General features: G+C 61.7%; 97 protein-coding genes, 1 pseudogene and 1 riboswitch (1 of these 99 cut by a window edge). Of the genes and pseudogenes, 47 read left to right on the plus strand and 51 right to left on the minus strand.

Features of this window, described 5'->3' with window-relative positions:
- From HX786_RS06695 to HX786_RS06715, 5 genes are all read right to left on the minus strand, one after another.
- Positions 1-513, minus strand: the beginning of a protein-coding gene (locus tag HX786_RS06695) for a sarcosine oxidase subunit alpha (protein ID WP_178911859.1). It extends 2505 nt beyond the left edge of the window; the window shows 513 of its 3018 coding nt (coding positions 1-513); it begins with the start codon at positions 511-513; its stop codon lies beyond the left edge, outside the window.
- Positions 510-812, minus strand: coding sequence for a sarcosine oxidase subunit delta (locus HX786_RS06700; protein ID WP_003209187.1), 303 nt, complete (start codon positions 810-812; stop codon positions 510-512). Before HX786_RS06700 ends, HX786_RS06695 begins: the two co-directional genes overlap by 4 nt.
- Positions 813-827: 15 nt before the next feature.
- Entirely contained in the window at positions 828-2078 is a 1251-nt protein-coding gene (locus HX786_RS06705) for a sarcosine oxidase subunit beta (protein WP_003209185.1), read from the minus strand.
- 22 nt (positions 2079-2100) lie between these two features.
- On the minus strand, positions 2101-3354 hold the full coding sequence (gene glyA / locus HX786_RS06710) for a serine hydroxymethyltransferase (protein WP_008434333.1): 1254 nt from the start codon (positions 3352-3354) through the stop codon (positions 2101-2103).
- Positions 3355-3611: 257 nt separating this feature from the next.
- Positions 3612-4340 carry a TraX family protein gene (locus HX786_RS06715; RefSeq protein WP_178911860.1) on the minus strand — a complete coding sequence of 243 codons (729 nt, stop codon included), beginning with the start codon at positions 4338-4340 and terminating at the stop codon, positions 3612-3614.
- A 90-nt stretch (positions 4341-4430) separates the two neighbouring features.
- Between HX786_RS06715 and HX786_RS06720 the strand changes: the two genes are divergently transcribed.
- The 4 genes and pseudogenes from HX786_RS06720 to HX786_RS06735 form a co-directional block, all read left to right on the plus strand.
- Positions 4431-5471 carry a low specificity L-threonine aldolase gene (locus tag HX786_RS06720; RefSeq protein ID WP_087694760.1) on the plus strand — a complete coding sequence of 347 codons (1041 nt, stop codon included), beginning with the start codon at positions 4431-4433 and terminating at the stop codon, positions 5469-5471.
- Between the two features lie 182 nt (positions 5472-5653).
- Complete coding sequence (locus tag HX786_RS06725) at positions 5654-5854, plus strand: hypothetical protein (RefSeq protein WP_003209176.1); 201 nt, start codon at positions 5654-5656, stop codon at positions 5852-5854.
- A gap of 88 nt (positions 5855-5942) precedes the next feature.
- A complete protein-coding gene (locus tag HX786_RS06730) occupies positions 5943-6476 on the plus strand; it encodes a hypothetical protein (RefSeq protein WP_008434329.1) in 534 nt (177 codons plus the stop codon).
- Positions 6477-6615: 139 nt separating this feature from the next.
- Positions 6616-6690: pseudogene (locus HX786_RS06735) on the plus strand (transposase); the annotation flags it as partial.
- Positions 6691-7008: 318 nt separating this feature from the next.
- Here HX786_RS06735 and gbcB read toward each other — a convergent pair.
- Positions 7009-8109: a glycine-betaine demethylase subunit GbcB gene (gbcB, locus tag HX786_RS06740; protein WP_008430657.1), complete on the minus strand. Its 1101-nt coding sequence runs from the start codon at positions 8107-8109 to the stop codon at positions 7009-7011.
- A 280-nt stretch (positions 8110-8389) separates the two neighbouring features.
- Between gbcB and gbcA the strand changes: the two genes are divergently transcribed.
- Positions 8390-9685, plus strand: a complete 1296-nt coding sequence (gene gbcA / locus HX786_RS06745; RefSeq protein WP_003216945.1) for a glycine-betaine demethylase subunit GbcA — start codon at positions 8390-8392, stop codon at positions 9683-9685.
- 759 nt (positions 9686-10444) lie between these two features.
- Here gbcA and HX786_RS06750 read toward each other — a convergent pair.
- From HX786_RS06750 to HX786_RS06775, 6 genes are all read right to left on the minus strand, one after another.
- Positions 10445-11215 carry an electron transfer flavoprotein subunit beta gene (locus HX786_RS06750; protein WP_102370063.1) on the minus strand — a complete coding sequence of 257 codons (771 nt, stop codon included), beginning with the start codon at positions 11213-11215 and terminating at the stop codon, positions 10445-10447.
- A 10-nt stretch (positions 11216-11225) separates the two neighbouring features.
- On the minus strand, positions 11226-12446 hold the full coding sequence (locus HX786_RS06755) for an electron transfer flavoprotein subunit alpha/FixB family protein (RefSeq protein WP_178911861.1): 1221 nt from the start codon (positions 12444-12446) through the stop codon (positions 11226-11228).
- Complete coding sequence (gene dgcB / locus HX786_RS06760; protein ID WP_178911862.1) at positions 12446-14386, minus strand: dimethylglycine demethylation protein DgcB; 1941 nt, start codon at positions 14384-14386, stop codon at positions 12446-12448. The genes HX786_RS06755 and dgcB overlap by 1 nt, the downstream gene beginning before the upstream one ends.
- Before the next feature lie 158 nt (positions 14387-14544).
- Positions 14545-16605: a dimethylglycine demethylation protein DgcA gene (gene dgcA, locus HX786_RS06765; RefSeq protein ID WP_087694764.1), complete on the minus strand. Its 2061-nt coding sequence runs from the start codon at positions 16603-16605 to the stop codon at positions 14545-14547.
- A gap of 15 nt (positions 16606-16620) precedes the next feature.
- The gene (locus HX786_RS06770; protein ID WP_087694765.1) at positions 16621-17151 is read right to left on the minus strand and encodes a DUF5943 domain-containing protein; all 531 of its coding nucleotides are present in this window, start codon (positions 17149-17151) and stop codon (positions 16621-16623) included.
- Between the two features lie 76 nt (positions 17152-17227).
- The gene (locus HX786_RS06775) at positions 17228-18205 is read right to left on the minus strand and encodes a dipeptidase (RefSeq protein ID WP_003216932.1); all 978 of its coding nucleotides are present in this window, start codon (positions 18203-18205) and stop codon (positions 17228-17230) included.
- 219 nt (positions 18206-18424) lie between these two features.
- On the opposite strand from HX786_RS06775, the gene HX786_RS06780 reads away from it, so the two are divergent.
- Complete coding sequence (locus tag HX786_RS06780) at positions 18425-18826, plus strand: lysozyme inhibitor LprI family protein (RefSeq protein ID WP_003216930.1); 402 nt, start codon at positions 18425-18427, stop codon at positions 18824-18826.
- Between the two features lie 42 nt (positions 18827-18868).
- Complete coding sequence (locus HX786_RS06785; RefSeq protein ID WP_102370066.1) at positions 18869-19285, plus strand: DUF3010 family protein; 417 nt, start codon at positions 18869-18871, stop codon at positions 19283-19285.
- Positions 19286-19423: 138 nt separating this feature from the next.
- Here the strand turns inward: HX786_RS06785 and HX786_RS06790 are convergent, their stop codons facing one another.
- Positions 19424-20368: a GlxA family transcriptional regulator gene (locus HX786_RS06790; RefSeq protein ID WP_003216927.1), complete on the minus strand. Its 945-nt coding sequence runs from the start codon at positions 20366-20368 to the stop codon at positions 19424-19426.
- Between the two features lie 193 nt (positions 20369-20561).
- Here HX786_RS06790 and HX786_RS06795 point away from each other — a divergent pair, with 193 nt between their 5' ends.
- The 6 genes from HX786_RS06795 to HX786_RS06820 all read left to right on the plus strand — a co-directional run bounded on the left by HX786_RS06795 (position 20562) and on the right by HX786_RS06820 (position 26054).
- Positions 20562-21506: a choline ABC transporter substrate-binding protein gene (locus HX786_RS06795; RefSeq protein WP_003216926.1), complete on the plus strand. Its 945-nt coding sequence runs from the start codon at positions 20562-20564 to the stop codon at positions 21504-21506.
- Between the two features lie 87 nt (positions 21507-21593).
- Entirely contained in the window at positions 21594-22481 is an 888-nt protein-coding gene (locus HX786_RS06800) for a 3-keto-5-aminohexanoate cleavage protein (protein ID WP_003216924.1), read from the plus strand.
- A 177-nt stretch (positions 22482-22658) separates the two neighbouring features.
- A complete protein-coding gene (locus tag HX786_RS06805) occupies positions 22659-23624 on the plus strand; it encodes an L-carnitine dehydrogenase (protein ID WP_017476440.1) in 966 nt (321 codons plus the stop codon).
- A 140-nt stretch (positions 23625-23764) separates the two neighbouring features.
- Positions 23765-24241, plus strand: coding sequence for a thioesterase family protein (locus HX786_RS06810; RefSeq protein ID WP_177035272.1), 477 nt, complete (start codon positions 23765-23767; stop codon positions 24239-24241).
- A gap of 9 nt (positions 24242-24250) precedes the next feature.
- Positions 24251-25411, plus strand: coding sequence for a gamma-butyrobetaine dioxygenase (locus HX786_RS06815; RefSeq protein WP_178911863.1), 1161 nt, complete (start codon positions 24251-24253; stop codon positions 25409-25411).
- A gap of 379 nt (positions 25412-25790) precedes the next feature.
- Positions 25791-26054 carry a hypothetical protein gene (locus HX786_RS06820; protein WP_003216918.1) on the plus strand — a complete coding sequence of 88 codons (264 nt, stop codon included), beginning with the start codon at positions 25791-25793 and terminating at the stop codon, positions 26052-26054.
- Positions 26055-26161: 107 nt separating this feature from the next.
- On the opposite strand, the gene HX786_RS06825 is transcribed toward HX786_RS06820, so the two are convergent.
- A complete protein-coding gene (locus HX786_RS06825; protein WP_003216915.1) occupies positions 26162-27265 on the minus strand; it encodes a GlxA family transcriptional regulator in 1104 nt (367 codons plus the stop codon).
- Between the two features lie 540 nt (positions 27266-27805).
- The gene (locus HX786_RS06830; RefSeq protein WP_008434038.1) at positions 27806-29182 is read right to left on the minus strand and encodes an L-serine ammonia-lyase; all 1377 of its coding nucleotides are present in this window, start codon (positions 29180-29182) and stop codon (positions 27806-27808) included.
- A gap of 436 nt (positions 29183-29618) precedes the next feature.
- Here HX786_RS06830 and HX786_RS06835 point away from each other — a divergent pair, with 436 nt between their 5' ends.
- The 3 genes from HX786_RS06835 to choV all read left to right on the plus strand — a co-directional run bounded on the left by HX786_RS06835 (position 29619) and on the right by choV (position 32655).
- Complete coding sequence (locus tag HX786_RS06835; protein ID WP_003216912.1) at positions 29619-30566, plus strand: choline ABC transporter substrate-binding protein; 948 nt, start codon at positions 29619-29621, stop codon at positions 30564-30566.
- Between the two features lie 68 nt (positions 30567-30634).
- Positions 30635-31480, plus strand: a complete 846-nt coding sequence (gene choW / locus HX786_RS06840) for a choline ABC transporter permease subunit (protein WP_003216909.1) — start codon at positions 30635-30637, stop codon at positions 31478-31480.
- Entirely contained in the window at positions 31477-32655 is a 1179-nt protein-coding gene (gene choV / locus HX786_RS06845; protein WP_003216907.1) for a choline ABC transporter ATP-binding protein, read from the plus strand. The genes choW and choV overlap by 4 nt, the downstream gene beginning before the upstream one ends.
- 154 nt (positions 32656-32809) lie before the next feature.
- Here the strand turns inward: choV and HX786_RS06850 are convergent, their stop codons facing one another.
- On the minus strand, positions 32810-34744 hold the full coding sequence (locus HX786_RS06850; RefSeq protein ID WP_236260840.1) for a BCCT family transporter: 1935 nt from the start codon (positions 34742-34744) through the stop codon (positions 32810-32812).
- Positions 34745-35120: 376 nt separating this feature from the next.
- Here HX786_RS06850 and betI point away from each other — a divergent pair, with 376 nt between their 5' ends.
- The 10 genes from betI to yccS all read left to right on the plus strand — a co-directional run bounded on the left by betI (position 35121) and on the right by yccS (position 50027).
- Positions 35121-35714, plus strand: a complete 594-nt coding sequence (betI, locus tag HX786_RS06855; RefSeq protein WP_003216902.1) for a transcriptional regulator BetI — start codon at positions 35121-35123, stop codon at positions 35712-35714.
- Positions 35715-35775: 61 nt separating this feature from the next.
- Positions 35776-37248 carry a betaine-aldehyde dehydrogenase gene (gene betB / locus HX786_RS06860; RefSeq protein ID WP_003216900.1) on the plus strand — a complete coding sequence of 491 codons (1473 nt, stop codon included), beginning with the start codon at positions 35776-35778 and terminating at the stop codon, positions 37246-37248.
- Positions 37249-37444: 196 nt separating this feature from the next.
- Entirely contained in the window at positions 37445-39148 is a 1704-nt protein-coding gene (gene betA / locus HX786_RS06865; RefSeq protein ID WP_178911864.1) for a choline dehydrogenase, read from the plus strand.
- Between the two features lie 211 nt (positions 39149-39359).
- A complete protein-coding gene (locus HX786_RS06870) occupies positions 39360-40802 on the plus strand; it encodes a TldD/PmbA family protein (protein WP_178911865.1) in 1443 nt (480 codons plus the stop codon).
- Entirely contained in the window at positions 40802-42118 is a 1317-nt protein-coding gene (locus HX786_RS06875; protein ID WP_003216897.1) for a TldD/PmbA family protein, read from the plus strand. The genes HX786_RS06870 and HX786_RS06875 overlap by 1 nt, the downstream gene beginning before the upstream one ends.
- A gap of 329 nt (positions 42119-42447) precedes the next feature.
- Positions 42448-43338, plus strand: a complete 891-nt coding sequence (locus tag HX786_RS06880; RefSeq protein ID WP_178911866.1) for an alpha/beta fold hydrolase — start codon at positions 42448-42450, stop codon at positions 43336-43338.
- A 36-nt stretch (positions 43339-43374) separates the two neighbouring features.
- On the plus strand, positions 43375-44802 hold the full coding sequence (mdtD, locus tag HX786_RS06885) for a multidrug transporter subunit MdtD (protein WP_177035277.1): 1428 nt from the start codon (positions 43375-43377) through the stop codon (positions 44800-44802).
- A gap of 130 nt (positions 44803-44932) precedes the next feature.
- Entirely contained in the window at positions 44933-46270 is a 1338-nt protein-coding gene (gene dbpA, locus HX786_RS06890; protein WP_236260841.1) for an ATP-dependent RNA helicase DbpA, read from the plus strand.
- Positions 46271-46430: 160 nt separating this feature from the next.
- On the plus strand, positions 46431-47609 hold the full coding sequence (locus HX786_RS06895; RefSeq protein WP_178911867.1) for an NAD(P)/FAD-dependent oxidoreductase: 1179 nt from the start codon (positions 46431-46433) through the stop codon (positions 47607-47609).
- Between the two features lie 234 nt (positions 47610-47843).
- Complete coding sequence (gene yccS, locus HX786_RS06900; RefSeq protein ID WP_003216889.1) at positions 47844-50027, plus strand: YccS family putative transporter; 2184 nt, start codon at positions 47844-47846, stop codon at positions 50025-50027.
- A gap of 104 nt (positions 50028-50131) precedes the next feature.
- On the opposite strand, the gene HX786_RS06905 is transcribed toward yccS, so the two are convergent.
- Positions 50132-50869: an ABC transporter substrate-binding protein gene (locus tag HX786_RS06905; protein ID WP_102605038.1), complete on the minus strand. Its 738-nt coding sequence runs from the start codon at positions 50867-50869 to the stop codon at positions 50132-50134.
- Between the two features lie 219 nt (positions 50870-51088).
- Here HX786_RS06905 and HX786_RS06910 point away from each other — a divergent pair, with 219 nt between their 5' ends.
- On the plus strand, positions 51089-51541 hold the full coding sequence (locus HX786_RS06910) for a GNAT family N-acetyltransferase (RefSeq protein WP_008434061.1): 453 nt from the start codon (positions 51089-51091) through the stop codon (positions 51539-51541).
- 115 nt (positions 51542-51656) lie between these two features.
- On the opposite strand, the gene HX786_RS06915 is transcribed toward HX786_RS06910, so the two are convergent.
- From HX786_RS06915 to HX786_RS06925, 3 genes are read right to left on the minus strand one after another with little or no spacing between them, the layout of a single operon-like run.
- Positions 51657-51953, minus strand: a complete 297-nt coding sequence (locus HX786_RS06915) for a helix-turn-helix domain-containing protein (protein WP_008434063.1) — start codon at positions 51951-51953, stop codon at positions 51657-51659.
- 19 nt (positions 51954-51972) lie between these two features.
- On the minus strand, positions 51973-52473 hold the full coding sequence (locus HX786_RS06920; RefSeq protein WP_003216881.1) for a M48 family metallopeptidase: 501 nt from the start codon (positions 52471-52473) through the stop codon (positions 51973-51975).
- A gap of 43 nt (positions 52474-52516) precedes the next feature.
- Positions 52517-54628, minus strand: coding sequence for a bifunctional diguanylate cyclase/phosphodiesterase (locus tag HX786_RS06925; RefSeq protein ID WP_178911868.1), 2112 nt, complete (start codon positions 54626-54628; stop codon positions 52517-52519).
- Between the two features lie 308 nt (positions 54629-54936).
- Here HX786_RS06925 and HX786_RS06930 point away from each other — a divergent pair, with 308 nt between their 5' ends.
- The 3 genes from HX786_RS06930 to HX786_RS06940 all read left to right on the plus strand — a co-directional run bounded on the left by HX786_RS06930 (position 54937) and on the right by HX786_RS06940 (position 57752).
- The gene (locus HX786_RS06930; protein ID WP_003216876.1) at positions 54937-55602 is read left to right on the plus strand and encodes a polysaccharide lyase family 7 protein; all 666 of its coding nucleotides are present in this window, start codon (positions 54937-54939) and stop codon (positions 55600-55602) included.
- Positions 55603-55743: 141 nt separating this feature from the next.
- Positions 55744-56973 (plus strand): alanine racemase, encoded by a 1230-nt coding sequence (alr, locus tag HX786_RS06935; RefSeq protein WP_178911869.1) that lies wholly within the window; start codon positions 55744-55746, stop codon positions 56971-56973.
- 485 nt (positions 56974-57458) lie between these two features.
- Positions 57459-57752 (plus strand): hypothetical protein, encoded by a 294-nt coding sequence (locus tag HX786_RS06940; protein WP_003216872.1) that lies wholly within the window; start codon positions 57459-57461, stop codon positions 57750-57752.
- 59 nt (positions 57753-57811) lie between these two features.
- Here the strand turns inward: HX786_RS06940 and fba are convergent, their stop codons facing one another.
- The 6 genes from fba to tkt form a co-directional block, all read right to left on the minus strand.
- The gene (gene fba, locus HX786_RS06945; RefSeq protein ID WP_003177554.1) at positions 57812-58876 is read right to left on the minus strand and encodes a class II fructose-bisphosphate aldolase; all 1065 of its coding nucleotides are present in this window, start codon (positions 58874-58876) and stop codon (positions 57812-57814) included.
- Between the two features lie 125 nt (positions 58877-59001).
- Positions 59002-59337, minus strand: a complete 336-nt coding sequence (locus tag HX786_RS06950; protein WP_003216869.1) for an MliC family protein — start codon at positions 59335-59337, stop codon at positions 59002-59004.
- 60 nt (positions 59338-59397) lie between these two features.
- Complete coding sequence (locus HX786_RS06955) at positions 59398-59625, minus strand: hypothetical protein (RefSeq protein WP_008434073.1); 228 nt, start codon at positions 59623-59625, stop codon at positions 59398-59400.
- Between the two features lie 29 nt (positions 59626-59654).
- Complete coding sequence (locus tag HX786_RS06960; protein ID WP_008434075.1) at positions 59655-60818, minus strand: phosphoglycerate kinase; 1164 nt, start codon at positions 60816-60818, stop codon at positions 59655-59657.
- 19 nt (positions 60819-60837) lie between these two features.
- Positions 60838-61887 (minus strand): erythrose-4-phosphate dehydrogenase, encoded by a 1050-nt coding sequence (epd, locus tag HX786_RS06965; protein ID WP_008434077.1) that lies wholly within the window; start codon positions 61885-61887, stop codon positions 60838-60840.
- Between the two features lie 142 nt (positions 61888-62029).
- Entirely contained in the window at positions 62030-64027 is a 1998-nt protein-coding gene (tkt, locus tag HX786_RS06970; protein ID WP_178911870.1) for a transketolase, read from the minus strand.
- 249 nt (positions 64028-64276) lie between these two features.
- On the opposite strand from tkt, the gene HX786_RS06975 reads away from it, so the two are divergent.
- The 4 genes from HX786_RS06975 (at position 64277) to HX786_RS06990 (ending at position 68788) form a co-directional block, all read left to right on the plus strand.
- Complete coding sequence (locus tag HX786_RS06975) at positions 64277-65272, plus strand: metalloregulator ArsR/SmtB family transcription factor (protein WP_003216864.1); 996 nt, start codon at positions 64277-64279, stop codon at positions 65270-65272.
- 19 nt (positions 65273-65291) lie between these two features.
- Complete coding sequence (gene metK / locus HX786_RS06980; protein ID WP_003216863.1) at positions 65292-66482, plus strand: methionine adenosyltransferase; 1191 nt, start codon at positions 65292-65294, stop codon at positions 66480-66482.
- A 143-nt stretch (positions 66483-66625) separates the two neighbouring features.
- A complete protein-coding gene (gene ligB / locus HX786_RS06985) occupies positions 66626-68311 on the plus strand; it encodes an NAD-dependent DNA ligase LigB (protein ID WP_256344254.1) in 1686 nt (561 codons plus the stop codon).
- Positions 68312-68392: 81 nt separating this feature from the next.
- Positions 68393-68788, plus strand: coding sequence for a DUF1090 domain-containing protein (locus tag HX786_RS06990; RefSeq protein ID WP_177035282.1), 396 nt, complete (start codon positions 68393-68395; stop codon positions 68786-68788).
- A 7-nt stretch (positions 68789-68795) separates the two neighbouring features.
- Here the strand turns inward: HX786_RS06990 and HX786_RS06995 are convergent, their stop codons facing one another.
- Positions 68796-69245, minus strand: coding sequence for a cytochrome c (locus tag HX786_RS06995; RefSeq protein ID WP_008434083.1), 450 nt, complete (start codon positions 69243-69245; stop codon positions 68796-68798).
- Between the two features lie 128 nt (positions 69246-69373).
- Between HX786_RS06995 and HX786_RS07000 the strand changes: the two genes are divergently transcribed.
- Positions 69374-70543, plus strand: a complete 1170-nt coding sequence (locus HX786_RS07000; protein ID WP_177035283.1) for a murein transglycosylase A — start codon at positions 69374-69376, stop codon at positions 70541-70543.
- Positions 70544-70683: 140 nt separating this feature from the next.
- Here HX786_RS07000 and HX786_RS07005 read toward each other — a convergent pair whose 3' ends face one another.
- Complete coding sequence (locus HX786_RS07005) at positions 70684-71070, minus strand: MAPEG family protein (RefSeq protein ID WP_003216858.1); 387 nt, start codon at positions 71068-71070, stop codon at positions 70684-70686.
- Positions 71071-71101: 31 nt separating this feature from the next.
- The gene (locus HX786_RS07010) at positions 71102-71935 is read right to left on the minus strand and encodes an EamA family transporter (protein ID WP_178911871.1); all 834 of its coding nucleotides are present in this window, start codon (positions 71933-71935) and stop codon (positions 71102-71104) included.
- 454 nt (positions 71936-72389) lie between these two features.
- On the opposite strand from HX786_RS07010, the gene HX786_RS07015 reads away from it, so the two are divergent.
- Entirely contained in the window at positions 72390-73655 is a 1266-nt protein-coding gene (locus HX786_RS07015; protein ID WP_178911872.1) for a sodium:proton antiporter, read from the plus strand.
- On the opposite strand, the gene HX786_RS07020 is transcribed toward HX786_RS07015, so the two are convergent.
- Together HX786_RS07020 and HX786_RS07025 are read right to left on the minus strand one after the other, a co-directional pair.
- Positions 73649-74536 carry a formate/nitrite transporter family protein gene (locus HX786_RS07020; protein WP_008434095.1) on the minus strand — a complete coding sequence of 296 codons (888 nt, stop codon included), beginning with the start codon at positions 74534-74536 and terminating at the stop codon, positions 73649-73651. The genes HX786_RS07015 and HX786_RS07020 overlap by 7 nt on opposite strands.
- Before the next feature lie 77 nt (positions 74537-74613).
- Positions 74614-75018 (minus strand): acyl-CoA thioesterase, encoded by a 405-nt coding sequence (locus tag HX786_RS07025; protein ID WP_003216852.1) that lies wholly within the window; start codon positions 75016-75018, stop codon positions 74614-74616.
- Between the two features lie 198 nt (positions 75019-75216).
- Positions 75217-75322, plus strand: a riboswitch (S-adenosyl-L-homocysteine riboswitch).
- A gap of 21 nt (positions 75323-75343) precedes the next feature.
- Here HX786_RS07025 and ahcY point away from each other — a divergent pair.
- The 5 genes from ahcY (at position 75344) to HX786_RS07050 (ending at position 81913) form a co-directional block, all read left to right on the plus strand.
- On the plus strand, positions 75344-76753 hold the full coding sequence (ahcY, locus tag HX786_RS07030; protein ID WP_003216850.1) for an adenosylhomocysteinase: 1410 nt from the start codon (positions 75344-75346) through the stop codon (positions 76751-76753).
- A 176-nt stretch (positions 76754-76929) separates the two neighbouring features.
- Positions 76930-77775 carry a methylenetetrahydrofolate reductase [NAD(P)H] gene (metF, locus tag HX786_RS07035; RefSeq protein WP_008434100.1) on the plus strand — a complete coding sequence of 282 codons (846 nt, stop codon included), beginning with the start codon at positions 76930-76932 and terminating at the stop codon, positions 77773-77775.
- A gap of 75 nt (positions 77776-77850) precedes the next feature.
- Positions 77851-78933, plus strand: coding sequence for a hypothetical protein (locus HX786_RS07040; RefSeq protein WP_177035285.1), 1083 nt, complete (start codon positions 77851-77853; stop codon positions 78931-78933).
- 70 nt (positions 78934-79003) lie between these two features.
- Entirely contained in the window at positions 79004-79807 is an 804-nt protein-coding gene (locus tag HX786_RS07045) for an ABC transporter substrate-binding protein (RefSeq protein WP_023659310.1), read from the plus strand.
- Positions 79808-80029: 222 nt separating this feature from the next.
- The gene (locus HX786_RS07050) at positions 80030-81913 is read left to right on the plus strand and encodes a DEAD/DEAH box helicase (RefSeq protein ID WP_003216846.1); all 1884 of its coding nucleotides are present in this window, start codon (positions 80030-80032) and stop codon (positions 81911-81913) included.
- Between the two features lie 69 nt (positions 81914-81982).
- Here HX786_RS07050 and HX786_RS07055 read toward each other — a convergent pair whose 3' ends face one another.
- Positions 81983-82579: a YceI family protein gene (locus HX786_RS07055; RefSeq protein WP_178911873.1), complete on the minus strand. Its 597-nt coding sequence runs from the start codon at positions 82577-82579 to the stop codon at positions 81983-81985.
- Positions 82580-82611: 32 nt separating this feature from the next.
- On the minus strand, positions 82612-83163 hold the full coding sequence (locus HX786_RS07060) for a cytochrome b (RefSeq protein ID WP_003216842.1): 552 nt from the start codon (positions 83161-83163) through the stop codon (positions 82612-82614).
- A gap of 280 nt (positions 83164-83443) precedes the next feature.
- On the opposite strand from HX786_RS07060, the gene HX786_RS07065 reads away from it, so the two are divergent.
- Positions 83444-84850 (plus strand): adenosylmethionine--8-amino-7-oxononanoate transaminase, encoded by a 1407-nt coding sequence (locus HX786_RS07065; protein ID WP_003216840.1) that lies wholly within the window; start codon positions 83444-83446, stop codon positions 84848-84850.
- An 86-nt stretch (positions 84851-84936) separates the two neighbouring features.
- Entirely contained in the window at positions 84937-85656 is a 720-nt protein-coding gene (locus HX786_RS07070) for a 16S rRNA (uracil(1498)-N(3))-methyltransferase (protein ID WP_087693231.1), read from the plus strand.
- Between the two features lie 47 nt (positions 85657-85703).
- Here the strand turns inward: HX786_RS07070 and HX786_RS07075 are convergent, their stop codons facing one another.
- From HX786_RS07075 to HX786_RS07085, 3 genes are read right to left on the minus strand one after another with little or no spacing between them, the layout of a single operon-like run.
- Positions 85704-86606 (minus strand): transporter substrate-binding domain-containing protein, encoded by a 903-nt coding sequence (locus tag HX786_RS07075; protein ID WP_178911874.1) that lies wholly within the window; start codon positions 86604-86606, stop codon positions 85704-85706.
- Between the two features lie 27 nt (positions 86607-86633).
- On the minus strand, positions 86634-86987 hold the full coding sequence (locus tag HX786_RS07080) for a RidA family protein (protein WP_087693233.1): 354 nt from the start codon (positions 86985-86987) through the stop codon (positions 86634-86636).
- 10 nt (positions 86988-86997) lie between these two features.
- Positions 86998-88239 (minus strand): D-amino acid dehydrogenase, encoded by a 1242-nt coding sequence (locus tag HX786_RS07085; protein ID WP_177022321.1) that lies wholly within the window; start codon positions 88237-88239, stop codon positions 86998-87000.
- A gap of 108 nt (positions 88240-88347) precedes the next feature.
- On the opposite strand from HX786_RS07085, the gene HX786_RS07090 reads away from it, so the two are divergent.
- Positions 88348-89250: a LysR family transcriptional regulator gene (locus HX786_RS07090; protein ID WP_177028010.1), complete on the plus strand. Its 903-nt coding sequence runs from the start codon at positions 88348-88350 to the stop codon at positions 89248-89250.
- On the opposite strand, the gene HX786_RS07095 is transcribed toward HX786_RS07090, so the two are convergent.
- Positions 89245-89862, minus strand: a complete 618-nt coding sequence (locus HX786_RS07095; protein ID WP_003216828.1) for a hemolysin III family protein — start codon at positions 89860-89862, stop codon at positions 89245-89247. The genes HX786_RS07090 and HX786_RS07095 overlap by 6 nt on opposite strands.
- Before the next feature lie 235 nt (positions 89863-90097).
- Between HX786_RS07095 and HX786_RS07100 the strand changes: the two genes are divergently transcribed.
- The 3 genes from HX786_RS07100 to HX786_RS07110 are packed head-to-tail and all read left to right on the plus strand — an operon-like array spanning position 90098 to position 92158.
- Entirely contained in the window at positions 90098-90664 is a 567-nt protein-coding gene (locus HX786_RS07100; protein ID WP_178911875.1) for a chromate transporter, read from the plus strand.
- Positions 90664-91206 (plus strand): chromate transporter, encoded by a 543-nt coding sequence (locus tag HX786_RS07105; RefSeq protein ID WP_134327458.1) that lies wholly within the window; start codon positions 90664-90666, stop codon positions 91204-91206. The genes HX786_RS07100 and HX786_RS07105 overlap by 1 nt, the downstream gene beginning before the upstream one ends.
- A 37-nt stretch (positions 91207-91243) precedes the next feature.
- Entirely contained in the window at positions 91244-92158 is a 915-nt protein-coding gene (locus tag HX786_RS07110) for a LysR substrate-binding domain-containing protein (RefSeq protein ID WP_003216822.1), read from the plus strand.
- Between the two features lie 156 nt (positions 92159-92314).
- On the opposite strand, the gene madM is transcribed toward HX786_RS07110, so the two are convergent.
- The 14 genes from madM to HX786_RS07180 all read right to left on the minus strand — a co-directional run bounded on the left by madM (position 92315) and on the right by HX786_RS07180 (position 108203).
- Positions 92315-93079: a malonate transporter subunit MadM gene (gene madM / locus HX786_RS07115; protein WP_003216820.1), complete on the minus strand. Its 765-nt coding sequence runs from the start codon at positions 93077-93079 to the stop codon at positions 92315-92317.
- A 1-nt stretch (position 93080) separates the two neighbouring features.
- Positions 93081-93494, minus strand: coding sequence for a malonate transporter subunit MadL (gene madL, locus HX786_RS07120; RefSeq protein ID WP_003216818.1), 414 nt, complete (start codon positions 93492-93494; stop codon positions 93081-93083).
- A 246-nt stretch (positions 93495-93740) separates the two neighbouring features.
- Positions 93741-94646: a malonate decarboxylase subunit epsilon gene (gene mdcH / locus HX786_RS07125; RefSeq protein WP_178911876.1), complete on the minus strand. Its 906-nt coding sequence runs from the start codon at positions 94644-94646 to the stop codon at positions 93741-93743.
- On the minus strand, positions 94643-95239 hold the full coding sequence (locus HX786_RS07130; protein ID WP_177068419.1) for a malonate decarboxylase holo-ACP synthase: 597 nt from the start codon (positions 95237-95239) through the stop codon (positions 94643-94645). The genes mdcH and HX786_RS07130 overlap by 4 nt, the downstream gene beginning before the upstream one ends.
- Positions 95233-96009: a biotin-independent malonate decarboxylase subunit gamma gene (mdcE, locus tag HX786_RS07135; RefSeq protein WP_177068418.1), complete on the minus strand. Its 777-nt coding sequence runs from the start codon at positions 96007-96009 to the stop codon at positions 95233-95235. Before mdcE ends, HX786_RS07130 begins: the two co-directional genes overlap by 7 nt.
- Complete coding sequence (locus HX786_RS07140; protein WP_102370090.1) at positions 96006-96848, minus strand: biotin-independent malonate decarboxylase subunit beta; 843 nt, start codon at positions 96846-96848, stop codon at positions 96006-96008. Before HX786_RS07140 ends, mdcE begins: the two co-directional genes overlap by 4 nt.
- The gene (locus tag HX786_RS07145) at positions 96841-97140 is read right to left on the minus strand and encodes a malonate decarboxylase subunit delta (RefSeq protein ID WP_003216806.1); all 300 of its coding nucleotides are present in this window, start codon (positions 97138-97140) and stop codon (positions 96841-96843) included. The genes HX786_RS07140 and HX786_RS07145 overlap by 8 nt, the downstream gene beginning before the upstream one ends.
- Positions 97140-97988, minus strand: coding sequence for a triphosphoribosyl-dephospho-CoA synthase (locus HX786_RS07150; RefSeq protein ID WP_008434131.1), 849 nt, complete (start codon positions 97986-97988; stop codon positions 97140-97142). Before HX786_RS07150 ends, HX786_RS07145 begins: the two co-directional genes overlap by 1 nt.
- Entirely contained in the window at positions 97989-99659 is a 1671-nt protein-coding gene (gene mdcA, locus HX786_RS07155; protein WP_023659312.1) for a malonate decarboxylase subunit alpha, read from the minus strand.
- A 327-nt stretch (positions 99660-99986) separates the two neighbouring features.
- Positions 99987-100415, minus strand: a complete 429-nt coding sequence (locus HX786_RS07160; RefSeq protein ID WP_003216800.1) for a hypothetical protein — start codon at positions 100413-100415, stop codon at positions 99987-99989.
- The gene (locus HX786_RS07165; RefSeq protein ID WP_177035292.1) at positions 100378-101007 is read right to left on the minus strand and encodes a nucleotidyltransferase domain-containing protein; all 630 of its coding nucleotides are present in this window, start codon (positions 101005-101007) and stop codon (positions 100378-100380) included. Before HX786_RS07165 ends, HX786_RS07160 begins: the two co-directional genes overlap by 38 nt.
- A 62-nt stretch (positions 101008-101069) precedes the next feature.
- Complete coding sequence (locus HX786_RS07170) at positions 101070-101396, minus strand: DUF6124 family protein (RefSeq protein WP_177028013.1); 327 nt, start codon at positions 101394-101396, stop codon at positions 101070-101072.
- Positions 101397-101914: 518 nt separating this feature from the next.
- On the minus strand, positions 101915-102370 hold the full coding sequence (locus HX786_RS07175) for a chemotaxis protein CheW (protein ID WP_003213725.1): 456 nt from the start codon (positions 102368-102370) through the stop codon (positions 101915-101917).
- Complete coding sequence (locus tag HX786_RS07180; RefSeq protein WP_178911877.1) at positions 102363-108203, minus strand: Hpt domain-containing protein; 5841 nt, start codon at positions 108201-108203, stop codon at positions 102363-102365. The genes HX786_RS07175 and HX786_RS07180 overlap by 8 nt, the downstream gene beginning before the upstream one ends.
- Between the last annotated feature and the right edge of the window lie 144 nt (positions 108204-108347).

A 108347-nucleotide genomic window follows, 5' to 3' on the forward strand; every position in this document is an offset into this window, starting at 1 on the left:
GCAATGACGGTTCATGTAGTCGTAGGTGTCCGGATCGTTCTCGGTCGGCGAGCGGCCAAGACCGGCTGCCTTACGAATGTACTTCTCGTAAGTCATCCAGAACGATTGCGGGTACATGAAGGTTTTGTAGTAGAAACCCGGCGGCATCAGCTTGCCGCCGACCTTGCCGAGAATGCCCATCATGTCGTTGTTCACGCTCGGCCAGCCGTTGGTGCTGGTGGCGACCAAACCCTGGTACAGCGCCTGTTGCGTGGCGCGCACGTTGGGGATTTGCGTGGCTTCGGTGGCGCCGATCTGCAGCACCGCGTTCGGCTCTTCGGCACCGGCGGCGAAGATGCCGCGCGGGCGGGAATACTTGAAGCTGCGACCGATGATGTCGACGCCGTTGGCCAGCAATGCAGCGGCCAATGTGTCGCCCTCAAAGCCTTTGTAGCTCTGGCCGTTGAAGGTAAAGCTCAGGGCTTTGTTGCGGTCGATGCGGCCACCGTTAGACAGGCGATTGATCTGGCTCATACCTTCTCTCCAGAAGCCTTGGCGGTGAATTGCGGCTTGGTGCCAATCTTGTAGGTTTCAAGAATTTCGTAGGTCACGGTGTCGCGGGTCGCGTTGAAATACTGGCGGCAACCGGCGGCGTGAATCCACAGTTCGTGGTGCAGGCCGCGCGGGTTGTCGCGGAAGAACATGTAGTCGCCCCACTCCTCGTCGGTGCAGGTGTTCGGGTCCAGTGGGCGCGGGATGTGCGCTTGGCCGGAGGCGTGGAATTCCTCTTCGGAGCGCAGTTCGCCACAGTGAGGACAGAAGATATGCAACATAGGGAATTTCTCCTGTTAGTGGGCGACGGCCGCAGCGCCGTGTTCGTCGATCAGCGCACCGTTGTGGAAACGGTCGATGGAGAAAGGTGCAGCCAACGGGTGCATTTCACCCTTGGCGAGGCTCGCGGCAAATACGTTGCCTGAGCCTGGAGTCGCTTTAAAACCACCGGTGCCCCAACCGCAGTTGAAGAACATGTTCGGGACCGGGGTCTTGGAGATGATCGGGCAGGCATCCGGCGTGGTGTCGACGATGCCGCCCCACTGGCGGTTCATGCGCACGCGGGACAGCACCGGGAACATCTCGACGATGGCCTGGATGGTGTGCTCGATCACCGGGTACGAGCCGCGCTGGCCATAGCCGTTGTAGCCGTCGATACCGGCGCCGATCACCAGGTCGCCCTTGTCGGACTGGCTGATGTAACCGTGCACGGCGTTGGACATGATCACGCTGTCGATGATCGGTTTGATCGGCTCCGACACCAGTGCTTGCAGCGGGTGGGATTCGATCGGCAGGCGGAAGCCCGCGAGCGAAGCCATGTGGCCGGAGTTACCCGCCGTCACCACGCCGACGCGCTTGGCGCCGATGAAACCCTTGTTGGTTTCCACGCCGATGCACACGCCGTTTTCCTTGCGGAAACCGATGACTTCGGTCTGCTGGATCAGGTCCACGCCCAGTGCGTCAGCGGCGCGGGCAAAGCCCCAGGCCACGGCATCGTGACGGGCCACGCCGCCGCGCCGTTGCACGGTGGCGCCCATGACCGGGTAGCGAGTGTTCTTGGAGCAGTCGAGGTACGGAATCTCATCGGCCACTTGTTTGGCGTTGAGCAGTTCGCCGTCCACACCGTTGAGGCGGTTGGCGCTGACGCGACGCTCGGAGTCACGGATATCCTGCAGGGTGTGGCACAGGTTGTAGACGCCACGCTGGGAGAACATCACGTTGTAGTTCAAATCCTGGGACAAACCTTCCCAGAGTTTCATCGCGTGTTCGTACAGGTGCGCCGACTCGTCCCACAGGTAGTTGGACCGCACGATGGTGGTGTTGCGCGCGGTGTTACCGCCGCCCAGCCAGCCTTTCTCGACCACCGCCACATTAGTGATGCCGTGTTCCTTGGCCAGGTAGTAAGCCGTCGCCAGACCATGCCCGCCGCCGCCGACGATGACCACGTCGTAGACCTTTTTCGGGGTGGGCGTGCGCCACATCTTCTGCCAGTTTTCGTGGTGGCTGAGTGAGTGCTTGAAGAGGCCGAAGCCCGAGTAGCGTTGCATAGTCATTACTCCAAAACCGCGCTCAGCGATAAACCGGGAAATCAGCGCACAGGGCGGCCACATGCTTGGCGACGTTGGCCTCCACATCGGCGTCGCCGAGGTTGTCGAGGATGTCGCAGATCCAGCCGGCCAACTCCAGGCATTGGGTCACTTTGAAGCCGCGTGTGGTCACCGCCGGCGTGCCGATACGCAGGCCCGAGGTCACGAAGGGCGACTGCGGGTCGTTGGGCACGGCGTTCTTGTTGACGGTGATGTGAGCGCGACCGAGGGCGGCATCCGCGTCTTTGCCGGTGAGGCCCTGACGGATCAGGCTGACCAGGAACAGGTGGTTATCGGTGCCGCCGGACACTACATCGTAGCCGCGCTTGATAAACACGCCGGCCATGGCCTGGGCGTTGTCGATCACTTGCTGTTGATAGGCCTTGAAACCTGGTTCCTGGGCTTCCTTGAAGCACACCGCCTTGCCGGCGATCACGTGCATCAGCGGGCCGCCCTGGGCGCCCGGGAATACCGCAGAGTTGAGTTTCTTTTCAATTTCTTCGTTGGACTTGGCCAGGATCAACCCGCCACGTGGACCGCGCAGGGTCTTGTGGGTGGTGGTGGTGACCACATCGGCGTAGGGCAGCGGGTTCGGGTACAGACCGGCGGCCACCAGGCCGGCGACGTGGGCCATGTCGACGAACAGCAGCGCACCGACCTTGTCGGCGATCTGGCGAAAGCGCGGGAAATCCAGGGTCTTGGAGTAGGCGGAGAAACCCGCCACGATCATCTTCGGCTTGTGCTCCACGGCCAGGCGCTCGACTTCGTCGTAGTCGATCAGCCCGGTATTGGTGTCGATGCCGTATTGCACCGCGTTGTACAGCTTGCCCGAGGACGACACTTTGGCGCCGTGGGTCAGGTGGCCGCCGTGGGCCAGGCTCATGCCGAGGATGGTGTCGCCGGCGTTCAACAGCGCCAGGTACACCGCACTGTTGGCGGACGAACCGGAGTGCGGCTGCACGTTGGCGTAATCGGCACCGAACAGCTGCTTGGCACGCTCGATGGCCAGCACTTCAACCTTGTCCACATGTTCGCAGCCGCCGTAGTAACGCTTGCCCGGGTATCCTTCGGCGTACTTGTTGGTGAGGCCGCTGCCCTGGGCTTCCATGACACGCTTGCTGGTGTAGTTCTCTGACGCGATCAGCTCGATATGATCTTCCTGGCGCTGCTCCTCGGCATTCATGGCCGCCAGCAGTGCATCGTCATAACCCTGGATCTGGTCTTGCTTGCTGAACATCGCGTCTCTCCCAGCGGCGGCGGTGCGCCAATCGTATTGTTGGGGCCGCCGCACGACGGAGGGGCCCTTTGATGCGATGGTAGGGCTGGCGCAGAGAGGTCAAATGCCTATGGACGCCACGCAAAGGTGCGTTTACGACATGGCCGGAGCAACACAGAACAAATGTGGGAGCGGGCTTGCTCGCGAATGCGGTGGGCCAGCCAATATAGGTGCAGCCTGACACACCGCTTTCGCGAGCAAGCCCGCTCCCACAGGGGTTAGGCGATGATCTTGCGGACCAGTAGCAGCAGCAGGAAATGCGCCGGATAAAGCGCATACGCCCAGCGCCGCATGGCCGGTGGCGATACCTGCCCGGCATGTCGCAACAAGACCAATCCGGCCAGCGGCGCAATCAGGCATGTCGCCAATCCCAGCATCGCCACCAGCGTGCCGCTGTCGAGCAGGACCTGCCATTGGTTGGCAGCCAGGCACACCACACCCGGCAGCACGCTGAAGTACCACGGCCGGCGAAACACCAGCAGCATCGCCAACGGCAGCAGCACACCAAAAAACCCGAACATCAACTGAGCCGAAAACAACCCCGCCAAAACCAGCGCGATCAACGCCAATCCTCGATCAATAACCGTCTTCTGCTGCCATCCCCGGGCAACCAGCAAACCCAGCGCCAGGGTCGGCAGTACGTTCAGCGTGTCGGCGTCGTCGATGAACATCCGGTACGGCACTTCACTGACCACACTGAACAGCAGCAACCAGCCCAGATAGCGCCACTGCCCCGTCACCGGCGCGTCCTTGACCCGATGCAAATTCGCCGCGATCGCCAGGCAAAACCACGGGAACGCCAGGCGCCCCGGCACATACAGCCCGTCCAGGCTCAAACCGACATACCGCAGGTGGTCCAGCACCATACTCAGCAGCGCCAGCCACTTGAGCAGGTCCAGGGCGCCATCGCGGACGCGGCTTACAGGAACGCTTTCAGAACCGTGCATAATTCCCCAATGACTTTGCATTAACAGTGCGTGCGCCCGCCCGACAATCTTGGGTAAAGTGCGCACCAACATCGACCACAGGACTGGGCCATGACCGACAAGAGCCAACAATTCGCCAGCGACAACTATTCCGGCATCTGCCCGGAAGCCTGGGCCGCCATGGAACTCGCCAACCAGGGCCATCAACGCGCCTATGGCGATGATGAATGGACCCACCGCGCCGCCGACGGTTTCCGCAAACTGTTCGAAACCGACTGTGAAGTGTTCTTCGCCTTCAACGGTACCGCAGCCAACTCCCTGGCGCTGTCCTCCTTGTGCCAGAGCTACCATAGCGTGATCTGCTCGGAAACCGCCCACGTCGAAACCGACGAATGCGGCGCGCCGGAGTTTTTCTCCAACGGTTCCAAGCTGCTCACCGCCCGCACCGAAAACGGCAAGCTGACCCCGGAGTCGATCCGCGAGATCGCCCTCAAGCGCCAGGACATTCACTACCCGAAACCCCGCGTCGTGACCCTGACCCAGGCCACCGAAGTCGGCAGCGTCTACACCCCGGAAGAAATCCGCGCCATCAGCGTCACCTGCAAGGAACTGGGGCTGAACCTGCACATGGACGGCGCACGGTTCTCCAACGCCTGCGCATTCCTCGGCTGCTCGCCGGCCGACCTGACCTGGAAAGCCGGGGTCGACGTGCTGTGCTTTGGTGGCACCAAGAACGGCATGGCCGTGGGTGAAGCGATCCTGTTCTTCAACCACAAGCTGGCCGAAGACTTCGACTACCGCTGCAAGCAGGCCGGGCAGCTTGCCTCAAAGATGCGCTTCCTCTCCGCCCCGTGGGTGGGCCTGCTGGAAAACGACGCCTGGCTCAAACACGCCCGCCACGCCAACCACTGTGCACAATTGCTCAGCAACCTGGTGGCGGATATTCCGGGTGTGGAGTTGATGTTCCCGGTCCAGGCCAACGGCGTATTCCTGCAACTGTCGGAACCGGCAATTGCCGCGCTGACGGCCAAGGGCTGGCGCTTCTACACCTTCATCGGTAAAGGCGGCGCGCGGTTCATGTGCGCGTGGGATACCGAGGAAGAGCGCGTAAGAGAATTAGCCGCCGATATTCGGGAAGTGATGAGCGCCTGAAGTAGGCATCAGCCCCTCAGATAATGGCGAAAGGCCGAGACTGTTTTTTGATATTTCTGACAGCAACCAACTTCGTTTTCATTGACTAGCCTCTTGGAACCCGGAAGGAAAAGGCCGCCTTTCGGGACTAACCGCCAGCCGAATAATCGGCCGGAAACGGAAATCCAGCAGAGGGCAATACCATGGAAGCGCAACGCTACGGAAACAACTTGCTAGGCGAAGGCACTATCAGCACTACGGTCATCGACTGGGACGAATTCAGAAAATCCGCGAAAATCGGTGACACCATCAGCGAACCGACGAGGACATTGCGGATCACTGACAAGGTCTATGAACTGACAGCATCCGGCCAGCACTTCGTCGTGCATATCTATGCCCAATAACCTCTAACTGATCGTTCCCACGCTCTGCGTGGGAACGCCTCCCCGGACGCTCCGCGTCCAGGCCACACCACGGTTCAAGGACGAATTGATGGGCAGAAGCCGCTACACCATTACCGAACCTGAAAAACCACACTTCCTGACATGCACTGTCATGGAATGGACACCGCTATTTACCCGCGACTACCTTGTCGGCCACCTATTGAGTTGCTGGCGATATCAACAAACCCACGAACATTTCAATCTCTACGGCTACGTCGTTCTCGAAAACCATCTGCACTTCGTCGCTCAAGCACCTGACCTGGGTAAATGTGTCAGCCAGTTCAAATCCTTCACCGCTCGAACCATCATTGACGACCTGCAGAAACGAGGAGCGGAGCGAGTGTTGCAGCGTTTGCGTTTCAGCAAACGGGCGCATAAAACGGACCGGATTTATCAGCTATGGCAAGAGGGGTCACACGCCGAGTTGGTGTACAGCGAAGCGGTGATGCGCCAAAAGCTTGATTACATTCACCACAACCCTGTGAAGCGTGGTTATGTGGACTTGGCCGAGCACTGGCGGTATTCCAGCGCCCGCAACTATGCAGGACAGGATGGCCTGATTGAAATTCAGCGCTGGGCCTGATCGTTCCCACGCTCTGCGTGGGAATGCAGCCCGTGACGCTCCGCGTCACACAGCGGGACGCAGAGCGTCCAAGGAGGCATTCCCACGCGGAGCGTGGGAACGATCGATTCCTGTGAAGCGGGGTTGTGTGGACTTGGCCGAGCACTGGCGGTATTCCAGCGCCCGCAACTATGCGGGACAGGATAGCCTGATTGAAATTCAACGCTGGGCCTGATCGTTCCCACGCTCTGCGTGGGAATGCAGCCCGTGACGCTCCGCGTCACACAGCGGGACGCGGAGCGTCCAAGGAGGCATTCCCACGCGGAGCGTGGGAACGATCGATTCCTGTGAAGCGGGGTTGTGTGGACTTGGCCGAGCTGGCGGTATTCCAACGTCCGTAACTATGCAGGACCGGACGGCCTGATCGAGATTCAGGGCTGGGCCTGATCGTTCCCACGCTCTGCGTGGGAATGCAGCCCGTGACGCTCCGCGTCACACAGCGGGACGCGGAGCGTCCAAGGAGGCATTCCGACGCGGAGCGTGGGAACGATCATTAGAACTCGATGCGCACATCACCCTTCGGCACGCTGCAGCACGACAGGATGTAACCCTCGGCTTCGTCTTCCTCGGTGATCCCGCCGTTGTGGTCCATCTCGACCTCCCCGCCCAGCTTCAGCACCTTGCACGTCCCACAGATCCCCATGCCGCAAGCTTTCGGAATCAGCAGGCCAAGCTTGGCCGCCGCTGCGTGAACAGTCTCGCCCGGTGCCACGCGGATGCTCTTGCCAGAGGCAATGAATTCCACCTGATGCAGGTCCGCCAGGTCGATCTCCGGTGCATCCGCCGCTTGTTCGGCTTGTTCCACCGCGTCGGCCCGGGCTTCCGGTGGCGTCGCGCCAAAGGATTCCTCGTGGTAGCGGCTCATGTCGAAGCCGGCGGCTTCCAGCAGGCGCTTTACCGCGTTCATGTAAGGCGTCGGGCCGCAACAGAAGACTTCCCGCTCCAGGAAGTCCGGCACCATCAGTTCGAGCATCTTGTGGTTGAGGTAACCGCGATAACCGGCCCAGGGTTCACCCAGGCCGTGTTTCTCGCAAATCAGGTGCAGGCTGAAGTTATCAATCCGCGACGCCATATGCTCCAGCTCGCGGTGGTAAATGATGTCCTTTGGCGAGCGGGCGCTGTGGATAAACGTCATGTCGACGTTGGCGTTGGTGTCGTAGAACCAGCGCGCCATGGACATCACCGGGGTAATACCGACACCACCACTGAGGTACAGCACTTTCGGGCTCGGGAAGTCGATGGCATTGAACAACCCCACCGGCCCGTGCACCGCCAGCTCCTGGCCTTCATGCAGCGTGTCATGCAACCAGTTGGACACCTTGCCGCCCGGCACGCGCTTGATGGTCACCGAAAAGCTGTAAGGCACCGACGGCGAACTGGAAATAGTGTACGAACGCATGATCGGCTGGCCGTCGATTTCCAGCTCCAGGGTGACGAACTGCCCGGGCTTGAAAAAGAACAGGATCGGCTGGTCGGCCATAAAGCAGAAGGTGCGCACGTCCCAGGTTTCCTGGATGACTTTGACGCAACGGACGATGTGCCGACCATTGGCCCAGGTCTGGGTTGTTACCGGGTTCAGGAAGCTGTTGGACATGCTGTTCTCCATAGCCGTGTGATCGGCCTTATGGTGGCGATTCTGCGTAACGAGCGAATCACCCATTTACCTATCTGCGACATTCACATACTTATCGCGACCAGCCCCCATACCACGGGGGTTGCGCGTCGGGAACAGAGTGGGCCATGTCGTTCATGGATAAGGTTCTGGCCGTTGTGGGGCCCACACTCGCTCCCAACAAAGACGCTTTCTTTACGCCTTGCTGCAAAACCTAGCCACTATTCGCCGGCCACACAGAATGGCCATGAGGACACACACGATGGACGTCACCGCAACCTTAAGCTTGGGCGATCCGCTGGAACCCGCACGCAAGGCCACTGCGCAAATGCTGCAAGAACGCGAGCGGACCTTTTCGCTGCCGCAGCCGTTTTACTCTGATGAACGGCTGTTCGATATCGACATGCAGGAAATTTTCCAGAAAGAGTGGTTGATCGCCGGCATGACCTGCGAGATCCCCGCCAAGGGCAACTACATCACCCTGCAAGTGGGCAAGAACCCGATCATCGTGATCCGTGGCGCCGATGGTGTGGTGCACGCATTCCATAACGTGTGCCGCCACCGCGGTTCGCGCTTGTGCACCAGCGACAAGGGCAAGGTCGCCAAGCTGGTGTGCCATTACCACCAGTGGACCTATGAACTGGACGGCCGCCTGCTGTTCGCCGGTACCGAAATGGGCGCCGACTTCGACATGAAGCAATACGGCCTCAAGCCGGTGAATGTGAAGACCGCCGGTGGCTACATCTTTATCAGCCTGTCGGAGAACCCGCCGGCCATCGACGACTTCCTGTCGACCTTGAGCCACTACATGGAACCCTACGACATGGAGAACACCAAGGTGGCGATCCAGACCACCTTGTTTGAAAAAGCCAACTGGAAGCTGGTGCTGGAAAACAACCGCGAGTGCTACCACTGCAACGCGTCGCACCCGGAACTGTTGAAAACCCTGCTTGAATGGGACGACGTCACCGACCCGCGGGCCGACCAGGCCTTCAAGGACCACGTGGCCGCCTCCGCCGCCGCCTGGGATGCCGAAAAGATCCCTTACGCCCACGCCAGCTTCGGCCTGCGTAACCGCATCGTGCGCATGCCGCTGCTCAAGGGCACCGTGTCGATGACCCTCGACGGCAAGCAAGGCTGCAACAAGCTGATGGGCCGCATCAAGAACCCGGACCTGGGCTCGATGCGCATCCTGCACTTGCCGCACTCGTGGAACCACTGCATGGGCGACCACATCATCGTGTTCACCGTGTGGCCGATCAGTGCCCAGGAAACCATGGTCACCACCAAGTGGATCGTGCACAAGGACGCCGTAGAGGGTGTGGACTACGACGTCGAGCGCATGCGCAAAGTGTGGGACGCCACCAACGACCAGGACCGTCGCCTGGCCGAAGAGAACCAGCGCGGCATCAACTCCACCGCGTACCAGCCAGGTCCGTACTCCAAGACCTATGAGTTTGGTGTGGTCAACTTTGTGGACTGGTACAGCGAGCGGATGCTGAGCAACCTGGGGGCGGCGCCAGCGCCGTATCTGAAAGGCGTCGCGGTCCACGAGTAAGCCATACAGTGACAGGGACCTGAACTGTACAAAAAACAGCCAGGTCTCTGACAGACCCCTGCTTTCCTGCCTTCCAGCCATTGCCCAACAACTTATCCACAAAGCCACCCACAGCAATTGTGGGCAACTGCGCTTTCCCGTCGAAATAAAACCAAGAAAATCCGTGACTTATTCAAAGGCACCGGTTTTATCCCAAATTGATCATTTTTTGACCTAAAGCCTGAAAGCCACGTCCTGCATGGGCTACAGAGGAACGCAAACACCTTATCCACAGAAGCGCCAACAGACTTTGGGGGCAACTTTGGGCCATCTGTGGAAAACCGGCTTAAACCGAGCAAAATCGCGGCTTTGAAAGCAAAAACCAGCCGGAATAGCGATATTGGTTACATTTTAATCAACGCACTGTAAGCCACGCGTTATATGGCCTACAGCGGATAGCGAACATCTTATCCACAGAAGCACCAACAGACTTTGGGGGCAAGTCTGTCCCGGGCATTTTCCTTATCCACAGAAAAACCCAAGGAAAAACCGTCAGTTAGGTTGGTTATTTTTCGTACAGAGAGCTGGAGGGCTTGATTTGCATGGGGTGTGGACAGCCGCGAACAGGTTATCCACAGGTGGGTTAACAGGGATTGTGGGTAAAGCCACAATCGCCGCAAAATAGTGTGGGAGCGGGCTTGCTCGCGAAAGCGGCGGATCAGTCGGTACATGAGTTACCTGACACACCGCCTTCGCGAGCAAGCCCGCTCCCACAGTGGATCAGCGCACTACACCTTCTTCTATAAGCAATTTAAGAATGGCTTCAGCGCCCGCCTCCGGGCTCACGCCTTTGAGCACCTGCCCACCGCCGCCGCTGGCCTTGGCCGTTGCAGCCTTCATCCGGTCGGCACCGCTTTTGGCCTTGATCACCTTGAGGCGCTTGGGCCGAGGCTTGGCCGGCTGCAATACAGCGCCTGTGAATAACTCATCCTCCAACACCTCGACGTCATGGGCCGTCAGCTCACCGCGTTGCGCCGGGCCGTAGGCGCTTTGCCGTGGCTTGGGCGCCGCGTTATCCACCGTGGCCATAAACGGCAGGCGCACCTTCAGCCGCCGCCGTTGGCCGCGAGGCAAGGCCTGCAGCACATGGGCCACACCGCCTTCGATGGATTCCACCTGGGCCAGGCCGACAATCAGCGGCCAACCCAGTTGTTCCGCCAGCAGGAACGGCAACATCCCCGAGCCTTCGCCGGTTTCCGCCTGGCTGCCGGTGAGCACCACTTGGGCGCCCGCGTCCCGCAGATAGTCGCCGAGCACCGGCAAGGCGTCTGCCCCGGCCGGTTGTTCAAGCACGTGCAACTGCGGCAAGCCCATGCCCAGGTAAGCGCGCAGGGTGGGTTCGCCGATGTCGCCGGCGTGCAGCACTTGCAGGTTATCCCCAGCCAGTTGCAGGCCCAGTTCCACTGCGCGCGCGTCTTGCTCGGCCCGGCGTGGACGGCCGGAAGTCGGGTGGGCACCGATGGACACCAGGCTGATTACATTCGTCGTCATGGCCATTTCCTTAAGCTGCATCGCGCTTGGCACCGTGGCGGTAGGCCTCGACCGCAACGATCAAGGCTTGCAGTATCGCGGCGCTTTCGCCGATCACCGACAGGTCGGCACGCTTGATCATGTCGCAGCCTGGGTCGAGGTTGATCGCCACCACCTTGTCGCAGGCACCAATGCCTTGAAGGTGCTGGATCGCCCCGGAAATCCCCACCGCCACGTAAACCCGTGCAGTGACCCATGTGCCGCTGGCGCCCACCTGGCGATCGCGCGCCATGAAGCCGTCGTCCACCGCCACCCGCGAAGCACCTTCGGTGGCGCCCAACGCGGCAGCGGTCTGGTGGAACAGTGCCCAGTCCTTGACCCCGTTGCCACCGGAGAAAATAAATTCGGCTTCGGCCATGGGAATCGCCGCCGGGTCCACGGCCACCGCACCCAAATCTTCGATACGCGCAAGGCTGCGGGCCAGGCTTGTGGATAACTCCACCGGCAGCACTTCGTGACGGGTTTCGCTGACGGGATCGGCGCACTCCGCCGCAGCCAGGATCATCCGTGGCAGTGGCCGGGCAAGATCCTCCTGACCCGCGCCTGCACGGCCAGTACATTCCTGGCCCTTGATCTGCCAGACCCGCGTGGCCGGGCGCTCCTTGAGGCTCGCGGCAAAGCGCCGCCCCAATTCACCACCGCCGCTGCGGCTGTCCGGCAGCAACCAGTGGCGCGGGTTGAACTGGTTATCCACAGCCCGCAGCCCGTGAACCCGTTGCTCCGGTGAATAACCGTCGAATTCATGCCCGTCCAACACCAGCAGCCGATCCACACCGGCAGTGGCGAAGGCGTTTTCCTTGTGTTCGCCGAACACCACGGCCAATACCGCACCGTCGTCGCCGGCCAGTTGCCGGGCCAGGCCCAGCAAGTCGCGGTCGTGGCTGCTCAGGCGGCCGCCGACCATGTCCGGCACCACGTTGATGTAGAAAGCGGGCGCCGGTACCTGATGCAGCGGCAACTGCACTTCCACCGCTGCCGTACGCTTGGCCGCGCCGCCCTGCTGGGCGCCGCTGCGGTCAATACGCTTGATGCCGTTGGGGCCGATAAAACCGACACCGTGCACGTTCTTGCGGATGACCCCATTGGGCCCCATCCAGCTGTGTTGCACCGGCTGCATCGCCGCGTGCAGCGGGTGCAGGCGGTTACGGGCGATCCATTCGGCCCGTGGGTCGCGGCGGATAATGTCGCTCATCAATGCACCTCCGCAGGTTCGCGTTTCGGCGCCTTGGCCGGTGCCGCGTCTTCAAGCAACGCGTCAGCTACCAGTTCGGCAATGTCCTTGATCAAGGGACGCGGTTCGACCACGCCTTCCAGCATCGCCGTGCACTGTGGACAACCCACGGCCACCAGTTCGGCGCCGGTCTCGCGGATATCTTCCATGCGCATGTCGGGAATCCGCTGCTTGCCGGGAATATCGGTGATCGGCGCCCCGCCACCGCCACCGCAGCAGCGCGAGCGGAAACCGGAGCGCTGCATTTCCTTGACCTCGATCCCCAGCGCCCGCAGCACTTGGCGCGGTGCTTCGTACTCACCGTTGTAGCGGCCCAGGTAGCACGGGTCGTGATAGGTCACGCTGTTGCCTTTGTGCTGGCCCAGGTTCAGGGCGCCGGCGTCGATCAGTTCGGCCATGTAGGTGCTGTGGTGCTGCACCAGGTAGTTGCCGCCGAAGGCGCCGTATTCGTTTTTCAGCACGTGGAAACTGTGGGGGTCGCAGGTGACGATGCGCTTGAAGCTGTACTTGGCCAGGGTCTGGATATTGCGTGCGGCCAGCAGTTGGAAAGTCGCTTCATCGCCCAGGCGCCGGGCCACGTCGCCGCTGTCGCGCTCTTCAAGGCCCAGTACGGCGAAGTCGACCTTGGCGGCTTTCAGCACTTTGACGAACGAGCGCAGGGTGCGCTGGTTGCGCATGTCGAAGGCACCGTCGCCGACCCAGAACAGCACGTCGACGGTTTTCCTGTCGCTGAGCAAGGGCAGGTTCAAATCCGCCGCCCAGTTCATCCGCCCGCCCGGTGCGAAGCCGCCCGGGTTGTCGGTGGCGATCAGGTTTTCCAGGACTTCGGCGCCCTTGTTCGGGGTCGCGCCCTTTTCCAGGGTGAGGTGGCGGCGCATGTCGACGATGGCGTCCACGTGCTCGATCATCATCGGGCACTCTTCCACGCAGGCGCGGCAGGTGGTGCAGGACCACAGGGTCTCGGCGTCCACCAGACCATTGACGATTGGCTGGTGCGGGTTGCCGGCGTGTTCGCCGATGGCTTTGCCCGGATACGGGCTGCCGGCGAACTTGGCGTCGGTGCCACCGGCCAGGCCGACGACCATGTCCTGGATAAGTTTTTTCGGGTTCAGTGGCTGGCCGGCGGCGAACGCCGGGCACGCGGCTTCGCACTTGCCGCACTGCACGCAGGCGTCGAAGCCGAGCAGTTGGTTCCAGGTGAAATCCGCCGGTTTTTCCACGCCCAGGGGCGCGCTTTTATCGGCGAGGTCCAGGGGTTTCAAACCGGTGGAACGGCCGCCGCCGAAGCGTTCGGCGCGGCGGTGCCAGGCCAGGTGCAGGGCACCGGCGAAGGCGTGTTTCATCGGGCCGCCCCAGGTCATGCCGAAGAACATTTCCGACACGCCCCACAACACGCCCAGGCTCAGCAGCGCGGCGAGCAGCCAGCCGCCGAAGTCCGCCGGCAGAATCCCGGCCACCGGCAAGGTCACCAGGAAGAAGCTCACCGAGAACGCCATCAGGCTTTTCGGCAGGCGCATCCACGGGCCTTTCGACAGGCGTGCAGGCGGGTTGCGACGGCGCAGGTAGACGAAGGTGGCGCCGACAAACATCAGCACCGAAGCCAACAGCAAGGCGTAGCCGAGGATGCGGTTATGCAGGCCGAAACCGTGCACCAGGATCGCCAGCAGCGCCGAGAGCACAAAGCCCAGGGCGGTGGCGACGTGGGTGTTGGCGATGTATTTGTCGCGGGCGACCACATGGTGCAGGTCAACCATGTAGCGCTTGGGCATGGCCAACAGGCCGCCGAGCAAGTCGACCTTGGAGGACCGCCCGCGGCGCCACATGTTCACCCGGCGCAGCGCGCCGAGGACGGCAAGGCCCAGGGCGGCGAAGAGCAGGATGGGAAGAAGGGTGTTCAACATGGTGAAGCTCCCGAAGACCACACAGGTCTACTGTGAAACTGGCCCGAAATGTGGGAGCGGGCTTGCTCGCGAAGGCAGCGTGTCAGTCGATGCATCCAGTGGCTGACACACCGCTTTCGCGAGCAAGCCCGCTCCCACATTTGACCGAGTACACCTCGTCAGAAATCCTTGCACAGGCGCAGGGCGTCATAGATGGCCGCGTGGGTATTACGCTGGGCCACGCAGTCACCAATGCGGAACAGCAAGTACCCCTCGCCCGGCTCGCTCAGGCACGGCTGCGGCTTGATCGCGAACAGGGCCTCTATATCCATCTGGCCCTTGTTGCGCGAGCCTGCCTTGAGCCCGTAGTAGAGCTCTTCGTCCGGACGCACGCCGTTCTCGACCACCACCTGGTCCACCACCCGCTCTTCCCTGGCCCCGGTGTATTCGTTCTCCAGCACCGCCACTAGCTTGTCGCCTTCGCGGTAGACCTTTTCCAGCATCATGTCGCCGGTCATGATCACTTCCTTGGGGTACATGCTGCGGTAGTACGTCGGGAACGACGTACCGCCCACAGCCACGCCCGGCTTGATGTCGTCGGTGACGATCTCCACCTGGCTGCCCTTGTCCGCGAGGAAGTCGGCCACCGACATGCCGGTGAACTCGCAGATGGTGTCGTACACCAGCACGTTCTTGCCAGGTAGAACCTTGCCGTCGAGCACGTCCCAGCTGCTGACCACCAGGCCTTCAGCCGCGCCCCAGTGTTCGTTCTGCTCCAGGAACGGATGACCGCCCACCGCCAGCACCACCACGTCCGGGCGCAGGTCGAGGATGGTCGCCGCGTCCGCCGCCACACCCAGGCGCAGGTCGACGTTCAGGCGCGCCAGTTCCAACTGGAACCAGCGGGTGATCCCGGCAATCTGGTCACGCTGCGGGGCTTTCGATGCAGTGGTGATTTGCCCGCCGATAAATTCTTTCTTCTCGAACAACGTCACGTCGTGGCCACGTTCGGCAGCCACCCGCGCCGCTTCCATCCCGGCCGGGCCGGCACCCACCACCACGACTTTGCGTTTTGGCCCGGTGGATTTCTCGATGATGTGCGGCACGCCCATGTATTCACGGGAAGTGGCGGCGTTCTGGATGCACAGCACATCCAGGCCCTGGTACTGGCGGTCGATGCAGTAGTTGGCGCCGACGCACTGTTTGATCTGGTCGATCTGGCCCATCTTGATCTTGGCGATCAGGTGCGGGTCGGCGATGTGGGCGCGGGTCATGCCGACCATGTCCACGTAGCCGCCTTCCAGGATGCGCGTGGCCTGGTTCGGGTCCTTGATGTTCTGCGCGTGCAGCACCGGGGCCTTGACCACTTCCTTGATGCCGGCCGCCAGGTGCAGGAACGGCTCCGGTGGATAACTCATGTTCGGGATAACGTTGGCCAGGGTGTTGTGGGTGTCGCACCCCGAGCCGACCACGCCGATGAAGTCGAGCATGCCGGTGTCGTCGTAGTACTTGGCGATCTGTTTCATGTCCTCGTGGGACAGGCCGTCCGGATGGAATTCGTCGCCGCACAAACGGATGCCGACGCAGAAATCCGGGCCGACTTCCTTGCGTACCGCCTTCAACACCTCAAGGCCGAAACGCATGCGGTTTTCGAAGCTGCCGCCCCATTCGTCAGTACGTTTGTTGACCCGAGGGCTCCAGAACTGGTCGATCATGTGCTGGTGCACCGCCGACAGTTCCACACCGTCCAGGCCACCGGCCTTGGCCCGTGCCGCAGCGGTGGCGTAGTTGCCGATCACCCGCCAGATTTCTTCAGGCTCGATGGTCTTGCAGGTGGCGCGGTGCACCGGCTCGCGGATGCCCGAAGGCGACAGCAGCGTGGGCCAATGCTCGCCGTCCCAGCGCGAGCGACGGCCCATGTGGGTAATCTGGATCATGATCTTGGCGCCATGCTTGTGCATGGCGTCGGCCAGGTTCTGGAAGTGCGGGATGATCCGGTCATCCGCCAGGTTCACCGACTTCCACCAGCCTTGCGGGCTGTCGATGGCGACACTGGAAGAACCGCCGCAGATCGCCAGGCCGATCCCGCCCTTGGCTTTCTCTTCGTAGTACTTCACATAGCGGTCGGTGGTCATGCCGCCGTCGGTGGCATACACCTCGGCGTGGGCGGTACTGAGCACGCGGTTGCGGATGGTCAGTTTGCCGATCTGGATCGGCGCAAACATTGCTTCGAAAGCCATGGCAGGGTCCTCGACTTACAACGGCTTGACGGTGAACAGGCCGTCGTCGTGGCCCTCTTCGGAGCCGCCGTAGACTTGTTCCGCAACGGTACGAACCTTGCTGCCACGGGCTTCGAGGATCTGGTCCATCGCGCCGGCAAACCAGCCGGTGAACATGTAGTCGACCTTGCGCCCGACCTTGCCGTACACGTAGACGAATGCCGAGTGCTCGAGCTTGACGCTGGCGGTGCCTTTATCGAGGTCGATGTCCTGGATCTTGAACAGGCCCCAGCCGCGCTGCGACAGGCGCTTCATGTAGTGCTCGAACACTGCGACGCCTTCCAGGCCGTGGCATTCAGCTTCTTTTTCACACCAGTGCCAGGCGGATTTGTAGCCGGCCTTGTAGAGGATTTCGGCGTAGGCCTCGCTGCCCAGGACTTCTTCGATCCCCATGTGATTGTTGACGAAGAAATGGCGCGGCACGTACAGCATCGGCAGGGCGTCGGAGGTCCAGACACCGGTTTCGCTGTCGACTTCGATAGGCAATTGAGGGGCGATCTTGGCCATGGAAACTTAACTCCGGAAAATGCTTTGGTAAGCCCCCGACGCATAAGGTTGGGGGAAAAGAGGCGTGAGTGGTGGCTTATTCGCCCCAGACGTCCTTCAGGACGTTGACCCAGTTTTCGCCCATGATCTTGCGCACCACGCGCTCGGGATGGCCGCGCTTGAGCAGGGTCTCGGTGAGGTTCGGGAACTCGCCCACGGTGCGGATGCCCAGCGGGTTGATGATCTTGCCGAAGCTGGTCAGGCGGCGGGCGTAGCCCTTGTCGTGGGTCAGCATTTCGAAGAAATCCTGGCCATGGCCCTGGGTGAAGTCGGTGCCGATGCCGATGGCGTCTTCGCCCACGATGTTCATGGTGTACTCGATGGCTTCGGCGTAGTCGTCGATGGTCGAGTCGATGCCCTTGGCCAGGAACGGCGCGAACATGGTCACGCCGACAAAGCCACCGTGGTCGGCGATGAACTTCAGCTCTTCATCGGACTTGTTGCGCGGGTGCTCTTTGAGGCCTGAAGGCAGGCAGTGGGAGTAGCACACCGGCTTTTTCGATTCGAGGATGACTTCTTCGGAGGTCTTGGAGCCCACGTGTGACAGGTCGCACATGATGCCGACGCGGTTCATCTCGGCGACGACCTCGCGACCGAAGCCCGACAGGCCGCCATCGCGCTCATAGCAGCCGGTGCCCACCAGGTTCTGGGTGTTGTAGCACATCTGCACCACGCCAACCCCGAGCTGCTTGAAGATCTCGACGTAGCCGAGCTGGTCTTCAAACGCGTGGGCGTTCTGGAAGCCGAAGATGATGCCGGTCTTGCCCTGTTCCTTGGCGCGACGGATATCGGCGGTGGTTTTCACCGGGATCACCAGGTCGCTGTTTTCGCGAATCAGGGTCTGGCTGGCCACGATGTTGTTAATGGTGGCCTGGAACCCTTCCCATACCGACACGGTGCAGTTGGCAGCGGTGAGGCCACCCTTGCGCATGTCTTCGAACAGGTCGCGGTTCCACTTGGCAATGATCAGCCCGTCGATAACGATGCTGTCGGCGTGCAATTCGGCTGGGCTCATCAGGCGTCCCCTTATTGGCGATTCATGCGCCGAATCGTCTGCCGGCGCTTTGGGGCCAGCATATGCCCCGGGGCAGAAGGAGCCGGGTGCAAAAACGACAAGGGAATTGCCGAAAGCGTCAATCCGCGACAAAGGCCAACATGACATCTCTGACGGGTGTCTGTTCTTTGTCTTACGCTTGAGCCAGAATTTGCTCATCAACTGATATGAGACGGCGCAATGAAATCGATTTTCCTGGCTTTGGCACTCATCGCAACCGGCGTACACGCCGCTGAAGACACCGACAGCACGCCCTGCGATGGCATCGAGAACGACAAGCAAACCCTGGAATGCGCCACCTACAACAAAACCACCGCCGAACAACTGCTCAAGGATAACTACCAGGGCTTGCTGGAACGCATGGGTTCGACCTATGGCAGCAACAAGACGCAGTTGGCGGACATTACCGCTCGTCTGAAGGATGCCCAACAGAAGTGGGAAAAGTTACGTGATGCGGATTGCGCCGTAGATACCTTCCCGGCAGTGGCGGGAAGCAAGGCATATGCGATCCAGCAGAATGATTGTCTGGCGCGGATGAGTGATGAACGGTCGGAGTTTTTGGAGTCGATTGGGCAGGAATAAGCGACAATCCCCTCCACTCTTCACTCAGAACCAAGGCTATTCATGACTATCTGCGGCATCGAAATCAAAGGCAGCGAAGCCATTATTGCTGTCGCCTCGCTCGACGGTCAGGCATTGGGCCACGTCGCCCTGGCCACCAAGAAAATCGCCCTTGAAGACGATGATGAGGCGGCCAACGTCAAGGCCTTCGCCGCTCAGGTCAGCGCGTTTGTGCGGGAAAACGGCATCAGCCGCATCGCCATCAAGAAGCGCAGCAAGAAAGGCGAATTCGCCGGTGGCCCGACTACGTTCAAGATTGAAGGTGTGTTTCAGTTGCTGGACGGCGTTGAAGTGACGCTGCTGTCGCCGCAGACCATCAATGCGCAGAACAAGAAACACGACTTTGCCCTGCCGGCGACGCTGAACAAGTATCAGCATGAGGCTTACAAGGCCGCGTGTTCAGCCCTGCTGAAGAAATAAGCCACACCACAAATCTCCTGTGGGAGCGGGCTTGCTCGCGAATGCGGTGTGTCAGTCAATACATGTACCGACTGATCCACCGCTTTCGCGAGCAAGCCCGCTCCCACATTTGATCTGCATTGTTCTCAAGAGCGGTGTTCATACCGCTTCCCGGCGCCGATCTTCCCTTGGGCACTTGGCAAACCTTGCCCGGTAGCTGCGGGTGAAATACGACGGCGACTCAAAGCCGCAGGCGATGCTCACCTCCAGCACGCTCAGGTCGCTCTGGCGCAACAACTGCCGAGCCTTTTCCAGGCGCAAACCCAGGTAGAAGTTGCTCGGCGTGTCGTTCAGGTGCAGCCGAAACAAGCGCTCCAACTGCCGCCGCGTGACCTTGATCGCCTCCGCCAGCGCCAGTGTGCTCAACGGCGGTTCCGTGTGCTGTTCCATCTCCCCAATCACCTGCACCAACTTCTTGTTGTTGATGCCGTAGCGCGTGGCGATCTGCATGCGTTGGTGGTCTTTGCGCGGGCGGATGCGGCCGAGCACGAATTGCTCGGACACCTGGATCGCCAACTCTGGCCCGTGAGCCTGGCTGATCAGGTCGAGCATCAGGTCGATGGACGCGGTGCCGCCCGCCGAGGTGATGCGCCGGCGGTCGATCTCGAACAGCTCCTGGGTTACCGTCAGCTGTGGATAAGATTCCTTGAAGGCGTCGATGGCTTCCCAGTGCAGGGTCAGGCGGTGGCCGTCGAGCAGGCCGGCTTCGGCGAGTACGCAGGCGCCGGTGTCGATGGCGCCCAGGGTCACGCCGTCGTGGTCAAGGCGACGCAGCCAGTGTTCCAGTGCGGGCGTGGCGAACTTCAGCGGTTCGAAGCCGGCCACCACCAGTAAGGTCGAGCCTTTCTTCAGCGGCTCCAGCGCGGCGTCGGCGTTGACCGACATGCCATTGCTCGCCAGCACCGCGCCGCCGTCGGCGCTCAAGACGTGCCAGCGGTACAGCTCACCACGAAAACGATTGGCGACACGTAAAGGTTCGATCGCGGAAATAAAGCCGATGGCGGAGAAGCCCGGCATCAGCAGAAAGTAGAAATCCTGGGACATGGAGCGCTCTCGTAGGACGGACAGCGTGGTCACTGTGATACGCCAGTTCAATCGGTCATTCAAGGGGGCAGGTCGCTGCAGTGCAAGAGCTGGTCGCCGCCGTGCGTTTTGTCGGGGACCAAGCTGCGTAACTTGGCTGCACGGTGCACAAAGACGCCGGAACCCACAATAACAACCTGCCGAGGGAACCACCATGAACCGACTGATCAGCCGCTGCGTGCTCGCACTCAGCGCCAGCGCCATTTTGAGCACCAACGTGATGGCAGCCGATGCGGCTTCTTGCCAGAACGTGCGCATGGGCGTGGTGAACTGGACCGACGTAATCGCCACCAGCGCCATGACTCAAGTATTGCTCGACGGCCTCGGCTACAAGACCAAACAGACCAGCGCGTCCCAGCAAATCATCTTTGCCGGGATCCGCGACCAGCGCCTGGACATGTTCCTGGGCTACTGGAATCCGCTGATGACCCAGACCATCACCCCGTTTGTCGACGCCAAGCAGGTCAAGGTGCTCGACAAGCCGTCCCTGGAAGACGCCCGCGCGACCCTGGCGGTGCCGACTTACCTGGCCGACAAGGGCCTGAAGACCTTCGCCGACATCGCCAGGTTTGAAAAAGAACTGGGCGGCAAGATCTACGGCATTGAACCAGGCTCGGGCGCCAACACCCAGATCAAGGCGATGATCGCCAAGAATCAGTTTGGCCTGGGCAAGTTCCAACTGGTGGAATCCAGCGAGGCCGGCATGCTCGCCGCTGTCGACCGCGCCGTTCGCCGCAAGGAGGCCGTGGTGTTCTTCGGCTGGGCGCCGCACCCGATGAACGTCAACGTGGCGATGACTTACCTCACCGGCAGTGATGACGCGCTGGGCCCGAACGAAGGCATGGCCACCGTGTGGTCCGTCACCTCGCCGACCTATGCCGAGCAATGCCCCAACGTGCACAAGTTGCTCAGCAACCTGACCTTCACCGCCGCCGACGAGAGCCGAATGATGCAGCCGCTGCTGGATCACAAGGACGCTTTCGAGTCGGCCAGGCAATGGCTCAAGGATCACCCGCAAGACCAGCAGCGCTGGCTCGAAGGCGTGACCACCTTCGACGGCAAACCCGCCGCAGCCAACCTGCAATTGACCAGCAAATAACCTGTCTTGAATCACCGCTTCGCAGCCGCTCCCGGCTGCGAACGGTATGACTACGCCTGAAAATCACGCCTGTAAGGAACCTGCCTCATGAACCACGACGTCATCATCACCTGCGCACTCACCGGTGCTGGCGACACGACCGCCAGAAGCCCTCACGTGCCGGTCACTCCGAAACAAATCGCTGCCGCGGCGGTGGAAGCAGCCAAGGCCGGTGCCACCGTGGTGCATTGCCACGTACGTGACCCCGAGACCGGCAAGTTCAGCCGCGACGTGGCGCTGTACCGCGAAGTGATGGAGCGCATCCGCGAGGCGGACGTCGACATCATCGTCAACCTCACCGCCGGCATGGGTGGCGACCTGGAAATCGGTGGCGGCGAGAACCCCATGGAATTCGGGCCCAACACCGACCTGGTGGGCCCGCTGACCCGCCTGGCCCACGTGGAAGAGCTGCTGCCGGAAATCTGCACCCTCGATTGCGGCACCCTGAACTTCGGCGATGGCGACACCATTTACGTCTCCACCCCGGCCCAGCTGCGGGCTGGCGCCAAACGTATTCAAGAGCTGGGGGTAAAAGCCGAGCTGGAAATTTTCGACACCGGTCACCTGTGGTTCGCCAAGCAGATGATCAAGGAAGGCTTGCTCGACAACCCGTTGTTCCAGCTGTGCCTGGGCATCCCGTGGGGCGCGCCGGCCGACACCACCACCATGAAAGCCATGGTCGACAACCTGCCGGCTGACGCGGTGTGGGCCGGCTTCGGCATTGGTCGCATGCAGATGCCGATGGCGGCGCAAGCGGTGCTGCTGGGCGGCAATGTGCGAGTCGGCCTGGAAGACAACCTGTGGCTGGACAAGGGCGTGCTGGCGACCAACGGCCAGTTGGTGGAACGCGCCAGCGAGATCCTCAGCCGCCTGGGTGCGCGGGTCATGACCCCGGCCGAAGGCCGCGTGAAGATGGGCCTGACCAAGCGCGGCTAAGACACACCGCACGACGCCCTGCAGGAACCGAATCAAATGTGGGAGCGGGCTTGCTCGCGAATGCGGTGGATCAGCCACCGAATGCATCAACTGACAGACCGCTTTCGCGAGCAAGCCCGCTCCCACATTTTGATCTTGGCTCTCACACAGAATCACCGAACTCTTTAGGAATTTGCCATGAGCTTTATCACTGAAATCAAAACCTTCGCAGCGCTGGGCAGCGGCGTTATCGGCAGTGGCTGGGTATCCCGCGCACTGGCTCACGGCCTGGATGTGGTGGCCTGGGACCCGGCGCCTGGTGCCGAAGCGGCCCTGCGCAAACGTGTCGCGAATGCCTGGGGCGCACTCGAGAAACAAGGCCTTGCACCCGGCGCCTCGCAAGACCGCCTGCGCTTTGTGGCCACGATTGAAGAGTGCGTGAAAGACGCCGACTTCATCCAGGAAAGCGCCCCGGAACGCCTGGAATTGAAGCTGGAGTTACACAGCAAAATCAGCGCGGCGGCCAAGCCGAATGCGTTGATTGGTTCGAGTACTTCGGGGTTGTTGCCGAGCGAGTTTTATGAAGGCTCCACGCACCCGGAACGTTGCGTGGTGGGCCATCCGTTCAACCCGGTTTACCTGTTGCCGCTTGTGGAAGTGGTAGGCGGCAAAAACACTGCGCCGGAAGCGATTCAGGCAGCAATCAAGGTGTACGAATCCCTCGGCATGCGCCCTTTGCATGTGCGTAAGGAAGTGCCCGGTTTTATCGCTGACCGGCTGCTGGAAGCCCTGTGGCGTGAGGCGTTGCACCTGGTGAACGATGGTGTGGCAACCACCGGCGAGATCGATGATGCGATTCGCTTTGGCGCCGGTTTACGCTGGTCGTTCATGGGCACGTTCCTGACCTATACGCTGGCGGGCGGTGATGCCGGGATGCGGCACTTCATGGCGCAGTTCGGCCCGGCCTTGCAGCTGCCGTGGACCTATCTGCCGGCGCCGGAATTGACCGACAAATTGATTGATGACGTGGTGGACGGCACAAGCGATCAGTTGGGCAAACACAGCATTTCGGCGCTGGAGCGCTATCGTGATGATTGCCTGCTGGCGGTGCTGGAGGCGGTGAAGACCACTAAGGAAAAACACGGTATGACCTTCGCCGAATAAGCCCTGTAAAGATCGTTCCCACGCTCTGCGTGGGAATGCAGCCCAGGACGCTCTGCGTCCCAACGCGTGACGCAGAGCGTCACAGGAGGCGTTCCCACGCAGAGCGTGGGAACGATCACGTACCTACCGGGAACCGAACCATGGCCGCATTGACCACCTACACCACCAAAATCCTCCCCGAGTGGGTCGACTACAACGGCCACCTGCGCGATGCGTTCTACCTGCTGATTTTCAGCTACGCCACCGATGCGCTGATGGACACCCTGGGCCTGGACAGCGAAAACCGCGAAGCCAGCGGCCACTCGCTGTTCACCCTGGAGTTGCACCTCAACTACCTGCACGAAGTGAAACTGGGCGCCGCCGTCGAGGTACACACCCAACTCATCGCCCACGACCGCAAGCGCCTGCACCTCTATCACAGCCTGCACCTGGTGGGCGACGAAAAGGAGCTGGCGGGCAACGAACAGATGCTGCTCCACGTCGACCTCGCCGGGCCGCACTCGGCGCCATTCAGTGAAGCGGTGCTGGGCAAGCTTGCCAGCATCAGCGCCGAACAAACCGACCTGCCGAAGCCCGCCCTGCTCGGCCGCGTGATTGGACTGCCACCCCAAAAATAAGGAATCGCCATGCAAACCGCCGCCGCTGTTGCCGACTTCCGTACTTACCCACTGATCAGTGACCTGGCCGATGTGCAGGTGCACGGCGATCACCTCAGTGTGCGATGGGCCGATGGGCGGATCAGCCCGTTTCATCACCAGTGGCTGCGGGACAACTGCCCGTGCCCTGTTTGCGTCTACAGCGTGACCCGTGAACAGGTGCTGGAAATCGTCGATGTGGACGAACACCTCACGGCCCTCAGTGCACGTATCGACCAGGGTCTGCTGACAGTGGAATGGAGCGGCGGGCATCGCAGCCAATACGATCCCGGATGGTTGCGGGCGCACGCCTACGACGATGAGTCCCGCGCCGAACGCCGGGCTGCCAAACCGAAATCCCTGCTGTGGGACCGTACGTTCGAGCTGCCCGTATTCGACTACGCAGCGCTGATGGAAGACCCGAAAGCCCTGCTGCAATGGCTGCTGGCTTTGCGTGACAGCGGCCTTACGCAAGTGCGTGGCGTGCCCACCGAACCTGGCTCGCTGGCGCTGATCGCCAAGCGCATTTCGTTCATCCGCGAGAGCAACTTCGGCGTGCTGTTCAACGTACAGTCCAAGGCCGATGCCGACAGCAACGCCTACACGGCATTCAACCTGCCGCTGCACAGTGATTTGCCGACGCGGGAGCTGCAACCCGGGCTGCAGTTCTTGCATTGCCTGGTGAACGACGCCGACGGGGGCGAGAGTATTTTTGTCGACGGTTTTGCGATTGCCCGGGCGCTGCGGGACGAAGATCCGGAAGCCTTTCGCGCGTTGTGCGAGATCCCCGTGGAGTTTCGCAACAAGGACCGTCACAGCGACTATCGCCGGCTAGCGCCGATCATTGCTCTGGATGCCTTGGGTGAAGTCGCCGAGATTCGCATGGCCAACTTTCTGCGCGGGCCGTTTGAGGCGCCTGCAGAGCAGATGCCGTTGCTCTATCGCGCCTATCGCCGGTTTATTGCGATGACCCGGGAGGAGCGTTTTCGGCTGGTCAAACGTCTGAATCCGGGCGAGCTGTGGTGCTTTGATAATCGCCGGACCCTGCATGCGCGCAATGCGTTTGATCCGGCGTCCGGCGCGCGGCATTTCCAGGGCTGCTATATCGATCGGGATGAGTTGTTGTCCCGGATATTGGTGTTGCAGCGGTAGACCGAGGCTCCCCCTTCGCGAGCAAGCCCGCTCCCACATTTGACCGAGTTCCTCCTGAAAAAACGCGGTCAACTGTGGGAGCGGGCTTGCTCGCGAAGGGGCCAGCAGCTTCACCTCAAATTTCAGCTCAAAAAAAGCCCCGATCCAGCCGTGACAGGATCGGGGCAGAGTGCTTTGTGTGAGCGGCGCATCCCGAGGGTGACCAAACCTTCAAGCTGCTTGCTTGATGCCAGTGTGCACACTCCCCTGCCTTGCGAGTTAGCCGAAAACGACCTGTTCATAGGTGTGCCGGACATTCATGCATTCAGGCCTTGCCGACTCGGTGATGGCCTACCAGAATCGACCTCAATCCCCCGCTCCCCTAACAAGGATTAACGTCATGATGCACGCGGATTTGATTGACCAGGATGACCTGCTGGGCCAGCTGCGGTCGTTGGGTTTCGAGGTGTCCAGCGGCGCTACCGCCGAGCAGGCTTGCGAGTGTGCGGTGCGCGGCTTGAGCGCGGCGCGGGCCAAGGCGCTCAAGGGTATGGTTGAGCAGATGTACACCGGCAGCGCGACGATCTTGCCGGCGGTGAGGCAGGCGATCGACAAGCAGTTGTTGCCGGCGCTGGTGCAATTTCGGCAGAACTCTGGCGCCTGATATACCGCATTCGCGAGCAAGCCCGCTCCCACATTCGACCGCGTTCCTACTGAAAAAACGCGGTCAAGTGTGGGAGCGGGCTTGCTCGCGAATGCAGGCGACTCGGTCTAAAGCCTTACACTCGCGAAAGTCGACTCATTCCTGGCCTGGCTCAACGCCGACAACGGCCCGGACAACGGTGACAGCACCAGCGCCTGCGGAATCGGCATCATCGCCACCTGCTGCGTGGTGTTGGAACCCACACGCTCATCCCGCGGCGGAATGCCGAAGTATTCGCGGTAGCACTTGGAGAAGTGCGGCGTGGAGACAAACCCGCACACCGACGCCACTTCGATGATCGACATCGGCGTTTGCTTGAGCAACTGCCGCGCACGGATCAGGCGCAACTTGAGGTAGTAGCGCGACGGCGAACAGTGCAGGTATTTCTGGAACAAGCGCTCCAGCTGACGCCGGGACACCGCTACGTACACCGCCAGTTCATCGAGGTCGATCGGCTCTTCCAGGTTGGCCTCCATCAGCGCGACGATTTCCTGCAACTTCGGCTGGTTGGTGCCAAGCATGTGCTTGAGCGGCACACGCTGGTGATCCTGTTCGTTGCGGATTCGCTCGTACACAAACATCTCGGAGATCGCCGCCGACAACTCACGGCCGTGGTCGCGGCTGATCAGGTGCAGCATCATGTCCAGCGGCGCGGTGCCGCCGGAGCTGGTGAAGCGGTTGCGGTCGAGGGTGAACAGGCGTGTGCTCATGGCCACGCGGGGAAAGGCTTCCTGCATCGACGCCAGGCATTCCCAGTGCACGCTGCAATCAAACCCGTCCAGCAGGCCGGCGCAGGCCAGGGCCCAGCTGCCGGTGCACACCGCGCCAAGGCGACGGGATTGGCGCGCCTGGCTTTGCAGCCACGACACATGTTCACGGGTCACGGTGCGCTGGATACCCACGCCGCCACAGACGATCACGGTGTCCAGGGCCGGGGCTTTGTGCATGGAAGCATCGGGGGTGATTTGCAGACCGTCGCTGGCCCACACCTGGTTTCCGTCCACACTCAACGTCGTCCAGCGATACAGCTCGCGGCCGGAGAGCTGGTTGGCCATGCGCAGGGGTTCGACTGCGGAAGCCAGGGAAATCAGCGTGAAATTGTCCAGCAGCAAAAAGCCGATGGATTGAGGCGCACGGTTCTGGGGTTGAGCCCCGGAGTTGAACGACGTCATCGCGGTATCTCCTCACACAAAGCGGGTGATGGCCTCAGGCGAGGCTCTTGTTATTGCGCTCATCGCCTTAAGGAAACTCCTATGGCGAGAGGCTTTGTATTGATAGAGCAAATGCCATGCCTAAAGTTGAATGCGTATTCAATAACTCCTGAAAACGACCTCATGACGTGTCTATATAAGCCCGCGCATGGAGTGGGGGATATGACCCAGAAAAGACGTGAGAGAACGCAGGCTCAAGGTGTGTGAGCAGATCGGTAGCACTTGTGGGAAGGGAGAGAAACGACGTGGGAAAAGTCTGTCACCACAAGCACGGGTGACCGATGGTCATGAGGGGAAATCGTTCGGGAGCTACTTATCTAATTGCGACGCGCTAAAAGGTGGCGCTTTTGGTTCTGGTGTTCACTTTATGAGCAGTGTTGCCCGGTCTACCGCATTCGCGAGCAAGCCCGCTCCCACACTTGACCGCGTTTTTTCAGTAGGAACTCGGTCGAATGTGGGAGCGGGCTTGCTCGCGAATGCAGGCGACGCGGTCTTTCCGGATCAACACTCCACCGCACTCACCGCCAACCCACCCCGCGATGTTTCCTTGTACTTGTCATGCATATCCGCCCCGGTATCGCGCATGGTGCGGATCACCCGGTCCAGCGAGATGAAGTGCTGGCCATCCCCCCGCAGCGCCATCTGCGCCGCGTTGATCGCCTTCACCGCGGCAATCGCATTACGCTCGATGCACGGCACCTGCACCAGCCCGCCTACCGGGTCGCAGGTCAGGCCGAGGTTGTGTTCCAGGCCAATCTCCGCCGCGTTGCACAATTGCTCCGGCGTCGCACCGAGGATCTCCGCCAACCCCGCCGCCGCCATGGCGCACGCCGAGCCGACTTCACCCTGGCAGCCGACTTCGGCACCCGAGATCGACGCGTTTTTCTTACACAGGATGCCCACCGCCGCCGCGCCGAGGAAGTAGTCGACCACGTTGGCCTCGGTCACTTCTTCGCTGAACTTCATGAAGTAGTGCAGCACCGCCGGGATGATCCCCGCCGCGCCGTTGGTCGGTGCCGTGACCATGCGCCCGCCGGCGGCGTTTTCTTCATTCACCGCCAGGGCGAACAGGTTGACCCATTCCATCGCGCTCAAGGTCGAGCCGATCACATTCGGCTTGCCCAGCTCCTGCAAGCTGCGGTGCAACTTGGCTGCACGGCGCCTTACATTGAGGCCGCCGGGAAGGATGCCTTCGTGCTTTAGGCCTTGCTCCACGCAATCCTGCATGGCGCGCCAGAGCTTCATCAGGCCGCTGCGGATTTCTTCTTCCGAGCGCCAGGTTTTTTCGTTCGCCAACATCAGCTCAGCGACGCGCAGGTTGTGGGTCTTGCACAGCTGCAGCAGTTCCACCGCACTGGAAAAATCATAGGGCAGCTCGGTGCGGTCCATGTCCGCCACGCCGCTGTTGGCCTGGGCTTCATCCACCACGAATCCGCCGCCCACCGAGTAGTAGGTGTCGCGGTGCAGCTCGCCGTTATCACCGAACACCACCAGGGTCATGGCATTGGGGTGGAACGGCAGGTTTTCGTCGATCAGGCGCATGTCCCGCGCCCATAAGAAAGGCACCGGCAAACGTGCGTCCAGCAGCAGGGTGTTGGTCTCGCGCAGGGTTTCGATGCGGATGCCGATCTGTGACGGATCGATCGCGTCCGGCCACTCGCCCATCAGGCCCATGATCACCGCGTTGTCGCTGCCGTGACCGATGCCCGTGGCCGATAAGGAGCCATACAGCTGAACTTCGACGCGCCTGACTTGTTCCAACACATCACGTTCACGTAATCCTTGAACGAACAACGCCGCGGCGCGCATGGGGCCGACGGTGTGAGAACTCGAAGGCCCAATGCCGATCTTGAACAGGTCGAAAACGCTGATAGCCATTGCCGTGAAACTCCTCGATGAGCACAGGCCAGGCGCACATAACGCCTGGTGACGGAGCTGCTACGCTCATGTCGCAATCCGCCCAGATGCGGCCATCATCAAGCTTTTGTTGGCGCTCACGGCGTCTCACACCGACGTACCCATGCTCATCAGCGCCGCTGTTGTGGAAGGCGACGTTTTGGCCGTTTTTTGCGGTGCAGATCGGTAAAAAGTGCAGTTTTGCCGTGGAAAAAATCTGTAAGCGACGTCACCGACACTGGATACGACCATCCCTGTACTGGATACGACGCCCCCTGTAGGCGTCAGATTTTCACTGGTACATGATCAGTCTCGACTCGTTTGCACAGTTGCGTGGCAGAGCTGTGCCGCACGCCCAACCGCAACACCTATAAGCGCGGTGTTATTGCCGCCAGAAAAACACCAGGAGTCCACCCCCATGAAAGGTTCCCCGTCGTTGTTGTTGGCCGCCATGCTGAGTCTGCCAGTCGTGGCTCACGCTGCAGAACCGGCGCAATGCCAGACCGTCAACTTCTCCGATGTCGGCTGGACCGACATCACCGTCACCACCGCCACCACCAGCGAAGTCCTCAAGGGCCTCGGCTACAAACCCCGCACCACGATGATTTCAGTACCCGTGACCTACAAGTCCCTGGCCGACGGCAAGAACATGGACATCTTCCTCGGCAACTGGATGCCGACCATGGAAAATGACATCAAGCAGTACCGTGATGCCGGCACCGTGGAAACCGTGCGCGCCAACCTGGAAAACGCCAAGTACACCCTGGCCGTACCGGAAGCGCTGTACAACAAGGGCCTGAAAGACTTCGCCGACATCGTCAAATTCAAGGATGAGCTGGGCGGCAAGATCTACGGGATCGAGCCGGGCAACGACGGCAACCGGACCATCCAGACCCTCATCGACAAGGACGCTTTCGGCCTGAAAACCGCCGGTTTCAAAGTGGTCGAATCCAGCGAAGCCGGGATGCTTTCGCAGGTGGAACGCGCCACCAAGCGCGACCAGGCCATCGTGTTCCTCGGCTGGGAACCGCACCCGATGAACACCCGCTTCAAGATGAAGTACCTGACCGGGGGTGATGATTCATTCGGCCCCAACTACGGCCAGGCCACCATCTACACCAACGTCCGCAAGGGCTACACCCAGGAATGCAGCAACGTGGGCCAGTTGCTGAAAAACCTGTCGTTCACCCTGAACATGGAAAGCACCCTGATGGGTAACGTCCTGGACGACAAAATGAAGCCTGACGCCGCCGCCAAGGCGTGGCTGAAGAAGAACCCGCAAGTGCTCGACACCTGGCTCGCCGGTGTCACCACGGTCGATGGCAAACCAGGACTGGAGGCCGTCAAAGCTTACCTCGCCAAGTAAACCGCTGACCCCGGGCCGGTACGCTGGCCCGGGATGTTTTTCCTCTTCGCATGTGGACATTCACTACCATGCTGACTGAACATAAAATCCCGCTAGGCCAGTACATCGCTGCCTTCGTTGAGTGGTTGACCCAACACGGGGCCGCCTACTTCGACGCAATCGCATCGACCCTGGAAACGATGATCCACGGCGTGACGTTCGCGCTGACCTGGTTCAATCCACTGGCATTGATCGGTCTGATTGCGCTGCTCGCTCACTTCATTCAACGCAAATGGGGCCTGACCGTTTTTGTCATCGCCTCCTTCCTGCTGATCCTCAACCTGGGGTACTGGCAGGAAACCATGGAGACCCTGGCGCAAGTGCTGTTCGCCACCCTGGTCTGCGTGGTGATCGGGGTGCCGCTGGGCATTGTTGCCGCGCACAAACCGATGTTCTACACCCTGATGCGGCCGGTGCTCGATCTGATGCAGACCGTACCGACCTTCGTCTACCTCATCCCTACCCTGACCCTCTTCGGGCTGGGTGTAGTGCCCGGGCTGATTTCCACGGTGGTGTTTGCGATTGCCGCGCCTATCCGTCTGACTTACCTGGGTATCCGTGATGTGCCGCAAGAGTTGATGGACGCCGGCAAGGCCTTTGGCTGCTCGCGCCGTCAGTTGCTCTCGCGGATCGAACTGCCCCACGCCATGCCGAGCATCGCCGCCGGCATTACCCAATGCATCATGCTGTCGTTGTCGATGGTGGTGATCGCGGCCCTGGTGGGCGCCGACGGCCTCGGCAAACCGGTGGTCAACGCGCTGAACACCGCCGACATCGCCCTGGGCTTTGAAGCCGGCCTGGCGATCGTACTGCTGGCCATCATGCTCGACCGCATCTGCAAACAACCCGACGCCAAAGTAGGGGGTGATGCATGAGCATTATCCGATTCGAAAATGTCGACGTGATCTTCTCCAAAGACCCACGCGAGGCGCTCAAGCTGCTGGACCAGGGCATGACGCGCAACGAGATCCTGAAAAAGACCGGGCAGATTGTCGGCGTTGAAAACGCCAGCCTGGATGTCGAGAAAGGCGAGATCTGCGTGCTGATGGGCCTGTCTGGTTCAGGCAAGTCGAGCTTGCTGCGCTGCATCAACGGCTTGAACACCGTCAGCCGTGGCAAGCTGTTTGTGGAGCATGAAGGTCGGCAGATCGACATCGCATCCTGCACCCCCGCCGAGCTGAAAATGATGCGCACCCAGCGCATCGCCATGGTGTTCCAGAAGTTCGCCCTGATGCCCTGGCTGACGGTGCGCGAGAACATCAGCTTCGGCCTGGAGATGCAGGGCCGCCCGGAAAAAGAGCGGCGCAAGCTGGTGGACGACAAGCTGGAACTGGTGGGCCTGTCGCAGTGGCGCAACAAGAAGCCCGACGAGCTTTCCGGTGGCATGCAGCAGCGTGTCGGCCTGGCCCGCGCATTGGCGATGGACGCCGATATCCTGTTGATGGACGAACCCTTCTCGGCACTCGACCCGCTGATCCGCCAGGGCTTGCAGGATGAGTTGCTGGAGCTGCAACGCAAGCTGAGCAAGACCATCGTATTCGTGAGCCACGACCTGGATGAGGCGCTGAAACTCGGCAGCCGCATCGCGATCATGAAAGACGGCCGGATCATCCAGTACAGCGTGCCGGAAGAGATCGTGCTGAACCCGGCGGATGACTATGTGCGGACCTTTGTGGCCCACACCAACCCGCTGAATGTGCTGTGTGGCCGCAGCCTGATGCGCACGGTGGATAACTGCACCCATGTCAACGGCTCCATCAGCCTGGACCCGGGCGGTGACTCGTGGCTGGACCTGGCCGAAGGCAACACCATCAAGGGCGCGCGGCAGAACGGTTCGGTGCTGAACCTGCAGAACTGGGCACCGGGGCAATCGGTGGAGGGCCTGGGCCGGATGCCGACGCTGGTGGATTCGAATATCGGGATGCGTGAGGCGTTGCAGATTCGGTATCAGACAGGGAACAAGCTGGTGCTGCAGGACAACAACAAGGTGGTGGGGATTCTGGGTGACAGCGAGCTCTATCACGCCCTCTTGGGCAAGAACCTGGGCTAACAGACACCGCAAAAAAAATGTGGGAGCGGGCTTGCTCGCGAATGCGGTGTATCAGTGTCAGATGTACTGACTGACACTGCGCATTCGCGAGCAAGCCCGCTCCCACATTTTGCTCAGGTGGTGTCAGTAACGACACCACCTGTCCTTTCAACACTCAGCTATAGACACGGCCAAGGAGCTGCCGATGGCTTTCAAACTGATCGAGCACGTCCCGGGTGATCTGCTCCTGGGTGAAGCCCATCAGGTCGTATTCCTGAGGCCCGTTGTGCAGGTAAACCTCGGCGCGGTAGTAGCGCGTGCGTTCTTCCTCGGGCAAGTCGTTCGGTGCCGACGAATAAGCATCCAGGCTGACCTCGTAGACAAACGGATTGCCCTCTTGCATCTCGATGCGCACACCAATGCAGCGCTTGGATTTGCCCAGCAGGGTCTGCACTTCCAGCCCCTGGTCACGCAACGCAGTCGCCGCTTCTTCCAGCGCCGGCGTGACGTGCTTGTCCATAAAGCGTTGCACGGTACCCTGGCTAGGTTGCAGGTCCAGGGCAGTCAAACGCTCGCTGAAACCACGCCGACCACGCTCGGCCAACTGCGCCTGCTCCAACTCGATCGCCACGTCCTGGCGCATCGCCTTGTGCAGGCCGAACATGAAGAACACCAGCACCACCGAGAACGGCAAGCCCGCCAGCACCACCATGGTTTGCATGGCTTCGAAGTTACCGGCGAACAGCAGGCCGATGGTCACCAGGGTGATCACCGCCGACCAGAAAATCCGCAGCCAATGCGGCGCATCTTCGTCAACGTTGCCGCCCTTGCAGGACAGGTTCGCCATCATCACCGCGCCGGAATCCGCCGGGGTCAGGAACAGTACGAAGCCCACGAAGATCGACACACCGATGACGATTTTCGACGCCGGGTAATGCTCAAGCAGTTGGTAGATCGCCATGGACGGCTGTTCCAGCGCCGTCTTGCCCAACTCCACCGCGCCATGGTTCACCACCAGGTCCAGGGCCGAGTTGCCGAAGATCGACAGCCACGCCAGGGTGAAGCCCAGCGGGATCAGCAGCACGCCGGCCACCAGTTCACGCACCGTGCGACCACGGGAAATACGCGCGATGAACATGCCCACGAATGGCGCCCAGGAAATCCACCAGGCCCAGTAGAACAGGGTCCACAGGCCCATCCAGCGTTCGGTCTTGTCGGCGTCGCCTTCGTACACGTACAGGTCGAAGGTCTTCAGCACGATGCCGTTCATGTAGTCGCCGATGTTCTGCACGAAGCCGTTGAGCAAGTGCAAAGTCGGGCCAAACAGCAATACGAAAATCAGCAGGCCGCTGAACAGCACGATGTTCAGGTTGGACAGGCGGCGAATGCCGTTCTCCACACCCGACACCGCAGCAATGGTCGCCACGGTGCTCATCACGATGATCACGATCAGCAGGTTGGTGTTGCTGTGCTGCATGCCGAACAGGTTTTCCAGCCCGGACGACACTTGCATCGAGCCAATCCCCAGGTTCGTCACCAGGCCCAGCAGGGTCACGAACATGCCGAAGCCGTCCACCGCGTGACCGGCCGCGCCTTTGACCCAACGCTCGCCCACCAGCGGGTACAGCGCCGAGCGCAGGGCCAGCGGCTGGTTATGACGGTAGGCAAAGTACGCCACGGCCAGGCCGACCAGTGCGTAGATCGCCCAGCCGTGCAGGCCCCAGTGCAGGAACGTCAACTGCAACGCCTGGCGTGCAGCTTCGCCGGTGGCCGATGCGCCTTCAGGCGGGTTGAAGTAGTGGTCCAGCGGCTCGGAGGCGCCGAAGTACAGCAGCGAGATGCCGATGCCCGACGAGAAGAGCATGCCGGCCCAGGCGCCGTAGCTGAAGTCCGGGGTGTCGTCCTTGCTGCCCAGTTTCAATTTGCCATAGGACGAAAACGCCAGGCCCACCACAAACACCAGGTAGGCGGCGATCACGACCATGTAGTACCAGCCAAAGCTTTTCGACAACCAGGCTTGGGCCACACCGAGCATCCTGCCGGCTTCCTGCGGGGCGATGATCAGAATCGCGGTCAACAACAGAATCAGCGCGGTGGAGGTGTAGAACACCCAACCGTTGACCCGCACCTTTTCTGGCGGGGTCTTTATAAGAGAGGCAGAACTCATGGCACAGATGCTCCGGGCAGTGCAGAGAAACACAAGGCAACGCTTGACCCGAGCCATCGATTTTTCGGCAGTCGACGGACGGGTGTATAAAGACACCCCGAAAAACCATAAACCCCCGGCGAACCGCTGTGCCGGGCTGTTTCATGGGTTTTCCCGATGTCAGGTGGCGCCACATGCACGTAGGAAATACCTGTAGGCAGCGACCATTTGTCGCAGATCTTATTCTTTGTTGATTGAACGTTCAATCAAAACAAAATAGACTGGCCCTCAAGCCGACGGACGTTTATCGCCCGTTGGCAGGCCTAAGGAGAGGTGCACGATGCCCAAGGTCGGTATGCAACCCATACGCCGCCAGCAGTTGATCGAAGCCACATTGACGGCCGTCGATCAGGTCGGAATGGGGGATGCCAGCATTGCGCTGATCGCCCGTCTGGCCGGTGTCTCGAATGGCATCATCAGTCACTATTTTCAGGACAAGAATGGCCTGATCGCCGCCACGATGCGGTACCTGATGAACGTGCTGATCGAGAACGTCACCGAGCGCCGGTTGGCGCTGAAAGATGACAGCCCGCGGGCCCATCTTCAGGTGATCATCGAAGGCAACTTCGACGCCAGCCAAGTCAACGGCCCGGCTATGAAAACCTGGCTGGCCTTCTGGGCCACCAGCATGCACCACCCGTCATTGCACAGGCTGCAGCGGATCAACGATCACCGTCTGTATTCCAACCTGTGTTGCCAGTTCCGCCGAGCGTTGCCGTTGCCCGAGGCACGCAGCGCAGCCCGAGGCCTGGCGGCCCTGATCGACGGTTTGTGGTTGCGCGGCGCCCTGTCGGGAGACGCTTTCGACACGGAGCAGGCGCAACGGATCGCTTACGAATACATGGATTTCCAATTGGCCAAGCAGGTGAGTTAGAGCACACATAAACGCTCAACTCCCGAACCGCGCCAACCACTAATGCACTTGCGAGGACTTTATGGCCCGTTTCGAACTGCAAAAACTCTACATTGACGGCGGCTACTCCGACGCTGGCAGCGATGCCACTTTCGAAGCCATCAACCCGGCTAACGGTGAAGTTCTCGCCAACGTGCAACGCGCTACCAAAGAAGACGTCGAGCGCGCTGTGGTCAGCGCCGAAAAGGGCCAGAAAATCTGGGCCGCCATGACTGCCATGGAGCGTTCGCGCATCCTGCGTCGTGCCGTCGACATCCTGCGTGAGCGCAACGACGAACTGGCCGCCCTGGAAACCCTGGACACCGGCAAGCCGTATTCCGAAACCCAATACGTCGACATCGTCACCGGCGCTGACGTGCTGGAATACTACGCAGGCCTGGTGCCCGCCATCGAAGGCGAGCAGATCCCGCTGCGTGACACCTCGTTCGTCTACACCCGTCGCGAGCCGCTGGGCGTCGTGGCCGGTATCGGCGCATGGAACTACCCGATCCAGATCGCCCTGTGGAAATCCGCACCTGCCCTGGCGGCCGGTAACGCGATGATCTTCAAGCCAAGCGAAGTCACCTCGCTGACCACCCTGAAACTGGCTGAAATCTACACCGCCGCCGGCGTTCCGGATGGCGTGTTCAACGTCCTGACCGGCAGCGGCCGTGAAGTCGGCACCTGGCTGACCGAACACCCGCGCATCGAGAAAGTCTCCTTCACCGGCGGCACCGACACCGGCAAGAAAGTCATGGCCAGCGCTTCGAGCTCTTCGCTCAAGGAAGTCACCATGGAACTGGGCGGCAAATCCCCGCTGATCATTTTCGACGACGCCGACCTCGACCGCGCCGCCGACATCGCGATGATGGCCAACTTCTACAGCTCGGGCCAGGTCTGCACCAACGGCACCCGCGTGTTCGTTCCGACCGCCCTCAAAGGCGCCTTCGAAGCCAAGATCGCCGAGCGCGTTGCCCGCATCCGCATCGGCAACCCGGAAGATGAAAACACCAACTTCGGCCCGCTGGTCAGCTTCGCCCACATGGAAAGCGTGCTCGGCTACATCGCCAAAGGTAAAGAAGAAGGCGCCCGCGTGCTGTGCGGCGGCGACCGTCTGACCGACGGTGAATTCGCCAAGGGTGCCTACGTGGCCCCGACCGTGTTCACTGACTGCACCGACGAAATGACCATCGTCCGTGAAGAAATCTTCGGCCCGGTGATGAGCATCCTCACCTACGACACCGAAGAAGAAGTGATCCGCCGTGCCAACGACACCGACTTCGGCCTGGCCGCTGGCCTGGTGACCAAGGACCTGAACCGCGCCCACCGCGTGATTCATCAGCTGGAAGCCGGTATCTGCTGGATCAACGCCTGGGGCGAGTCCGACGCGAAGATGCCGGTGGGCGGCTACAAGCAGTCGGGCGTGGGCCGTGAAAACGGGATCAGCTCGCTGAACAACTTCACTCGCATCAAATCGGTACAGGTTGAGCTGGGCGACTACGCCTCGGTGTTCTAAAACCTGATTGAGCCTGGCATGGCCCATGTGGCGAGGGGGCTTGCTCCCGTCGGGCTGCGAAGCAGCCCCATGCCAGGTACCGCAGTTCTTTCAGACAGAACTCGAGCGCTGACTTTGCGACTGCTGCGCAGTCGAACGGGAGCAAGCTCCCTCGCCACAAAAGCAGCCTGAACCAACTTTCACGAGGGTGCATTTAATGTCCCAAGAATACGACTACATCATTGTGGGTGCCGGCTCCGCCGGTAACACCCTGGCGACCCGTCTGACCGAAGACGAAGGCGCCACCGTCCTGCTGCTGGAAGCCGGCGGCCCGGACTACCGTTTCGATTTCCGTACCCAGATGCCAGCCGCCCTGGCATTCCCGCTGCAAGGCCGCCGCTACAACTGGGCCTACGAAACCGATCCAGAACCACACATGGACGGTCGCCGGATGGAATGCGGTCGCGGCAAAGGCCTCGGCGGCTCCTCGCTGATCAACGGCATGTGCTACATCCGCGGCAACGCGATGGACTACGACAACTGGTCGAAACTGCCGGGCCTGGAAGACTGGACCTACCTGGACTGCCTGCCGTATTTCCGTAAAGCCGAAACCCGCGACATCGGCCCGAACGACTACCACGGTGGCGACGGCCCGGTCAGCGTGACCACGCCAAAGGCCGGCAACAACCCGCTGTTCCACGCGATGGTTGAAGCCGGCGTACAGGCCGGTTACCCACGTACCGAAGACTTGAACGGCTACCAGCAGGAAGGCTTCGGCCCGATGGACCGTACCGTGACGCCAAACGGTCGTCGCGCCAGCACCGCTCGCGGTTACCTGGACACGGCCAAGAAGCGCTCGACGCTGACCATCGTCACCCACGCCCTGACCGACAAAGTCCTGTTCGAAGGCAAGCGCGCCGTCGGCGTGCGTTACCTGATCGGTGCCGCTGAAGAACGCGTTGAAGCCCGTGCCCGCAAGGAAGTCCTGGTGTGCAGCGGCGCAATCGCTTCGCCGCAACTGCTGCAACGCTCCGGCGTCGGCCCGGCGAAGCTGCTGGAAAGCCTCGACATCCCGGTGGTCCACGACCTGCCAGGCGTCGGCGAAAACCTGCAGGATCACCTTGAGCTGTACCTGCAATACGCGTGCACCCAACCGGTCTCGCTGTACCCGTCGCTGCTCTGGTACAACCAGCCGGCCATTGGTGCCGAGTGGCTGTTCAACGGCACCGGCATCGGCGCCAGCAACCAGTTCGAAGCGGGCGGTTTCATCCGTACCCGTGAAGAATTCGATTGGCCGAACATCCAGTATCACTTCCTGCCGGTAGCGATTAACTACAACGGCAGCAACGGTGTGAAAGAGCACGGTTTCCAGGCGCACATGGGTTCCATGCGTTCGCCGAGCCGTGGCCGCGTGCAGCTGAAGTCGAAGAACCCACGGGAATACCCGAGCATCCTCTTCAACTACATGTCTACCGAACAGGACTGGCAGGAATTCCGCGACGGCATCCGCCTGACCCGTGAAATCATGCAACAGCCGGCACTCGACCAATACCGTGGCCGCGAAATCAGCCCGGGCATCGACGTGCAGACCGACGAGCAACTGGACAAGTTTATCCGTGAGCACGCCGAGACCGCGTTCCACCCGTCCTGCTCGTGCAAGATGGGCACCGACGAGATGGCCGTGGTTGACGCCGAAGGCCGTGTGCATGGCATGCAGGGTCTGCGCGTGGTTGACGCGTCGATCATGCCGATCATCACCACCGGCAACCTGAACGCGCCGACGATCATGATCGCCGAGAAAATCGCCGACAAGATCCGTGGCCGCAAGCCACTGCCGCGCAGCACTGCGGATTACTACGTGGCGGGCGATGCGCCGGTGCGTGGCAAGCCGATGCGTGAAGTAGGTCCTACTGCGCAGTAACTGATGGACCGAGGTGCTCCCTTCGCGAGCAAGCCCGCTCCCACATTTTTGACCGTGTGAACCCGATCAAATGTGGGAGGGGGCTTGCTCCCGAAGAGGCCCGATCTGACACCGCAAGACCTCCCGCCCGCCTACACTTTCCTTGATCAGCTCCCAGCCCGGGCCTACTCTGTTTGCCTGCCCGCGCCGAGCCGCCCACAAGGAAGGCCCCATGTTCGAACACCACGCCACACTCAAAAAGCAGTTCAGTGCCCTGCGCACTACCGCCGAATTCTTTTCCCTGCGCTACGTCCGCGAGTCCGGCCAGTACCTGTCGGTACGCAAGAACGTCGCCGAGCCGCCACACCTCAGCCAGGACGAAGGCGCGATGCTCACCGTGCGCCTCAATGGCGTCGAAGCCTACGCCGCCACCCACGACATTTCCCTGCCCGGCCTGCAAGCCGCCCTTGAGCGCGCCGAACAGCAAGCCCGGCTCATCAAGCCCCACGCCCTGCTCGACCTGCGCAACCAGCCAGTGTCCAGCGACACTGCCGACTACCTGTCGCCGAGCCTCGACCAGCCGTTCCCGTCCCTGAGCGACTGCTACCAACTGCTCGGCGCCGAATCGGCCGCCGTGCCCAAGGACGAGCGCCTGGTGAACTGGGAAGTCAGCCTGGGCACCACCCACGTCGAACAGATCTACCTCAACAGCGCCGGCGCCGAACTGCGCCAGGCCCAGCGGTTCGTGTTCCCGGGCGTCAACGTCACGGCCTACGACGGCAAAGACAGCCAGACCCGCACCCTCGGCGGCACCAACTTCGGCCAGCAAGGCGGCTTTGACGTGATCAGCCGCTTCGGCCTGGTGGGCGCCGCGCCGCAGATTGCCGACCAGGCGCTGCAACTGCTGCTGGCCCCGAACACACCCCAGGGCCCGCGCGACCTGCTGCTGATGCCCGACCAGATGATCCTGCAGATTCACGAATCCATCGGCCACCCGCTGGAACTCGACCGCATCCTGGGCGACGAGCGCAATTACGCCGGCACCAGCTTCGTCAAGGCCAGCGATTTCGGTCACCTGCAATACGGCTCCAACCTGCTGAACGTGACCTTCGACCCGGACATTCCCGAGCAGCTCGCCAGCTACGGGCATGACGACGACGGCACGAAGGCCAGCAAACAATTCCTGATCCGCGAAGGCTTGCTGCTCAAGCCGTTGGGCGGTGCGTTGTCGCAATACCGCGCCGGCATGCAAGGCGTGGCCAACAGCCGTGCCTGCAGCTGGAACCGCGCGCCGATCGACCGCATGGCCAACCTGAATATCGAGGCCGGCGACCAGAACATGGCGCAGCTGATTGGCGGCATCGAGAACGGCATCCTGATGTCCACCAACCGTTCGTGGTCGATTGACGATGCACGCAACAAATTCCAGTTTGGCTGCGAGTGGGGCCAGTTGATTGAAAACGGCGAGCTCAAAGGCGTGGTGAAGAACCCCAACTACCGGGCGATTTCCGCGCAGTTCTGGCGCAACCTCAGCGCCGTCGGCGACGCCAGCACCTTCAAGGTGCTGGGCACGCCGAACTGCGGCAAGGGCGAACCCAACCAGGTGATCCGCGTCGGCCATGCGTCGCCGGCCTGTGTGTTCAGCAACGTGGACGTGTTCGGGGGAGACGCCTGATGAATAATTTCAAAGCCCTGGTGGATTGGCTCAAGCAGGCCATCACCGACCACGAACAATTCCACCTCGGCTACGCCGACGAGTCCTCCGAGTTTGTGCGTTTCAACCACGGCAAAGTGCGCCAGGCCGGCCAGGTGCAACAGGCCAGCCTGAACCTGAAGCTGATCAATGACGGGCGCCACGCCGACCTCGGTATCACCCTGGCGGGCGAGCCTGAACTGGATCGCCAGCGCCTGGCCGACGGCCTGCAACAACTGCGCGAGACCTTGCCGTTGTTGCCGCAGGATCCGTACCTGCTGCTCAACCACAACGCCTGGCAAAACAAGGACCAGCAGGACCGACCGCTGCCGGACCTGGCGCAGGTGCTGGAAGCAATCAGCCTGGCCGCTGAAGGTGTGGACATGGTCGGCTTCTACGCCGCCGGCCCTATCAGCCGTGGTTTCGCCAGCTCATCAGGCGCCTTCGGCTGGCATCAGGCCAACAGTTTCAACTTCGACTTCAGCCTGTTCCACGCCAACGGTGAAGCGGTGAAAGCCAGCTACGCCGGCAACGATTGGGACAGCGTGGCCTTCGCCCAGCGTTTCAAGCAGGCCCGTGAGCAACTGGAATACCTTGGTCGCCCGCTGCACCCGCTGGCACCGGGGCAATATCGCGCCTACCTTGCCCCGGCGGCCATGGAAGAAATCATCAGCATGCTCACCTGGGGCGGGTTTTCCGCCCAGGCCATCGCCAGCAAAGGCAGCCCGTTGCAACGGTTGTATGGCGGTGATCAGTCCTTGAGCCCGCTGGTGACCCTGGACGAACAGGTCAGCGGCTCCCTGAGTTCGGCGTTTTCCCGTGACGGCTATCCACGCAGCGACGTGAAGCTGATCAATGCCGGCAAGGCTGAAGGCCAACTGGTGAACTCCCGCAGCGCGGCCGAATACGGCTTGAGCACCAACGGCGCCAGCGCCGATGAATCGCCCAGCGCGTTGCAGATGGCCGCCGGCAACCTGGCCCAGGCCGATATCCTCAAGCAATTGGGCACCGGCTTGTACATCAGCAACCTGTGGTACCTGAACTACTCCGACCAGCCCGCTGCGCGCCTGACCGGCATGACCCGCTTCGCCACGTTCTGGGTCGAAGACGGCGAGATCAAAGCGCCGGTCAGCACCATGCGTTTTGATGACAGCGTGTACAGCCTGTTGGGTTCGCAACTGGAAGCGCTGACCGCTGATCGGGAATTGCTGCTGTCGGCGAGTACGTATAGCCAGCGCAATACGTCATCCAATCTGCTGCCGGGGGCGCTGGTAAAACGCCTGACCCTGACCTTATAAGCAACGCAAAACCCATGTGGGAGCGGGCTTGCTCGCGAATGCGGCGTGTCAGCCACTACATCTGTGACTGAGGCACCGCATTCGCGAGCAAGCCCGCTCCCACAGTTGATCGCATTCCATATTTTGATTCGGTTCATCCTCAAAGCCCCACTCCAGACACCTGGCCGTCCGGCCAGTTGTCGCTCGCGAAAAACCTCGTTATAAAGGTTGGTGGCACCTAGCCACGTCCGCGCGGTAAAAAAACTCAAACAACACCCCGCCGTCCTCAACCCACTTGCACGCAAGTGATGCACGACCTTGCCCGGGATAGGGCAAGCTGGAGCGTTGACATGAACCATGGAAGTTTTGTCATTGAAAAGCTGTTCAAGCACTACAACGTTCACGTAGAGCAGCTTGGTAACAACCCAGAGAAGAAAACCGTGCTGTTGGTCAACGGCGCGCTGTCCACCACCCGCTCGTTTGCACGCACCAGCAAGTGCCTGTCCGAGCACTTCAATGTGCTGATGTTCGACCTGCCGTTCTCCGGCTATTCACGCCCACACAACACCGACCTCGACCTTGTGACCAAGGACGATGAAGTGCAGATCCTGCGGGCATTGGTGGAACGCTTTCAGGTCAACCACCTGGTGTCCGCCTCTTGGGGCGGGATTTCCACGCTGCTGACCCTCGCGCATAACCCGCCGTCGATTGAAAGCTCGGTGGTGATGGCACTGGCGCCCAACCTCAACCAGGCCATGCTCGAATACGTAGAGCGGGTGCGCGTGCTGATCGAGGCCGATGACAAATCTGCCGTCGGCCATCTGCTGAATGAAACCGTGGGCAAATACCTGTCGCCCCGGCTCAAGCGCAACAATCACCGGCACCTGTCGACCATGGCCACCACCGAGTATCGCCAGGCACGCTTCCATATCCATCAAGTGCTGGCCCTGGGTGACGGCAACTACCTGCCGCAATTGACCCGGATCGAAACCCCGGTGCACTTCCTCAACGGCGTGCTGGACGAGTACACCCCGGCAGACGAAGCCCAACTGTTCAAGAAATACGTAGGCCGCAGCAGCTTCGCCACCGCCGAACACACCGGCCATTTGCTCGACCTGGAATCCCGCGAAGCGGCCTTGGCCGTGCACCGGGCGCTGATTGATTTCCTGGTGGGCAAACACGTGGCGTTGTCAGATATAGACGAAGCGCCAGTGGGAAAAGGAGCTGCCGATGGCGCATAATCGCCGACACATAGGCTGCTAACAAAAAGGTAACTCATGCCGAATCGCGCCCCTCTCGATGCCAAGACCGCCCGCTGGCTACCCTGGGTGGTAGCGATTGCCTTCTTCATGCAGTCGCTGGATGGGACGATTCTCAACACCGCCTTGCCGGCCATGGCTCGAGACCTGGCGGAGAACCCCTTGCGCATGCAAGGCGTAGTGATTGCCTACATGCTCACCGTGGCCTTGCTGATTCCCGCCTCGGGCTGGGTGGCCGACCGCTTCGGCACCAAGAAGATTTTCTTCGGCGCGATCATGCTGTTCAGCATTGGCTCGTTGCTCTGCGCGCTCTCCAGTACGCTGACCATGCTGGTGGGCGCCCGGGTGATCCAGGGCCTGGGCGGTGCGTTGATGTTGCCGGTGGGCAGGCTGGTGGTGCTGCGCGCCTACCCGCGCTCGGAGCTGGTGCGCATCATGGGTTTCATCACCATTCCCGGGCTGCTGGGCCCGCTGCTCGGCCCGACCATGGGCGGCTGGATGGTGCAATACCTGACCTGGCACTGGATCTTCCTGATCAACCTGCCGGTGGGCATCATCGGCTGCTACGCCGTATGGAAGTTCATCCCCGACCTGCGCGGCAGCGAACGTACGCGGTTCGACGGCGTGGGTTTCCTGCTGTTCGGCGCGGCGATGGTGCTGATCACTATCGCCATGGAAGGCCTCGGCGAATTGCACCTGCCGCACCTGCGGGTGATGTTGCTGCTGTTCGGCGGCCTCGCGTGCCTGGCGGCTTACTGGCTGCGCGCCGGGCATATCGACAACCCGCTGTTCTCGCCGGTGCTGTTCAAGACCCGGACCTTTGCGGTGGGCATCCTCGGCAACCTGTTCGCTCGCCTGGGCAGCGGCGCGTTGCCGTTCCTAGTGCCGCTGTTGTTGCAAGTGGCGCTGGGTTATTCGCCGTCCGAAGCGGGGATGAGCATGCTGCCCCTGGCGGCGGCGGCGATGTTTGCCAAGTCCATCGCCCGGCCACTGATCGAGCGCCTGGGCTACCGCGTGGTGCTGACCGGCAACACCCTGGCGCTGGGCATCATGCTGGCGAGCATGGGCCTGGTCAGCGAACACACGCCCTACCCGCTGCTGCTGGGCATGCTGGCGATCCTCGGGGCCATCAACTCGCTGCAATTTACCGCGATGAATACCGTGACCCTGATCGACCTCGACGACGCACAGGCCAGCAGCGGCAACAGTTTGCTGTCGGTGGTGGCGCAGTTGTCCCTGAGCCTTGGGGTGGCCTGCGCCGGTGCGCTGCTGGGTGGTTTTACCGCCGAAGTGGGCAACGACGGGGTCGACACGGTGCTTGGGGCGTTCCAGTTGACCTTCGTCACCGTGGGCATCATGGCGATGCTGGCGGCGGCGATCTTCCTGCAATTGTCGCCAAAAGACGGCAAACGCGTGGTCAGCCGTGAGCACGACATTGAGCATTAACAGGCTTCTCGTCTAGAACTTGCAGGGAAAATCCCACGAGACTGGTACACTGCGCGACATTTTGTTTTGCAGAGCCAGTCCCGTGACTACCATCGCCACCGCTTTTAATACTTTGCCCCTGTCCGCCGCCATGCTGGCTAACCTCGACTCGCTGGGTTATGTCGAGATGACGCAGATCCAGGCGCAAAGCTTGCCGGTGATCCTCAAAGGGCTGGACCTGATTGCCCAGGCCAAGACCGGCAGCGGCAAGACCGCAGCCTTCGGCATCGGCCTGCTGAACCCGATCAACCCGCGCTACTTCGGCTGCCAGGCACTGGTCATGTGCCCGACCCGCGAGCTGGCTGACCAGGTGGCCAAGGAAATCCGTCGCCTGGCCCGCGCCGAAGACAACATCAAGGTGCTGACCCTGTGCGGCGGCGTGTCCCTCGGCCCGCAGATCGCCTCCCTGGAGCACGGCGCCCACGTCATCGTCGGCACCCCGGGCCGCATCCAGCAGCACCTGCGCAAGGGTTCGCTGGTTTTGGACGGCTTGAACACGCTGATCCTCGATGAAGCCGACCGCATGCTCGACATGGGCTTCTACGACGCCATCGAAGACATCATCAGCAAGACCCCGGCCCGCCGCCAGACCCTGCTGTTCTCGGCCACCTACCCGGTGAGCATCAAGCAGCTGGCCTCGAAATTCATGCGCGCGCCGCAACAGGTCAAGGCCGAAGCGTTCCACTCGGACGATCAGATCGAGCAGCGCTTCTACGAGATTTCTCCGGAAGAGCGCATGGACGCGGTGACCAAGGTCCTGGCGCATTTCCGCCCTGCGTCTTGCGTAGCCTTCTGCTTTACCAAGCAGCAAGTGCAGGAAACCGTGGATCACCTGACCGCCAAGGGCATCTCCGCCGTTGGCCTGCATGGCGACCTGGAACAGCGCGACCGTGACCAGGTACTGGCGATGTTCGCCAACCGCAGTACTTCGGTACTGGTCGCCACTGACGTTGCCGCCCGTGGCCTGGACATTGATGCACTGGACATGGTGATCAACGTCGAACTGGCCCGCGACTCGGAAATCCACATCCACCGCGTGGGCCGTACCGGTCGCGCGGGTGAGACGGGCATTGCTATCAGCCTCGTCGCACCGTCCGAAGCCCACCGCGCCCAGGCCATCGAGCAGTTGCAGAAGTCGCCGCTGAACTGGGACCAGTTGGACAACCTCAAGCCTCAGAGCGGCGGCCCGTTGCTGCCGGTGATGAGCACCCTGTGCATTGCCGCCGGCCGTAAAGACAAGGTTCGCCCGGGCGATATCCTTGGCGCACTGACCGGTGAAGCCGGGATTCCGGGGGCCCAGGTCGGCAAGATCGCGATCTTTGATTTCCAGGCCTTTGTGGCCGTGGAACGTGGGATCGCCAAACAGGCGCTGCAGCGTTTGAATGACGGCAAGATCAAAGGCCGTTCGTTGCGCGTGCGTATCCTGTAAAGATCTCAAGCTATACCGAGATCAAAAATGTGGGAGCGGGCTTGCTCGCGAATGCGGTATATCAGTCGACAGATTCGGTGACTGACACTGCGCATTCGCGAGCAAGCCCGCTCCCACATTTGACTGTATTCCAATTCAGAATTTGTATGAGGACATGGCTGTGCGCTCGACCGAAGTTGTGATCATTGGCGCCGGCGCCGCAGGCTTGATGTGTGCGCTGACCGCCGCCGGGCGTGGGCGCAAGGTGATGTTGATCGACCACGCGAACAAGGCCGGCAAAAAGATCCTGATGTCCGGCGGTGGCCGCTGCAACTTCACCAATATGTACACGGAGCCTGCCAACTTCCTCTCCCACAACGCGCACTTCTGCAAGTCCGCCCTGGCCCGCTACACCCAGTGGGATTTCATCGCGCTGGTGGCCAAGCACGGCGTGCCGTACCACGAGAAAAAACTCGGCCAGCTGTTCTGCGACAACAAGTCCAGCGACATCCTCGGGATGCTGTTGGATGAGTGCATCCAGGTCGGCGTGAGCATGCACCTGGACACCTCGGTGCAGGAGATTGCCAAGGTCGATGGCGGCTATCAGTTGCAAACCACCCTGGGTGAGTTGCGCTGCGAATCACTGGTGATCGCCACCGGCGGGCTGTCGATCCCGACCCTGGGGGCCACCGGCTTTGGTTATCAAGTGGCCAAGCAGTTCGGCCATGAACTGCTGCCAACCCGCGCCGGGCTGGTGCCGTTCACCATCACCGACCAGCTCAAGGAATTGTGCGGCGAGCTGTCCGGTACGTCCGTGGATTGCCTGGTGAGCTGCAACGACCAAAGCTTTCGCGAGAACATCCTGTTTACCCACCGCGGCCTGAGCGGGCCGGCGATCCTGCAGGTTTCCTCCTACTGGGAACCCGGCGACACCGTGGAAATCAACCTGCTGCCCGACCACGACGCCCACACCTGGCTGCAAGCGCAACAGGTGGAGCGCCCGAACAGCGAGCTGAAAACCCTGCTGGGTGAGATCTTCACCAAGAAGATGGCCAACCTGCTGGCCGAAACCTGGTTCGTTTCCAAGCCGATGAAGCAGTACACCCACGCCGAGATTGCCGACATCGCCGGCAAACTGGGGAGCTGGCAACTGGTGCCGGCGGGTACTGAAGGCTATCGCACCGCCGAGGTCACCCTGGGTGGCGTGGACACCCGGGAGGTTTCGTCCAAGACCATGGAATCCCTGAAAAGCCCCGGTTTGTACTTCATCGGCGAAGTGTTGGATGTGACCGGTCACCTGGGCGGGTTCAATTTCCAGTGGGCGTGGGCTTCCGGTTATGCCGCTGCCCAATTTGCCTGACGGAACGCGGTAAAAAAATGTGGGAGCGGGCTTGCTCGCGAAGGCGGAGTCTCAGCTAATACATCAGTGACTGATACACCGCCTTCGCGAGCAAGCCCGCTCCCACATTTGGTTCGTGGTGTGCTTGGAAGTAATGACTGGAATAAATTTTGCTCTCAGATGTGATCGCCACGCTTGCCGTGGCGTCATTACTGGCTCAATTTAGCGGCATCGTCCCGGAAGACCCCAGACTTCATGTCATCGACCTCCTTCAAGCAGTCCATGCGGCGCCTTTGGGCACTGGATAAGTTCAGTTACAGCGTACGGGTATTCATCGCCCTGACCGGCAGCATGGCGCTGTGCTGGTACCAGAATGAAATGGCGCTGCTGATCCCGCTGTTCCTGGGGATTATCGCCAGCGCCCTGGCTGAGACCGATGACAACTGGCAAGGCCGGCTCAACGCCCTGGCCGTGACACTGGTGTGCTTCAGCACTGCGGCACTGTCCGTCGAACTGCTTTTCCCATATCCCTGGATCTTCGCGATCTTCCTGGCGCTCTCCAGCTTCGGCCTGACCATGCTCGGTGCCCTCGGCGAGCGTTATGGAGCGATCGCTTCGGCCACCCTGATTCTCTCGGTCTACACCATGATCGGCGTGGACCAGCGCGGTGGCGCCGTCACCGACTTCTGGCATGAACCCTTGCTGCTGGTGGCCGGCGCCGCGTGGTATGGCGCGCTGTCGGTGTTGTGGCAGGTGCTGTTTTCCAACCAGCCGGTGCAGCAGAGCCTGGCGCGACTGTTTCGCGAGCTGGGGCGTTACCTCAAGCTCAAGTCGTCACTGTTCGAACCGATCCGCCAACTGGATGTGGAAGCGCGGCGCCTGGAACTGGCGCAGCAGAACGGCCGGGTGGTGGCAGCACTGAACGCCGCCAAAGAGATCATCCTGCACCGGGTCGGCAATGGTCGCCCGGGCTCCAAGGTCAGCCGCTACCTCAAGCTGTACTTCCTGGCCCAGGACATCCACGAGCGCGCCAGCTCCTCGCACTACCCTTACAACGCCCTCGCCGAAGCCTTCTTCCACAGCGACGTGCTGTTCCGCTGCCAGCGCCTGTTGCGCCAGCAAGGCAAGGCCTGCCAGACCCTGGCCGAATCGATCCAGATGCGCCAGCCGTTCGTTTATGACGACAGCTTCGCCGAAGCCCTGGGCGACCTCAACGCCTCCCTGGAACACCTGCGCATCCAGAGCAACCCGGCCTGGCGCGGCCTGCTGCGCTCCCTGCGCGCCCTGGCGGCCAACCTGTCGACCCTGGACCGCCTGCTGGGCGACGCCGCCAACCCAGACAGCCTGGCCGATGCCACCGACAGCAGCCTGCTGGACCGTGCGCCGCGCAACCTCAAGGAAATGTGGACGCGCCTGCGCACGCAGTTGACGCCGACTTCGTTGCTGTTCCGCCATGCCCTGCGCCTGCCCCTGGCGCTGAGTATCGGCTACTGGATGGTGCACTTGATTCACCCGTCCCAAGGCTATTGGATCATCCTCACCACGCTGTTCGTGTGCCAGCCAAACTACGGCGCCACCCGGCGCAAGCTGGGCCAGCGGATCATCGGCACCGCCATCGGCCTGACCATCGCCTGGGCGCTGTTCGACCTGTTCCCCAACCCGCTGATCCAGTCGATGTTCGCCATCGCCGCGGGCCTGGTGTTCTTTATCAACCGCACCACGCGCTACACCCTGGCGACTGCCGCGATCACGCTGATGGTGCTGTTCTGCTTCAACCAGGTGGGCGACGGCTACGGGCTGTTCCTGCCACGGCTGTTCGATACCTTGCTCGGCAGCCTGATCGCCGGGCTGGCGGTGTTCCTGTTCCTGCCGGACTGGCAGGGCCGGCGCCTGAACAAGGTGCTGGCCAATACCCTGACCTGCAACAGCATCTACCTGCGCCAGATCATGCAGCAGTACGCCGCGGGCAAAAGCGACGACCTGGCTTACCGCCTCGCCCGGCGCAATGCCCACAACGCCGACGCCGCGCTGTCCACCACCCTGGCGAACATGCTGATGGAGCCGGGGCATTTCCGTAAGGAAGCGGACGTGGGGTTCAGGTTCCTGGTGCTGTCCCACACGCTGCTCAGCTACCTGTCGGGGCTGGGCGCCCACAGGGAAACCCAACTGCCGGCGGAAGTGCGCGAGCACTTGATCGAAGGCGCCGGGAAGACGCTGGCGGCGAGCATCGACGAGATCGCCACCGGGCTGGCGAACAAGCAGCCAATTGCGATTCAGAGTGATGCCGAGGAAGCCTTGGCAGTGGACCTGGAGCAGATGCCGGATGAAATTGACGAAGGGCAGCGGCTGGTGCAGACGCAATTGGCGCTGATCTGCCGGCAACTGGGGCCGTTGCGCACGTTGGCGGCTCACCTGATCAAAGATACCAGCGAAGCCTGAACCCTCTTCGCGAGCAAGCCCGCTCCCACATTCGGCCGAGTTCCACCTTTGGAATGCGGTCGAATGTGGGAGCGGGCTTGCTCGCGAAGGGGCCATTAGCCTCACTACATCCCGTGCTGCTTCATCAACCGCGCATAACTGCCATCCACTTTCATCCTGGCAATCTCCCGATCAAACCCGGCAACAATCTGCTGATGCTGAGGATTTTTCAGGCTAACCAGAATGTGCAGGCTGTTTTCACTCAGCGGCACCGGCAAAAACTCCACCGCGTTGCGCACGGTGGCGGACTCCCGAGCCAGGTAGTAGCGGGCGACGAATTCGTCCTCCAGCGTCAGCCGCACCCGCTGCGCCGCCAGCATGCGCACGGCCATGGCGAAGTTATGCACCGGGACTTTCTGCAATTGCGGATCGGCATCGAACGCCGCTGAATAGGCATAGCCACGCACCACCGCGACGGGGTAGTCGTGCAACTGCTCCAGGTTCTGGTAGTCGATGGGATCGTCGCGGCGCTTGAGAAACAGCACCCGGTTGAGCAGGTATTCGCCGGAAAACTGCCCCAGCTGAGTACGCGCATCGTCGTACCAGGCGTTCACCAATACGTCGTAACGCCCATCGCCCACACCCATCAGGGCGCGGGCCCAGGGCACCTGTTCAAACTCACTGGCATAGCCGGCACGGGCCAGGGCGGTGGTCACGATGTCGGTGGCCAAACCACCATTGACCAGGGTGGCGTCAGTGAACGGCGGCCAGGCATCCGCCACCAGTCGCAAGCGTTCTGCCGCCACCGCCTGGGCCAGCAACAACAAACCGATCAAAGCAACGGCACGAGAAAATCGCGGCATGCTCAAGTCCTTGGCGGGCATTCTATGGCCTGACCTCTGGGGCAACCCGAGGATTTAACAGTAGCTCATCAATGAGCTGTACTGCAGATTACACAAAGACGACAGCGTCGCACGCAGAGAATGATGGCAAATTGATCTCACTCACAAAAAAACCGCAATTTAGACACTCGCCTCCCGCGCGCTTACTATCCTGACCAGACAATCAGCCGAGAGAACACCATGACAGTCGAATGGGTCTGCAAACACCACAGTGACCTGGGCAAGGAGCAGCTGTACGCCATTTTGCGCCTGCGCTCGGAGGTCTTCGTGGTCGAGCAGAAATGCGTGTACCAGGACATCGACGGCCAGGACCTGGACGGTGACACCCATCACCTAATGGCCTGGGATGATGGTCAACTGCGGGCCTACCTGCGCCTGCTGGATCCTGAATCACAGGGTGGTGATGTGGTGATCGGCCGGGTGATCGTTGCGCCGAGCGCGAGGGGTACCGGGCTGGGCCACCAGATGATGGATGAGGCCCTCAGGCAGGCAGAGAAACAGTGGCCCGACGTGCCGATCTATCTGTCGGCCCAGGCGCATTTGCAGGGGTATTACGGGCGTTACGGGTTTGTGGCGGCGGGTGAGGAATACCTTGAGGATGACATTCCACATATAGGCATGCGTCGGGCATGAGGGCCTCTTCGCGAGCAAGCCCGCTCCCACATTTGACCGAGTTCCACCTTTGGAATGCGGTCGAATGTGGGAGCGGGCTTGCTCGCGAAGGCGTCAGCCCGGTCACCCCAAGCCTTCAGGGGTAACCCAACACCTGTTTAATGCTCGCCAGGTTCGCCTCGATCCAGCGCCGATCAATCGCGCCCCAATCACGAATCCGATAGCGCCCGGCATGATTGCGGGCCCCGTCTTCCTGTTCAAACTCACACACAATATCCAGGTCCGCCAACGCCGCAATCGTGTCCTGTGCAGTACGCCGGGGCATGCCCGTCACCTCGGTCAGTGCCGGGACGCTGCTGGCCAGCTGGCTATCAATCAGGTACGCCACATACAGGCGCCGGTAGAAGCTGCTTTTGGTCTTGCTCACATCCATGCTCGATCGCCTTTGAAGGTCAGGGCTTGCCCTGCAGGTCCCGCCAGGTCAGGTACACCCGCAGGTCGAATTCCACCTGATGGTAGCCCGGCAACATGTATTCACAGAGTTTGTAGAACGCCTTGTTGTGGTCCGATTCCTTGAAGTGCGCCAGTTCGTGTACCACGATCATGCGCAGAAATTCCGGCGCGGCTTCCTTGAACAGCGAGGCGATACGGATTTCTTTCTTCGACTTGAGGTTGCCACCCTGCACCCGAGAGATGGTGGTGTGCAGGCCGAGGGCTCGGTGGGTCAGGTCCAGGCGGTTATCGAACAACACCTTGTCGATGGCCGGGGCGTTGCGCAGGTGTTCCTGCTTCAGGGCCTGGGCGTAGCTGTACAGCGCTTTGTCGCTCTGCACGCCATGACGTTCGGGGTAGCGCTGGGTCAGGTAGTCGCCGAGTTGGTCCTTGGCAATCAACTGGCGCACTTGCTCCTGCAATGCTGGGGGGTAGGCCTGGAGGTATTTCAGCGCGGTCATGGGGTCAACAACGGGTATTTGAATGGGCGCCAGTGTAGCGAATTCAGCGGGCGGCTGCGCGCAGGCGCCAGTCGGCAATTTCATCCGCGATCAACGGCGGCGCCACCTGCGGGCCCTGGATGAACTGGCAGCCGTTGGCCTTGAGCCACTCAACTTGCTCCTGGGTCTCGACGCCTTCGGCAATCACCAGCAGATCAAAATGCCGGCACAATTCGATAATGCTGCGCGCCATCGCCGCGTCCCGGGATGAACCCGGCAGGCGGGCGATCAGCTTCGGGTCGAGCTTGAGGGTGTCGAATTCCAGGTCCCGCAGGTGGGCCAGGGAGCAGTTGCCCGCGCCGAAATCATCCAGGGCAATCCGCACGCCGGCCCGGCGCAACAGCTTGAGCTGCTTGGTGGACTCATCCAGATTGTGCATCAGGCTTTCTTCACTGATCTCCACCTCAAGCTGCCGGCCTTGCAACCCATGTCGCTCCAGCACCTGCTGCAGCTGGCTGGCCAGGTTCGGCATATTGAACTGGCTGCTGCTCAAGCTCACGCTCAGGACCAACTCATCGTTGAACACCCCTGCCCATGCCTGCCGCTGGGCGGCCACCTGCTGGTAGATCCAGGTGCTCAACTGGCTGATCAGCCGCGCCTCTTCGAGCAACGGCAGAAACAGCCCCGGCGGCACATCGCCGACACTCGGGTGCTGCCAGCGCAGCAGCGCTTCGACGCCCCGCAGATGGCCGTCGTGCAACGACACCTGCGGCTGGTACACCAGGGTGAAATCCTTGCTGTCGATGGCGCTGCGTACGCTGTCTTCGAGCATCAGGCGCGAGCGGGCCCGGCCGTTCATTTCCTGGTCGTAGTAGCGATATTGCTGACGCCCGGCGCGCTTGGCCTCGTACATCGCGACGTCCGCCGCGCGCAGCAGGCCGTTGAGGTCCGAGCCGCAGTCCGGGAAAGTGGCGATGCCGATACTGACGCCCAGCATCACATCCAGACCGTCGACCTGCTGACAGATCGACACCCGTTCGATCAGTTTTTCCGCAATCTTGGCCGCCTGCTCCGGGAATTCCAGCTCCAGCAGCGCGGTGAATTCATCCCCGCCCATGCGCCCGAGAATGTCGTAGGAGCGCAGGCACGCCTTCAACTGTTCCGAGACCCAGCGCAGCACGCGGTCTCCGGCGTCGTGGCCGAGGGAATCGTTGACCCGCTTGAACCCGTCCAGGTCCAGGTACAGCAGCACCAGCGACTGTTCGTTACGCTCGCTGCGCAACAGCACATTCTCCACCGACTGGTGAAACCCGCGCCGATTGAGCAGGCCCGTCAGCGGGTCGGTGACGGCTTGGAACTCCAGTTGCTGATGCAGATGGCGCACCTCGGACATGTCCAGCACCGTGACCACCATGGCTTTCTGCTCGGCCGGCAGCGGGGCGCACGACATCGCCACGGGCAACTGCTGGCCGGGTGCGGTGCGCAAGATGGCGTCGTGCAGGCGCCAGGTTTCGCCACGTTTGTAGCCTTCATACAAGGCAGAATCGGACCACCCAGGCACATGGGGCTTCTGTAGGAAGCCCAGGAACTCGGCACCCTGGATCTCGGCGACCGGCGCATTGATCAGCCGCGAAATCGCCGGGTTGGCGTAGCTGATCACGCCGTCTTCGCCCACCACCAGGATGCCTTCGGCGGCATTGTCGAGCACCGAGGCATTGAAGGCCCGGGCCGATTCCAGATCGTGACTCAGGCGCTGCAAGGCACGGCGGTTGCGCTGGTGCTCCAGCAGGGCCTGGACCTTGGGCTTGAGGATATTCGGGTCGAAGGGTTTCAGCAGATAGTCGATCGCGCCGCTGGCATAGCCTTCCAGCATCGCCGCCGGCGATTGGGCGTGAGCGCTGAGAAAGATGATCGGGGTCATTTGTGTGCGTTGGCTGCCGCGCATCAGCCGGGCCACCTCGAACCCGTCCATGCCGGGCATCATCACATCCAGCAACACCAGGTCGACGTCGTGTTCGAGCAGCAATCCCAGGGCTTCCACCCCGGAGGCCGCCGTCACCACATGCCAATCTTCACGCTGCAATAGCGCACGCATGCTGATCAGGTTTTCGGGATAGTCATCGACCACCAAAAGCACTGAACAACCATCGCGAGGCTTGATTGGAGCGCATTCCATTGCTGCTTCTCTTTCGTCGGAGTCATTCCGGTCATTTTTGCGACAAAACCGGATAAACAATAAGGGCTCACTCTAGCCCTGGATCCCATAAAGCAGAAGCCACGACGGTGCCATCATTGCGCCAAAGCCCAGACAACCGACTAACGGTCAGTGTCTACAGCCCGCGGTTTACGGGAAACATGGCTTTTTGACATTTCATTGGCGCCAACAATCCGCCACAAAGCCATTAACAATCCATTTCGAGCCACCTATAAAGAAAGTGCCGGCTCCCGAGCCAAGGCCTTCTCTCCCCGTTAAAGGCGTATTCAATGATTGATCTGTCCACCTGGAACCTGAGCATCCCCGTCGGCTCCCCGCCCTCGACCATCGACACGCCGAAGCTGCTCAGCGGGTTCAAGGACCAATACTTCCAGGCCGAAGGCAGCAGCGTGCAATTCTGGACCCCGGTGACCGGCACGCGTACCGAGAACGCCGTTTACCCTCGCAGCGAACTGCGGGAAACCTACGCCGACGGCCGCCTGCGCAACTGGCTGTACAGCGACGCCGACAACTTCCTGCGTGCCACGTTGGCGGTCAACAAGGTGCCGTCGTCCGGCAAGGTGGTGATCGGTCAAATCCACGCCTACGAAAGCCAGAAGCCACTGATCAAGGTCGAATACCAATACAAGGAAAAAACCCAGACCGGCAACATCGTCGCCAAGGTGCGCATGCGCCCTGACGAGTCGGAAGGCCGGGTGATCATCGTCGCCGAGAACGTACCGCTGGACCGCGACTTCACCTATGTCATCCACCTGAACAAGGCCGGATTGTTGAGCGTCGACGCTGCCAATGGGCAATGGAACGAACGCATCGGCGCTGCGTGGGGCAAACAACCGCTGTACTTCAAGGCCGGTGCCTACGTGCAGGACAACAGCGGCAACAGCAAGGAAGGCGCCCGCGTGACGTTTGCCAAGCTGGACATTGACCACGACTGAAGCTGATTCGCTTCAGCGACCGGTCCCACGACGCTTTAGGACAGAACCGCGACCCAGGGTCTCGACTTTCTTGTAGGACAATCCGAGTATGGCGCCGCGCACGCGCACTACCCCCTACAAGAAAGTCATGGAGACTGCCCAATGCCCTTTTCCCGCACCCTGCTCGCCCTCTCTATGGGCATGGCACTGCTGCAAAACCCGGCCTTCGCCGCCCCGCCCCTCTCGATGGCCGACGGGGTGGCCCAGGTCAATATCCAGGACAGCAACGCCTGGGTCGAAATCAACAAGGTCGCCTTCGAAAACAATATCCGCATCCTGCAAGCCAGCCTCGCTGACAAGTCGAAAATCTGCGCCGTGCTCAAGGCGGATGCCTACGGTCACGGCATCGGTTTACTGATGCCCTCGGTGATCAAACTGGGCGTGCCCTGCGTCGGCATCGCCAGCAACGAAGAAGCCCGCGTGGTCCGTGAAAGCGGCTTCAAGGGCCAACTGATCCGCGTACGCACCGCCGCCCTGAGCGAGCTGGAAGCTGCGTTGCCGTATAACGTCGAAGAGCTGGTGGGCAATCTGGACTTCGCCGTGCGCGCCAGCCTGATCGCCGAAAACCACGGCCGCCCACTGGTCGTGCACCTGGGCCTGAACTCCAGCGGCATGAGCCGCAACGGTGTGGAAATGACCACCGCCCAGGGCCGCCGCGACGCCGTAGCGATTACCAAGGTGCCAAACCTGCAGGTGACGGCGATCATGACCCACTTCGCCGTCGAAGACGCCGCCGACGTGCGCACCGGCCTCAAGGCGTTCAACGAACAAGCCAACTGGCTGATCAACGTCGCCCAGCTCGACCGCAGCAAAATCACCCTGCACGCCGCCAACTCCTTCGCCACCCTGGAAGTGCCCGAGTCGCGGCTGGACATGGTTCGTCCGGGCGGCCTGCTGTTTGGCGATACCGTACCGTCGTTCACCGAATACAAGCGCGTGATGCAGTTCAAATCCCACGTGGCGTCGGTCAACAGCTACCCGAAAGGCAACACCGTAGGCTACGACCGCACCTACACCCTGGCGCGGGATTCGAAACTGGCGAACATCACCGTCGGTTATTCCGACGGCTATCGCCGGGCGTTTACCAACAAAGGCATCGTGCTGATCAACGGGCACCGGGTGCCGGTGGTGGGCAAGGTGTCGATGAACACCCTGATGGTCGATGTCACCGACGTGCCGACCGTGAAGAGCGGCGATGAGGTGGTGTTGTTCGGCAAGCAGGGCGCGGTGGAGACCAGCCAGGCGGAGGTTGAAGACATCAACGGTGCGTTGCTGGCGGATCTGTATACGGTGTGGGGTAACTCGAATCCGAAGGTGCTGGTGGAGAACTAAGTCTCCTCACATCTCGTAGGCACTGTCCTATGGACCCAAGGATCATTCGGTGATTAACACAATCACTTAACCAACACTTATCCCTGTGGGAGCCGGGCTTGCCCGCGATGGCGGTGTATCAGCCACATAATAAGTTGGCTGACCCACCGCCATCGCGGGCAAGTCGAATCGTCGCACCGCCAGCTCCCACAGGGGCGTTGTGTCCTACAGGGCCGTTGCGGTGAATCGGAGCGCCGCTTATAGTTCGCCCCGTCGCCGGCATTGAACGGCGACAGGGTTTCGCAGCCCTACAGAGTTAATACCGTACCCGTCAAAATACGACATAGGCAGTCCTGCCAATGCTCGGCTTTTTATGGCGGTTGTACGTGGGAGACCTTCGGGTCTGCCGGGTCTTAACTCCTCGGTCTGCGAACCCGCGTACAGCTGCCACCCTATTTGTTTCGCAGCAAACGGTGGCCAATTTTCTTTTGAGTTAAGGATTTGCCATGAAGCCACAACTCCCACCCCGCCGTTTCACCCCTTGCACCGAAACAGCCACCGAATACCCGGTACTCCTGATCGACAGCGAAGCTCCGCTGCAGGACCTGCATGCCTGCCTGCGTGAACGCCTCAACGCCGCCCTCGAACACCTCAACTTGATGGCCTGCTCCAGCCTGCCCGATTTTGCGGAGCGTGACCTGAACCACGTAGCCAACACCGCCCGCATCCTGGTGCAGGACGTAAGCGACGTATTCCGCGTCATCGAATACCGCGGCTTCGACACCCCCGCAGCCGCCTGATCAAATTTCAGCCACAAAAAAGCCCGCATCGCTGCGGGCTTTTCATTAACGCGTAAGGCTTAGTTGACCTTGGCGTTCAACTCACCTTTCAGGTAACGCTGGTACATCGCTTCCAGGGAGATCGGCTTGATCTTCGAAGCGTTGCCCGCAGTACCGAAGGCTTCGTAACGTGCGATACATACATCACGCATGGCAGTCACGGTAGCGCCGAAGAATTTACGTGGGTCAAATTCGCTCGGGTTCGTGGCCATCAGGCGACGCATCGCACCGGTGGAGGCCAGGCGCAGGTCAGTGTCGATGTTGACCTTGCGCACGCCGTACTTGATGCCTTCGACGATTTCTTCAACCGGCACGCCGTAGGTTTCTTTGATGTCGCCGCCGTACTGGTTGATGATCGCCAGCCACTCTTGCGGTACCGAGGAAGAACCGTGCATCACCAGGTGGGTGTTCGGGATGCGCTTGTGGATTTCCTTGATGCGGTCGATGGCCAACACGTCGCCGGTAGGTGGCTTGGTGAATTTGTAGGCGCCGTGGCTGGTGCCGATGGCGATGGCCAGGGCGTCAACTTGGGTCTTTTTCACGAAGTCGGCGGCTTCTTCCGGATCGGTCAGCATTTGGCTGTGATCCAGTACGCCTTCGGCGCCGATACCGTCTTCTTCACCGGCCATGCCGGTTTCCAGGGAACCCAGGCAGCCCAGTTCGCCTTCAACCGAAACGCCACAGGCGTGAGCCATGGCCACGGTTTGTTGGGTGACGCGTACGTTGTATTCGTAGTCGGTCGGGGTCTTGCCGTCTTCGCCCAGGGAACCGTCCATCATTACCGAGCTGAAGCCCAGCTGGATGGAGCGCTGGCACACGTCAGGGCTGGTGCCGTGGTCCTGGTGCATGCACACCGGGATGTGCGGGAATTCTTCGATCGCGGCGAGGATCAGGTGACGCAGGAACGGGGCACCGGCGTATTTGCGCGCGCCGGCCGAAGCCTGGACGATCACTGGAGAGTCAGTCTTGTCAGCGGCTTCCATGATGGCGCGCATCTGCTCAAGGTTGTTGACGTTGAAGGCTGGAACGCCATAGCCGAATTCGGCTGCGTGGTCCAACATCTGGCGCATGCTGATAAGTGCCATTGTGAGTCTCTCTCCCGGTCGAGGGTCGTTAATCGTGCAAGCCTGCCGTAGCGGCGGCTGCTATTCAAGTTATTGAAGGTCAGGCTTTCAAAGCCTGCCCTGCTGAATCGTTATTGCTGTCGGGGTTACTGTGCTTTACAGCCACGCCCGATCAAATCATCGGTGGCAACCCAGTAAACCAGGCCTTCCTCACCTTTTGTGTGAAACGCCAACTGGCCGTCGCTGTACAGCACGCCCGAGGCCGCCACATCCTGCTTGAGGCGATACACCTGGTCCGAGCCGCCGAGGCGCACATCCACCTGGGTGCGGGCCTGGTCGGCAAAGCGCCAGTTGACTTGCGCCTGGCTGTCACACGTCCAGGTGGTCCACTTGTCTGCCGGCTCTGCCTTCTTGTCGAACATGTTCAGGTTGGTGCATCCGGCCAATAACGCCAGTGCCGCCAGGGCGAAAACGCCTTTCATTGCCAATCCTCAAGCGGCGACCTGCGGCCACCGCTGCTGTCGGTTAGTGAATCAGACCCGTCAAGGGCAACCCTGTTCCTGACCGTTGGGCGCAGAGTCGTATTTCTCCAACCCGTCCGGCCCGATGCGCTTGTTGATCACCGGCATGGTTTCGGCCTGCCAGTCAGCCTGGTAGCAACTCTTTTGCCGCGCCGCCCCGGCCTTTTCAGACTCGGGCGCCGCTTTCGGCGTGCTGCCGCAGCCGGCCAGCAGGCCCGCTGCAATCACCAGTGCCAACGACCTGATCATCGGAATGCTCCTTTTCCTCAGCAAGTGCCTTATCCCTTGGCCCGGCTTTCCAGCACTTCGACAGCCGGCAGTACCTTGCCTTCAACGAATTCGAGGAACGCACCACCCCCCGTAGAAATGTAGGAGATCTGGTCAGCAACGCCATATTTATCGATGGCCGCCAGGGTGTCGCCACCGCCAGCGATGGAAAATGCCGAGCTTTCAGCGATGGCGTGGGCCAGCACTTTGGTGCCGTTGCCGAACTGGTCGAACTCGAACACGCCGACCGGGCCGTTCCACAGGATGGTCTTGGACGACTTCAGCAGTTCAGCGAAGTTGGCTGCAGTTTGCGGGCCGATGTCCAGGATCATGTCGTCAGCGGCAACGTCAGCGATCAGCTTGACGGTGGCTTCGGCGCTTTCAGCGAATTCCTTGGCCACCACCACGTCTACCGGCAGCGGCACGCTGACCTTGGCGGCGATGGCGCGGGCGGTTTCCAGCAGGTCCGGTTCGTACAGCGATTTGCCCACCGGGTGACCGGCAGCCGCCAGGAAGGTGTTGGCAATGCCGCCGCCGACGATCAGCTGGTTGCAGATCTGGCTCAGGCTGTTCAGCACGTCGAGCTTGGTGGACACCTTGGAGCCGGCAACGATGGCGGCCATCGGTTGGGCCGGAGCGCCGAGGGCCTTGCCCAGTGCGTCCAGTTCAGCCGCCAGCAACGGGCCAGCTGCGGCAACTTTGGCAAACTTGGCCACGCCGTGGGTCGAACCCTCGGCACGGTGCGCGGTGCCGAAGGCGTCCATCACGAACACGTCGCACAGGGCAGCGTATTGCTGGGCCAGTTCGTCGCTGTTCTTTTTCTCGCCCTTGTTGAAGCGCACGTTTTCGAACAGCACGATGTCGCCAGCCTTCACGTCCACACCGTTCAGGTAGTCGGCAACCAGCGGCACGTCGCGGCCCAGGGCCTTGCTCAAATATTCAGCTACAGGCTTGAGGCTGTTTTCTGCCGAGAATTCACCTTCGGTCGGACGACCCAAGTGGGAGCAGACCATCACGGCCGCACCTTTTTCCAGGGCCAGCTTGATGGTCGGCAGCGAGGCCAGGATTCGCGCATCGCTGGTGACAACACCGTCCTTGACTGGGACGTTGAGGTCTTCGCGGATCAGTACGCGCTTACCTTGCAGATCGAGGTCGGTCATCTTCAACACGGTCATGGGGGGCAATTCCTGAGAGCTAAAGTTGTGGAGAGGCTGTTTGCAGATAGTGTTCTGCAACGTCCAGCATTCGGTTGGCAAAACCCCATTCGTTGTCGAACCACGCCAGGATGTTCACCAGCCGTGGGCCGGAAACGCGGGTCTGGCTGGCATCGACGATGGCCGAATGCGGGTCGTGGTTGAAATCACAGCTGGCGTGCGGCAACTCGGTGTAGGCCAACAGGCCTTTGAGCGGGCCGCTGGTGGCGGCGTCGCGCAGGATCCGGTTGACTTCGCCGGCATCGGTGTCGCTGACGGTTTGCATGGTGATGTCCAGGCAAGACACATTCACCGTCGGTACCCGTACGGCTTTGGCCTGGATTCGCCCGGCAAGTTCCGGCAACAGTCGCTCGATACCGCGCGCCAGGCCGGTGGACACCGGAATCACCGACTGAAACGCCGAACGCGTACGGCGCAGGTCTTCATGGTGGTAAGCGTCAATCACCGGCTGATCGTTCATTGCCGAGTGAATGGTGGTGATCGACACGTATTCCAGGCCAATCGCCTGGTCCAGCAGGCGCAACAGCGGCACGCCGCAGTTGGTGGTGCAGGAGGCGTTGGACACCAGCAATTCGGCACCGGTCAGGCAATCCTGGTTCACGCCGTAGACGATGGTGGCGTCAACATCCGCCTCGCTGGCCATCGGCTGGGAAAACAGGACCCGTGGTGCGCCGGCGTCGAGAAACCGCTGGCCGTCGGCACGGGTGTGATAGGCACCGGAGCATTCCAGCACCAGGTCGACGTCCAGCGCCGCCCAGTCGATGCCCTCAGGGGTGGCACTGCGCAGGACCTTCACGCAGTTGCCATTAATATGCAGACAATCGTCCTCGACCCGCACTTCGCCGGGGAACCGGCCGTGGGTGGAGTCAAAGCGTGTCAGGTATTCGATGCTGGCCATGTCCGCCAGATCGTTGATCGCGACAATTTCAAACCCGGCCGCCGGCCCTCGCTCGAACAGAGCACGCAAGACGCAACGACCAATCCGGCCGTAGCCGTTGAGTGCAACTTTGTAGGGACGCGGTTGAGGCATGGGGTTCTCGATTACCATTGGGTAATGGGGTGAATGTGCCGCCGCCTTCGCGAGCAAGCCCGCTCCCACATTTAGACCGCGATCTAATGTGGGAGCGGGCTTGCTCGCGAAGAGGCCAGTACAGCCGCCCCAATCTACAGCCTTAGTCTTCCAGCAGCTCTTCAGCCTGACCCAGGATGTTTTCCAGGGTGAAGCCGAACTCTTCGAACAACGCTGGCGCCGGCGCCGACTCACCGTAGGTGGTCATGCCGATCACCCGGCCTTCCAGGCCCACGTACTTGTACCAGTAGTCGGCGTGAGCCGCTTCGATGGCGATACGTGCGCTGACCTGCAACGGCAACACCGATTGCTTGTAGTCGGCGTCCTGGGCTTCGAAGACGCTGGTGCACGGCATGGAAACCACACGCACGTTACGGCCGGCGGCCGTCAGCTTGTCGTACGCCTGAACCGCCAGGCCCACTTCGGAACCGGTGGAGATCAGGATCAGCTCCGGCTCGCCGATGCAGTCTTTCAGCACGTAGCCACCACGGCTGATGCCTTCGATCTGCGCCGCGTCGCGGGTTTGGTGCTGCAGGTTCTGACGGGAGAAGATCAGCGCCGAAGGGCCGGCCTTGCGCTCGATCGCGTGCTTCCAGGCCACAGCCGATTCGACTGCGTCCGACGGGCGCCAGGTGTCCAGGTTCGGCGTGGTGCGCAGGCTGGTCAACTGCTCGACCGGCTGGTGCGTCGGGCCGTCTTCGCCCAGGCCGATGGAGTCGTGGGTGTAGACGAAGATCACACGCTTCTTCATCAACGACGCCATGCGTACGGCGTTGCGGGCGTATTCCATGAACATCAGGAAGGTCGCGCCGTAAGGCACCAGGCCGCCGTGCAGGGCAACGCCGTTCATGATGGCGCTCATGCCGAACTCGCGCACGCCGTAGTACATGTAGTTGCCGCTGGCGTCTTCCGCCGAGACACCTTTGCAACCTTTCCACAGGGTCAGGTTGGAACCGGCCAGGTCAGCCGAACCGCCGAGGAACTCAGGCAGCAGCGGGCCGAATGCGTTCAGGGTGTTCTGGCTGGCTTTACGGCTGGCGATGGTTTCGCCCTTGGCCGCCACTTCGGCGATGTAGGCCGAGGCCTTTTCAGCGAAGTCGGCAGGCAGGTCACCGGCCAGGCGGCGAACCAGTTCGTTGGCCAACTCAGGGAATTCGGCGGAGTAGGCCGCGAAACGCTGGTCCCACTCGGCTTCGACCGCCAGGCCGGCTTCCTTGGCGTTCCACTCGGCGTAGATGTCAGCCGGGATTTCGAACGGGCCGTGGTTCCACTTCAGCGCAGCGCGGGTCAGGGCGATTTCCGCGTCACCCAGTGGGGCGCCGTGGCAGTCTTCCTTGCCTTGCTTGTTCGGCGAACCGAAGCCGATGGTGGTCTTGCAGCAGATCAGGGTCGGCTGCTCGCTCTTGCGGGCCGTCTCGATCGCAATCTTGATTTCTTCCGGGTCATGACCGTCGACATTGCGGATCACCTGCCAGTTGTAGGCTTCGAAACGCTTAGGCGTGTCGTCGGTGAACCAGCCTTCGACTTCGCCGTCGATGGAGATGCCGTTGTCATCGTAGAAGGCGATCAGCTTGCCCAGGCCCAGGGTACCGGCCAGGGAGGCGACTTCGTGGGAAATGCCTTCCATCATGCAGCCATCACCCAGGAACACGTAGGTGTGGTGGTCGACAACGTTGTGGTTCGGGCGGTTGAACTGCGCAGCCAGCACTTTTTCAGCCAGGGCAAAACCCACGGCGTTGGCCAGGCCCTGGCCCAGTGGACCGGTGGTGGTCTCAACGCCAGGGGTGTAGCCGTATTCCGGGTGGCCCGGGGTGCGGCTGTGGATCTGGCGGAAGTTTTTCAGGTCGTCGATGGTGACGTCGTAGCCGGTCAGGTGCAGCAACGAGTAGATCAGCATCGAGCCGTGGCCGTTGGACAGGATGAACCGGTCACGGTCGGCGAACGACGGGTTGCTCGGGTTGTGTTTCAGGTAGTCACGCCAAAGTACCTCGGCGATATCCGCCATGCCCATCGGGGCACCGGGATGGCCGCTGTTGGCTTTTTGCACGGCATCCATGCTGAGGGCACGAATGGCGTTGGCACGCTCACGACGGCTGGGCATCGCTGATCTCCTGGAGGTTGAATAAAAGAAACGGAAAAAAGGATCGGCATTTTCCCTCAGCCACGGCCCTCGGGGCAATGACAGATAGTCACTTGGGGGTGTTTTTCCTGCGGATTGACTGGAGAAACCGCCCCCCGCTTCGTCCATGGGTTATAGCGGCTGCTTATAACCACCGATTATCGACCAATATCAAAACTTTTTGATATTGCCCTTGCGGGGTTTTCCCACCGTCACTAGACTGCTGGCCTTATGAACCTGAGCGCACCTTCCATTCGACCCGACGACAGCGACGAGCTGGCGGCCCTGTGCAAGGCCGGTGGCGATCCGTTGCGCCTGAATGTGTTGCGCGCGCTGACCAACGATTCGTTCGGGGTGCTGGAGCTGGCGCAGATCTTCGCCATCGGCCAATCCGGCATGAGCCACCACTTGAAGGTACTGGCCCAGGCCGACCTGGTGGCGACCCGCCGCGAGGGCAATGCGATTTTTTACCGTCGCGCCCTGCCCCACACCGAGCAACTGGGCGGCAAGCTGCACGCCGCTCTGCTCGAAGAAATAGACAGCCTGGCGCTGCCGGCTGACGTGCAGTCGCGCATCAGCCAGGTGCACGGGCAACGTGCTGCCGCCAGCCAGGACTTTTTCTCACGGGTAGCCGAGAAGTTTCGCGCCCAGCAGGATCTGATCGCCGGCTTGGCGCAATACCGCGAAAGCGTGCTGGCACTTTTGGACAAGCTGAGCTTCAGTGATGAGGCTACGGCGGTCGAAGTGGGCCCGGGTGATGGCGGCTTCCTGCCGGAGCTGGCGCGGCGCTTTCATCAGGTCACGGCGCTGGACAACAGCCCGGCGATGCTGGAGCTGGCCCGCCAATTGTGTGAGCGCGAAGCGCTGGGCAATGTCCACCTGCAGTTGGCGGACGCCCTGAATGACACCAGCCTGCGGGCCGATTGCGTGGTGCTGAACATGGTCCTGCACCATTTCGCCGCCCCGGCAGACGCCCTCAGGCAGATGGCAAATTTGCTGCAACCAGGCGGCAGCCTGTTGGTCACGGATTTATGCAGCCACAACCAGAGTTGGGCCAGGGAAGCCTGCGGTGATCTCTGGCTGGGTTTTGAACAGGACGATCTGGCCCGTTGGGCCACCGCTGCGGGACTCGTTCCCGGGGAAAGCCTCTATGTAGGTTTACGTAATGGTTTCCAGATTCAGGTCCGCCATTTTCAGCGGCCGGCTGGCGACACTCACCATCGGTAAATATCAGGAAAACATCGAGATGAGCGAATACTCCCTTTTCACCTCCGAGTCCGTGTCTGAAGGGCATCCGGACAAAATCGCCGACCAGATCTCTGACGCGGTGCTGGACGCCATCATCGCTGAAGACAAGTTCGCCCGAGTGGCGTGCGAGACTCTGGTGAAAACGGGCGTGGCGATCATCGCCGGCGAAGTCACCACCTCTGCCTGGGTAGACCTGGAGCAGATCGTGCGTGATGTGATCATCGACATCGGCTACAACAGCTCCGACGTCGGCTTCGACGGTGCGACCTGCGGCGTGATGAACATCATCGGCAAGCAGTCCCCTGACATCAACCAGGGTGTCGACCGTGCCAAGCCTGAGGATCAGGGCGCCGGCGACCAGGGCCTGATGTTCGGCTATGCCAGCAACGAAACCGACGTGCTGATGCCGGCACCGATCACCTTCTCCCACCAGTTGGTGAAGCGCCAGGCCGAAGCCCGTAAATCCGGTGCATTGCCATGGCTGCGCCCGGACGCCAAGTCCCAGGTGACCTGCCGTTATGAAGGCGGCAAAGTCGTCGCCATCGACGCGGTGGTACTGTCGACCCAGCACAACCCGGACGTTTCCTACGCCGACCTGCGCGAAGGCGTCATGGAGCTGATCGTCAAGCACGTGCTGCCTGCCGAACTGCTGACCAAGGACACCCAGTTCCACATCAACCCGACCGGCCAGTTCATCATCGGTGGCCCGGTGGGCGACTGCGGCCTGACCGGTCGCAAGATCATCGTCGACAGCTACGGCGGCATGGCCCGTCACGGCGGTGGCGCGTTCTCCGGCAAGGATCCATCCAAGGTTGACCGTTCGGCGGCCTACGCCGGTCGTTACGTGGCCAAGAACATCGTGGCCGCCGGCCTGGCCGAGCGTTGCGAGATTCAAGTGTCCTACGCAATCGGTGTGGCCCAGCCTACGTCGATCTCGCTGAACACCTTCGGTACCGGCAAGATCAGCGACGACAAGATCGTCAAGCTGGTGCGTGAGATCTTCGACCTGCGTCCTTACGCAATCACCACCATGCTCGACCTGCTGCACCCGATGTACCAGGAAACTGCGGCCTACGGCCACTTCGGTCGTACCCCTGAGCAGAAGACTGTCGGCAACGACACGTTCACTACGTTCACCTGGGAAAAGACCGACCGTGCCAACGACTTGCGTACTGCCGCCGGCCTGTAATCGTCCTACGGTGTACACAAAGCCCCGGCGTTCTGTTCAAGCGAGCAGAAACATCGGGTAAAAAGCCTCGCGGTTGCGGGGCTTTTTTATGCCCGCAGGGATGGCTTAGGCTGGGCGCCCTTTTCAGAGCAAGGATGCTCATGATGACGTCACTTATGCGCTGGCTGTTTTTCCTTTTACTCAGCTTCTCGCCGCTCACTGCGTGGTCGCAGGAGTGCCCCGACTGGGAGGCCGATCACGCCCGGGCCCAGATCAGCACCCTGGCGCAACAAATCCGCTTGTGGGATGACAGCTACCACCGGCTCGGCCAGTCATTGATCAGCGATGAGCTGTATGACCAGGCCAGCCAGCGCCTTGCCCAATGGCGCAGGTGTTTCACTCCCTCCGCCCCAGTCACGGACGACCCGCTGGGCAGCTCGCGGGGCACGACCGCCCACCCGACGCCCCACACCGGCCTGGAAAAACTGCTGGACGATAACGCCGTGCAAACCTGGCTGGGGACTCGCCAGGACGTGTGGATCCAGCCCAAGGTCGATGGCGTCGCCGTCACGCTGGTTTACCGCAAGGGCCGGTTGAGCCGGGTCATCAGTCGCGGCGATGGCCGGCTGGGCCAGGATTGGTCAGCCTCCGCCCGCCGGATTCCGGGGATCGTGCAGCAACTGCCCGAGCCCGTTGACCTGCTGTTGCAGGGCGAACTCTATTGGCGACTGAATGACCATGTGCAAGCTGCCAAAGGTGGCCTCGGCGCCCGCGGCAAAGTGGCCGGGCTGATGAATCGCCGGCAGTTGAGCGACGCCGAGGCCGCCAATATCGGTCTGTTTGTCTGGGCCTGGCCCCAGGGCCCCGATGACTTTTCCGAGCGGCTGAGCCAGCTGGCGCAGTGGGGCTTCACCGACAGCGGGCGCTACAGCCACCCGATCAAGGACATGACCGAAGCGGCGCACTGGCGCAGCTATTGGTACAGCCACCCGCTGCCCTTCGCCAGCGACGGCGTGGTATTGCATCAAGGCCAGCGGGCCCCGGCCGAGCGCTGGCGGGTCAGCGCGCCCTACTGGGCGGTTGCCTGGAAGTACCCGGTGGCCAAGGCGCTGGCCCATGTGCGCAAGGTGCACTTCAAGATTGGCCGCACCGGGCGCATCACCTCCATCCTGGAGTTGGAACCGGTACTGCTCGATGACCGGAAGATCAGCCGGGTCAGTGTCGGTTCGCTGAAACGCTGGCGGGAACTGGATATCCGTACTGGCGACCAGGTCTCCATCAGCCTCGCCGGGCACGTCATCCCACGCCTTGACCGCGTCATCCTGCGCAGCCAGCCACGGGCCGAGTTGCAGGTCCCGCAGGCCAGGGACTTCCACCCCTTGAGTTGCTGGCAACTGGCCCCGGGTTGCGAAGAACAGCTGCTCGCGCGCCTGACCTGGCTGAGCGGCGCCCAGGGCCTGGCCCTGCCACACATCGGCCGCGAAACCTGGAACACCTTGATCCAGGCCGGCCTGATCGACGGCCTGCTCGATTGGTTAACCCTGGATGAGGCAGAGCTTGCTAACATTGATGGCTTCGGCGAACGCAGCAGTGCGCGTTTACTCGACAGCTTGCGCAGCGCCCGGCAGCGACCGTTCGCGCAATGGCTGATGGCCCTGGGAGTACCGCCCACGGCCCGCAACAATCTACAAGGCGGCTGGCAAACCCTGGCCGCCAGAGACACTCAAGCCTGGCTGGCCGAAGACGGCATAGGCCCGGGTCGCGCGGCGCAACTGAGCGCCTTTTTTCGCGACCCGCAGGTGCTGGCCTTGAGTGAAACATTACGGGCTGCCGGGATAGATGGTTTTTGACCTCTGCCCGACGGCATTAACCGGTGCCGGCAGAATTCATCCTGCCCACCTGATTGCGACCTTGTTTGCCTTGGAGCCTTTATGAAATTTCTTGCACCTTTTGCCCTGTTGACCGTCGCTACCCTTATGTCCGCGCCATTGCTGGCAGCCGAGGAAGCTGCGCCACTCACAGGCTGCGCCGCCAAGCGCGAGTCCATCAGCACCCAGATCGAACAAGCCAAGGCCCACGGCAACAGTGAGCAACAAGCCGGCCTGGAAAAAGCCTTGAGTGAACTCACCGTCAACTGCACCGATGCCTCCTTGAAAAAGGAGCGGGAAAACAAGGTGCTCGACGCCAAGCACGAAGTCAGCCGCCGTCAGGCTGACCTCGACAAGGCCATGAAGAAGGGTGACTCCGACAAGATCAACAAGCGCAAGGACAAGCTGGCCCAGTCACGCAAGGACTTGCAGGAAGCCCTGGACGAACTGGACAAGTAAGACGGCCTCAGTGATCGCGGAACTGTTTATGGCACGCGGTGCAGGCATCTTCGACTTTCTGCACCGCCGGCCCGAGGTTGCTGGCCTTGTAGGGCTGGACCTGGCTGGCGATCACCAATTCACCGGTGGCCGTTTCAAGGTTTCGAGCCATTTCCTGGAAACGTGCCTGCTGCTGCCACACGTCGTCCTTGGCGCTGGTGTGGTCTTCTTCACGCACGCTCGGGAAATGTTTCCACGGTTCGTGGGACAACGCATCAAGCTTGACCGCGCCTTCGGCAAATTTGCCGCCGTCGAATGGAATGCGCCCACGCAGCATGCCGCCCAGGTCTTCGCCGGTCTTGAGCATCTGCTTGAAAATGGCCTTGCGCTGGCCAAGGGGCGAATTCGGATCAACCCCGCCGCAGGCGGACAGTGTCAGGCAGGCCAGCAATACAACGGTCAGTCTTTTAAAAGTCATGATGGCTCAAGGTTACGGGAAACGGCGGCCAGTATCCTCGCCCCGCCCGCAAAGACCAATACCCCTATTAATAATAAGGGTTGCTCGAACGCCAGCCGATACGAGCAATCGCTTCAGGAATTTTGTGTATGAATACCCGTTTTAAGCCTTGGCGCCGCCTCGTGTGGGCCCTGCCAATGATCGCGCTGCTGGCCGGTTGCGACACCGGCAAGGACGAAAAAGCCAAGCCCCACGCCATTGCTACCTACGTCGGCGCCACCTGGGAAAACCTGCCGGCCGTGTCGGACAGCGACCTGCAAGCCGGCTTTGAATCCTGGCGCAGTGCCTGTCAACGACTCAAGGCTGACCCGGTGTGGGGCACGACGTGCGCGGCATCGGCCACTGTGCCGTCGACGGCAGTGGCGATTCGTGACTTCCTCAAGGCCAACCTCGATGTCTACGGCTTGCGCTCGGCAGACAACAGCCCCAACGGCCTGATCACAGGCTACTACGAACCGGTTTACCCCGGCAGCCTCACCGAAACCGCCACCGCCCATGTACCGGTGTTCGGCGTGCCGGATGACCTGATCATCGTCAACCTGGAAAGCATCTACCCGGAGCTCAAGGGCAAGCGCCTGCGCGGTCGCCTGGAAGGCCGGGTACTCAAACCCTATGACGACGCCAGCACCATCAACCACCAAGGCTCCACCGCCAAGCCCATCGCCTGGCTGACCAACCCGATGGACCTGCAATTCCTGCAGATCCAGGGTTCCGGTCGTATCCAACTGGCCGACGGCCGCCAATTGCGGGTGGGTTACGGTGACCAGAACGGTTACCCGTACCGCCCCATCGGCCGCTGGCTGGTGGAGCAGGGCGAGCTGAAAAAAGAAGACGTGACCATGGGCGCCATCGCGGCCTGGGCCAAGGCGCATCCGCAGCGTATTCCTGAATTGCTGGCAAGCAACCCCAGCTACGTGTTCTTCAGTGCCCGCCCCGACAGCAACGAAGGCCCGCGTGGCTCGCTGAACGTGCCGCTGACTGCGGGGTATAGCGTTGCGGTGGATCGCAAGGTGATTCCGCTGGGCAGCCTGTTATGGCTGTCGACTACCCGACCGGATGGCGCGCCGATTGCCCGCCCGGTGGCCGCGCAGGATACCGGTGGTGCAATTACCGGCGAAGTGCGGGCCGACCTGTTCTGGGGAACCGGTGATGCCGCCGGCGAGTTGGCGGGCAACATGAAGCAGCAGGGCCAGATCTGGATGCTGTGGCCCAAAGGCGCAGCGTTGCCAAAAGTGCCGGATGTGCCGACAGGCACCTGAAGAACACCAAGGTCTATGTGAGAGCGGGCTTGTGTGGGAGCGGGCTTGCTCGCGAATACGGTGTGTCAGTCACCGGATGTATCGACTGATCCACCGCATTCGCGAGCAAGCCCGCTCCCACACTAGAACAGTGTCAGGCTTCAGATCGAGACGAAGAAAAAGCTCGCAATCAACGCCATCCCTACCGCCCACACCACCGACCGCAGCATCGCCCAGTCCGCCAGGTAGCAGATGATGTAGAGCAACCGGCTGGTGATGAACAGCACCGCCAGGACGTTGATCGTCACCAGCGACGCAACGCCAGCCAGATGGGCAATGATCACCGCGGCCGCAAAGGCCGGGGTCACTTCGAAGCTGTTGAGTTGCGCACTGTGGGCGCGCTTGGCAAACCCCTCGAGGGTGTCGAGGAACGCCCGCGGGTCATGGTTCTGCCGGGGCCCGAACTTGCCGCCGCTGAACTTGGCCACGCCCGTGCACAGGTACGGCAGAAAAATTGCGATCAACACACACCAGAAAGCGACTGTCATAACCCATTCCTTTTTTAGTTTTATCCGACGGTTAGAGTTTCATCACGAACATGCCGATCAGCACCAACCCACAGGCTATGAGCCGTGGGCGGCCGAAAGGTTCTTTCAGGTAACGCATGCCGAACAGCACCACCAGGATCACGCTGACTTCCCGCAGCGCAGCGGCTTCGGCAATCGAGCCCAACTGCATGGCCCAAAGCACCAGAGCGTAGCTCAACAACACGCACAACCCGACACTCAGCCCCAGCCTCCACTGCGTGCGCCAGAACAGCCCGAACGCCACCCGCTTGCGCAGCACCGCCAGCAACGGAAACGGCCATGCGCTTATCAGCGTCAGCCACACCAGGTAGTCCAGCGGGTGTGACCAACGGCGCAATGCCTGGCCATCGAGGAAGGTGTAGCAACCGATACACAAGCCGATCAACGCCACCACCGGCAGCATCGACCAGGGCAACCGGTCGCCACCGCCGCCCTGCCACAACAGGCACAGCATGCCGAACGGGATCAGCAGAATGCCGAGAATCTGCTGGGTACTGAGCACCTCACCGGCAAACACCAGCGTCAGCGCCAGCACCACCAAAGGCGACAAGCCGCGCATCAATGGGTACACCAAGCCCAGGTCACCCACGCGATAGGCCTGGATCAGCAGGTAGCGGTAGAGCAATTCAAACAACGCCGAGGCGATGATCCACGGCCAGATTTCCAGTGGCGGAACCGATACAAACCCCACCGCCAGCACCACAAACAGCAACGCCACCGTGTCCATGCACGCGATGACCAACAGGCGCTCGCCGCTGAATTTGATCAAGGTGTTCCACGTCGCATGCAACAACGCCGCTACCAGTACCAGAGCTGTTGCAATCACGGTGACTCCCCAGTCATAAAAAGCGGAATTGATTCGCCATATTTCAGCACCTGTTTATACTAAAGCCGACCACGCCGCACTCAGTTGCGCAAAGACCTGGACCAATAAATTTTTGCTGCTGCCCGATCTTCGCCGATCCGGGCGTCGGCCTGCGTATGCCTGATCAGAGCGCCGCGATTACCGACAGGAGATCCTCGCCTGCCGCTCGGTGCCTGGGTCGGCGGGATGGCGGCGGCGGCACTTTTGTTCATCGACCTGCAACGTCGCCGCCCGGCTGCGGTCAACGTAGCCAACTGATAAATGTGTTCTGTGTGGGAGCTGTCGAGCTTTAGCGAGGCTGCGATACAGGCGCTGCGGTCTTGCAGCCTCACCCAGGTGATGCCATCGCAGCCTCGCTGGGGCTCGACAGCTCCCACATATGATCTCTACTCACTCCTCCATCCAAGGACCCCGGATGCTTGAACTTGTCGCTGCGTTTATTTGCCTCACCACCCTGCTCACTTACGTGAACTACCGCTTCATCGGCCTGCCGCCCACCATTGGTGTGATGGTGACGGCGCTGATGTTTTCCCTGCTGCTGCAAGGCTTGAGCTTCATCGGCTACCCCGGCCTTGAGGAGCGCATCCAGCAGTTGATCGGCCAGATCGACTTCGGCGACCTGCTGATGAACTGGATGCTCTCGTTCCTGCTGTTCGCCGGCGCCTTGCACGTCAACCTGGGCGACCTGCGCAGTTACCGCTGGCCCATCGGCCTGCTCGCCACCTTCGGCGTACTGATTGCAACGGTGGTGATCGGCAGCCTGGCCTTCTACATCTTCGCCCTGTTCGGCTGGCACGTGAGTTTCCTGTACTGCCTGCTGTTCGGCGCGCTGATTTCCCCCACCGACCCGATTGCCGTGCTCGGTGTGCTGCGGACAGCCAATGCGTCGAAACCACTGAAGACCACCATCGTCGGCGAATCGCTGTTCAACGACGGCACCGCGGTGGTGGTGTTCACCGTGTTGCTGGGCATCGCGCAACTGGGCGAGACGCCTACGGTCGGCGCCACGGCCATGCTGTTTGCCCATGAGGCGATTGGCGGCGTGGTGTTTGGCGGGCTGATCGGCTACATCGTGTACCTGATGATCAAGAGCATCGAGCAGTATCAGATCGAAGTGATGCTGACCCTGGCCCTGGTGATCGGCGGCTCGGCGATGGCCACTGAACTGCACGTCTCGGCACCCATTGCGATGGTGGTGGCGGGCCTGATCATCGGCAACCTCGGCCGCAAGCTGGCGATGAACGACATGACCCGGCGCTACCTGGACGGTTTCTGGGAACTGCTCGATGACATGCTCAACGCCCTGCTGTTTGCGCTGATCGGCATGGAACTGTTGCTGTTGCCGTTCAACTGGCTGCACGTGTTGGCCGCCAGTTTGCTGGCGGTGGCAATCCTGTTGTCACGCCTGCTGACGGTGGCCCCGGCGATCCTGCTGCTGCGCCGCTGGCGCACGGTGCCCCGCGGCACTATCCGCATCCTCACCTGGGGCGGCTTGCGCGGCGGGGTTTCCGTGGCACTGGCCCTGGCCCTGCCACTGGGCCCGGAGCGTGACTTACTGCTGAGCATCACCTACATCGTGGTGCTGTCTTCGATCCTGTTGCAGGGCTTGAGCATCGGCAAGCTGGTCAAGCATGTGACCATGGATGAGCCGGCGCCTGCTGCGGCGCCGGAGACTCACTGACCCTTGTTGATCTGCTGCGGATGCCTCGGGTCCGCAGCGGCTTTGCCCGGCAGGCTGCTTTCGCTGCGAATCTGCGCATGGCTGATCAGCGCAAAGATAAAGCTGCCGCCGATGATATTGCCCGCCAGCGTCGGCCCGGCGAACACCAGCCAGAAGTCTTTCCACGGCAGCTCGCCGGCGAATACCAGGTACGACACTTCCGCCGAGCCCACCACGATGTGAGTGAAGTCTCCCAGTGCCATCAGGTAGGTGATCAGGATGATGATCCAGATTTTGGCGCTTTCCATGGATGGGATCATCCAGACCATGGTGGCGATCATCCAGCCCGAGACGATGCCCTTGGCGAACATCTGGTAGGCGTCGTTTTCCATGACCTTGCGCCCGATTTCCAGGAAGGCCAGGTCGGTCTTGGTGTCAAAGATCGGCAAGTGCAGCATCACGTACGCCACCAGCAAGGTGCCGCACAGGTTGCCCACCAGCACCACGGCCCATAAACGCAGCAGGCGTGCGAAATTCTTCAGCGTGGGTTTGCTCATCACCGGCAACACCGCGGTCAGGGTGTTTTCGGTGAATAACTGCTGACGGGCTAGGATCACGGCAAGAAAGCCGGCGCAGTAACCAAAACTGGCGATCACCTTGAACTCTTCGCCATCCGGCAGGCGCGAGTTGAGCAAGCCCATGCCCATCAGTGACAGGCCCATGGTCAGGCCGGCGGCCAGCGCCGACCACCACAACGCGGCGACGTTGCGCTCCAGTTCCTGATCGCCTTGAGTGCGGATGATTTCATGCAGAACCGCCGCGCGAGGCGGCTGGTTCTTGTCGACGTCGTGCTGCTCTTCCTGCGACAGATTGGGGGTCTTGCCGTCTTCTTGCGTAGCCATGGTGATACCTGAACGGGGGGGCGATGTTCAGGTACGACCTATGGTTGATCAAGAGCGTTCACTGGCCCTGCGCAGGATTACTCGCCGAGGCCTTCCGACTGGAACTGATCCTTCACGTACTTGATCTCGGTGCGGCCATGGGGCGCCGGCAGACCGTCTTCACCCAGGTTCACGAAGACCATTTTTTCCACCGTCAGAATGCTCTTGCGCGTGATCTTGTTGCGCACTTCACAGGTCAGGGTGATGGAGGTGCGACCGAACTCGGTGGCGGTGATGCCCAGTTCGATGATGTCGCCCTGGCGCGAGGCGCTGACGAAGTTGATTTCGGAGATGTACTTGGTCACCACCCGCTGGTTGCCCAACTGGACAATCGCGTAGATGGCCGCTTCTTCGTCGATCCAGCGCAGCAGGCTGCCACCGAACAGGGTGCCGTTGGGGTTGAGGTCTTCGGGTTTTACCCATTTGCGGGTGTGGAAGTTCATGTTCACTCCAAAGCGTGTTGCGAAATGATGGGCAACATCATGGCAGAGGCCGGGCCCAAGCTCTATGAGCCATTGCCTATCAACCCCATGAGCGATCTTCATGCCGCCGACAGAAAGGCTTTAGAAGTCAGGCGCAGGCGGCTATAATCGCCTCCGCTTCAAAACGGTCATCTTCGATTGATACCGTTCTCCCGCCACCTGTCCGAGGGGCGCTGCAGCAGGCTCGACCTGTCAGGCTCGGATGGGGCGTTGTCCGGCCTGGTTAGCCAGCTGGATACTAAACGCACAACGGCGCCCATTCGCACACTACGAATGGAGGCTCTTCATGAGCGCTGTAATCACGCCTGCAGGTTTTACCGACTACAAAGTCGCCGACATGTCCCTCGCTGCCTGGGGCCGTCGCGAAACCTTTATCGCCGAATCCGAAATGCCAGCCCTGATGGGCCTGCGTCGCAAGTACGCCGCTGAGCAGCCGCTCAAGGGCGCGAAGATTCTCGGCTGCATCCACATGACCATTCAGACTGCCGTGCTGATCGAAACCCTGGTTGCCCTGGGTGCCGAAGTACGCTGGTCGTCCTGCAACATTTTCTCGACTCAAGACCAGGCCGCTGCCGCTATCGCTGCTGCCGGTATCGCCGTGTTCGCCTGGAAAGGCGAAACCGAAGAAGAGTACGAGTGGTGCCTGGAGCAAACCATCCTCAAGGATGGCAAGCCATGGGATGCCAACATGATCCTCGACGACGGCGGCGACCTGACCGAGCTGCTGCACAAGAAATACCCGCAGATCCTCGACCGCGTCCACGGCGTGACCGAAGAAACCACCACCGGCGTACACCGCCTGCTGGACATGCTGGCCAAGGGCGAGCTGAAAATCCCGGCCATCAACGTCAACGACTCGGTGACCAAGAGCAAGAACGACAACAAGTACGGCTGCCGTCACAGCCTGAACGATGCGATCAAGCGCGGCACCGACCACCTGTTGTCCGGCAAGCAAGCGCTGGTGATCGGCTACGGTGACGTGGGCAAGGGTTCGTCCCAGTCCCTGCGTCAGGAAGGCATGATCGTTAAAGTCTCCGAAGTCGACCCGATCTGCGCCATGCAAGCCTGCATGGACGGTTTCGAAGTGGTTTCGCCGTTCATCAACGGCCAGAACGACGGCACCGAAGCCAGCATCGACAAGGCCCTGTTGGGTAAGATCGACCTGATCGTGACCACCACCGGCAACGTGAACGTGTGTGACTCGAACATGCTCAAGGCCCTGAAAAAGCGCGCCGTGGTGTGCAACATCGGTCACTTCGACAACGAAATCGACACCGCTTTCATGCGCAAGAACTGGGCATGGGAAGAAGTGAAGCCACAGGTACACAAGGTTCACCGTACCGGTGCTGGCGATTTCGACCCGCAGAACGATGACTACCTGATCCTGCTGGCCGAAGGCCGTCTGGTCAACCTGGGCAACGCCACTGGCCACCCAAGCCGCATCATGGATGGCTCGTTCGCCAACCAGGTACTGGCGCAGATCTTCCTGTTCGGCCAGAAATACGCCGACCTGTCGCCCGCCCAGAAAGCCGAGCGCCTGACCGTGGAAGTACTGCCGAAGAAACTCGACGAAGAAGTGGCCCTGGAAATGGTCCGCGGCTTCGGCGGCGTAGTGACTCAACTGACCAAGACCCAGGCCGACTACATCGGCGTGACGGTCGAAGGCCCGTTCAAGCCGCACGCTTACCGCTACTGATTTGCCTGCTGCCTGCTCCCCATGTGGGGGCAGGCTTTTGTGGGAGCGGGCTTGCTCGCGAAGGCGGTGTGTGTCAGTCGACTTATCTACTACTGACATACCGCCTTCGCGAGCAAGCCCGCTCCCACATTGACGGTGTGCACCTTCTGGCTTTATGAGTTTCCATAGGTATGACCATGTCCCAAGACCGTCGCTACAGCTTCGAGTTCTTCCCGACCAAGACCGATGCTGGGCATGAAAAACTGATGGCAACTGCCAAGCAGTTGGCCAGCTACCACCCCGATTTCTTCTCCTGCACCTACGGTGCCGGTGGCTCCACCCGCGATCGCACGATCAACACCGTGCTGCAGCTGGAAAGCCAAGTCAAAGTACCTGCAGCTCCGCATTTGTCCTGCGTGGGCGACAGCAAGGCCGACCTGCGCAGCCTGCTGACCCAATACAAGCAAGCCGGCATCAAGCGCATCGTCGCCCTGCGCGGTGACCTGCCGTCCGGCATGGGCATGGCCAGCGGCGAGCTGCGCTACGCCAATGACCTGGTGAGCTTCATTCGCGAAGAAACCGGCGATCACTTCCACATCGAAGTGGCCGCTTATCCGGAGATGCACCCCCAGGCGCGCAATTTCGAAGACGATCTGCAGAATTTCGTGCGCAAGGCCAACGCCGGCGCCAACAGCGCGATCACCCAGTACTTCTTCAACGCAGAGAGCTACTTCTACTTCGTTGAGCGTGTACAAGCGATGGGCGTGAACATCCCGATCGTGCCGGGCATCATGCCGATCACCAACTACAGCAAACTGGCGCGCTTCTCTGACGCCTGCGGCGCGGAAATCCCACGCTGGATTCGTAAACAACTGGAAGCCTACGGCGACGACGTCAAGAGCATCCAGGCGTTCGGCGAACAGGTCATCAGCGAAATGTGTGAACAATTGTTGCAAGGTGGCGCGCCAGGGTTGCACTTCTATACCCTGAACCAGGCTGAGCCAAGCCTCGCTGTCTGGAACAACCTGAAGCTGCCACGCTAAGGTCTGTTCCGAAATGCAAAGGCCCTCATAATGAGGGCCTTTGCCGTTCTAAACGCCCACGGAATTCTGCAGTCCATGAATACAACCGCCCCGACGTCCCGCCCGCAACTGGTCTACCTGGTGTTCGGCGCAGAGACTTACCATCAGGAAGCGGTATTCAGCATCGCCAGCGCCCTGTCGTTCCTGCGGGACGAGCCGGACACAGGCATCGACATCCAGGTCTTCACCGACAACCCCGAGCCCTACCGCCTGCTGCCGGTACGGGTACGCCCGCTGGACGAAGCCACGCGCAAACGCTGGAGCGAGCCTCACGGCTACCACTTTCGCACCAAGCACGTAGTGCTGCGGCAAGTGTTGCAAGAATCCGAAGTGGCGCTGCTGATCGACACCGATACGTTTTTCCATCATTCGCCCCTGGCGCTGTTTGAACGCGTGCAACCGGGCACCCTGCTGTGCAACGCCTTCTACACCAAGTACGGCGACAACCACGAAAGCATTCTGTACAGCGCCCTGTACCAGCGCCTGCTGGACATGGGCGTGGCCGACGATGACATGATGACCCTCAATTCAGGGGTCATGGGCCTGACGCAGCAGGACGCGCACATCCTCGACCGCTCGATCGAGTTGATGGACGAACTGTTTCCCCATGCCCAGGGCGCCTACACCCTGGAAGAGTTCTGCCTGTCCATTGCCGCCTATCGCACCCTCAACGTGCGCGAATGCCCGGACCTGATCCACCACTACTGGAGCCGCAAGCAGCTGTTCCGGGCCAAGGTCAAGGCGTGGATCGCCAAGCATGGGGCAAACCCCACCAGCGCCACGGCCCTGGATGACACGCGCCAGGTTTCCGCCCACCTGCCCCGCCCGCCTCGTCTGCAACGCTTGATGTACAAGCTGATCACCCTGGCACTGCCCAAGCACCAACAGCAGTTCATCCGGGAAATCCTCTACGGCTGCTACGAACATGAAAACGAGTTCGACCAGGCGTGTGGCCCGGTTTGGTGGGACAAGGCCCGACAAAACCAGGAAGAGCGCCAGGGTCGACCGGTGGATGCCCATCTGCTGGAGCACTGGTTTGACAATCCCGTGGTGCGGCTGATTCTCGGCGAGCGGCGCGAGGCGATCTACGAACACCTGATCAAATCTCCGGGCAAGTAAACCTGGCGGGCGCCCGCAGATCACTGTGCCAGAGCTTCTCTTTAGCCCGATACAGTCGTAATCTCAGGGTATGCCTGTCACTTTCCGGTTATTGACTGCTGTTCTTTTCGCTTGCCTGAGCCTCGGTGCCCATGGCGAGAAACTGCGCATTGTCACCGAGCCCTGGGCGCCTTACGTCTACGACGACAACGGCACCATGCGCGGGCTCGACTACGAGACCACGGTGATCGTGTTCCAGCGCCTGGGCATCGATGTGGATTGGCAATTCCTGCCCTGGAAGCGCTGCCTGGCGATGCTCGACCAAGGCCAGGCCGACGGCGCACTGGATATTTTCCATAGCCATGAACGCGACGCGGTGCTGCTGTACCCCAGCGAGCCGCTGTCCGAGGTGGAGTTCGTGCTGTTCTACGCCAATCAGCGCCCACACCCGTTCCAGACCTTCGACGACCTGCGCGGCCTGACCATCGGCACCTCGCCAGGCTACCTCTATGGCGCCGAATTCAGCGAGTCCACCCTCTTCAAGCAGGAGCCGGCCGCCAGCCATGAGGCCAACTTCGGCAAACTGGCCCTTGGCCGGATCGACCTGGTGATCACGGACCGTCGGGTTGGCCAGCATGTACTCAAGGCCCTTGGACTTGAGGACCAGGTCACCCAGGCACCCCAGGTAGTCAGCAGCCAGCCACAGTTCCTGGCCGTGCGCCGCGGTGCCGGCATGGATTTGCTGGTGCAACGCTTCGCCGCCGAACTCAAACGCTTCAAGCAAGAGCCTGCCTACGCGGCCTTGAGCGCCAAATATGCGGGCAGCAGCCCGCAAACCAGCGCATCAGCCCTGCCCGTACGCACCGTTGAGCAGCAGGAAAGCAGCGCAGAGTGATTGCTCTGTTATACTCCGGCCTTTCCGCCAGGCTTACGCCCGGACGCTTCGGTCTTGCAAAAGGCACCCGACCCCGCTACAGCGCAGCTTTCAAGCCCGCGCGAGCCGTCTGAGTGCCCGCCAGCCCCAGCAGGACCGGACGGGATTGCGTTCATCTAAACGCCATTCACGCCAGGCAAGACTATCCCTCTGGGCCAAGCCCTAACTAAAACAGGATTACTCATGTCCTTTGCTTCCCTCGGTCTCTCCGAGGCTTTAGTCCGCGCCATCGAGGCAGCGGGCTATACCGAGCCTACTCCGGTGCAACAGCGGGCCATTCCCGCCGTGTTGCAAGGCCGCGACCTGATGGTTGCGGCTCAGACAGGTACTGGTAAAACCGGCGGCTTCGCCCTTCCGATCCTGGAGCGGTTGTTCCCCAACGGTCACCCGGACAAATCCCAGCGTCATGGCCCGCGCCAACCGCGCGTACTGGTCCTGACCCCTACCCGCGAACTCGCCGCCCAAGTGCATGACAGCTTCAAGCTGTATGCCCGCGACTTGAAGTTCGTCAGCGCCTGCATCTTCGGCGGCGTCGGCATGAACCCACAGGTTCAGGCCATGTCCCGCGGTGTCGACGTACTGGTTGCATGCCCGGGTCGCTTGCTCGACCTGTGCGGCCAAGGCAGCGTCGATTTGTCCCACGTGGAAATCCTCGTGCTGGACGAAGCCGACCGCATGCTCGACATGGGCTTTGTCCATGACGTGAAAAAGGTCCTCGCGCGCCTGCCGGCCAAACGCCAGAACCTGCTGTTCTCGGCCACGTTCTCCAACGACATCACCGCGTTGGCGGGCAAGTTGTTGCACAACCCCGAGCGCATTGAAGTCACGCCGCCGAACACCACGGTCGAGCGTATCGAGCAGCGCGTATTCCGCCTGCCGGCCGCCCACAAGCGTTCGCTGCTGGCCCACCTGATCACCGCCGGCGCGTGGGAACAGGTGCTGGTGTTCACCCGCACCAAGCACGGCGCCAACCGCCTGGCCGAGTACCTGGACAAGCACGGCCTCACCGCCGTCGCGATCCACGGCAACAAGAGCCAGAACGCCCGCACCAAAGCCCTGGCCGACTTCAAGGCCGGTGAAGTGCGCATCCTGGTCGCCACCGACATCGCCGCTCGCGGCCTGGACATCGACCAACTGCCCCACGTGGTCAACTTCGAGCTGCCAAACGTCGACGAAGACTACGTGCACCGTATCGGCCGTACTGGCCGGGCCGGTCGTTCGGGCGAGGCCATTTCCCTGGTCGCACCGGACGAAGAAAAGCTGCTGAAAAGCATCGAGCGCATGACCAAGCAGAAAATCGCCGACGGCGACCTGATGGGCTTCGACTCCAGCGCCGTTGAGGCCGAGAAGCCTGAAGTGCGCGAACGTCCGGACGTGCGCAACCCGCGCAACAACCCACGCGGTCCGAAGGGCGATGGCCCGAACGGCGGCGGCGGTGGTGGCGGTCGTAAAGACAAGGGCAAGGACAAGGGCGGCAAGGACAAGGCTGCGACCAATGGCCGTGGCGAACGCCCGGCCCGTGAGCAAAAGCCCCGTGAAGGCACCCCGGCCCGCGAACAGCGCCAGCCGAGCCAGCCGCCACGTGCTGCTGCCGACCGTGCTCCGGACGAGTTCCTGGACGACGACGTGGACAACTTCGGTAACCGCGTTGACTACGTGCCCCAGGCCAAGCCGGCCCAGGGCCGTGGTCGTCGTCCGGGCGCTCCAGCCCAGGGCGCAGGCGCAGGTACTCCGCGTACCGGCGGGCAGCCGCAAGGTCGCCAGAACGGTCCGCGCAGCAGCAACGGCGCCACCACCGGCACCCCGCCTGCCAAGCGCAGCGGCCCGCGCAACGGTGCACCGCGTGACGGCCAGGCCCGTCGCGAAGAGTCGCGCAACCGTCGCCCGGCGCGTGATGATCAACCTCGCCTGTCGGAGCCAGCGGTGCAAAACCCGCGCGGCGGCCCGGCACCGAAGATCATCCACAAAGAGTCGAAAAGCGATCGCACGCTGACACCTGAGCAGTTGGATCAACTGCCGGGCCGTCCACGTGGTGAAAAACCGGCGTTGCTGACCCGCAACCGCTGAGTTTTCAAAGCGCCATAAAAAATGCCCCGGATCGCGAGATCCGGGGCATTTTTGTGTGGCCGGCGAAAATTACTTCGCTTTCACACCTTCAAACGTCACGTACAGCTCAACGTTGTTGGACGCTGGACCCAGGTCCATCTGCTTGCCGAAGTCCTGGCGATTGAAGGAGGTAGTACCTTCAAAGCCGGCACGGTAGCCGCCCCATGGATCCTTGCCTTCACCCAGGAAGGTCGCCTTGACGACGATCGGCTTGGTCACGCCGTGAAAGGTCAGGTCGCCGGTCACGTCAGCAGTGACTTGGCCAGCGGCATTCTTGCCAGTGGTCTTGACGCTGGTGGAGACGAACTTGGCATCGGCAAACTTGCCAACGTCCAGGAAGTCTTTGCTGGCGATGTGCTTGTCACGTTCGGCGTGGTTGGTGAGCACGCTGGCGGTGCGGACGTTGAACTCAATCTTGCTGTCTTCAGGCTTGGCAGCATCGAAGCTGAACTTGCCGTCCAGGTCCTTGAAGGTACCGGTGATGAAGCTGTAGCCCAAGTGGCTGATCTTGAAGTCAACGAAGGCGTGCTGGCCTTCCTTGTCGACAACGTAGTCAGCTGCCATCGCCTGACCGGCAGTCAGCAGGGCAGAACCGATGGCCAGAGCGGCGAGAGTCTTTTTCAACATGCTTTCTATTCCTTGTGAGTCGAGGTTGAACATCAGGCTTTGCGCCCCAGCATACGAACCAGGGTCACATCACGATCAATGAAATGGTGTTTCAGCGCGGCCACGCCATGCAGGCCGGCGAACACCACCAATACCCAGGCCAGGTACAAATGCACCACACCTGCAGTGTCTGCCTGGTCCGGTAGCCCGGAAACCAGCGCAGGAATCTCAAACAAGCCAAACACCGGGATCCCGACACCGTCTGCGGTGGAAATCAGGTAACCGGCAATCATCACGGCAAACAGCCCGAGATACAGGAACGCGTGGCCAAACGCAGCCCCCAGACGCGTCATGCGGCTATAGCTGGCAAGCGGTGGCGGCGGCGGGCTGACCAGGCGCCAGACGATCCGCACGAGCATGATGGCGAACAGCGTAATGCCGATGCTCTTGTGCAGGTCCGGGGCGTCTTTGCGCCAGGCACTGTAGTAGTCGAGACCGACCATCCACAGGCCCAATGCGAACAGACCGAACACCACCAGGGCCACGCCCCAGTGCAAAACGATGCTGACCCAGCCATAGCGGGCCGGTGAATTACGTAGTTGCATGTCCCAAATCCCGTAAGAGCTGTGGCAAGACTATCGATTTACCTATCGAATTAAAGCGGAAAATTTCGCTTTGAAATATCGAGAAATACGATCAAGAGCGTATGCAGAGTAAGTTAACAAGAGATTAAGGACTATCCAGAAGAAACGTGACGGACTGTCCTGCGTTTACCACCAATTTACGCTTCAGACTCGCAATGGGTTGTGACACAGGCCTGCATTGCATAGGCTTGCGCGATTGTTTCGCCCGCGCACGTCGCGAGCCGCTTCGAGGAGAATGAACATGGGTTTGAATAACCAGTGGATGCAACGCGACCTTGCGGTGCTGTGGCATCCCTGCACCCAGATGAAAGACCACCAGCAACTGCCGCTGATCCCGATCAAGCGCGGTGAAGGCATCTGGCTGGAAGACTTCGAAGGCAAACGCTACCTCGACGCCGTCAGTTCCTGGTGGGTCAACGTGTTTGGCCACGCCAACCCGCGCATCAACCAGCGCATCAAGGACCAGGTCGACCAGCTGGAACACGTGATCCTCGCCGGTTTCAGCCACCAGCCGGTGATCGAGCTGTCCGAGCGCCTGGTGAAGATGACCCCCGAAGGCCTGACCCGCTGCTTCTACGCCGACAACGGCTCGTCGTGCATCGAAGTCGCGCTGAAGATGAGCTTTCACTATTGGCTCAACCGCGGCCTGCCGAACAAAAAGCGCTTTGTCACCCTGACCAACAGCTACCACGGCGAAACCATCGCCGCGATGTCGGTTGGCGATGTGCCGCTGTTCACCGAGACCTATAAAGCCCTGCTGCTGGACACCATCAAGGTGCCGAGCCCCGACTGCTACCTGCGCCCCGACGGCATGAGCTGGGAAGAACATTCCCGGAACATGTTCCTGGCCATGGAGCAGACCCTGGCCGAAAACCACGACACCGTGGCCGCCGTGATCGTCGAGCCGCTGATCCAGGGCGCCGGCGGCATGCGCATGTACCACCCGGTGTACCTCAAGCTGCTGCGCGAAGCCTGCGACCGCTATGGCGTGCACCTGATCCACGACGAAATCGCCGTGGGCTTTGGCCGCACCGGTACGATGTTCGCCTGCGAACAGGCCGGCATCCGCCCGGACTTCCTGTGCCTGTCCAAGGCCCTGACCGGCGGCTACCTGCCGCTCGCCGCCGTAGTCACAACCGACGATGTGTACGACGCCTTCTACGACGACTACCCGACCCTGCGCGCCTTCCTGCACTCCCACAGCTACACCGGCAACCCGCTGGCCTGTGCGGCGGCCCTGGCGACCCTGGATATCTTCGAAGAAGACAACGTCATCGAAAACAACAAGGCCCTGGCCCAGCGCATGGCCACCGCCACCGCGCACCTGGTGGACCATCCGCACGTCTCGGAAGTGCGCCAGACCGGCATGGTGCTGGCCATTGAGATGGTGCAGGACAAGGCCACCAAGACCGCCTACCCGTGGCAGGAACGCCGTGGCCTGAAGGTGTTCGAGCATGCGCTGGAGCGAGGCGCTCTGCTGCGGCCGTTGGGCAGCGTGGTGTACTTCCTGCCACCGTATGTGATCACCCCGGAGCAGATCGACTTCCTGGCTGAAGTGGCCAGCGAAGGGATCGACATTGCCACCAACAGCAAGGTCAGCGTGGCGGTGCCCAAGGATTTCCACCCGGGGTTTCGTGATCCGGGCTGATTGAGTTGATCGTTCCCACGCTCCGCGTGGGAATGCAGCCATGGACGCTCCGCGTCCGCCCTGCACACTATTTCCAGAGAACAGAAATGAGACTGTCCCGCTTTTTTGTCGACGCCCCCCTGAGCCTTGGCGACCACGAGTTGCCGGAAGCCCAGGCGCACTACATCAGCCGCGTATTGCGCATGAGCGAAGGCGACCCCGTGCAGTTGTTCGACGGTTCCGGACAGGAGTTTCGCGCCAGCTTGCTGGAAGTCGGCAAAAAACGCGTGGTGGTGCAAGTCACCGAAACCTTCGCCGGGCAGGTCGAGTCGCCGTTGCAGATTCACCTCGGCCAGGGCCTGTCCCGTGGCGAGCGGATGGACTGGGCGATCCAGAAAGCCACCGAGCTTGGGGTGAATGAAATCACCCCGATCTTCAGCGACCGCTGCGAAGTGCGCCTCAAGGACGAACGCGCCGACAAACGCCTGCAGCACTGGCGCCAGGTGGCGATCAGCGCGTGCGAGCAGTGCGGTCGCTCGCGAGTGCCGGTGATTCACCCACCGCTGTTGCTGGCGGATTGGTTGAAACAGGCCGAAGCGGATTTGAAGCTGGTGCTGCACCCGGTGGCCGAGCCCCTGGTGAGCCACGCCAAGCCTGGGAGCCTGGCCTTCCTGATCGGGCCGGAGGGTGGATTGACTGATGGCGAAGTCGAAACGGCACAAGGTGCGGGGTTTCATGCCGCACGGTTGGGCCCACGGGTGCTGCGTACCGAAACTGCGCCAGTCGTGGCGCTGGCCGTAGCCCAACAACTCTGGGGCGACTTCTAAACCCGTTTTGCAAACCCAATCAAATGTGGGAGCGGGCTTGCACTCCGCTACTCCACCGGGTCACTCACAGGCGTCGCAATAATCGCCTTCAACTCACTGGTCATCGGGAATTCCAGGTTCAAGCCCTTGGGCGGGATCGGCTGCTCAAACCAGCGCTGGTAAATGCCGTTGATCTCCCCCGAGCTGTACAGCCCGGCCAGGGTCTCATTGACCACCGCGAGAAACTGCGGGTCGTCCTTGCGCACCATGCAGCTGTAGATTTCCCGCGACTGTTCTTCCCCGACCACCACCCACTTGTGCGGGTCCCTGGCCTTGGCGCGCTCCCCGTAGAGCAACGCGTCATCCATGTAGAACGCCGCCGCCCGGCCGGATTGCAGCATCTGGAAGGCTTCGCCGTGGTCCTTGGCGCTGATCACCGACATGTTCAGTTTGTGATCAACGTTGTAGCTCTTGAGGAACCGCTCGTTGGTGGTGCCGGCGGTGGTTACCACGTTCTTGCCTTGCAGGTCGGCGAAGCTTTTGATGCCGCTGTCGTTGGCGGTCAGCAACTGGCCCTTCACGTAGATAAACCCGTAGGAAAACGCCACCTGCTTCTGCCGCTCGGCGGTCACGCCGGTGGAACCGCATTCCAGGTCCACGGTGCCGTTTTGCACCAGGGCAATGCGGGTCTGGGAAGTCACCAGGTTGTACTTCACGTTGAGCTTCGGCACACCGGTTTTCTGCTGGATACGCTCGACGATCTTGTTCGCCAGCTCCACCGAATAGCCCATGGGCTTGCCGCTGTGATCCCCCACATAGGAAAACGGCACCGAGGCATCGCGGTAGCCGAGGGTGATGCTCCTGGCGTTGGCGATCTTGCTAAGCGTACCGTCCAAGGGGGCCTCGGCGGCATGGGCCTGAGCCCCCAACAACAGCCCCAGAGTGCAGCCGATCAACGTGATTTTTTGCATTGTTATTCTCCGTTGGTGGTTAAAGGTTCAGGTACGGCGCACTGCAATGACACTGATCTCGACCAGCACGTCCGGTCGCGCCAACTGCGCCTGCAACGTGGTACGCGTCGGTGCCTGCCCCGGCGATAGCCAGGCGGACCAGACTTCATTCATCGGCGCAAAACCCTCCTGGATATTGTTCAGGTAGATGGTCGCATTCAGCAGATGATCCTTGTCGCTGCCGGCCTCGGCCAGCAGCGCATCAATCCTGGCCAGCACCTGTTCGGTCTGGGTCTTCACATCGCGGCCTTCGCCCGGCACCTGGCCGGACAAAAACACCAGGTCCTGAAACACCACGGCGCCAGACAAGCGGCTGTTGCTGTTGATTCGGGTGATGGTCATCGAAATATCCTCAAGCGGCTCGGGGCGCGAAGCCCTGCATATCAATGGAAGTGGTGTGCCGGCCAATCAACTCGGCCAGTACCTGGCCGCTGCCGCAAGCCAGGGTAAACCCGAGGGCGCCGTGGCCGAGGTTAAGCCACAGGTTGCTGTAGGCGCTGGCACCAATCAACGGCACGCCGGTAGGCGTGGCCGGGCGCATACCGGCCCATTCGACCGCGTGCTGGTAGTCACCGGCCAGCGGGAACGTCTCAAGTGCCTGGCGTTTAATCAGCGCCAGGCGCTTGGGTTCCAGGCGGGTGTCGAAGCCGACAATATCCACCATCGCCGCCACCCGCAGTTGCTCACCGATGCGCGCGTAGACGATCTTGCGGTCGTAATCGGTGATGCTGATGTTCGGCGCCTGATGCTGCGCGCCAATCGGCACGCTCAGGCTGTAGCCCTTGAGGGGATACAGCGGCAGTGACATACCCGGCAAGGCCAGTTCGGGGCTGCGGTGCCCGGCGGCCAGCACCAGGTGCTGCACCGGCAAGACTTCACTACCCATTTCGATAGCCTGCACGGCGCCTGCGCTGTGACGAATCGCCGTCACCTTGCGCCCCAACAGGAACGTGCAACGCCCCGACGCTTCAAGGCGCGCCGCCAGTTGCTGGCAGAACCCATGGCAGTCGCCGACCTCTTCATTGGGCGTATAGATGCCGCCGGCAAAACTGGCGCTGTCCAGGGTCGGTTCCAGCCGTGCGCAGTCCGCCGCCGAGAGCACTTGCTGTTGCAGCGGGTCGGTCACTTTATTCAAGGCGCGTTCATAGCTGTCGAGGCTGCGAAAGGTCACCAGCTTGCCGTTGCGCCGCCAGTGGAAACCGCCCAGTTGGTCTTCTTCACGCCAGCGTTGCAGGGTGCCCTGGCTCAAGGACGCCAGGCGCAGCAGGTGGGCCGCATTGCGCTGGTTCACCGAGCCACGGCAGGCGCCCAGGAACGAGGCCATCCAGCGCCACTGCGCCGGGTCCATGCGCGGGCGCAGCTTCAGCGGCGAGTCACCGCGCAGCATCCAGCCGATGGCTTGCAACGGCACACCCTTGTCGGCCAGCGGTGCGACATAGCGGTAGGACAACTGCCCGCCGTTGGCGAAGCTGGTCTCGCTGCCCAGGGTTTCCCGGGCTTCGACCACCGTCACCTGCATGCCGGCACGCACCAGCGCGTAGGCACTCGCCAGGCCGATAACCCCGCCACCGATGATGCAAACCTGCTGAGCCATGTGCGTCCCTTAACCGTGCGATGTCAGGCTTGAAGGTTAGAGGCAGGTGACAGCGGCGGGACAATGAATAAAGATGGGTCACCCATAAACAAAGGTTATGGACTGCCCATGCGCTTGCGTCATATCGAAATCTTCCAGGCCATCCGCCAGACCGGTTCCATCAGCGCCGCCGCCCAGTTGCTGCATGTCTCGCAGCCGGCGGTGAGCAAGGTGCTGCAGCACGCCGAGTTGCAGTTGGGGTTCCCGCTGTTCCTGCGTATACGCGGCAAGCTGCAGCCAACCCCGGAAGCGCTGGCGCTGGAGCGCGAAGTCGACAAGGTGACCGAAAGCCTGCAAGGCGTGCGGCGCCTGGCGCAGAACCTGCGCCGCGAGCCGGGCCAGAGCCTGCGTATCGGCGCCACACCCGCGCTGGCCTTGTCGTTGCTGCCGCCGGCCATCCGCGAATGGACCCAACGCTACCCGGACATCGCCTGCGAGCTGTCCAGCGCCCACAGCCGCGAGCTGGTGCAAAACCTGTTGATGCGTGAGGTCGACGTGGCGCTGACCCTGCAACCGCCCGATCACCCAGGGCTGAACGCCCAGCCGTTGGCCCACGGCGTGCTGGTGGCGCTGGCGCCGCAGGGTTACTGGAAGGAAAACGAGCTGGGCAAACCGTTGCCGCTGATGGCCCTGGCGGGCGCGCCGTTGATTGGCCTGTCCAGCGCCGACCCGTTGTCGGCGAAGCTGGACAGCTACCTGGAAGCGGTCGATCCACCGCCACGGGTCAGCATCGCAGTGCAGACCTATTCCCTGGCCAGGGCCATGGTCGAATCCGGCGCCGGGCTGGCGGTGATTGATCCGTTCACCGCCCTCGGCGCATCACCGGCCACTACTTGCATTCGCCCCCTTGCGCCGCCACTGCCAATCACCTTGTACGCCCTGACCCGCGCCGACGAACCGCCGCCGCATATGCTGGCGAGCCTGTTGGAGATCTTCGGCAGCCGGGCCCATGAGCAATTGGACCGGCTATAACACGTACCCCATGATCGCCACGAAATGCAGCAGGCTGCCGCCAATCACGAACAAATGCCAGATCCCGTGGGAGTGCCGCAAGCGGTCCTCCAAGGCAAAGAAAATAATGCCCACGGTATACAGCACCCCGCCCGACGCCAGCCAGGCAAACCCGGTAGGCCCCAGCGCAGCAATCAGCGGCTTGACCGCCACCAGCACAATCCAGCCCATCACCGCATAGATCACGATCGACAAAATCCGCGCCTCGGAGCGTGGCTTGATCTCCTGCAGGATGCCGATCACCGCCAGCCCCCACACAATCCCGAACAGCGTCCAGCCCCACGGCCCGCGCAGCGTCACCAGGCAAAACGGCGTGTAGCTGCCGGCAATCAGCAGGTAGATCGAAAAGTGATCGACCTTCTGCATGATCGCTTTCTTGCGCCCGCGCACGCTGTGGTAAACGGTGGACGCGCTGTACAACACCAGCAATGTGAAACCGTAGATCGCTACGCTGACAATCTTCCAGGGGTTGCCGTCCATACTGGCCACCACCAACATCCATACCGCACCCACAAAAGCCGCAACCGCCCCGAGCAAGTGGCTCCAGGCGTTGAATCGTTCCCCGTGATACATGTGTCACTCACCTCGAATAACGGTTATCACCTCGACCATTCTGACGTCACCCACCCAATATCAGGTAACAACCTTTCTTCATTTGCCCAAATACACATGCCGATGGATGATTCGCTTCATCCTGTAGGAGCTGGCTCGCCGGCGATAGCGGTGGGTCAGCCATACATCTGCTGCTGATATACCGCTATCGCCGGCAAGCCAGCTCCTACATAAAAGCCCCTCATCGGTAACGCCCATGCCCGACCTCGAACCTGCCCAGCCCCACCCGAGTCTGTGGCAATTGTTTTACAACTTCGCCATGGTCGGCCTGTTCGGCTTTGGCGGCGTGATGCCCTGGGCGCGGCAGATGATGGTCGACCGCAGGCAGTGGGTCAGCGAACAAGGCTTCAACGAGCTGCTGACCACCGGCCAATTCTTTCCCGGGCCGAATATCGCCAACGTCGGCATCATCTACGGTCGGCGCCTGCACGGTTTGCCGGGTGCGGTTGTGACCGTGGTCGGCTTGTATCTGTTCCCCTCGCTGATCACCGTGCTGGCCGGCTTCGCCTATGCCAAATGGTGGACCCATGACGTGGTGCAGCAGATCTTCGGCGCGGTGATGCCGATCGCCACCGGGCTGATGCTCGGCACCACTCTGCGCCTGCTCAAGGCCATGCCGCGAACCCTGGCGAATTACAGCGCGTTCGTCCTGACCTTCGTGTTGATGGCGGTGCTGGTGCTGCCGTTGTGGATGGTCCTGCTGATCTGCATTCCCAGCTCGTTGGCCTTGAGCTTCATGGGCAAGCGGAAGGTGGCCGGCTGATGCAGAGCGTGCTGTTTCACCTGATGATCCAATGCGCGCTGTGGTCGCTGATGGCGATTGGCGGCAACACCGTGGCCCTGAGCGATATCCATCGCTACACCGTCACCGACATGAACTGGATCACCGACGCCCAGTTCGTCGCCTTCTTCGCCCTGTCCCAGGCATTGCCCGGGCCCAATGGCATGTTCCTGGTATTTATCGGCCAGCAAGCCGCCGGGTTGCCCGGCGCCCTGGTGGCCCTGACCGCCAAGCTGGTGCCCTGCTCGGTACTCACCTACCTCGGCGCCGGCTGGCTGGAAAAACACAGCAAAACCCCGTGGGTGCAGCGGGTCAAAGGCAGCCTGCTGCCGATCTCCATCGGGCTGATCCTGGCCGCCAGCTACATCCTGATGAACAGCCTGGAAAACAACGCCACCAGCCTGGTACTGACCCTGGCCAGCGCCGCCGTGGTGTATTACACAAGGCTCAACGCGATCTGGCTGATCATCCTCGGCGTAGTGTTGGGCCTGTGCAGTGCATGGCTGGGAGTGAACTGGTTTTAGGGGCACAATCGACGGCATTCGAACAAGAGTCACGCCCATGCTGATCGACGAAGAATTCACCCTCAAGAAGCTGGAGATCTTCCTGGCGTTCATGCGCACCGGTAACCTGGCGCGGGCGGCGGCTGAATTGCAGACCAGCAACGTCAGCGTGCACCGGGCGATCCACTCCCTGGAAAACGCCCTGCGCTGCCCGCTGTTCAAGCACGAAGGGCGCAACCTCACGCCGCTGGAAAGCGCCTATGTGCTGGAAGAGCGTGCGCAGAAGCTGGTGCAGGATGTGGTGGACAGTGTGCGGGTGACCCGCGAGGCCGCCGGCTTTTCCGCCGAGCGCTTCAAGCTGGGCTCGCTGTATTCGCTGACGGTGAAGACCGTGCCGCAGTTGATCATGGGGCTGAAGATTCGCCGTAGCGAGCTGAATATCGACCTGATCCTCGGGTCGAATTTCGACCTGCTGTACAAGCTGAAGAACATGGAAGTCGATGCGATCCTGATCTCCCTCGACGAGCACGCCAACGATCCGGACTGCGAGCAGATCGCGCTGTTTTCCGACGACATCTTCCTCGCCACCCCGGCCGATTCACCCTTCGACCGCGAACAGGAAATCGACCTGGCGGACGTGCGCGACGCCACCTTCATCACCCTCACCCAAGGCTTCGCCACCCATCAGGATGGCAACCGCGTATTCAAGCAGGCAGGGTTCGAGCCGAAGGTGGCGATGCAGGTCAACGACATCTTCACCCTGCTGAGCATGGTCAGCTCGGGGGTGGGTTATGCGCTGCTGCCGGGGCGGATTGCGGCGGTGTATGAGAACCGGGTCAAGCTGATTCCCCTGCAACCGCGCTACCGTTTGCAGCAGCACATTGGCGTGGTGTTTCTGAAAGCCAAGGAGCGCGACCCGAACCTGCTCGCGCTGTTGGCGGAGTGCCGGATGTATGCGAACCGCCAAACCTGACAATGATCCCCTGTGGCGAGGGAGCTTGCTCCCGCTCGGCTGCGCAGCAGTCGTAAAATCAGCGCCCGCGTTGTTTCAGGAAGAATGCATTGGGACCGCTTCGCGCTCCAGCGGGAGCAAGCTCCCTCGCCACAAAAGCGGTCGACACCTCTCGGGTCAGCCGACGATCCCGCGCACGATGAAGTACAGCACCGACGGCCCCAGCAAACACCCAAGCCCGGTGTGAAAGGTGGCGGTCAGTGCGCCATACGGCACCAACCGCCGGTCCGTCGCTGCCAGTCCTGCCGTCACGCCGCTCACCGTACCGGCCAGGCCGCCAAACACCATCGCCGAGCGCGGGTTATCCAGGCCCATCCAGCGTGCCGCCATGGGCGTGCCCACCATCACCAGGATCGCCTTGATCAACCCAGTCGCGATGGACAGCGCCACCACATCCGAGCTTGCACCCAACGCCGCCCCGGTCACCGGCCCGACGATGTAAGTCACCGCGCCCGCGCCGATGGTGGTCATGCTGATCGCATCGCGATAACCAAACGCCCAGGCGATACTCGCGCCCACAATAAACGGCAACACCGTGCCCAACAGCAAGGCAATTGCACCAATCAAGCCGGCCTTGCGCGCCTCGGTGGCCTGTACTTCAAACGCCGTGGCCACGATGGCAAAGTCCCGCAGCATGGCGCCGCCCATCAAGCCGATCCCGGAAAACAGCGCCACGTCCGCCAGGCCTTTCTGCCCGCCGGTCAAGGTGCCGCCCACCCAGGCCAGCACCAGCCCGATCACAATCGCGATGGCCGACCCGTGGATGCGTCCGAAGGTCAGGCGCTTGGACAGCACCACCGAAATCCACATCACCACGCCAACAAATGCAAAGGCGGTGACCAAGCCGTTATTTGCCAGGCCTTTCTCGATGAGTTCCCACATATCAGCGACCTCCCGCGACAGGTGCAGCCGCAATCAGCGGCTCTTCATCGGGCAGCGGTTCGCCCTTGTGCGTGCGGCTGATCAAGGCAATCGTGCAACCGCACACCACCACCGAACCAATCGCCGCCAGCACCGCCACCGGGCCGCCGTGCAGCGCGGTGACCACGTTCTGTTGCGCCGCCATCGCCACCACCACCGGGATGTACATGGCACCCCAGAAGCCGACACCCATCTCGCATTCCTTGGTCATGCCGCCGTGTTTGTGCATCCACAGCCGTGCGCAGATCAGCAGGATCATCGCGATCCCCACCCCGCCCACGTTGGATTTGACTCCCAGCAACACGCCGAGCATGTCGCCCAGAATCACGCCGGCCAACATGCAGATCGCCAGCAACGCCACACCGTAAATAATCATGATGGTTGTCCTCAAAGTGCTTCATCGAAATTGTTGTTTTTGTGCTTCGAAAGCCTTGGGCGGCAATGCCGATCCGATAAAGATGAATACCGTACCTGTGGCGAGGGAGCTTGCTCCCGTTGGGCTGCGTAGCGGCCCTGAAATCCTCGGAGCGCTGCGCACTCCAACGGGAGCAAGCTCCCTCGCCACAGGTCATTGGTGACCCACTCTATCTCTTGACCGACCAGCATCAGCCTTGGTGGAGCTCTATCGGTGATGGTTTCCCTCCTCTCGCAGCAAGGCCTGCAAGGTGTCCAGGCGGGCGCCTTCGAAGGCGATGACGGTGCCTTGCTCGAACACCCGGCGCGCAAGGCCTGTAAGCACGGCACCGGGAGGCAGTTCGATATGCAGGCGCACACCGCGCTCGAAGGCGCTTTGCACGGTGCCGCGCCAGTCGACGATGCGGCACATGTTGAAGGCGAGGTCGTCGCGCAGGTGTTCGGTGTTGTGGATCGGCCGGGCGCGGGTGCTGCTCAGGTAGGTGATGCTCGGCGGTTTCAGTGTCACTTGGGCGAATGCTTCGGCCAGGGCCTCGGCGGGTTTTTCCAGCAGTACGCAATGAGACGGCACGCTGACGGCCAGGCGTTTGGCGACGCCGTTGCCGCGCACCAGATTGGCGACCGCCTTCATGGCCTCATCGCTGCCGGCGATGACCGTCTGGTTGTCGGCATTGATATTGGCCAGGTAAACCGGGGTTTGCGGGCTGTGGACCTGAGCAAGCAAGGCCTCGACGGTGGACAGGTCCGGGCCGATAAGGGCGGTCATGCCGTAGCCGTGGGGATACGCGTGTTGCATCAATTCGCCGCGCAGGCTGACGAGTTTCAACGCGTCGGCAAAGTCCAGCGAGCCGGCGATCACGGCGGCCGGATAGGCACCAATGGACAGGCCGGCGACGTAATCGGGGGTGTGTTCCAGCAAACGCGCACTGGCCACACCGGCAATCAACAGGCAGAGCTGCACGGCACGGGTCGAGGCCAGCGCTTCGGCAGAATCCAGGGTAAGCACATCCTCATTGAGGGCAGCACTGGCTTCGTCCAGCACCGCACGCGGCAATTGCTGGAGCATGCCGGGACGCTGGGCGCCCTGCCCCGGGAGTGCCAGGAGGCTGCTCATGCCACGGCCTGCCAAGGATCGAGCACCAACTGCGCGCCGCTGGCGTTCTTCAGCAGCACGCGACGCGAACCACCGGCCCATTCACGCAACGCGACCGCGCCAAAAGGCGTTTGCAGTTGCAGGTCGACGGCGCACACCGCCGTATCCAGTATCGCCAGCAGGTCCTCTGCATCGCTGCGATCAAGGCGCTCGGGCGTGCGCAGAATCAAATCCAGATCGCTCTTGGCATGCAGCGCTTCGACGCCGCTGGCCAACTCGAAACCCGCACTGCCGGTGACGCCCCAACTCTCTCCCGCCAGCACCGGTTGCAACTGAGCGAGGGCCTGCAACGCCGGCAAATCCCTTGGCGAGATCACACCGCGCAGGTCTTCCGGCACCACGCGCCGCTGCACCGCCGCCATCGGCATCACGGCGGCGAAGCGCTGCTCGCGCAAGCGCCCGCGTACCCCCACCGCTACTTGGCCCGGCGACGCGACGGCACGCCGCACCACCACCGGATGCCCAGCGGCCAATGCTTCCAGCACCCAGGCCGGCGCATCAGCGGGCGCATGCGCCGGGGTCATGCCCCAGAGCAAGTCGTGAGCGTTCACCATTGCTCCCGCAGCAGTTGGCGCACGTGGCTGGAGGCCGCGCGGTTAGTGGCGCCCAGGCGACCGCTCAGGTCCCGACCGCTGGCCTGCACATCCTTGATCGCCTGCACCAGGCACTCGCTGACCCGCGCCACATCTTCGCTGGTGGGCTGCTCGATCTGGCTGACCGACAAGGTCTCCCAGAGCAAGCCGAGGCTGGCATAGCTGTCGATGTCATAGGCCATCGGCGGCACGCTGGCGGCCAGGGTTTCCAGCTCTTCAACACTGCGCAGGGTTACCCGCGCCGCCGAAGCCTTGCCCATGGCATGCACCATCACGCCGGGGTCGCGCAGGGCAATCAGGCGGTTGGCCTGGTAACCATGGGCGAGGAAGGCGCCGGACATCGCCTTGCCCACCAGCAGCGCGATCACCGGGTGACCGGCCAGGCGGGCACGGGCGTAGCTGTCGGCAGCGGCGGCCAATGCCTGGTGAATGCCCAAGGCCTCTTCGCGACGACCGTAGGCCTGGCTCGGCACATCCACGATGGCAATCAGCGGACGCTTGTCGCCGGTGTTGATCGCCTCATCAACCGCCTTGGCCAAGCCCCAGCCTTCCAGCAAACCGACTTCACCGTTGCGAGCGCGAGGGAAGCGGTTTTGCGGGTCGGTGACCACCGCGATAAAGCGCACTGGCTGATCACCGAGCACACCGTCGGCAACTTTCAGCGAGTTCGGCAAACCGCTCACTGGCGCTGCGTCGCCGCTCAATGCGTTGAACCACTGCAAACCTCTCATGAGCGTTCTCCCTGATACAGATCGCGAACCGTCGCCGGGTCGATTTGCGGTTCGGCGTTCAGTGCGGCCAGGCGTTCCAGATAGTGATCAACCTGACGGCTGCGCTGGTTTTCCGGCAAGCCTTGTTGCAGCAGCTCAGTGATCTGCTGCTGAATCTGCGCCACGTCGTCGGCCACATACCGGTCGGCCAAGCCACTGTTGAAACGCTGCTCACCGCCGGTCAGGCTCCAGATGAAGGGCCGGTCACGGGAGTCGTATTCTTCAAGGCCGGCTTCCTGCTCGATTACCTGCGGGCCGTTCAGGCCAAGGCGCGCCTCACGGGTCACCAGCAGATAACTGCACAAGCCTGCCGCGATGGACATGCCGCCAAAGCAACCGACGCTGCCCGCCACCACGCCGATCACCGGCTGGTACTGGCGCAGGTCGACAATCGCCGCATGGATATCGGCGATGGCAGCCAAGCCCAGGTTGGCTTCCTGCAAGCGCACGCCGCCGGTTTCCAGCAGCAGGATGGCGCGCGTCGGGATGCCGTTGCGGTTGTCTTCAGCAGCCAACTCCAGTGCACCGGCCATCTTCGCGCCGCCGACTTCACCGAGACTGCCGCCCTGGAAATTGCCTTCGATGGCCGCGATGACCACCGGCAAGCCGGCGATGCTGCCCTTGGCGATCACCACGCCGTCATCTGCCTGCGGCACCACGCCCTGGCGGCTCAGCCACGGCGACATGACGCGCTGGAACGGGTCGATCAGTTCGCGATAGCTGCCCGCGTCGAGCAAGGCCTTGGCTCGTTGCCGGGCGCCGAGTTCGACGAAGCTGTGTTTGTTCAGCAAGTCAGTCATGACCGATCTCCTCGAAGCCTTGCTCCAGGCGCAAGCGCACCACGCCGGGTGTGGCGCCGAAGTCGTGGATATCGATGTTCAATGCGGGGGGTGTCTGTTCCTGGAAGATCCGTTCGAACAGATGCTGCCAACGCAGCTGCGCACCGTTCACCGAGGTCTGCACCTGGATCGTCAGGGTGCCGGCGGTTCCCGGTTCCAGCAGCACTTCGAGGTCGCCGGAGCCGACGCAACCTACCAGCGCGCGGCCCTTTGCGGGCTGCCCGGCGGGGAATTCAAAGGATAAGGTTTCCATCACAGCGCTCCGTCGAGGCGGTCGATAAACAGGCAGGCGGCCAACAGGTCGGCGGCGCCACCGGGGGAGGCATTCAGCGCCAGCAGTTGCTGGTCCAGCTCATGAAGTTGGCGGCGGCCGGCGAGGCTTGCGCTGCCGCCGGCGTCCAGTACGGCTTGGGCGCCCTGCTGCATGGCCTGCAAGCCTTCAGGGCCGGCGCGGTAGAGCACGCAGGTGTCGGCCAGATCGGTCATGATCGCCAGCAAGGCGTCGAGGCGCGCGTTCTGTTCGCCGTGTTGCTGCAGGCGGCTTTTCTTCAGTTGGGGCAGGCCGCGTTGCAGCACCGACGGAAAGCCCAGTTGCGCCTCTTCGCGGGCACCGCGTGCGCCGTAGCGTTGTGCGACCTGGGCGCCGTGGCTCAGCGGTTGCGGTGCGTAACGGTCGTTGAGCAAGGCCAGGCGGGCGGCGCGCAACGTCACCGCGCTGGCAGTGCAGGATTCGGGTTGCAGTGCGGCGGCGGCGACTAACAGGCCAAGGGCCCAGATCGCGCCGCGATGGGTATTAACGCCGCTGGTGGTGACGAGCATCGCCTGCTCACCTTCGCGACCGATGCGCCCGAGGGCTTCACGCAGGGGCAAACCGACTTCGCCAAATTCGACAGCGGCCTCGGCCATTTCCTTGAACGCCGGCCACAGCGACAGCGCCGAGGCGTGCATCAAGCCGAGGTGCAAATCGGTATGGGCGCCGTTGCCGCGACGGTCTACCAGGGCGGGTTTCGGCGACAGGTCCGCCTCATCAATCAAGGCGTCGACGGCCATGTCGGCCAGGCGTTCGGCCAGCGTCAGGTCGTGCAGTTTGAGTGCGTGCATTTACCAGCTCCTGAACTTGGCGGGCGGGTTGTACAAGCCACCGGACCACTCCACCAGATCGGCCACGCTCTTGGCGGCCAGCAGCTCGCGGGTGGCATCGGTGCGGCGGATGCCGAGGTCTTCGGGCAGCGCAATCAAGCCTTCGCGACGCATGCGTGCGGTGTCCTTGGGGTTGTGGCGCAAGCCGATGGCGGTCACCCCGGCCACGGCGGCGATCATCGCCTGGCGCTCTTCCAGGGAACGGGCCTTGTACAGGTAGGCGATGCCTTCTTCGGTGAGCAGGTGCGTGACGTCATCGCCGTAGATCATGATCGGCGCCAGGGGCATGCCGCTTTTGCGGGCGACTTCCACCGCGTCGAGGGTTTCGACAAAGGTGGGTTTGCCGCCTTCCTGGAAGGTCTCGACCATCTGCACCACGAGCTTTTTGCCGCGTTCGAGCAAGGCCTCGGGAGCGTCGTCGTGGCGCATGTCGAGCCAGGCGGGTGTGCCATGGCGGCGACCGCGCGGGTCGTGGCCCATGTTCGGCGCACCACCAAAACCGGCGAGGCGGCCACGGGTAACGGTGGAGGAATGCCCGTCCCCATCGACCTGTAAGGTGGCGCCGATAAACAGGTCCACCGCGTATTGGCCGGCCAGTTGGCAGAACATCCGGTTGGAACGCAGCGAGCCGTCGCGACCCGTGAAGAACACATCCGGCCGGGCGGCGATGTAGTTCTCCATGCCCAGTTCGGTGCCGAAGCAATGCACGCTTTCGACCCAGCCGCTTTCGATGGCCGGGATCAAGGTTGGGTGCGGGTTGAGGGTCCAGTTGCGACAGATCTTGCCCTTCAGGCCCAGGGATTCACCGTAGGTCGGCAGGATCAATTCGATGGCGGCGGTGTTGAAACCGATGCCGTGGTTCAGCGATTGAACGTTGTGTTTTTCATAGATGCCGCGGATCGCCATCATCGCCATCAACACATGCACGGGCTTGATGTGGCGTGGGTCGCGGGTGAACAGCGGTTCGATGTAGAAGGGCTTGTCAGCGACCACCACGAAATCGACCCAGCTCGCGGGGATGTCGACGCGAGGCAGGTCGGTGACGTCATCCACCAGTTGGTTGACCTGGACGATGACGATGCCATCGCTGAAGGCGGCCGGCTCGATCAGCGCTGGCGTGTCTTCAGTGCTGGGGCCGGTGTAGATATTACCGGCGCGGTCGGCCATGAAGCCGGCCGACAGGACCACGTTGGGGATCAGGTCCACCACCAGCCGTGCGTAGAGTTCGATGTAGGTGTGGATCGCGCCGATTTCCAACAGGCCGTCTTCCAGCAACTGGCTGATGCGCAGGGACTGGGTGCCGGCGAAGGAGAAATCCAGCTTGCGGGCGATGCCCTTTTCAAACAGGTCCAGGTGCTCGGAGCGGCCGACGCTGGGCATGATCATGTGCAGGTCGTGGAGCTTGGCGGGGTCGGCCTTGGCCAGGGAGCGCGAGAGGAAATCGGCCTGCTTCTGGTTGTTGCCTTCCAGCACCACGCGGTCGCCGGGGAGGATCAGGGCTTCCAGGGCTTCGACAATGCGCTCGCTGGGGAGCACGGCGCCATCGGCGAAGGATCGCACCAATGCGAGGCGGCGCTGCTTCTCATCGCGCCGCCGCGTCCAGCGCGAGTCGGGGGAAGTTGTTGTTGTCATGGTCGCTCCACGGGATTTGCTGTCGTGGGCTGTACCTTAGGAGGGTATTGGGGGGGCATCAATCAAGCTGGGCGGTGAACCGTTACGATTGGAGTAATGGTTCATTAGCAAACGCTGAGGCTCGGGCTCAACACAGTTCAAATGTGGGAGCGGGCTTGCTCGCGAATGCGGTGGGTCAGTTGATAAATCGGGTACTGACACACCGCATTCGCGAGCAAGCCCGCTCCCACATTTGCTCAGCGCTGTTCGGGAGAACGTACGCAGAAGTCCCAAAATGGGAACGATCAGTCCCTTTTTGGGACTGATCTCGCTTCATCACCCAAGCCGCTATTTCTGGTTAGTCACCCACTGTTCGACCTCCTTCAATAGCGCTTGAGTATGCGCAATCAGTTGCTCCAACAACCCCTCATCCTCATCCATATACCCTTCATATTCCGCCAGGTTGCGGCGCTCGTGGCATAGCGCAAACAGTCTTACCTGAACCTTGTTGGCTGCGGTGGTATGAAGCAGGCATTGGAACACCAGATAGCGCTTGTCCGAGCGATAGCCGTGCAAGCGCAAGGCTGTGAGGGCGATTGCGTGGGCCGCGTTGTAAGCCAAATCAAAACGGCTGGCGAAAGATAATTGCGGGGTTTTGGCGTCCTTCAATCGATCACGGGCAGAGCGCATCAACCCATCACATTCCGTGCGATCCGGCGGCTCAGCCTTCAAGCCACCACTACGTTGCAGGTTCTCCAGGTTGGCCTTGCTGTCCATCCTTGGACTCCACGGGGTTTTCCCCAATCAGGTTGATCTTGTCCTGCTCCGCCACCCGCTGCACAAAACTATGACCGGCATTCCATTTGCCGATCCAGTCTTCGGGGGTATAGAGCGTCGGGTTGATGGTGCGGCCCAGTTGCTCTTCCAGCGGCATGAGCTGCTCCATGACTTCACTGTAGTTGAGGCTTTCGCCGATCAGCATCAGATCTATGTCACTGGATGAGTGCGCCTCGCCCTTGGCGATGGAACCGTAGATAAATGCCCACTTCAGTTGCGTGGCAAATGGAGCCAGTGCGTTGCGCAATGGCTCATCCAGGCTCAGGGTCTTGCGCACGATGGCCAACAGCTCCGAGTAAACGGGGCACTGCGGGTTGGCCTGGTAGTGGGTTTGGTTGCCCTGGCGCGTCACCGTCAGGATGCCTGCCAACTGCAAACGCTCCAGCTCGCGGGTCAGGCTGCCCTTGCCCACCTTTGCCCAGCGGGCGATTTCATTGGTGAAGAAGCTATGGTCGGGCTTGCCAAAGAGCAAACCCAAGACTTTCTGCTGAGTCACGGTGAATAGCGCAGTGCTAAGGGGCAGGGTTTGCATGGCAGCGACCGAAGAGTCCCAAAAAGGGAACGATAGGTCCCTTTTTGGGAACGATCAAGTTTTTAGGCTGCGCAAGAAGGAGCAACCTGCTCCAGTGCCTGATCAACCAGTAACTGCCCCAGCTCACTCATCTGCTGAATGGCCAGCACCACGCCGCGCTGGGAACCTTCCAATTCAAAGGCCAGGTTGGAAGTCAGGGCGTTGAGTGAGGCAAAGGTTTCAGAAGCGTTGGCCAGCAGGGCTTCGGTGGATTGAGAGGGGGTGACGGTAAAGAGTGAAGATGAAGCCGAAGGCGGAAAGTAATGATCCATGGCACGCTCGGCGGCGGCCTGGAGTTTGCGGTGTTCGATTTCGGTGTTGTGGGGCGGATTGGGGGTAGGTTTGAACATGATGTGCAGCTCCGATATGTATTAGGGAAGCTGACACCGTCCGCTTGCACGCGAATAAGGTGGCAGCTGTGCGCAGGTGTGCAAGACCGGGCATATCGGACCCCGGCAGACCCCAAGGGATCTCCCACGCACAGCCGCCATAAGAAATACAGCAGGCATAAAAAACGCCCGTTGAATGGCTATGGGCGTTGGTGCGCCGACATGTAACCGGACTTGCACGTCCGTGTCACCGTTTTTTGCGATGACGGACGAAGACTAGGCGCGATCGCAGGGCACAACAAGTTCATGCACAGCGCGAGAGGTTGCAGGAAAAATCCGACTGTAAAGCGCACGCCGATGCGATCGTTCCCACGCTCTGCGTGGGAATGCATCCCGTGACGCTCCGCGTCACCACAGCGCGAGACTTAAGCCTTGCATCGCCAGCTGGACGCAGAGCGTCCGAGGCTGCATTCCCACGCGGAGCGTGGGAACGATCATCAAAAATCGAACGGTTTGCACGGATTGACTGACGGTTACACTCAGGCCAATCCGGCCTCGACCAACAACGCCTCCAATCCCATCAAGTCCGGCACCCTGGCCACATGCTCCCCCACCTGCACCGCCGCCAACTCCAGCGGGCACAACGGCACGTCCACATAACTCAACTGGCTATCGAGCTTGTACGAACGCGGAATCCCCTGGATCACCAACGCAATAAACTTCAACGTCGGCCGTCCTCCGAGGGTGTTCAACACCACAATCCGCGCCCGCTCTCCCACCACGCCCGACTCGCCACACGCGGCCTCAAAGCTGATCAACGGCAACTGCCGATCCCGCCAGGTAACCTGCCGCAAATACCACGGCGGCGCATCACTGGCCGGTTCGCCGCGCTGGAAGTCGATCAGCTCGGCCACGGCGACGTTGGGCAACAACAGGTGACGGTCGGCCAATGGCAGCAGCAAGCCGGTGAGTTGAGTTGCGCGGTGATCAAGCACGGGACTTGCTCCAGTAAGCGATGCTTTCCAGCAGCACCGACTCTTGATAAGGCTTGCCGAGGTAGTCGTTGACGCCAATCGCCATTGCACGATCACGGTGTTTTTGCCCGGTGCGGGAGGTGATCATGATGATGGGCATGCGCATCAGCCGCGGGTCGTCGCGCACCTGGATGGCCACTTCGAAGCCGTCCATGCGCGGCATTTCGATGTCGAGCAGCATCAGGTCCGGGGTGTGCTCTTCCAGCACGGCCATGGCGTCGATACCGTCCTTGGCGGTGAGCACGTTCATGCCGTTGCGCTCCAGCAGGCGGCTGGTGACTTTGCGTACGGTGACCGAGTCGTCCACCACCAGCACCAGCAGCGGGCGCTTTTTCAGCGGGTCGTTGAGGATCAACGGAGCGTCCGCCGCCTGGGCCGGCAACGCCGGTGGCCGGGCGCGGATATGCGCCATCAGGTCGATGATCAGCACCACGCGGCCATCGCCAAGGATGGTTGCGCCAGACACGCCCTTCACCCCGGCAAACTGCGGCCCCAGGCCCTTGACCACGATCTCCCGGGTGCCGGCCATGGCGTCCACTTGCACCGCCACGCGCCGTTCGTTGCATTGCACCAGCAGCACCGGCAGCGGCTGGTACTGGCCCAGCAGGTTCGGCCGGCCGACGGTGTGCAGCAGGTCGCCGAGGTAGAACAGTTCGTAGCGTTGGCCGGCGTATTCGTAGCGCGGCGGGTCCTGCTGATAGTGCCCTTCCAGCTCATGGGGCATGACCCGCACCAGCCCTTCGATGGTGTTCAGCGGGATCGCGTATTGATCGTCGGCACACTGCACCATCATCGCCCGGTTGACCGACACAGTGAACGGCAGGCGAATGCGAAAGTGCACGCCCTCTCCCGGCGTCGAGTCGATGACCATCGAGCCGCCCAGCTGGCGCACTTCTTCATGCACCACGTCCATGCCCACGCCACGCCCGGAAATCTGGGTGATTTTTTCGGCAGTGGAAAACCCCGGTTGCAGGATGAACTGCAACACGTCGCGGTCGCTGATTTCCAGGTTGGGGTCGAGCAAGCCACGCTTGATCGCCTTGCGCCGCACGGCTTCAAGCGGCACGCCGGCGCCGTCGTCGCGCATGTCGAAAACGATGTCGCCGCCTTCGTGGGTCAGGTCCAGGGTGATGCGGCCTTTCTCGGGTTTACCGGCCAGCAATCGTGCATCGCGGGATTCCAGGCCGTGGTCGACGGCGTTGCGCAACATGTGTTCCAGCGGCGCGACCATGCGCTCCAGCACGTTGCGGTCCATCTCGCCTTCGGCATTGCCGACGATAAATTCCACGTCCTTGCCCAGCTCGCCCGCCACCTGCCGCACGATGCGTTTAAGCCGTGGCAGCATGCGTTCGAAGGGCACCATGCGCGTGCGCATCAGGCCTTCCTGCAACTCGGTGTTGATGCGCGCCTGTTGCTGCAGCAGGTTGTGGGCATCCTGGTTGCGGCGGTCGAGGGTTTCCTTGAGATCGAGCAGGTCGGAAGCCGATTCGAACAAGGCCCGGGACAGTTGTTGCAACTGGGAATGGCGGTCCATTTCCAGCGGGTCGAATTCTTCGTAGCCCAGGCGTTCGGCCTCGGCCTGCTGGCGGCTGAGGATGCGGCCCTGGGTCTCGGTGTCGAGGCGGCGCAGTTGATCGCGCATACGCTCGATGGTGGTTTCCACCTCGTTGAGGGCAACGCTCGCATCGTTGACCTGCTGCTCGATACGCCCACGGAAGATCGAAGTTTCACCCGCCAGGTTGACCAGGTCATCCAGCAAGTCGGCAGAGATCTTCACCATGTCGGCGGCCGGATCGCTGGCCGGCACCGCCTCGGTTTTGGTTGCCGTCAACGCCAGCGGTGCGTCCGTCACTTCAGCCGGACGCACCAGGCTCTTGATGCGCTCGATCAGCAGGTCCACCGAGCCCACCGGCATGCCCGCCGCCACCGCATCGATCATCTGCGCCAGGCGGTCGTGGCAGCCTTGCAGCAAGGCGAACAGCTCCGCCGAGGGCGCCAGCAAACCTGCCGACAAGCCCTCATAGAGAAACTCCAACTCATGGGCCAGGTCGCCAATCGGGCCGATCTCGACCATGCGAGCGCCGCCCTTGAGGGTGTGCAGGTCGCGCAGCAGTGTCTCGACTTCCTGGCGATTTTTCGGCTCGGCCTGCCAGCGCAACAGCGCGGCGCCGGAGCTGTCGAGGATGTCGGCGGCCTCTTCGAGAAAGATATCCAGCAGCTCAGGATCACTGCCCGGCGTCTCGACTTCGGCGGCCGCTGCGGGCGCCGCTTGTCCGGTGCCTTGGCGCAACTCACGCAAGTGGCTGATCAGGTCGGAGGAGTCGCTCAACGGTTGCTGGTGTTGCAGTTGCTCAAGCAACAGCGCCAGCCGCTCATGACTGGCCATCAACACATTGGCCAGCTCGCTGGAATAGCTGTAGCGCCGGTCCACCAAACCTTCGTAAAGGTTTTCCAGCTCAAGGGCCAGGTCGCCCACTGTGCCGATTTCAGCCATGCGCGCGCCACCCTTGAGGGTGTGCAAGTCCCGCTGCAACGATGACAGCGGCGCTGCGTTATCCGGGTCCAGCAGCCAGCGTTTCAAGGACTGGCCGGCGCTGTCGAGGATGTCCACCGCTTCCTCAAGGAAGATCTCGACGATCTCGTCATCCACCGCAAAACCCTGATCGAGCTTCGCCGTAGCGGCGCCCAGCTCGGAGATGCTCAGCGCGCGGCTGCCATCGGTCTTGATCAAGCCGGTGGCGGACGGGTCGAGGCCTTCATCCAGCAGCTCGCGCAGGGCGCGTACCCGGGCCGGCGCCGCGCTGATTTCCTGGCCGGCGGCCAGTTGGTCGAGCATGTTGATCAGGGCTTCGTGGGCCTGTTCGGCCTCGTGGAAGAAGCGCTCGCTGACCGCCAGGCTGCTTTCTTCCACTGCGCCGTAGAGGTCGAGCAAGGCTTCGCACAATTCGTCCATCGGGTGCAGGTCGGCGAGGTGCGCGCCTTCGCCGAGGGTGGTCAGTTCGTCCAGCAGCGCGCTCAGCTCCTGGCGTTCGCCGGGGTGCTGTTGCCAGCGGCGCAGCAGGCTTTCGGCGTCCAGCAGGATGTCCATGCCCTGGGCCAGGAAGTTGGCGATCAACTGCGGGTCGCGCTTGATCCGCAGGCCGGTGTTGGGCGCATTCAGCAAGGCTTCAAGCTGGCTGTTCAGCAGGTTTTGCGTGCGCTCGATCAGTCCTGCTGCACCATTGATGGCCGCGTGAGGGTCACTGTCCAACTGGCGCACGCCGCGCTGGAACAACGCCTCGGCCTCCAGCAGCAATTCGATTTCATCCAGGTCCAGCGGCAGGCGGTGGGCCTTGTATTCGCGGGTCAGGTGATCCAGCGGGCGCGCCAGTTCGGCGATGGGCAACACACCGGCCATATAGGCGCTGCCTTTGAGGGTGTGCAGTGCGCGTTGCAGTTCATCACTGACTTGCAGCGGCAGGTGCTCGGTGGCCTGTTGCAGGAAGTGGTTGAGGCTGTCGAGGTGGCTCTGGGCTTCGTTGCGGAAGATTTCCAGCAACTGCGGGTCCAGGGCGGCCGGGTCTGTGGCCGACGGTTCGACACGGCTGGCCAGGGCGTGCGCCCGCGCCGCCAGTTCGTCTACGTCATCGCGCTGGCGCTGGGCATCGTCGGCAAAATCGGTGATCAGTTCCGGCAGCAATTCCAACACGTCATCCAGCACTGCTTGCACATCCGGGCCCGGCGCGACGCTGCGCTCCAGCACGCGGTTGAGCAGGTTTTCCACGGCCCAGGCCAGCTCTGCCAACACCAGGGCGCGCACCATGCGGCCACTGCCTTTCAAGGTGTGGAAGGCGCGGCGCATTTCGCTCAGGGTGGCCTTGTCTTCCAGGCTGGCGGTGCCGGCGGGCACATAGCGATGCAGCACATCGAGGACTTCGGCGGTTTCTTCGAGGAAGACTTCCCGCAGTTCATCATCGATGGCTTCTTCACCGGCGGGCGGCGGCAGCAGGCTGCCGGGACGCTGGAGTGCCGGCGGGTTGAGGCGCGAGGTGGGGCTGGCCAACGCATCGGCGAGGAACGGGGTTTGCTCCGTGGGCGTGTCACCCTGCTCAAGCAGTGCCTGGCGCCAGGGTTTTTCGGCCGGCAAATAGCCCAGCGCGGCCAGGCCTTCAGCGGCGACTTCCAGCACCCGTTCGCCCGGGGCGTCGTGGTCCTGGAGCATGCGTTCCAGGTAGTACTCGAGGCTGGTGAGCACATCGGCAAAATGCTCAAGCTGCGCCTCGGAAGGTGGGGCGTCGCGGACCATCAGTTGCTCGTTGACGTAGTCATTGCAGCCACGCATCAGGCTCGCCGCACGGGGCAGCGGAATCATCGCCAGCGCGCCGCGCACCTGGGTCAGCAACTCGGGCAGCGACTCCAGGCGCTGGCGGTCCCAATGGGCCTCAATGCAGTCGATCACCAGCTCTTTGGCCTGGGTCAGGCACTGGCAGGATTCGCGGATGACGAGGTGGTGGATCTGCGTCAGGTCGGTGGTAGGCAGGCGGCTTTCTTCGCGGCGTTCCGGCTCGACAGTGCCGACCATCCCGGCCAGCGTGGCCTCGACGTAGAGCAACGCACCGGCAACGTCCATCAATACTGCATCGTTGGGTTCGCGCTGCCCCTGGGCCAGGCCGAGTACCACCGCCAGTTGGTCGATGATCACTTTGCGCGGCTGGCCGAAGCCCAATACGGCGAGGGTATCGGCGATCTGCCGCAGCGGCGCCAGCAACGCCTCAAGGTCCGAGGCGTGCTGACGGTCGCTGCGTACGAACAGGTCCAGGCGTTCCTTGACCCGCACCAGCTCCTCGCACAACGCGCCGAGCACCGAGCCCATCGCGTCGCGGTCCGGGCCGGCCAGGCGGGCGCGTTCGGCGTCCACCACGGCGCTGTCGGGCAAAGCTTCATCGAGGCCATATCGTTCTTTCAAACTTTGCATCCGTGGAGTCGGTCGGGTGACTTTGGCGACGTAGAACAACAGGCTCTTGAGCAGCTCATCCGGGGCCGGGGTGTTGATGCCGTTGATGCCCTGGATCAGCAGGCGCTTGAGTTGCTTGTCGCAGGCCTTGAGCAAACTGCGCAACGCCGGGCTATTGGCAACCACGCCAATGAGCATGCCTTCCACCAGCGCCGAGGTCACCTGCCACAACGGTAGCAGCGGCGCACCATGGCACAGGGCTTCGAGGCGGGCGAAGACCCGCGCCATGTCTTCCAGGTTGCTGGGGCCGTGGTCTTCGCGCAGCAAACCGACCAGCGCCTGTTGCAGCATCTGCCGCCACTGGCGCAGCAGCTCGGGGAAATCCTCTGGCGTGCGCTGGGCCAGGGCGTCTTCGGGCAGCGGCGGGATCACCAGCAGTTGCGGGCTGAACAGGCTGGTTTCCGAGAGCAGGCTTTCGCCGCGCACGCTGCGCAGGTCGTTGAGCAGCGGCAGCACCACCAGGGGCAGGTCGCGCCGGGCGCTGTGTACGCGGTCGAGGTACAGCGGCAGTTGGCCAAGGCCCTGTTGCAGCAGGCGAATGCCTTCGTCGCGCTGGCTGACGCGCGCGCCTTGCAGGGCGAGGGCCAGTTGTTCCATTTCTTCAGCGAACAGGGCCGCGCCGTAGAACTCGACCATCAACAGGCTGCCATGCACCTGATGGATGCATTCCAGGCACTGGCCGATGGCCTCGCTGCTGCTTTCTTCAACATAGGCGTCCAGCGCCGAACGGGCCTGTTTCAGGGTTTCGGCAATTTCGCCCTTGACCCATTCGAGGGCCACGTAGTCGTGCCGATCAACCATAACCGCTCCCGTCTGAATTCATGAGTTGCTGGTAGTGCTGGGTCATGCGTACACCGATCTCAAAACAAAGGAGATCAACTGTGGGAGCGGGCTTGCTCGCGAATGCGGTGGGTCAGACAAAGCGTCGGCGACTGACACACCGCA

Source organism: Pseudomonas sp. 21615526, from assembly GCF_013386245.1.
GTDB lineage: Bacteria > Pseudomonadota > Gammaproteobacteria > Pseudomonadales > Pseudomonadaceae > Aquipseudomonas.

Coding starts and splice junctions, on each gene's coding strand:
- HX786_RS07170 (WP_177028013.1), bottom strand. CDS start 101,396: ATGTTCAAACCTACCCCCAATCCGCCCCACAACACCGAAATCGAACAC.
- HX786_RS06795 (WP_003216926.1), top strand. CDS start 20,562: ATGAACCGACTGATCAGCCGCTGCGTGCTCGCACTCAGCGCCAGCGCC.
- HX786_RS07150 (WP_008434131.1), bottom strand. CDS start 97,988: ATGCACGCACTCAAACTGCACGACCTGACGCTGGCCGAACGCCTGGCC.
- mdcH (WP_178911876.1), bottom strand. CDS start 94,646: ATGAGCAGCCTCCTGGCACTCCCGGGGCAGGGCGCCCAGCGTCCCGGC.
- HX786_RS07165 (WP_177035292.1), bottom strand. CDS start 101,007: ATGCAAACCCTGCCCCTTAGCACTGCGCTATTCACCGTGACTCAGCAG.
- HX786_RS06750 (WP_102370063.1), bottom strand. CDS start 11,215: ATGACGACGAATGTAATCAGCCTGGTGTCCATCGGTGCCCACCCGACT.
- HX786_RS07160 (WP_003216800.1), bottom strand. CDS start 100,415: ATGGACAGCAAGGCCAACCTGGAGAACCTGCAACGTAGTGGTGGCTTG.
- gbcA (WP_003216945.1), top strand. CDS start 8,390: ATGGACGTCACCGCAACCTTAAGCTTGGGCGATCCGCTGGAACCCGCA.
- yccS (WP_003216889.1), top strand. CDS start 47,844: ATGTCATCGACCTCCTTCAAGCAGTCCATGCGGCGCCTTTGGGCACTG.
- HX786_RS06990 (WP_177035282.1), top strand. CDS start 68,393: ATGAAATTTCTTGCACCTTTTGCCCTGTTGACCGTCGCTACCCTTATG.
- HX786_RS07025 (WP_003216852.1), bottom strand. CDS start 75,018: ATGAACTTCCACACCCGCAAATGGGTAAAACCCGAAGACCTCAACCCC.
- dbpA (WP_236260841.1), top strand. CDS start 44,933: ATGCTGGCTAACCTCGACTCGCTGGGTTATGTCGAGATGACGCAGATC.
- dgcB (WP_178911862.1), bottom strand. CDS start 14,386: ATGTTGAACACCCTTCTTCCCATCCTGCTCTTCGCCGCCCTGGGCCTT.
- HX786_RS06950 (WP_003216869.1), bottom strand. CDS start 59,337: ATGAAAGGCGTTTTCGCCCTGGCGGCACTGGCGTTATTGGCCGGATGC.
- ahcY (WP_003216850.1), top strand. CDS start 75,344: ATGAGCGCTGTAATCACGCCTGCAGGTTTTACCGACTACAAAGTCGCC.
- HX786_RS06725 (WP_003209176.1), top strand. CDS start 5,654: ATGGAAGCGCAACGCTACGGAAACAACTTGCTAGGCGAAGGCACTATC.
- betI (WP_003216902.1), top strand. CDS start 35,121: ATGCCCAAGGTCGGTATGCAACCCATACGCCGCCAGCAGTTGATCGAA.
- madL (WP_003216818.1), bottom strand. CDS start 93,494: ATGATTATTTACGGTGTGGCGTTGCTGGCGATCTGCATGTTGGCCGGC.
- HX786_RS07005 (WP_003216858.1), bottom strand. CDS start 71,070: ATGACAGTCGCTTTCTGGTGTGTGTTGATCGCAATTTTTCTGCCGTAC.
- HX786_RS06905 (WP_102605038.1), bottom strand. CDS start 50,869: ATGCCGCGATTTTCTCGTGCCGTTGCTTTGATCGGTTTGTTGTTGCTG.
- HX786_RS06930 (WP_003216876.1), top strand. CDS start 54,937: ATGATTGATCTGTCCACCTGGAACCTGAGCATCCCCGTCGGCTCCCCG.
- HX786_RS06925 (WP_178911868.1), bottom strand. CDS start 54,628: ATGGAATGCGCTCCAATCAAGCCTCGCGATGGTTGTTCAGTGCTTTTG.
- HX786_RS06770 (WP_087694765.1), bottom strand. CDS start 17,151: ATGGCCAAGATCGCCCCTCAATTGCCTATCGAAGTCGACAGCGAAACC.
- HX786_RS06775 (WP_003216932.1), bottom strand. CDS start 18,205: ATGAGCCCAGCCGAATTGCACGCCGACAGCATCGTTATCGACGGGCTG.
- HX786_RS06880 (WP_178911866.1), top strand. CDS start 42,448: ATGAACCATGGAAGTTTTGTCATTGAAAAGCTGTTCAAGCACTACAAC.
- HX786_RS06870 (WP_178911865.1), top strand. CDS start 39,360: ATGTTCGAACACCACGCCACACTCAAAAAGCAGTTCAGTGCCCTGCGC.
- HX786_RS07105 (WP_134327458.1), top strand. CDS start 90,664: ATGCAGAGCGTGCTGTTTCACCTGATGATCCAATGCGCGCTGTGGTCG.
- HX786_RS07060 (WP_003216842.1), bottom strand. CDS start 83,163: ATGCAACTACGTAATTCACCGGCCCGCTATGGCTGGGTCAGCATCGTT.
- HX786_RS06700 (WP_003209187.1), bottom strand. CDS start 812: ATGTTGCATATCTTCTGTCCTCACTGTGGCGAACTGCGCTCCGAAGAG.
- HX786_RS07000 (WP_177035283.1), top strand. CDS start 69,374: ATGAATACCCGTTTTAAGCCTTGGCGCCGCCTCGTGTGGGCCCTGCCA.
- HX786_RS06960 (WP_008434075.1), bottom strand. CDS start 60,818: ATGACCGTGTTGAAGATGACCGACCTCGATCTGCAAGGTAAGCGCGTA.
- HX786_RS07040 (WP_177035285.1), top strand. CDS start 77,851: ATGAATACAACCGCCCCGACGTCCCGCCCGCAACTGGTCTACCTGGTG.
- dgcA (WP_087694764.1), bottom strand. CDS start 16,605: ATGGCTTTCGAAGCAATGTTTGCGCCGATCCAGATCGGCAAACTGACC.
- mdtD (WP_177035277.1), top strand. CDS start 43,375: ATGCCGAATCGCGCCCCTCTCGATGCCAAGACCGCCCGCTGGCTACCC.
- HX786_RS07075 (WP_178911874.1), bottom strand. CDS start 86,606: ATGCAAAAAATCACGTTGATCGGCTGCACTCTGGGGCTGTTGTTGGGG.
- HX786_RS07085 (WP_177022321.1), bottom strand. CDS start 88,239: ATGGCTCAGCAGGTTTGCATCATCGGTGGCGGGGTTATCGGCCTGGCG.
- HX786_RS07145 (WP_003216806.1), bottom strand. CDS start 97,140: ATGGAAACCTTATCCTTTGAATTCCCCGCCGGGCAGCCCGCAAAGGGC.
- HX786_RS07070 (WP_087693231.1), top strand. CDS start 84,937: ATGAGACTGTCCCGCTTTTTTGTCGACGCCCCCCTGAGCCTTGGCGAC.
- HX786_RS07015 (WP_178911872.1), top strand. CDS start 72,390: ATGCTTGAACTTGTCGCTGCGTTTATTTGCCTCACCACCCTGCTCACT.
- HX786_RS06815 (WP_178911863.1), top strand. CDS start 24,251: ATGCAAACCGCCGCCGCTGTTGCCGACTTCCGTACTTACCCACTGATC.
- HX786_RS06705 (WP_003209185.1), bottom strand. CDS start 2,078: ATGCAACGCTACTCGGGCTTCGGCCTCTTCAAGCACTCACTCAGCCAC.
- HX786_RS06805 (WP_017476440.1), top strand. CDS start 22,659: ATGAGCTTTATCACTGAAATCAAAACCTTCGCAGCGCTGGGCAGCGGC.
- HX786_RS06800 (WP_003216924.1), top strand. CDS start 21,594: ATGAACCACGACGTCATCATCACCTGCGCACTCACCGGTGCTGGCGAC.
- tkt (WP_178911870.1), bottom strand. CDS start 64,027: ATGCCCAGCCGTCGTGAGCGTGCCAACGCCATTCGTGCCCTCAGCATG.
- HX786_RS06830 (WP_008434038.1), bottom strand. CDS start 29,182: ATGGCTATCAGCGTTTTCGACCTGTTCAAGATCGGCATTGGGCCTTCG.
- HX786_RS06780 (WP_003216930.1), top strand. CDS start 18,425: ATGAAATCGATTTTCCTGGCTTTGGCACTCATCGCAACCGGCGTACAC.
- HX786_RS07095 (WP_003216828.1), bottom strand. CDS start 89,862: ATGTATCACGGGGAACGATTCAACGCCTGGAGCCACTTGCTCGGGGCG.
- metK (WP_003216863.1), top strand. CDS start 65,292: ATGAGCGAATACTCCCTTTTCACCTCCGAGTCCGTGTCTGAAGGGCAT.
- betB (WP_003216900.1), top strand. CDS start 35,776: ATGGCCCGTTTCGAACTGCAAAAACTCTACATTGACGGCGGCTACTCC.
- HX786_RS06790 (WP_003216927.1), bottom strand. CDS start 20,368: ATGTCCCAGGATTTCTACTTTCTGCTGATGCCGGGCTTCTCCGCCATC.
- fba (WP_003177554.1), bottom strand. CDS start 58,876: ATGGCACTTATCAGCATGCGCCAGATGTTGGACCACGCAGCCGAATTC.
- HX786_RS07140 (WP_102370090.1), bottom strand. CDS start 96,848: ATGACTGACTTGCTGAACAAACACAGCTTCGTCGAACTCGGCGCCCGG.
- HX786_RS06825 (WP_003216915.1), bottom strand. CDS start 27,265: ATGACGTCGTTCAACTCCGGGGCTCAACCCCAGAACCGTGCGCCTCAA.
- HX786_RS07100 (WP_178911875.1), top strand. CDS start 90,098: ATGCCCGACCTCGAACCTGCCCAGCCCCACCCGAGTCTGTGGCAATTG.
- HX786_RS06785 (WP_102370066.1), top strand. CDS start 18,869: ATGACTATCTGCGGCATCGAAATCAAAGGCAGCGAAGCCATTATTGCT.
- HX786_RS07065 (WP_003216840.1), top strand. CDS start 83,444: ATGGGTTTGAATAACCAGTGGATGCAACGCGACCTTGCGGTGCTGTGG.
- HX786_RS06835 (WP_003216912.1), top strand. CDS start 29,619: ATGAAAGGTTCCCCGTCGTTGTTGTTGGCCGCCATGCTGAGTCTGCCA.
- choV (WP_003216907.1), top strand. CDS start 31,477: ATGAGCATTATCCGATTCGAAAATGTCGACGTGATCTTCTCCAAAGAC.
- HX786_RS07130 (WP_177068419.1), bottom strand. CDS start 95,239: ATGGTGAACGCTCACGACTTGCTCTGGGGCATGACCCCGGCGCATGCG.
- HX786_RS06920 (WP_003216881.1), bottom strand. CDS start 52,473: ATGACCGCGCTGAAATACCTCCAGGCCTACCCCCCAGCATTGCAGGAG.
- HX786_RS07110 (WP_003216822.1), top strand. CDS start 91,244: ATGCTGATCGACGAAGAATTCACCCTCAAGAAGCTGGAGATCTTCCTG.
- HX786_RS06910 (WP_008434061.1), top strand. CDS start 51,089: ATGACAGTCGAATGGGTCTGCAAACACCACAGTGACCTGGGCAAGGAG.
- HX786_RS06755 (WP_178911861.1), bottom strand. CDS start 12,446: ATGAGCGACATTATCCGCCGCGACCCACGGGCCGAATGGATCGCCCGT.
- HX786_RS07055 (WP_178911873.1), bottom strand. CDS start 82,579: ATGTTGAAAAAGACTCTCGCCGCTCTGGCCATCGGTTCTGCCCTGCTG.
- mdcE (WP_177068418.1), bottom strand. CDS start 96,009: ATGAGAGGTTTGCAGTGGTTCAACGCATTGAGCGGCGACGCAGCGCCA.
- mdcA (WP_023659312.1), bottom strand. CDS start 99,659: ATGACAACAACAACTTCCCCCGACTCGCGCTGGACGCGGCGGCGCGAT.
- HX786_RS06915 (WP_008434063.1), bottom strand. CDS start 51,953: ATGGATGTGAGCAAGACCAAAAGCAGCTTCTACCGGCGCCTGTATGTG.
- madM (WP_003216820.1), bottom strand. CDS start 93,079: ATGTGGGAACTCATCGAGAAAGGCCTGGCAAATAACGGCTTGGTCACC.
- HX786_RS07050 (WP_003216846.1), top strand. CDS start 80,030: ATGTCCTTTGCTTCCCTCGGTCTCTCCGAGGCTTTAGTCCGCGCCATC.
- glyA (WP_008434333.1), bottom strand. CDS start 3,354: ATGTTCAGCAAGCAAGACCAGATCCAGGGTTATGACGATGCACTGCTG.
- gbcB (WP_008430657.1), bottom strand. CDS start 8,109: ATGTCCAACAGCTTCCTGAACCCGGTAACAACCCAGACCTGGGCCAAT.
- ligB (WP_256344254.1), top strand. CDS start 66,626: ATGACGTCACTTATGCGCTGGCTGTTTTTCCTTTTACTCAGCTTCTCG.
- betA (WP_178911864.1), top strand. CDS start 37,445: ATGTCCCAAGAATACGACTACATCATTGTGGGTGCCGGCTCCGCCGGT.
- HX786_RS07080 (WP_087693233.1), bottom strand. CDS start 86,987: ATGACCATCACCCGAATCAACAGCAACAGCCGCTTGTCTGGCGCCGTG.
- HX786_RS06875 (WP_003216897.1), top strand. CDS start 40,802: ATGAATAATTTCAAAGCCCTGGTGGATTGGCTCAAGCAGGCCATCACC.
- HX786_RS07090 (WP_177028010.1), top strand. CDS start 88,348: ATGCGCTTGCGTCATATCGAAATCTTCCAGGCCATCCGCCAGACCGGT.
- HX786_RS06940 (WP_003216872.1), top strand. CDS start 57,459: ATGAAGCCACAACTCCCACCCCGCCGTTTCACCCCTTGCACCGAAACA.
- HX786_RS07020 (WP_008434095.1), bottom strand. CDS start 74,536: ATGGCTACGCAAGAAGACGGCAAGACCCCCAATCTGTCGCAGGAAGAG.
- HX786_RS06955 (WP_008434073.1), bottom strand. CDS start 59,625: ATGATCAGGTCGTTGGCACTGGTGATTGCAGCGGGCCTGCTGGCCGGC.
- alr (WP_178911869.1), top strand. CDS start 55,744: ATGCCCTTTTCCCGCACCCTGCTCGCCCTCTCTATGGGCATGGCACTG.
- metF (WP_008434100.1), top strand. CDS start 76,930: ATGTCCCAAGACCGTCGCTACAGCTTCGAGTTCTTCCCGACCAAGACC.
- HX786_RS06995 (WP_008434083.1), bottom strand. CDS start 69,245: ATGACTTTTAAAAGACTGACCGTTGTATTGCTGGCCTGCCTGACACTG.
- HX786_RS06715 (WP_178911860.1), bottom strand. CDS start 4,340: ATGCACGGTTCTGAAAGCGTTCCTGTAAGCCGCGTCCGCGATGGCGCC.
- HX786_RS06720 (WP_087694760.1), top strand. CDS start 4,431: ATGACCGACAAGAGCCAACAATTCGCCAGCGACAACTATTCCGGCATC.
- HX786_RS07045 (WP_023659310.1), top strand. CDS start 79,004: ATGCCTGTCACTTTCCGGTTATTGACTGCTGTTCTTTTCGCTTGCCTG.
- HX786_RS06975 (WP_003216864.1), top strand. CDS start 64,277: ATGAACCTGAGCGCACCTTCCATTCGACCCGACGACAGCGACGAGCTG.
- epd (WP_008434077.1), bottom strand. CDS start 61,887: ATGCCTCAACCGCGTCCCTACAAAGTTGCACTCAACGGCTACGGCCGG.
- HX786_RS06820 (WP_003216918.1), top strand. CDS start 25,791: ATGATGCACGCGGATTTGATTGACCAGGATGACCTGCTGGGCCAGCTG.
- choW (WP_003216909.1), top strand. CDS start 30,635: ATGCTGACTGAACATAAAATCCCGCTAGGCCAGTACATCGCTGCCTTC.
- HX786_RS06810 (WP_177035272.1), top strand. CDS start 23,765: ATGGCCGCATTGACCACCTACACCACCAAAATCCTCCCCGAGTGGGTC.
- HX786_RS06730 (WP_008434329.1), top strand. CDS start 5,943: ATGGGCAGAAGCCGCTACACCATTACCGAACCTGAAAAACCACACTTC.
- HX786_RS07180 (WP_178911877.1), bottom strand. CDS start 108,203: ATGGTTGATCGGCACGACTACGTGGCCCTCGAATGGGTCAAGGGCGAA.